This is a genomic window from Goodfellowiella coeruleoviolacea (genome assembly GCF_024171785.1).
GTDB lineage: Bacteria > Actinomycetota > Actinomycetes > Mycobacteriales > Pseudonocardiaceae > Goodfellowiella > Goodfellowiella coeruleoviolacea.
The window spans coordinates 111339-225846 of record NZ_JAMTCK010000006.1 but is presented as its reverse complement, the minus strand read 5'-3'; the positions used below and the strand labels follow the sequence as shown (position 1 = coordinate 225846).

Below are 114508 nucleotides of genomic sequence, written 5' to 3'. Positions count from 1 at the left end.
ACCTCGTTGTCGGCGTTGGCGTAGTTCGGGTCGGTCGACGGCTGCACCGGGTCCTTCTGGTGCTGGTAGTGCGCGCCCGCGTCGTTCGCGGACTTGCCGCAGCTGTTGACGTGCACGTGGGCGCCGTAGTCGCGGTTGGGTGCCAGCCCCTTGACCGTCAGCGTCACCACGGTGGTGCCCTCGGCGGTCCTGCGCGAGGTGACCTTGGCCTGGCTGCCGACCGGCACCAGCTCCGGGGAGTAGGTCACCGCGTCAACGCCCTCCGCGTACTGCTGGAACGGGGCGGACACGTAGACCGCGTCGCTGGCCGGCTGGGCGGTGGACCCGGAGCCGGTGGCCGGCAGGGTGCTGACGTGGTCGGCGTCGCCGGACTCCGCCTCACCCGCCTCGCCGGGTGCGTTCTCGTCGCTGCTCAGTTCCTCGTCGTCCTGGCCGCCGTAGCCCGGCTCGCCGTAGCTCAGGCCGTCGGCGTCCTCCTGGTCACCGTCCTCCTGGTCACCGCCGCCGTAGCCGCCGTTGAACTCGTCACCCGGCGCGTCCTCGTCGGCCTCGTGGTCGTTGTCACCGGCCTGGTGGTCGTTGTCGCCGGCCCCGCCCCACTGACCGCCCTCCTCCTCGTCGTCCTCGTCCGGCGGCGCCAGCGAACTGGCCAGGCCGAGCACGTACTGGGCCTGCTCCACGCCGGTGCTCGTGCCGAAGGGGTCGAAGGGCGGTGCGGGCGCGGCGAGCGCGGACCCGGTCAGGGCGGCCATGACCGCGGACGTGGCAAGGACAGCGAGCGAAACACGGTGTAGTCGGTTCATGCACCATCTGTAACCCGGTGCCGCGGTGCGCGTGCGGCGAAACTCGGCGCGACCCGCTTTCTCACCTGATCGGGACGGCGTGTCGCACCGAGCGCGTGAACCCCGGGCGCTACGCGCGGATCCCCGGTGCGCATCCCCTGTGCCGATCACCTGGGCCGATCTGCTGGGCCGATCTGCTGGGCCGATCTGCTGGGCCGATCTGCTGGGCCGGTTCCGCGTCGAACCCCTCCGATCCGGGTATTCCGGTATCCCACGGCGGTGGTCAGCACCACCGAGGGGCATGTCGTGGCTCGCGTGACGAGGAGGGGCGAGATGAGCCGGCCAGAAGAGTCCGAGCAACAGCGATTAGCGCGCAACGTCAGCGAGCTGCTCCAGGAGCTGCGGGTGGCCCAGGCCGGTGTGCAGATCCTGTTCGGCTTCCTGCTGTCGGTGGCCTTCACCGACCGGTTCCTCCGGGCCACCGCGTTCGAGCGGATCGTGCACCTGTCCACCGTGGTGCTGGCGGCGGCGGCCACCGCCCTGCTCACCTCCCCGGCCGCCTGGCACCGACTGCTGTTCCGCCTCGGCCGGCGCGACGAGATCGTGGACCGGTCCAACCGGTTCGCCCTGCTCGGGCTCGGCTGCCTGGCGCTGGCCATGACCGGGGCGGTGCTGCTGCTCGTCGACGTGGTGGTCGGCTTCGGCCCCGCCCTGGTCGTCGGCGCGCTGACCGGGCTGCTGTTCGGTTTCCTGTGGTTCCTGCTGCCGCTGCGCGCCCGCATGCGTGCCACCGCCGAGGCCGACCAGCCACACCAGGCAACCGACCAACCCCGAAAAGTGCATAGACGCTCCGCATAACCCGGTCCACCCACCGGCACCGATCCGCTACCCTACGAGCGGGGGTCGCTAGCTCAACTGGCAGAGCAGCGGACTTTTAATCCGCGGGTTCAGGGTTCGATCCCCTGGCGACCCACCAAAGTCAACATGCCGGTTGGTCGGTGAAGACGATCACTTGAAGATCGTGTTGGGCGCTGGTTGGGATGGCCCGCTGTCGCATCCGGCGTCCAACCCGTCGGCGCGGTGGCGCTGACCAAGCCGCTCCGGTCGGGACCAGAGGCGTTCGAGGAACTGTCTTCCAGAAGAGCAGCTGCTTCGTTGCTCAGCCTGCCTGTTCGGGGTGCAGAAAAGAACCCATCGCGTGGGCGAGGTTGCGCACGTCCTCTCCCGGGGCATGCTCGGTGGTCAACTGGAAGTGCCACGCGTCATCCGGCATCCGGTCGTGGAGTCCCCCAGGTCAGATGGACGCGGCGCCCTGAGTGCTCCGCTGGGAGTGTCAGGTCACCTTCCAGCGACCGCCAGGTCCGGCTTCCTCCAGCCGCGGAAGTCCGCTGCGAGTGAGGCCAGGAAGGTGTCGAGGCCGTCACCGTGCCAGGTTCTGACGGACACCTCGATGTTGAGCCACTCGCTGCTGGCCGTCAGGACGAAATCGCGTACGGGGTCATCGTCCAGTTCGGCGAACGGGCACGACAGATCATGGAAAAGCAGCTCGATCTGACCGGACTCCCTACCGCCTACGCGGACTGCGGAGCGTTCCTCGCTCTGCCCTGTCACACGCGACAGGTCACGTTCCTGCGAGACGAGAACGTCAAGTGATGGGCGGCGAACCGGTACCGCAACGGCGTCAACACTTCCTCGTTCTCGGCCAACTGGTACCGAACTCGGTACCTGATCGGTACCATCGGTCTGTGGCCATGAACTTGCGGCTGGGCGCTGAGGCAGAGGCCGCGTTGCGCGCTGAAGCGCAGCGCACCGGGCGTTCGCAGCAGGACATCCTGCGCGAGGCGATCGGGAAGTACCTCGGGCTGATCCCCGGTCAGGCTGGTGATGTCGATCCGCTGATCGCCCGGGGCAAGGTCGCGTCACCACGTGTCCCGTTCCGGGATGTGCGGCCACGGCTGCGCCTGCGGTCCGGCGAGAGCAGTCTCGACCTGCTCGATCGCGACGACCGCATCTGATGCGCGTCTACCTGGACAGCAGCGCGCTGCTCAAGCGGGTCATCGACGAGCCGGAGTCCGAGAAGCTGCGGGTGGTGCTTCGGGGCCACGTCGACGAGCGCGCTGTTCTGCTGTCATCCCAGTTGGCGTGGATCGAGGTGAGCTGGGCCATCCGAGCCCGGTTCGGCTCGGGTTACGCGACCGCGGCGGACTTCGTCGACGACGCGATGTCCGGCGTGGCCGAGTACCCGGTCGGCGACGAGGTCGTCAGCCTCAGCCAACGGCTCAACCCGAACCGGTTGCGTTCGCTCGATGCCATTCACGTCGCGTCCGCGATGCTGCTCGATGTCGACCTGCTGATCACCTACGACGACCGCATGGCGGATGCCGCGCAGCAGAACGGCCTGCGGTGCACCATGCCTGGTCGTTGATCCGACCAGTCGAGGCGAGGCCTGTTGGCGGAAAGCGGTGAGCACCCGCCGCACCACCACCGTCACCATCGCCGCCGGAGTGGCCGATCCCGGGTGGTGAGTGGGTGGGGATTGGTGGGCATTCGGTCGCGGATTCGCGGTGTCGGCGCGATTCCGCGGTGACGTCAGGATTCCGCGACGCGTGCTGGCGGGGCGTGTCGCGTTGAGTGGTGGCACACCGTCTGACCTGCGGGAACGTGGAGTTGGGAAGGGAAAGGTGAATTCTCACTCCATTGGGTGAAGCTCGGGGGAACGTCGCTCAATTGTGTGAGGACTCGTTTTACTCCGGCGCTGGTGGTCTGGGACTGTCGTTGTCGCCTGTTTCCCTGAGGATCAATGGAGCTGTGTGCCCGTGAATGTGGCCGTCACCGGCGCCACCGGCTTTTCCGGCCCGCCCCGCGCCCGCGTGGTCGGCATCCGTGCGGCCCGCATTCGCGCGGCCCGCTGCCCGGGCGGTCGGAACGGGCTCGACTACCTGTTGGCCGGGGCCGCGGCGCCCGGTCGCCCGAGGAGCTGTGCGTGAAGGATGTCATCGCCATCGTCGGCACGGCGTGCCGACTGCCCGGCGGTATCGCGAACCTGGCGGACCTGCACTCGGCGCTGTCGGCCGGGCGGGACCTGGTCACCGAGGCGCCCCCGGACCGGTTCGACAAGACCGCGTTCCTCGACCTCAACCCGAGACGGCCGGGCAAGACCTACACCTTCGCCGGCGGCTTCCTCGACGACGTCGCCGGGTTCGACGCCGGCTACTTCGGCATCTCGCCGCGCGAGGCCAGCCGGATGGACCCGCAGCAGCGGCTGCTGCTGGAGCTGGCCGTGGAGGGCATGGACGACGCCGCGATCGACCCGGCCGGGTTGGCCGGCTCGGACACCGGCGTGTACGTGGGCGTGGCCACCGCCAGCTACGGCCAACTCCAGCAGTCCAAAGTGGACACTGTGGACGCCTACACGGTGTCCGGCAACACCACGTCGAACACGGCCAACCGGATCTCCCGGCTGTTCGACCTGCGCGGCCCCAGCATGGCGGTGAACACCGCGTGCTCGTCCGCGCTGGTCGCCTGCCACCAGGCGTGCGAGGCGCTGCGCTCCGGCGAGATCGACCTCGCCCTGGTCGGCGGCGTCCACCTGCTGCTCAACCCCAAGGACTTCGTGGCACTGGCCAAGGCGTCGGTGCTGTCGCCGACCGGCCGCTGCCGCGCGTTCTCCGCCGAGGCCGACGGGTACGCCCGCGCCGAGGGCGGCGCCGTGGTGGTGCTCAAGCGCCTGGCCGACGCGCTGGCCAGCGGCGACCGCGTGCACGCTGTGGTGCTGGGCACCGGCATCAACAGCGACGGCCGCACCCCCGGACCGGCCCTGCCCAGCGTGCAGGCCCAGGAGTCGCTGCTGCGCTCGGTGTACGAGCGGTTCGACGTGGACCCGGACGAACTGGTCTACCTGGAGGCGCACGGCACCGGCAGCCGGGTCGGCGACGCCATCGAGTGCGAGGCCATCGGCCGGGCCATCGGCAAGCAGCGCACCGTGGCCGCGGCACTGCCGATCGGCTCGGTCAAGACCAACCTCGGCCACCTGGAGGCCGCGTCCGGGCTGGTCGGCCTGCTCAAGGCGGTCCTGGTGGCGCGCGAGCGGGAGATCCCGGCGTCCCTGCACGCCACCCCGCTCAACCCGGAGATCGACTTCGCCGGCACCGGGCTGGTGCCGGCGCTGCGCCCGCAGCGGGTGGAGCCCGGCCGCCGCGCCGTGGTGGGCGTGAACTCGTTCGGCTTCAGCGGCGCCAACGCCCACGTGATCCTGGCCGAGCCGCCCCCAAGGCCCGCGCCCGAGCCGTCGCCACCCCGGCTGCGGCCCCTCCCGCTGATGGTGTCCGCCCGCTCCGAGTCCGCGCTGGGCGAGCTGACCGAGCGGTTCCGCCGCCGCCTCGGCCACACCCCGCCGGAGCAGTTCGCCGACTTCTGCTACACCGCCAGCCAGCGGCGCGGCCAACACCCGCACCGGGCCGTGGTGCTGGCCGGCAGCCCGGCCGAGGCCGCCGACCGGCTGGCCGCCCTGGGCGCCGGGCAGCCCGTGCCGGGCGCGGCCGTGGACACCGCGCGGCTGGGCAGCCGGGTGGCGTTCGTGTTCACCGGCAGCGGCGCCCAGTGGGCCGGTATGGGCGCCGACCTGTTCGCCGCGGACCCGGCGTTCCGCGCCACCGTCGAGGCCGTCGACCTGTTCGTGCGGCGCCGGCTGGGCTGGTGGGTGGCCGAGGAACTGCGCGCCGCGCCCGCCGCGTCCCGGCTGGCCCTGGCCGAGGTGGGCCAGCCCACCCTGTTCGCGGTGCAGCTGGCCCTGGTGAACTGCCTGGCCGCGTGGGGCATCCGACCGGACGCGGTGGTGGGCCACGGCATCGGCGAGGTGGCGGCCGCGCACGTGGCCGGCGCACTGGACCTGGACAGTGCCGTGCGGGTGGTCGCCGAGTGCGGTCGGGCCCAGGCCGACACGGCCGGGCGGGGCCGGATGGCCGCGGTGGGCCTGTCCGTGGCCGAGGCCGAGGAGGTGCTGGCCCGCTACCCGGGCCGGTTGGAGATCGCCGCGGTCAACAGCGACCAGGACGTGACCCTGGTCGGCCACGACGCGGCCCTGGCCGAACTGGGCGAGCGGCTGACCGCGCGGGGCGTGTTCTTCCGCCGGCTGGACCTGAACTACCCGCTGCACGGCCGCGCCATGGCCCCGGTCGAGCGGCCGCTGCGCGCCGCGCTGGCCGGGCTCACCCCGGGTCGGCCGGCCATCCCGATGGCCTCCGCGGTGACCGGTGAGATGGTCACCGGCGCCAGCCTGGACGCCGACTACTGGTGGCGCAACACCCGCCAGCCCGTGCTGTTCGACCGGGCGGTGCGGGCGCTGGCCGCGCGCGGCTTCGACATCTTCGTGGAGATCGGCCCGCACCCGATCCTGGCCAGCTACCTGCGCCGCACCCGCACGGCCAGCGGCGGCCCGGTCGCGGTCGTGCCCACGCTGCGGCGCGGCACCGGCGGGCCGGCGGCCATGCTGACCTCGGTCGCGGCCCTGCTGGCCGCGGGCGCCGCCATGGACTGGGAACGCCACTTCCCGCAGCCCGGCCGGGTGGTGGACCTGCCGGCCTACCCGTGGCAGCGGGAGCGGCACTGGAACGGCGAACCCGACTGGTGGGGCACGGCCGGCGACCACCCGCTGCTCGGCGAGCGGCTGGAGGCGCTGGACCCGCTGTGGCGGACCCCGCTGGAACCGGCCAGGGTGCCGTGGCTGGCCGACCACCGCATCGCCGGCAGCGTGGTGGTCCCGGCGGCGGCGTGCGTGGAGATGGCGCTGGCCGCGGGCTGGCGCGCGCTGGACGCCCCGGTCGAGGTGACCGACCTGGACATGCCCGCCACCGTGGTGGTGCGCTGCGACGACGACGCGCTGGACGTGCGGTTGCAGACCTCGGTCTGCGACGAGGACGGCGTGGTGCGCATCGCCAGCCGCACCGGCACCTCCCCGGACTGGCAGGTGTGCGCGCGCGGCCGGGTGCGTCGGCTGCTGGCCAGGCCGCCGGCCGCGCTGGACGTGGCCGCGCACCGCGCCCGGCTGCCGCACCCGCTGTCCGGTGAGCAGCACTACCAGCACGCGGCCCGCGTCGGCCTGGCCTACGGCCCGGCCTTCCAGGTGCTGCGCGAGGTGTGGTGGGGCCGGGAGGAGGCGCTGGCCCGCTACGCGTGCACCGCCGACGCCGAGCGCTACCAGGCCCACCCGACCGTGGTGGACGGCGCGATCCAGGCGGTGCTGCCGGTGCTGACCGCGCTGGGCGGCAAACCAGGGCTGCCCGTGTTCGTCGAGCAGGTGCGGGCGTGGCGGCGGCCGGCCGCCGAGGGGTACGCGCACGCCCGGGTCCGCTCCGCCGACGAGCACCAGGCCGTCGTGGACGTGACCGTCACCGACGAGAACGGGGTCGTCGCGGTGGAACTGCGCGGGTGCCGGCTGCGGCGGTACGACCAGCAGGCCGGCGCCCACCCGGACAGCCCGGTCGAGCAGCACGTCACCGTGCTGCGCGCGGCGCCCCGCAACCGGGTGCCCGCCGCCGACGACGGCCCGGTCGCCCCGGACCTGGTGCGCACCTGCGCGGCCCGGCTCGGCCAACTCACCGCCGCCTGGCAGCGGGAGTCCCGGTACGCGGAGTTCCGCACCGGGCTGCGCGGCCTGGTCGCGCACCTGGTGGCCCAGGAGATCGACTGGGTGCTGCCGGACCGGGAGCCGTTCGGCGTCGGCGAACTCGTCGCGGTCGGCCTGCTGCCCGGCTACACCCGGCTGGTGGAGGCGCTGCTGCCGCTGGTGGTGGAGCACGGCCTGGCCAGCGCGGCCGGCCGGTCCCGGTGGCGGCTGGTCGGCGAGCCGGATCCGCAGCCCCGGTTCGCCGCGCTGCTGCGAGAGTTCCCCAACCACACCGCGGAACTCGTGCTCTACCAGCGCTGCTGCCGGCACCTGGCCGAGGTGTGCACCGGCCAGCGCGACCCGCTCACCGTGCTGTTCCCGGACACCGACGGCGGCCACCACCCGCTGGAGCACTTCGCTGAGGCGTGCGCGCCGCTGAGCCTGCACCACCGGCTGCTCGCCGAACTGGTGCGCACCCTGGTCACGGCCTGGCCGCCGGACCGGTCGCTGCGGGTGCTGGAGGTGGGCGCCGGCACCGGCGGCACCACCGCCGTGCTGCTGCCGCTGCTGCCCGCGGACAAGACCCAGTACGTGTGCACCGACGTGTCCGAGACGTTCCTGAGCTGGGCGGCCGAGCGGTTCGGCGACTACGACTTCGTCAGCTACGAGTGGTTCGACCTGGACGGCGACCCGGCCGAGCAGGGCTTCGCCAGCGACGAGTTCGACCTGATCATCGCCGGCAACGCGGTGCACGCCAGTCAGGACGTGCGGGCCTGCCTGACCCGGCTGCGCGGGCTGCTCGCCCCGGGCGGCCAGCTGCTCGCGGTGGAGTCGCACGACACCGCGCTGCTGGCCCCGGTGTTCGGGCTCACCGAGGACTTCTGGGAGTGCGCCGACACCGCGCTGCGGCCGCACTCGCCGCTGCTGGGCCCGGCCGCCTGGCTGGAGCTGCTGCGCGAGTGCGGGTTCACCGACGTCACCCGGCTCGGCGCGGACGAGGAACCCCACCGGGACCAGTTCTCGCTGCTGGTGGCCCGCAACCCGGCCGAACCCGCCGACCTGCCCGGGCTGCCCCCGGCCGAACCCGGCTGCTGCTGGATCGTGGCCGCCGAACCCGCCGGGGAAGCCGCCCTGGTCACCGAGGTGGCCAGCCTGCTCGCCGAGGCCGGCAGCGCCGAGACCCGGCGCATCTGGACCTCCGCCGAACCCGACGACTGGCTGGAGAAGATCCCGGCCGAGGCCAGCTCCGCCAACATCGTGCTGGTGCTGGGCCGCACCCGGCTGGACGGCCCGGCCGAGACCGTGCGGCTGGGCGCGCACCGGGCCATGGTGGTCAGCGCCATCGCCGCCGCCTGCCGCCGGTTGCGGCCGGGGGTGCGGGCCCGGCTGTGGCTGGTGACCCGGCCGTGCGGGGCGCTGCCGGAGACCACGTTCGGCCCGGAGCGGGCGCTGGCCCCGGAGGACGCCGCCACCTGGGGGGTGGCCCGTTCCCTGGCCAACGAACAGCCCGAACTGGGCGTGAAGCGGGTGTCGCTGCACCGCACCGGCAGCGTCACCCTGGACGCCTGGCGGATCACCTGGGAACTGCTCGACCCCGACGACGAGGACGAGCTGGTGCTCACCGGCAGCGGCCGGTTCGTGCCGCGGGTGGTGCCCCGCCAGCCCGACATCCTCGACCCGGCCGTGTTCCCCAACGCCGGCTCGCTCAACTACGCGCTGGCCGTCCGCGACCGGGGCCCCGCCTACCGGCTGGCCTGGCAGGAGACCCGGTCGGTGGCGCCCGGCCCGGACGAGGTGGCCATCGCGGTGCGGGCCGCCGGCCTGAACCAGCGGGACGTGCTGCACGCCGAAGCGCTGGACGAGGGCTACGCCGGCGCGACCAACCGGCCCGGCCTGGAGTGCGCCGGCGTGGTGACCGAGGTCGGCTCGGAGGTCACCGGGTTCGCCCCGGGCGACCGGGTGTTCGCGCTGGCCCCCGGCTCGCTGGCGGCCCGCGTGGTGGCCAAGGCCGGGCTGGTCGGCCACCTGCCCGAGCCGCTGACCTTCACCGACGGCGCCACCCTGCCGGTGGCGTTCGCCGTGGTGCACCACAGCCTGACCCGACTGGCCCGGCTCACCGCCGAGGACGTGCTGCTGGTGCACGGCGCGGCCGGCGGCATCGGGCTGGCCGCCGTGCAGTACGCCCAGCACCTCGGCGCCACGGTGATCGCCACGGCGGGCACCGAGGAGAAGCGGGAGCTGGTGCGGCTGCTGGGGGTGCCGCACGTGCTCAACTCGCGCAGCCTCAGCTTCGCCGAGGAGGTGCTGGAACTCACCGACGGCAAGGGCGTGGACGTGGTGCTCAACTCGCTGTCCGGCGAGGCCATCCCGCGCGGCCTGGAGCTGCTCCGTCCGCACGGCCGGTTCATCGAGCTGAGCGGCCACGACATGCACACCAACCAGCGGCTGCTGCTGCGCCCGCTGCGCAACAACGTGGCGCTGTTCGGCGTGGCCCTGGACCAGGCCATCGCCAGCGGCCAGGCCGACGAGCGCGGGCACGCCCAGTTCGCCGAGGTGGTGCGGCAGGTCCAGGCCGGCGCCTACCGGCCGCTGCCGCGCCGCACCCTGCCGGCCACCCAGGTCGAGGAGGCGTTCCAGCTGCTGCGGCAGGGCCGGCACCTCGGCAAGGTCGTGGTCACCCTGGGCGAGCCGACGCCGATCGTGCGGCGCGGTGAGCCGGTGGTGCTCGACCCGGCCGGCGCCTACCTGGTGGTGGGCGGTCTCGGCGGGCTGGGCGCGGCCACCGCCGGCTGGCTCGCCGACCGGGGCGCCCGCACCCTGGCCCTGGTCAGCCGGCGCGGCATGGCCAGCCCCGAGGCCGAGGTGACCGTGGCGGCACTGGCCGGCCAGGGCATGCGGGTCACCGCGCACGCCGCGGACGTGACCGACCCGGTGGCCATGCGCCGGGTCGTCGAGGCCATCGAGTCCGGGCAGGCCGGTGACGGCCCGCCGTGCCGGGTGCGCGGGGTGGTGCACGCGGGCATGGCGCTGGACGACGACCTGCTGTCCGAACTGGACGACGAGCGGTTCCGCACCGCGCTGGCCCCCAAGATGGGCGGCGGCCTGGTGCTGGACGAGCTGACCAGGGACCGCGACCTCGACCTGTTCGTGGTGTTCTCGTCGGCCACCGCGACCATCGGCCACGTGCGCCAGTCGGCCTACGTGGCCGGGAACCTGTTCCTGGAGGCGCTGGTCCGGGCCCGTCGGCAGGCCGGCCGGCCCGCGCTGGCGGTGGCGTGGAGCGCCATCGACGAGATCGGCCACCTGGCCAGGGAACGGGCCGTGCGGGAGGCGCTGGACCAGATCGGCCTGCCCGCGATGAACCCCAAGGAGGCACTGGCGGTGCTGGAGACGGGCCTGCGGCACAAGGCGGACGCGCTCACCGTGGGGCGGTGGCGGTGGGAGCAGCTGGCCACCTTCCTGCCCCGGCTGGGCACCGAGCCGCGCACCGCCCACCTGGTGCCGGAACCCGAGCCCGAGGCCGAAGCCGAGCCCGAGGGCGAGTCCTCGGCCGAGCCGGCACCGGACGCACCGGCCGCGGCCGAACCGGAGTCCGCGGCCGGTGCTGGCGCGGCGGCGGCGAGCGCCGGTGCCGGCGCCGGTGTGGCCACCCCCGGCGAGGCCGACCAGGAGCCGGCCGAGACGGCCCGCGAGGCCTAGCCCGAGTCGGTGGGACCACCGCGCGCGGGCTGCTGGAGCGGGGGCCCGTCGCCGGGCACCAGGTCCTTGGCCACCAGCACGTCCCCGGTGAAGCACAGCCGGTACACGTCCGAGGGCAGGTCGAACGGGTTGCCGCTGGTGCCGTAGTACTCGCAGGTCGCGTCGGCCGGCACGGGCGGCTCCAGCACCGGGGGCCGCTCGGTGCGCTGCTCGGCCGGCAGCAGCGGCGCGATCGCGGCGCGCTGCTGGCCGACGCTGATCCGGGCGTAGTCGTCGGGTGCCAGCCGGGAGGCCATCCGGTCGGCGACCAGGATGACGGTGGTGAGCCCGGCGATCGCGGCCAGCACGGCCGCGGGCGCGGCCACCAGCGCGATCAGGCTGCGCCGCACCCGCTGACGGGAGCGCGCCAGGTGCTGGCCCGACTCGGTTCCCCCGCCGGACCCGGCCCCGACGGCTCCGGTCCTGACCGACCCGGCCCCGTCGGACCCGCTGTCGGCGGCTCCGGTGTCGATGGCTCCGCTGTCGGCGGCTCCGGTGTCGGTGGCTTGCGCACCGGCGGGCGCGACCGGGTGGCTCGGGTGGTGCGGCAGCCAGGCGGCCACCGCGAACCCGGGGCCGCCCTGGCCGTCGGCGGTGGGGCCCGCCTGGAAGCTGCCACCCACCAGCCGGACCCGTTCCCGCAGGCCGATCAGGCCGCGCTGGCCGCCGGGCAGGCCGGGCAGCGGGCCGACGCGCGGCGGGGCCGGGTTGCTCACCCGCACCTCGGTGTGCTCGGCCGAGCGGGTCAGCAGCACGGTGACCGGCGCGCCGGGCGCGTGCTTGGTCGCGTTGGTCAGCGCCTCCTGCACCACCCGGTGGGCGGCGCGGTCCACCAGCAGCGGCACCGCGTCGGCGGCGGCCGGACCGGCCCCTGAATCAGGCGCTGGATCGGCGTGGTGCTCGCGCAGGTCGACGACCATGCCCGAGGCCCGGGCCCTGGCCACCAGCTCGGCGATGCTCTCCCCGCCCGGCTGCCGGGGCGCGTTCTCGGCCCCGGCGGCGTCGGGTTCGCGCAGCACACCGATGATCTCGCGCAGCCGCTCGGTCGCCCTGGTCGCGCTGACCCGCAGCTCCCCGGCAGCGGCCCGGCAGCACTCGGCGTGCTCGGGCGCCACCTCCAGCGCGCCGGCGCGCAGCGCGATCAGGCTCAGCTCGTGGCCCAGCGAGTCGTGCATGTCCTGGGCGATCCGGGCGCGCTCCCGCAGGCGCGCCTGGGCGGCGATGCTCTGCTGGGCCCGCTCCAGCAGCTCGGCCTGCTCCCACCCAGCGTGCACCAGGTCCTGGCGCTGGCGGCGGTAGCGGCCGGCCAGCCACGGCACCACGCCGGCGAACAACAGCAGCAGCGCCCCGTCCAGCCACGCCCAGGCGCTGCCGGCCAGCACCGGTGCCAGCGCGCTGGCGGCCACACCGAGCGCGGCCAGGGTCACCAGTGCGGCGCGACTGCCGGGCAGCCGCCGGCCGGTCAGGTAGCCGGCCAGCACCAGAACCGGGGCGCAGCTGACGTCCACGACCGCCAGCACCGTGCCGGCGGCCAGGCCCGGCAGCGGCCAACCCCGGGCCAGCAGCACCACCCCGGCGGCGGCCGTGAGTTCGCCCGCCAGCAGCCACCCCGGTGCCGGCTCGTGGCGGACCAGCACCGCGACCGCGGTGACCAGCCAGACCGCCAGGTCGACCAGCGCGGCGCGCCAGCCCGACCAGATCCTGGTCAGCCCTGCCCTGACCAGCCCAGACCCTGTTCGTCCCACTGGCCGACGCTATCCCGGGCCGGCCGGTGGGCGCCTCTGCCGAAAGACAGGGAGGCCGTGGCGGTGATCGGCGGGTGGTCATGCAATTGCACATCGCAACAACACCAGGAAGTTAATCACGGACCGTGTTCGCATATCACTCTTCGTGTCTGGCACGATGGCCGCCGTGCGCGTGCGCGAGCTAGACGAGTTGCTGGTCCGGCTGATCGTCGCGGCCGACCACCCGGAGATCACCGCGGTGCGGCTGATCCCCAGCCAGGAGCACCCGGACAACCACACCCGGCTGCGCGTCGACTTCGCCAGCGGCGCCTGCGCCTACCTGATGGTCGGCCAGGTGTCCGGTCGGGGCGTCGGCCAGGTGCCCCGCTACCAGATCCCGCCGGCGGTGCTGTGACCGTGCGCGTCGAACGGTTCAGGCAGTGGCTGCACCAGGTCCTGGCCGAGTCCGGACACCCGGGCATCGAGGCGGTGGCCGGCTACGAGGTGCCGGGCGGCGGCCACGGGCGCACCGACACCGTGGTGCGCGGCACCGACGGCGTGGCCCTGTACCTGCGCGTCGTGCGCACCGCGCCACCCGGCGGCGAGGACCTGTCCCAGCCCGAGACCGTCATCACCCGGGAACCGGGTGTCCCGATCGAGGTGTGCTCGGCCCCGGCGGCCGGGCCAGCCACCCCAACCGGCCACAGTGGACAGTCCGACGGCGGGCAGTCCGACGGTGGGCAGGCACCGGAACCGGACCCGACCGGCACCGGGGCACCGGCCGGACCGGCGTGAACGCGCCGACCGGCGCCCGCCCCGGTCAACCGGAGTGCGTCACGGCCGCGCTGGCCAGCCGGGTCAGCCACTCGTGCAGCAGCGCGTTCTCGGTCGGGCTCAACACCGAACTCGGCTGGCTGTCCAGCGCCGCGAGCAGGGCCACGGCCTGCGCGGCCGGTGCCGCCCCGGCCGCCGGCTGACCCGGCCCTGGCTCGGCGGCCGTGCCGATCGCGGCGAGCACCGCGGCCCAGGCCCGGTCGGCCAGGTCACCGGTGCCGTTCTGGCCCGTCTTGCGGATCAGGGTCAGGGTGACCCCCACCGCGGCCGCGGAGATCAGCTGGGCGGCGGTGTCCGGCGGCACCCGCAGCCGCCGGGACCGCGCGGCCCGGTGCAGCGCGCGCAGCAGGAGCCGGTACACCTCGTCGGCGGCGGCCGGGCGGCGACTGGGATACGCCGACCCGTACATCAGCCGGTAGAGCGTGGGGTGGGCCAGGCCGAAGGCCACGTGGTTGTCCCAGTAGCGGCGCAGGTCAGCCACGGCGTCCTCGGTCGTGACCACCGCCTGCTTGGTGGTCAGGTACTGCTCGAAGCCGTGCGCGACCACCGCGTCCAGCAGGCCCTGCCGGTCCCGGAAGTAGTGGTGCAGGGTGGGGACACCGACGCCGGCGGCGGAGCAGACCGCGCGGATGGACAGCGACTCGCCGCCCGACTCCGCCAGCAGCCGCGCTGCCACGCGCAGGATCTGATCGCGGACCGCCATGTCCCTGGGCGCGTTCACGCCCGAAGATGTTACGGACAACCGCTGAAGTCGATGGTTTGTGTAACTAATTCTCACCGGGGGCCGGTGGCAGTTCCGGCGCCGGCTGGTCCTGGGACAGCCGAGGCCTGGCCGACTCCAGCACCGACCGCCCGCCGTCCACCCGGACCACCGCACCGGTCACCCCGGCGAAGCCGGGGTCCACCACCGAGCCGACCACCCGGGCGATGTCCTCCGGGGTGAGCATGCGGCCCAGCACCGAGTGGCTGTCCAGGTGCGCGCGCATGGCCGGGCTGAGGAAACCGGCGGCGGCGTCCGTGTCGGTGGCGTCCGGGGCCACGCAGTTCACCGTGATCCCGTGCCGGCCCGCCTCGGCCGCGAGGTGGTGGGCGAACGTGTTGAGCGCGGCCTTGGCCGTGGAGTGCGCGATGCTGCCGCCCACGTTGTCGGCCGCGGTGCTGGAGATGTAGACGATCCGGCCGGCCCGCCGCTCCCGCATGGCCGCCAAGGCCCGCTGGGTTACGAAGTACACGCCGGCCAGTTCGTTGCCGACCTTGGCGATGAAGTCCGCCCAGGGCAGCGCGGCCATCGGCGCGAACGGCGGATCGGCCACGTTGGCGTTGCACACCAGCACATCCAGCCGGCCGTGCGCGGCGAGGGCCGTGTCCACCAGACCGGCCACCTCCTGCTCGACGCACACGTCCGCGCGCACGGCGCGCGCGCTGCCGCCGGCCGCCTCGATGTCGGCCACCACCGCCTCGGCCGCGGCCGCGCTGCTGCGGTAGTTCACCAGCACGTGGTAGCCGCGGCGGCCCAACTCGCGCGCCGTGGCCGCGCCAATGCCCCGGCTGGCCCCGGTGACCAACGCGACCTGACGTGTCTGGGTCATGGTTCGGATTCCTCCCGGTCGACTGCGTTGCCGTGCCGCTCGCCGGCCGGTGGGAACGGCGTGACCCGGCCGACGCCGGCCGACGCTAGTGCGCCCCGGTGCGCACCGGAAGAACGCACTTCCGGGTAAGGCCAGGCCACCGAGGTAGGTGTGCCGGTGGGCGGCGGTGCGGCCGGCCAGCGGGGTGGCGTCCGGCTCAACCGTGGCGGTGGCGCGCCCCCGGGTAGGAGCTGACCAGTCGGGCCAGGTGCTTGCCCGCGACCAGCAGCGGGGTTTCGCTCCTGGTCACCTGGGCGGCCATTTCCGCGCCCTCCAACGTGTTCACCACGGTGCCGGCCAGTTCTGTGGCGTCCGGCTCGGTGATGCCGCCTCGGCGGAACCGGTCGGCCACCAGGTCCTGCCAGTGCCGCAGGGCCTCGGCGCAGGCCTGCTGGATGTCGGACTGCTGCCCGACGGTCTCCAGCGCGGTGGTGGTGACCGGGCAGCCGTCGATCCAGTCGGACTCGCGCAGGGCCTCGGCGAGCAGCCGGGTGACCGCGACGAGCGCGTCGGCGAGGTCGTCGGTGCTGTTCAGCCCGGTGTGCAGCAACTCGGCGAACTCCTGGTCGCCGTGCCGGATGGCCGCGGCGGCCACTTCCTGCTTGCCGCCGGGGAAGAAGTGGTAGACCGAGCCGAGGGTGGCCTTGGCCTGTGTGGCGATCTGCTTGATCGGGGTGCCCTCGTAGCCCTGGCGCTGGAGCAGCCGGCTGGCCACCTGGACGATCCGGTCCCTGGTGCCCACGGCCTCCGGTGCCGCCGCCGAAGCCGATCGTCCTGCTGCTTCGGCTGGTCCCGCTGCCTCCGCTGCTCCCGCTGGAACGTGCCCTGACCTGGTGCTCACCGCCCCGAGCCTACCGGATAGAGCGTTCGTTCTAGTGGCTGTGTTAGCGTGTGGCTAGATAGAGCGTTCGTTTTAGAGAGGTCGGCCCGGCGCCCGTGTCCCTATCTATCCGCAGTGGACTGGCGGTCGTGCGGTGCCGGCCGAGGACCCGTGACACCGAGGGGAATTCGTGAGCAAGCGAGCAGTGACCGTGATCGGCCTCGGCCCGATGGGGCAGGCCATGGTGGCCGCGTTCCTGGACCAGGGCCACCCGGTGACCGTGTGGAACCGCACCGCCAGCAAGGCCGACGCCCTGGTCGCCAGGGGCGCCACCCGGGCGGCCACGGTCGCCGAGGCACTGGCCGCCAACGAACTGGTGGTGCTGAGCCTGACCGACTACGACGCCATGTACGCCATCCTCGAACCGGCGGCCGACGCCCTGGCCGGCCGGGTCCTGGTCAACCTCAGCTCGGACACGCCCGAACGGGCCAGGGCCGGTGCCGCCTGGGCGGCCGAACACGGCGCCCAGTACCTGACCGGCGGCGTGCAGGTGCCGCCGCCCCTGATCGGCACGCCCGAGTCGTCCACCTTCTACAGCGGACCGCGGGCGGTGTTCGAGGCCCACCAGGACACCCTGCGGGTGCTGACCGGCACCGACTACCGGGGCGAGGACCCCGGCCTGGCGGCGCTGTACTACCAGCTGACGATGGACCTGTTCTGGACCACCATGACCGCCTTCCTGCACACCGTGACCGTGGCCGCAGCCCACGGCATCTCCGCGACGGACCTGGCGCCCTACACCACGAACGTCATGACCGGCATGCCCTACTTCATCGACTTCTACAGCAAGCGCATCGCCGCCGGCGAACACCCCGGTGACGTGGACAAGCTCGCCATGGGCGTGGCCAGCATCGAGCACGTCGTGCACACCAGCGAAGCCGCCGGCATCGACCCCAGCCTGCCCGCGGCGGTGGCCGCGCTGTTCAGGCAGGGCGTGGCGGCCGGCCACGCCGACGACAGCTTCACCAGCCTGGTGGAGGTGCTCCGCAAGCCGGCGGCGTGACCCGAACTGACAGTGCTGGCCGCCTGACCAAAACGGACAGGCGGCCAGCACTGTGGGTTGCGGGGTGAACGGCGGCTACTCGAAATCGTTGCGACGGCGTACGAGCTTTGCGACACCCAGCACGCGCGGGCGTCCCCCCGCCCGGAATCCCAGCCCCTGCCGGTAGATCTCCGGCATCCAGCATCCCTTCTCGTCCTGGAAGACAACGCCATTCGTGATCAACAGTGCGATGTCTTCGAGGGACAGGCGCACGACTTCCGGGTCGAATGGCACTTTCTTGGCATCTTCGTTCACTCTCTGCAGTCGGTGGAAGAGTGCGCCTACCTGAGGGTTCTCCTTCTCGATCTCGCTGATCTTCGCTGAACTGCAGGCAGGCAGTGCTCGGCGCATGGCCAGGGGGATCAGCAGACGATCAGCGTAGCTTCGCGAGGCCGCCCCTCCTTCGCTTGCCGAAAGCGAGGCAGCCTCGGCGAGGAACCAGACGATGTCACGCGCCTGAATCTGTTGGTTGAAGTCAGAAAGAGCGGCGAGAAACCACTCCTGAGAACGTGCCTCCTTGGACCGGACAGATCCAAGGCGTTCTCCCCACAGCTTGAGAAGATGCTTGGTGAGAGCGGCTTCCGACGCGGACTGGACGTCCATACCGTCCGGTAGTGGTAGGGCGCGAGTTTGGTTGCCAACCCAGGCGACGAGCCGCAGTGCCTCGGTCCGATTCCAGCGCAGCTCGTAGTTCTGGTACTTCGCGAAGAACTGACCGCTGTTCTGCCGGACAGAGTTCTGCACCAGGTCACGTCGGACAAAGATGACAAGCCCGAGCGGGCGGTTGCGCAGTGCCCGCAGCCACTCTGGACAGCCGGTCAGCAGGGCACGTAGCGCCTGCTGCTCCCGGCGGTCGGAGTTGAAGTCCTGGAACAGGTCCTCCAAACCGTCCACGACGAACACCGCCTGGTGTTCGCTCGCGAACTTGACGAGGTCGTCCTCGACGCTTTCCTCGGTGGAGTCCAGTCCGGCTGCCCCGGCAAGGCACCGTAGCCAGAGGCGTCGCCACTCCGGTTCAGTGAGATCTCGTTTGAGGTTCTCCTGAATCAGTTGCAGGCTGTCCCTGGGTTCGGCGCCGCTGAGTTCCCGTGCGGACTTGCGCTGTACAGCCTGCACCGACTCTGCGGAGTCGCGCAGGTTGCGCGACCAGAAGACCGGGACCAACGGGGCGGACAGTTCCACGCCGGCCACCCCCAGGGCATCGGCGAACTGGCTCCACGACTCTCGTCGGCACATGGTCAGGTACGTGAAGGTCTTACCGGATCCCTTGGCACCGACCACGACCTCGATCGGGGCGTCCGTTCGGTGGGCGGACACCAGGTTCACCAAGGAGTCCGTGCGCAGGAAGTCGCTTTCTTCACTGGCTGTCTCGGCGTACTTCAGTTGATTCGCGCCGTGCGCCAACATGCGCCGAAGCTCGTCGAGGTCGAGTTCTTCTTCGCCGTCATCCTGGTGGTCTTCCTGAGTGCCCTTCGGAACAGGACGCAGTTGGTCAGCTAGATCGCGAACTACGTTCCGCAGATCGGCGTTCTCGATCTCTTCGCCGACTTCGTTCCACGACGCAGGGAGCGCGAGCAGGCTCAGGTTGAACGGGCTGGTGAGTGGATCGCTGGCGAGTAGTTCGCTGGTGACGTCCTCCTCAATCCCCTGCCCAGTCGAATCGCTGAGGCGAGCCGCCTCGGCGACCGCTTTGCCGAGTTCGCTGGCTGCCTTTGCCACCTGCTCCCCGTGGTTGCGGGTGTGGAACTGGGTGATGAGGACCGTGGGCACTGGGTCGTGCTCGCGCCGCCCCGGAGCCCGCCGCGCTAGTTCACGGAGCAGTTGCACGGTGCCCTGCACGGACTGGTGGTTAATGGTTGTCGCGAAGACCCGATGGGCTCTGGGATCGAGCATCATGGGGGCGCTCAGTTCGCTGGCGCCCGCGCGCAGATCGATCAGGACGCTGCCCACGCCGAGTGAGTGGCCGAGTTCGGCGAGGGATTCGGTGAGGAAATACGGTGAACGGCTCTGCGTCAGTAGATCCAGCGGTTGGATTCGGGGAGGGTTCAACCTGCGGGGATTCCGGCGTGCGGGCAACACGAAGACGCCGTCCAGTTCCTGGTTGACCAGGAACTTGCGGGCCAGCGCGATCGCTTCGGTGATGTTCCCGTCAGACGAGCCGTGCAGCAACGCGATGAAGTCCTCGAAGGAGAACTCGATCCGAATGCCCTGCTCGTGGACCATCCAGGTGATGCCGGGAGCCTCCAGGTCCGCGTCCACGAGGAGCACTCGACGCCCAGGCTGAGCAGCGATCTCCCGGGCCAACGCGACGCAGTGGACGGTTCGCCCGCTGCCACCCTTGAACGAGTGAAATGCGGCGATGGCCACGTCATGCGGGAATGTCTCCTGCTGTGGAGCAGGGAGTGGTTCGCCAAGAGCACGGATGATGTGGCGCTCATTCCACTCAGGCCGCCGCTGCGGCGTCGCGTTGGCATCGACGGCGTCGGCCAACTTGAGCACCACGGGGAGGCCGCGATCCGCATCAACGGATTCAAGCAGGATGAGTTCCCGGTGAGGATCGACTGTGAGCGGTCCGAGTTGCAGGCGCATCCAGCGCCACACCTCTTCGTCGTCCACGGAGCGCGCGAGCGTGAACTCGACCGAGTCCCAGTACGCGCTGACCTCAAGAAGCCACTCCGGCCACCCACGGGAAGCTGAGAGGTCGCGGAAATATTCGTCGATATCGACCCACGTGTAGAGTCTTGGTGGTTGGATGAACGTGTCCTGACTCATGCTCCCAACTCCGATCGACACCATTCCACGAGCCTCGTCAAACCTGCTACTGCTTTTTTCTGATCATTGCTTTCGAGGCGTGCGCCGTAGCGCCAAACCTGGTGCAACTCGTCGTGTCGCACTTTCTCTGGTCGGCTTGCGTGCAGGGTGCAGTCCCGGAACAGCACCATGTCCTCGGCGCCGAGTCTGAGAGCCTTGGCCAGTTCACGCAGATTGTGGCTGCGTAGGTGAGCAGGAAGGTCGCTGGTGCCGCGTAGTCCCTGTCGCTTGAGCCAAGCGGATTTCAGTCCGCATTCGACCGCGTAAAAAAGCAGCAAGTATCCGGAATTATCTCCGGCCAGGCGGTCGGCGGCGTCGCGATGTGCGACGTAACTCGCGCGGAGTCCAGCCATCCGTACTTCAACAGCCATGGTGCACAGCGTACTGCGGCGGCGGCTGCCAGTGACATGAATTGTGCGGGAACTGGTCGCCTAGCAACCGGCGAATAAACAGCATCCCGAACGGGTGAACGTGTCCGCGGCTACCTGCTGCTGCGGTATAAGTCCTCGCCCGGTGCCCAGGCGCGCATCAACTCCGCGTAGGTGGGCGAGGTCGCCAGCAACTCCTCGTGCCGGCCGACCACGGGTGGGCCGCCGTCCATGACCAGCACGCGGTCCGCGCGCACCGCCGAGCTGAGCCGGTGCGCGATCACCACCAGCGTCCCGCCGCGCCGCGCGAACGCCCGCTCGGCCACGGCCTCGGCCGCCGGGTCCAGCCGCGAGGTCGCCTCGTCCAGCACGACCACCCCGGCCGGGGACGCGTACACCCTGGCCAGCGCGATCAGCTGGGCCTCGCCCGAGGACAGCTCGCCAGGAACCACCATCCCGTCCAACCCGCCGAGCCGGGCCACCAACCCGGCCGCGCCCACCGCGCGCGCCGCGGCCAGCAACAACCCGTCGAACGAGGACAGCCCCTCGGCGGGCCCACCTGACAGCAGGACATCGTTGTCCAGCAACGAAAATCCCGCCGGGTGACCCGCATCCTCCACATCGGACAGTCCTGGGCCGGCGAACAGCGCCAGGTTCTCCCGCACGGTGCCGGTGAACACGTACGCCTCCTGCGGGATCAGCATCACCGCCCGGTGCCGCACCGCCGGGTCGATCGAGGTCACCGCGACCCCACCCAGCAGCACCTCGCCCCGCTCGGCCGGCAGCAGCCCGGTGACCAGGCTGGCCAGCGTGGACTTGCCGATGCCGCTCGGCCCCACCACGGCCAAGTGCTCACCCCACGGCACGGTCAGGTCCAGATCCCGCACCACCGGCTCAGCCCGCGCACCCCACCCGAAGGTCAGCCCGCGCACCACCAGATCACCCCCGGACGGTCCGGCAGGACGACCGCCCCCGACCGGACCGCGCCGCCGCCCCGGCTCGCCACCGCGCCCGCAACGCCGCTCGTCCGCACCGCCCGCCGCGGGCACCTCCGCCAGCCGGCGCAGGGTCACCGCCAGCCGCAGCACGGCCGCGCCCGTGGTCTCGGCCAGCCCGCGCAGCGCCGGCTGCACACTGCCGGTGAGGTAGACGACCACACCCAGCACGGCCCCCACCGACAGCCGCCCGTCAGCGACCATCCCCGGGGCGACCGCCAGCACCAGCAGCAGCGGCGCCAACCCACCGAGCGCCACCACCAGCGTGCGCACCGCGTTGGCGTCACCCAGCCGCGCGGCAGCCGCGGCCTGCCCGCTGATCTCCTGGCGCACCACGGCCTCGGCGACCGGCTCGGCGCCGCAGGCCACCACGTCCCGCAGACCGGCCAGCACCGCACCGGCCGCGCCCGCCGTGGTCTCCTCGGCCAGCACCAGGGCCCGCTGCCGGCGCACCAGCGCGCGCAGCAGCACCGCGTAGAGCACGGCCGTCACCACCACCGGCACCAGCACCAGCCCGGCCAGCCCGGCCGCCACACCCACCATGCCGACCAGCGCGGCCACGGTCACCACCAGCAGCGACCGGGACTGCACCAACAGCCCGGCGGTCACATCCCTGACCACCTCCACGTGCCGGGTGACCAGGGCGACCACCCTGGTGTCCGCCGGCCGCCACCGGGCGTCACCACCGTGCAGCGACGCCCGCACCACCGCGGTGACCAGCGCGTCCCGCAGCGGCTCCAGCACACCGCCCAGGCTGTGGAAGACCAGTCGCGACCCGAGCGCGCCCAGCACGGACAGCGCGCCGAACAGGGCCAGCCAGCCCAGCCCCGTCCACACCGCACCAGCGGCGAACCCCCGGTCCACGGCCAACGCCACCAGCCGGCCCGAGACCAGCGCCGGCACGCTCTCCAACACCGACCAGCCCAGCAACGCGAGCACGCTCCGCCACTGCGCGCCCAGCGTGCGCAGGTACCAGCGCCCGGTCAGCGCGGGAACACCCGGCTCCGCGCTCGCTCCGCTGGGTCTCGTCTGGCTCTCGCCCGACCGCGTCAGCCGATCCGCGCTGGGCTCCCTCATCCGGGGGCCTCGGTGAACACCGCCCGGTACCCCGGGTCGTCCCACAGCGTCCGATGTGGACCGACAGCGCGGATGCGCCCGTCCGCCAACCACACCACCAGGTCCGCCTCGGCCGCCGAGCTGACCCGGTGGGTGATGACCAGCCGGGTGCGGCCGGCCAGCACCGAGCTGATCGCCGAGCGCACCCTGGCCTCGGTGACCGTGTCCAGGCTGGCCGTGGCGTCGTCCATGACCAGCACGCGGGGCCGCCGGTAGATCGCCCTGGCCAGGCCCAGCCGCTGCGCCTCACCACCGGACAGCGGCGCCCGCTCCAGCGGGGTGTGCCAGCCCTCCGGCAGCAGCGCCACGGCCGGCGCCACCTGCGCGGCCGCCCCGGCCGCCCGCACCCCGTCCAGGTCCACCGGCAGGCCGTAGCCGACCGCGTCGGCCACGGTCGCACCCAGCAGCGCCGGCTGGTCGAAGGCGTAGCCCACGGCCGCGCGCAGCTCCGCCGGGTCCAGTTCGGCCAGCGCCACCCCGTCGAGCAGCACGCCGCCCCGGTCCGGCGTGCGCAGCCCCCCGGCCACCGCGGCCAGCGTGGACTTGCCCGACCCGGACACCCCCACCACGGCCACGTGCGCGCCCGCCGGCACCACCAGGTCCACCTCGTGCAGCACGTCGGCCACCCCAACCCCGCGCAGCTCAAGCCGGCCGGGCCCGGCCGGCAGCCGCGCCGCGCCGGTGGCCGGCGGCGCGCTGTCCAGCACCTCGGCCAGCCGGTCCGCGCTGACCCGCGCCCTGGCCAGGCTGGTCAGCAGGGGAGTGGCGCGCACCAGGCTCATGCCCAGCGCCACGTAGCCGAGCGCGGCCAACACCTCGCCGGCGGTGAGCCGGCCGGCCAGCAGGCCGAAACCGGCCGCGGTGAGCACGGCCAGTTCCACGGTGGGCAGCAGCAGCGCGGCCCGCCAGATCATCCCGGCCTGCGCGTGCCACATGCCCGCGCCGGCCGCGTGCAGGTCGGGCAGCGGCCGCAGCACCCGCCGCGCCTCCTGCTCGGCCACGCCGGCCGCGGTGATCGTGCGCAGCCCGCGCACCGCCTCCACCAGCCGGGCGGCCAGCTCACCGGACAACCGCTGGTAGCCGGCCACCTGGTCGGCGGTGCGCCGCAGGTGGCCACGGGCCAGCCGCGCCGCGACCGGCACGCTCGCGGCGAACACCACGGCCAGCCGCCAGTCCAGCAGCGCCAGCGCGACGATCGCGCCCACCGAGGTGAGCGCGGAGGTCACCAGCTGCACGGCCACGGTGGCGATCCCGCCGGCCTGCGCGCAGTCACCGGTGAGCCGGCTGACCGCGTCCCCCTCGGGGAACCGGCCGAACGGGCCGAGCCGCAACAGGTGCTGGATCAGGCTGGTCCGCAGCCACGCGGTCGCGGTGCTGGTGGCGCGGGCCCTGGCCAGCACGCCGAGCACGTCACCGAGGACCACGGCCAGCGCGACCACCGCCAGCCACCCCAGTTCGCCGGTCGCGGTGACCCCGGCCAGCGCGGCGTCCACGCCGCTGGCCATCGCGTCGGGCAGCAGCAGCCCGGCCGCGGTGGCGGTGCCACCGGCCACGGCCACCAGCACCGGCCACCCCGGGGCGTGCCGGGCGGCGCCCCACAACAGCCGGTCACCCGGGTGCCCGCTGGACGATCGGTCCCAACCAGTGATCACGTCTGTTGCTCCGGCCGGCCTCAGGCGGATGATGCGAACTGGTGCGGGAGCGGCACACCTCGCCTGTGCCGCTCCCGCACCCCGTTGTTCAGCTGTTCAGGCGCGCCACGCGCGACGCGCCGGACCAGCCGGGACGGCTCAGTCCTGGCAGGTGACCAGGCTCACGCTGCTGTCGCCGCACAGCAGGAGGCTGGCCTGGCTGCCACCGCCGCCGCCACCCCGCAGGTCCAGCTCGGGGGCGTCCAGCTCCTGCAGCTCCAGCACGAACTCCATGGTTCCTCCTTGATCGGTGTTTTTCGGTGGTTCCGCCCGGTCGGTCGCCCAGCCGGTCGGTTCAGGGGGCCGACGCCACGGGGGCGTCGGCGGGGACGTGCCGTTCGCCGAGGAACGGCAGTGGGGGAACGCGGTCGTCCACCGCGGCCGAGACGGCCAGCAGCACCCCGGCGGTTCCGGTGGCCAGGTCCATGGACAGCCGCAGCAGTTGGTTGCCGGGGAAGGCCAGCTCGCCCCGGAAGTCGACCGCGTGCAGGCCCAGTCGGGCCAGGTGCGTGGCCAGGCCACGCTCACCCTCGGGGTCGGGGTGGCGGCGCAGGCTCAGCGCGAGCGCGCTGATCAGCCCGGCCCGGCCCAGCCACAGCCCGGACTGGGCGACGTACTCGGCCAGCAGGGCGCGGCGCAGCGCCGGCAGCTCGGCCGCGCTGGCCGCGTCCGGGGCGTGCTCGGCCAGCTCCTCGGCCACCACGGCGATGCCCGCGCTGCCCACCTCCAGGTAGGGCAGGCTGCGCACGGTCCCGTCGCGCACCTGGAGCCGGCCGTCGTCGCGGCGCTCGCACTCCTGGAGTTCCCGCAGCAGCGCCCGGTCGGCCAGGTCCAGCCAGGCGCGGTCGCCGGTGCGCCGGAACAGGTGGACGAACAGCAGCGCCGGACCGGACCAGCCGTGCATCAGCCCGGCCCTGGCCGACGCGCCCGGGCCGGCCGCACCGGCCAGCGCGCCACCCAGCCGGTCGCCGACGGCCAGTGCCTGGTCCAGGTGCTCCGGCCGCTGCCAGACGTCGGCCAGCCGGGTCAGGGCCAGGCCGATGCCGGCGAGTCCGCCGTGCAGGCCGTGGTCGCGCACGTCCGCCACCAGCGGGGTGAACTCGTCGACCAGGGCGCCGGCCGGCTCGTGGTGGCCGAGGTCGGCGAGCACCGCGGCCACGCCGAACGCGCCGTCGTACAGGCCCGGCCGCCGGGGCGGTGTCGTGCGCACCGCCTGGACCAGCCAGTTCTCGTGCTCCGGGTAGCGCCCGGCACCGGTCACGGCCAGCGCGTGCAGCACCCCGGCCGCGCCGTAGCCCAGGGTGGTGCCGCCCGAGGAGAACTGCTCGATGTCACCGGGGAACAGCCGGTCGCCGCGCTCCGGGGTGGCGCTGGCCAGGATCGCCTCGACCATGGACTTGCGCGCCCCGGACCAGTCCACCTCGGTCCGGTTCGGCACCGCCGCGGTCTGCGCCACCGGCCACCCGGCGCCGCCCCCCACCCCGGCCGCCCCCACCCCGGTTGCCCCAGCACCCGGCGACCCGGCCCCCGACGACCCAGGCCCCGGCGACCCGGTCGGTGTCGGCCGCAGGACCTGTTCGACCTGGGCGAGGTAGTCGTCCGGCAGCGCGCAGCGCTCCCGCACGAACCGCAGGTAGGTGGGCAGCTTGTCCGGGGCCAGCGGCAGCAGCGGGTTCATCGGCAGGAACAGCCACAGCCGCAGCGCGGCCAGCGCGTAGTGGTCGATGGCGAAGCCGTGCCGGTCGGGAGGCGCGGCGAACCCGGGCGCGCCCAGCGCGGGCCGCCGGCCCGTCTCCACCGGGAAGGCCAGCTCGAAGTCCACCAGCCCCACCCGGTCGTGCTCGTCGACCAGCACGTTGCGGTTGTGCAGGTCGCCGAAGACCAGACCGCGCTCGTGCACCGCGCTGACCACCCGGCCGATGCCCTCGGCCACGCGCAGCGCCCGCTCGGTGTAGGCGGCCAGCTCCGCGTCGGTCGCGGCCGGCTGGGTGAGCGGGTAGTTGTGGGCCAGCCAGTTGCCCAGCGGGATGCCGGGCAGCTTGCTGAGGGCCAGGAAGTGGTGCTCCCACACGGTGAACCGGTCGAGGACCCGGGGCACCCCGGGCACCCCGTCCAGCCGGAGCAGGGCCTGGTGCTCCCAGTCCAGCCTGGTCACCGCGTCGGTGCCGTCCGCGTCCAGCCCGGCGTACGGGCGGGCCTCCTTGAGCACCGCGGGCTGCCCGTCCGAGCGCCGGGTGGCGAGGTAGACGCCGCCGCCGTTGGAGAAGTGGATGGCGCTGGTCACCTGGTAGGGCATGTCCGCCGCGCTGCCGCTGCGGCGGGCGGCTACGTGTGGTGACAGGAACTCGGGCAGCGTGACCCAGTCGGGCACGTGGAAGCCGGGGCGGCGTTCGTCCGGGACGAGCACGCCGTCCGGCCGTTCGATGGCGGTCACCTGCTCGCCGTGCTCGTTCGCGGTCCACCGCTCGACAAAGCCGCCATAACGCACGTAAAGCGGCCCGGCGCCATATCGGAGGTCGCTGAGGATGTAGGGGCCCGGCTCGCCGGACAGGGTTTCATCCAGATCGGACAGAATGCGTTCCAAATCGCTGTCGCTGGCCGGGTAAATGGTGATCAGTTTGCCGCTGGCGGCGCGGGACGCGTATTTCGAGTTCCGGGCGAGCAGGATCTTCTCGGTGCGCAGGACCTTGAATGGGATGTGCCGGGCCAGACAGTATTCGCCGACCTTCGCGATCAGCCGGCGGGCATTGTCCGGCGTGCCGGACACGTGGATCTTCCAGCCCTGTCGCCGCCCGGAGAGATCACCGGCGGGCGGCAGGTAAACGCGCCAGCCGCCCAGGTCGTGCTCGGTCCAGGAGGATTCCGGCATCGACGGCACCGCGCTGGACAACGACCCCTCGTCATTGTCGAGGTGACGGGGCACCTCGTAGAAGAGCCGGTCCGCGAAGCAGTACGCCTCGTAGCGGGAATCCATTTGCCGAACCCCTCCCCAGGTTCTGCCGCTGACCGTTGTCGAGATCGGGGTCGAGTCGGTCTGCGACGTTATGACCGAGAGCTATTCCCCCATAGCGAGTGGGGCAGTGCCAATCCGCCATTCCTATGAATCCGGGTTGGGACGGCGCGCCTGAAATCGTTTACATACCGGCGAGTTCAAACCCTGTGTGGCCAAAAAATCCTGCGATTCACCCGATCGGGAGGTAACGCGTTCGGAGTAGCGGGACCGGTCGGCCGGGTGGTGATCTCCCAGTTGATCACTCCACGCCCTGTCACCAGTGGATACGTCGTGTGATGAATGCGTGGGTGAGGCCCGACACGAGCGTGTTACACAAAGTCATTGTTACCGGTGGGTTAACCGTCAGGCCGACGCGTCCCTGGCATACCTCCCGGGCGGCACACCCACCGCCTCGGTGAAGTCCCGCACCAGATGTGCCTGGTCGGCGTAGCCCAGCTCGGCGGCGAGCCCCGACCAATCCACGTCATCACCGCGGGCGGCCCGCTCCGCGGCCTCGTGCAGCCGACACCGCCGGATCACCCACTTCGGGCTCACCCCCACGTACTCGGCGAACAACCGCTGCAGCCGCCGCACGCTGACGTCGAACCGCCCGGCCAGCGCGTCCACCCGGACGATCCCCTGGTCGCGGGCGGCCAGGTCGACCACCTCGGCCACCAGGTCCACCACCGGATCCGGCTCGGGCGGCGACAGCAGCAGGAACTCGTCCAGCACCCGGGCCACGGCCGCGTCCGCGCCCGCCGACAGCACGGCCGCCTGCAGGATCGCCCCGTCCACCGGGAAAACCTCGGCCAGGTCCAGCGTCCGGTCGGTGATCGTGCTGACCGGGGCCCGCAGGAACGGCCGGAACCCGCCCGGCCGGAACCGCACCCCCACCGCCAGGCCGCGGTCGGTCAACCGCCGGCTGAACCCGCCCCGGACCACGCCCACCACCCGGGGCGGGCCGTCACCGAACACCACCTGCACCACGGGATGGGTGAGCAGCCGCTGCTGGTGCGGCTCGCCACCGCGCAGGTCCCAGCGCACCATCCAGTAGTGCGCCACGAAGGCGGCCAGCGCGGGCGCGGGCAGGTGGCGTGACAGCTGGAACTTCGCCCCCGCCAGGCGCGGGTGCAGGATGCCGCGGGTCGAGCCGATCACCCGCCGCAGGGTAGCCACCGTTCCTGACAGTTCCCGGGGTCCGCTCCCGGGGCTGCTCCCCGGCGCCACCGCCCGGGGCCACCACCCGGGGCCACCACCCGGGGCCACCGCCAGCCTGTCGCGTTTGTTCAATACCGCGCCGCACCGCCCGACTAGCCTGCCACCGGCCCGGCCAGCGCCAGCGGCACCGGGCCACCCAGGCGAGGACGAGGAGGAACCGCGGTGGACGCCAGCCAGCCGACGACAACCAGCGAAACGACCCAGCAGACCGGCCCAGCCGGCGGAGCCGGTACAGCCGTCGCGCCCGAGCACTCCCCGACCGAGCACTCCCCGACCGGACACGGCCCGGTGCTCGCCGCGGCCGGCGCGAACGCCGTGGCCGTCATCCAGGCCATCGGCGACGACCAACTGGACCTGCCGACCCCGTGCACCGCCCTCGACGTCCGCGGCCTGCTCAACCACCTGCTGTTCTGGGCGCCCGCGCTGACCGGCGCCGGCACCGGCCAGCCGGTCCACCGCGACGCCGCCGCCGAACGCGACCAGGACCTCGTCCAGGGGGACTGGCGGCGGCGGTTGACCGAGCACGCCCTGCCCGACCTGGTGCGGGCCTGGTCCGCGCCGGGCGCCTGGACCGGCACGGCGAACATGGGCGGCCTCGAACTGCCCGCCGGCGTGGTCGGCTCCATGGTGCTCGCCGAACTGGTGGTGCACGGCTGGGACCTGGCCGTGGCAGTGGGTGTGGACGGGGATTTCCGCTGCGAGGACGATGTGGCTCAGGCCGCCCACCGGGCGGTCGCCGGCCTGGCCGAGCAGGGCCGCGCCCTCGGCGCGTTCGGGCCCGAGGTGCCGGTGGCCGCCACGGCACCACTGCTGCACCGCGTGCTCGGGCTGGCCGGCCGTGACCCAGGGTGGTCCAGCGCACGTTGAGGAGCCGGATGACCGTCAAGGACACCGACACCCGCACCGGCCCGACCGGGGCCGGCGCGGTCGACACCGGGCTGCTCGGCCCGGACTCGGTGAGCTGGCAGCTGCACGCCGACCCGGCCATGTGGATCGCCGGCATCTGCAGCCTCTACCTGCAGGCCCTGCACCCACTGGCCGCCGCGGGCGTGATCCAGCACTCCAACTTCCGCCAGGACCCGATCGGCCGGCTCGCCCGCACCGCGAGCTTCGTCAGCCTGGCCACCTACGCCACCCGGCCCGAGGTGGCGGCGGGCGCGGCCAAGGTGCGCGCGGTGCACCGGTCGCTGCGCGGCCGGGACCCGGACACCGGCGCCACGTTCCGCATCGACGACCCCGAACTGCTGCTGTGGGTGCACTGCGCCGAGGTGAGCACCTTCCTCACCGTGCTGCGGCTGGCCGGCTACCCGCTGACCCCCGCCCAGGCCGACCGCTACCTGGACGAACAGCGCACCTCCGCCACCCTGGTCGGGCTGCACGCCGACGAGGTGCCCGGCAGCCGGGCCGAGATGGCCGAGTACTTCGCCGCCGTCCGGCCCCAGCTGCGCCGCGGCGCCGACGCCGACGTGGTCTACGAGTTCCTGCACCGGCCGCCGCTCACCGGGCCGCTGCGCCTCGGTGTGCCCGTCTACCAGGTGCTGGCCGGCCACCTGGCCTACTCGGTGCTGCCCGACTGGGCCATCCAGCACTACGGCCGCCGCCCCTACCCCGGGCCGGTGGCGCGCGCCATGCTGCGCGCCGTGCGCCGCACCGCGCTGCTGGTGCCCGGCTCGATCCGCTGGCGCCGGCCGGCCGGACACGTGCCACGCGCCATCGCGCGACTGGGCCCACAGGCCACCCCCTCGCCCCGGCGGCTGCCCCGGGACTGACCGCGCCGGGCCACGCACGACGCCCAACCCCCGGTCGGCGCCTGACTCCCAGCCAGCGCCCGACCCCCCGAACAGCACAGGGCCGCCCGGTCGGTTGACCCGGGCGGCCCTGTGGCGTTCCTGTCCGGCCTACTGCTGCAGGGCGGACTTGCCCAGCCAGGTGTTCCAGTCCAGCGCCCAGTCGTAGTAGTCACCGTCCACCGTGGACAGTGGGATGGTCGACCCCACCACCTCGACCGGGTCGCCGGTCAACACCGAGTCGAAGTAGAGCTTGGCGTTGGCCGGGGACAGGTTCGCGCAGCCGTGCGAGACGTTGCGCCTGCCCTGGTCGTTGATGGAGCCCTGGTAGCCGTGGATGAACTCGCCGTTGTTGGAGATGCGCACCGCCCACGGCACCACCACGTTGGCGTAGTTGTACCGGGGGTTGGTCATCGGATACGTGTCGTGCTTGGACATCACCACGTGGGTGCCGCCCCTGGTCACCCGACCGGGGTCGCTGTCCAGGCCGTAGCTGGCCGGGAAGTCCCAGACCTGCTGGCCGTCCCGGGTCACCACCATCCGGTGGGTCTGCACGTTCGCGGTCACGATCTGCGAGCGGCCGATGGTGAACGTGGCGGTGACGTCCTGCTTGCCGTACGCGCCGTCGCCGTGCGGGACCCCGTAGAGCATGGCCCGGACCGTCACCGACGTGCCCGGCTTCCAGTACTCCTTGGGCCGCCAGTGCACCGACTTGTCGTCCAGCCACGCCCAGGCGCCCTCGGTCGGCACCGACGTCTCCACGCTCAGCGCCTTCTGCACCGCGGCCTTGTCCTTGACCGGTGAGCTGAAGGTCACCGCGATCGGCATGGCCACGCCGTAGGTCTTGTCGTCACCCACGTTCAGGCTGCCGCTGATCTGGCGGGCCGGCTTGACCGTGGAGAACGAGCCACCGATCTCGGCGTCCTTGCCGTCCGCGCCGACCGCCTTGCCCGACCAGGTGTAGGTCTTGCCGTAGCCGAGCGCCTCCTTGGCCGTCCAGGTGAGCTTGTCCGCGGACAGCTCGCCGGCCACCTCCTTGCCCTCCGAGTTGGTCAACCGCACCTCGGAGATCGAGCCGTCGGCCACGCTGACCCGGATGGGTCCGGCCGGGCTCACGTCGGTCGCACCGCCCGCCGGCTCAGCGGTGATCCTGGCCGCTGGCTTGGGCTGCTCCGACGTTGTCGACTGGGTCACAGTGGAGCCCCGCACATCCGCGGCGCCCGCACTGGTGCACGCCGTCAACGCGGGTGCCGTGAGGGCGAGGATCCCCAGAACCGCCCCAGCCACCCAGCCGCGTGCCTTCCCCGAACCACGTAACACTCTTGTTGCCCCCTTCGCGCCACCCGACGTAGTGATCGACGTCGGGGCGCCCCGCTTCGTTGGCAACAGCCTAAGTGATTGCTATCACAATTTTTTCGCGCACTGCTGGGGATGGAAGGCGTACGGTGACGACGATGCCGGTTGTCCAGCGGCCGTTCGGGTGGTATTCAGGGCCCAGACGGTGTGTTCAGAGGGCCACATAGGGTGATAGGCGCCACGCGATCAGGGCGAGGTGTCGAACGACTCACGCGGACAGGCGGATGTGCTAGCCGCCAGCTCCCAAAGGCGTTACGCTTGTGCACGCAGGCCGTGGATTTCTGTGTTCGTGCTTTACACGCTCGCGGAACAAGAAGCGGGCGTTGTGTCTTTCGCTGAAGTTGGCGGGGGAGCCGCCCGGGAGCGGCCGGGGCTGCACGGTGCAGCCCCAAGCTGATCCTGCGTATGGAGGCAGGTACATGGCACAGGGCACTGTCAAGTGGTTCAACTCCGAGAAGGGCTTCGGCTTCATCGCCCAGGACAACGGCGGCGCTGACGTCTTCGTCCACTACTCGGAGATTCAGGGTCAGGGCTTCCGCTCGCTGGAGGAGAACCAGCGGGTCGAGTTCGAGGTCGGCCAGGGCACCAAGGGCCCGCAGGCCCAGAACGTCCGGACCATCTGAGCCACCTGAGGCTTCGGTAGTTCAAGCACAGCAGCGGGGCCCCCGTCCGATCGGACGGGGGCCCCGCTCTGTCTGGCCCGTGTGTTCGGTTCTGCCGCCCGCTTCGGCCGTCCGGCTGCGCTACCTGTTCCGGCCGCTCCGGTCGACCAGCTCCAGTGGTTGGTCAAGCCCCAGCCCGGCACCGGGCATCGCGGCAACGCCACCGCTCAACGCCCCACCGGTGAGCCCGCGCGCCCGCAGCCGACGTTCAGCGGCCGCCGCCACCCTCGAACTGGCGCCCCGGCCGCCTTGGCCCTCGTGCCGGCGTCAGCAGGTCGCTGCAGCGCGGTGCCGGTGTCAGCGGCCGCTGTAGTGCCGTGCGGGCGTCAGTAGTCGCCGTAGCCGTCGTGCCGGCGGTTCTGGTGCTGCTCGCTCTCCTGCTGCAACCGCTGCATGACCCACTCGGTGGCCAGCGCCTGGGGGGAGGTCTGCCGCTCCGCGGCCAGCTCACGCAGCTGCTCGTTGGCGATCAGGGACAACCGCAGCTGGTAGACCTGCGCGTTGCCGAACCGGCTGCCGGACCCCGTGGTCTCCAGGTCGCTGTCCGGGGCGAGCGCCGCAAGGTAGGAATCCAGTTCCCGGTCGGGAGCCTGGCCCTGCCGGCTGCCCGCGTCCCGGCCCTGCCGGTCGGACTTGGCGGCGACCTTCGCGGCGGCTTTCGATCGTCCTAATCCAAGAGGCACCCGGCAACGATAACGGTTGGGTTGCGAGGCAGTGCACATTGTGGTGCTTGCCACAAGCCGGCGACGGCGGCTGATCAGCTGCCGCCCGGCGTCACCGCGTGCCGCGCACATGGAGAGGCCCCCGCGCCAGGGGGAGGAACGCGGGGGCCGGAGGGGATCTCCACAGGCGCTGACCGGGGGTGTGTCAGCAACTCGGATTGTTGCACGTGCACGCGAACATGGGGAGTGGGTTCGCCGGAAAAATCATCCGGATGCCCGACACGGGACACGTCAAGGTCACCCGATCGTTGGCTCGCCGTGGTGGCTGCGCAGCCGGGTCCGCGGTGATCACCGCACCGGCCCGCGGGTGAGCAACCGGAGCCCGCCGGCCCGGGGCGCCGCGGAGCCGAACTCGGCCCGAACACGGCCCGTCCGGTCGGGTTGATGATCTCCCTGAGTGGGAAACATGCCCGCATGAGGTTGATCGAATGGATGATCCACAGTGGCCTGTCGCGGCCCAACACTACTGATCGTCACCGAAAGTGTCTGGTGAATCACTCTCCGGGGGGCTGCGGGGGTGTTGGGACGGCGCTTAGCCTCGCCCCGAACCTCAAGTCGGGGAGGCAGCCATGAGCGGGTCCCTAGAAGTTCGCAAGTTCTTGTGGCAACAGGACGATTTCACCATCCGGCACTCACCCACGGTGCCGGCCCAGCGCACCGGGGAGCCCTCGCGCGTCTCGGACGACCAGGTTCACCGGGCACGCATCGCCGTGGCCCGGGGAGCGCAGGACGCCGACGACTGCCGGCTGCTGCTGGACATGCTCGGGTTGGCGCCCGCGGAGGACGGCCCGCCAGCGGTCCAGCGGTAGGCGACGTCGGTTCGTCGTGGCCGGCCGGACGGGTCGAGTGGCCCGTCCGGAGCGGTGGGGTTGCCAGATCGACATGATCATGGCCCCCACCCGCTCCGAGCGTGGGGCGCCCCGACGTCGCACGCCCCACCTGGTGTGGCTCCCCCGAGACGCGCACCCCCCGAAGCGCGCCTGCACAGGAGCCATCAACGGAAAACATACCGATCGGTCTCTTTCGCGGCAACATTTCGCCGTTTGTCAACCGTCAGTTGCGATAATTCTTACTAAATTGCGGCGTACGGGTGGTGGCTGTACACCACACGGGTGACGGGGTAACTTCTCGTAGTGCTGGTGATCAACTTCCAGTGCGCGCGGTGGCTCGAATTGGGGAGGGCTAGAGACGCCGCCCTGCCCCGACCCACGAGCCGGAGCCGCGATGTCCCAGCAGCGCCGGGCGCAAGCGACCAGGAACGCGATCCTCCTCGCCGCCGCCGAGGAGTTTGACCGCTGTGGGTACGCCGGCGCGTCGTTGAGTTCGATCCTGTCCCGCAGCGGAGTGACCAAAGGCGCTTTCTACTTCCACTTCCGGTCAAAGGAAAGCCTCGCGGTCACCCTGATCCAGGCCCGGGACGACGTATTGCCCTCGGTTTACCAGCGCTGGCGCGATCGCGGGCTCGACCCGCTGCGCACCCTGATCGGGTTCGTCGACGAGATGATCTGGTTGCTCACCCGCGACGCCGTGGTGCGGGCCGGCACCCGCCTGGCCGCCGAGTCGGAGTTGGTCGGCGCCGCGCCGTCGGCCGGGTGGTCGACCTGGGAACGCGTGCTGGCCGGCCTGCTGGTGGACGCACAGCGCCTGGGGCAGTTGCAGCACTGGGTCGACCCGGTTGAGGCCGCCAGGGTGATCTGCGCTGCCGCCGCCGGCGTGCAGGCCCTCGCCGACACCCCCGACCGGGAGCTGGACGGCGGCACGCGCATGCGGGAGATCTGGCGCTACCTGCTGTGCGGGGTGGCCGCCCCGGAATGGCGCGACATCACGCCCTGCGCCGGCGACGTCGCCACGTGACCAACGTCACCACGTCCGGTTGATCCGGCCCGCGCAGCCCGTTCACCGCACCGGTGCCGACCGTGTCTGCCGCGATCGATCCGAGCGCGCGAGGTCAGGGCGCGCCGTCTGTCATTCGTCGTATTGGCTGGTCAGAACGGGATCTTGGGGCGTTGCGGTGGACCGCGAATGCCACCTCCGGCGGTGGCTGACGGCTCTGCGGCGGGCTGACGAGCGCGTCGGCGCGGGGGTCGGCCGCGGGGTGCGCGGGGCTGGGTTGATCGGGTCGAAGGGCCGGCTGGCCGCCCCGCAGCCCCGAAGTGCTCGACAAAACCGCAGGTCAGAAGCTTTGAGGACCCCCGTTTTGGAGGATCAGGGGTTCGTGTCCTATGCTTTCGATGCTTCCAACGGGCAGCCGTTGGAGGGCCGGTCCAAGGACCAAGCCCCCATCGTCTAGCGGCCTAGGACTCCGCCCTTTCAAGGCGGCAGCGCGGGTTCGAATCCCGTTGGGGGCACGGCAACAAAGGCCGCAAGGCCCTGTGGCGCAGTTGGTTAGCGCGCCGCCCTGTCACGGCGGAGGTCGCGGGTTCGAGTCCCGTCAGGGTCGCAGGTAGCGCCCGACCAGTAAGGTCGGGCGCTTGAGGCCAGGTAGCTCAGTCGGTACGAGCGTCCGCCTGAAAAGCGGAAGGTCGCCGGTTCGACCCCGGCCCTGGCCACAGTCTTCAACGAAGTGCAGATCCACCCACCCGAAGCCCGTCGGTTCCCCCGGCGGGTTTTGTCGTCTCTGCGGGCGCTCGCCGCCGGCCCGCCCCGCCAGCACCCCGCGCCCAACCCAATCGGCGCGCAAGGCCGCTCAGTGCCCGAGCTGATGAGGGCAGATGACCTTCGTCACATTCCGACCTGAGCGCAGCCCCCGCCCTCCCAGGGGGGCGACCCCGGCTCCAGCCTATCCGTGGGGCGTGGTGTGGATCACGGTTAGCTGGTGGGCTGTGGATAACCGCGGCCGGTGTGGATAACTCGCGTCCCGATCGGGTGAGTGGGTTGACCTACTCGGCGAAGTTGACCAGGGCCAGGGCCTGGTCGTCGTGGACCTTCGGGCGGGGCCAGCGCTGGCCGGTGGGGTCGCTCAGTTCGGCGGCTCGCACCCGGTCCAGCACCGCTTGCGCACCCTGGTCGGCGGCCAGGTTCCGCACGGCCGTCCAGTCCGGGAACACGCCGTAGTCGTCCACCCCGCAGGACACCCCGTCGCTGGCCAGCAGCACCGCGGTCAGCTCGGCGCGGGGCCAGCTCGCGGTCACCGCGTGGCGCGCGGCAGCCGGATCGGCCTCGGCCACCCAGAAACCGCCGGGCCGGTTGCGCAGCGCGCCCACCCGCTCGGCGGACTCGCGCACCGCGGCCGCGTGATCACCGCCGTAGCCCCCGCCACCGCGCAACCGGGCCCGGTAGCCACCCGGCCGGGGCAGCAGGGCCAGCCGCTCGTCGACCAGGGGCAGGGCCGCCCCGTCCCGGGTGAACGCCACGACCGGGCTGTCCGCCAGCACCAGCGCGTCCACCCCGTGCTCGGTCCACCGGGCGATCGCCACCGTGCTCGACGGCGAGTCCCCCGGGGTCAGGCCGTGTTCCGCGGCGACCGCCGCGATGGCGTCGGCCAGCAGGTCGACCAGGTTCGCCGCTGGTGCGGCGGCCAGCCGCTGGCCGATCGCCAGGGAGAGCTGCTGCGCGTACCAGCCGCCGCTGCGCGCGTCGGGGCGGGTGGCGGTGGCACCGTCGAGCAGCACCACCGCGTGCGGCAGCACCACCACGCGGTCCTCGGTCGGCCGGGCGAGCCCGTCCAGCCCCACCCCGGCCTGCTCGGCGACCTCGATGCTCGGCATGGCACCGACCCTAGTTGGCCACCCCGACAAGGCACCCGCGACTGGGCGAGCAGGTCACGACGCGGGCGCGGCCACCTCGGGCGCGGTCGGCCGCCACACCAGGAAGGGCAGGAACGCCTGGGTCAACGGGCCGATGCTGATCGCGTAGAGCACCGTGCCCACACCGACCGTGCCACCCAGCAGCCAGCCGATCACCAGCACGGTCAACTCGATTCCGGTGCGGGTCAGCCGCAGCGACCAGCCGGTGCGCCGGGACAGTCCGGTCATCAGGCCGTCCCGGGGGCCCGGGCCCAGCCGCGCCCCGATGTAGAGGGCGGCGGCCACCCCGTTGAGCACGATGCCGGCGACCATCAGGACGATGCGGGCCAGCAGCGACTCCGGGGTGGCCAGCACGGCCAGGGTCGCGTCCACCGACACCCCGATGACGACCACGTTGGCCACCGTGCCCACACCGGGCCGCTGGCGGAGCGGAATCCAGCACAGCAGCACCACCGCGCCGGTGATCATGGTGATCAGGCCGAAGCTCATGCCGGTGAGCTGGGTCAGTCCCTGGTGCAGCACGTCCCACGGGTTCAGGCCGAGCGCGCCGCGCACCTGCAGGCCCATGCTCATCCCGTACAGGGCCAACCCCACGGCTAATCGGACCAGACGGCGCCCTGGCTGGACGGTCACCGGTAGTGGATGCAGCTCAACAGTGGCCATGTGGCCATCATTGACGGCAAGTGGCTGTACTTCGATAGCCAATACTAAATAATTGGCCACATGAGTAGCGAGGTTCCACCGCTGGCTGCCCGGATGTCCGCCCGCCGCCTGTCCCAGTCACTCGGCCACTGGCGCCGCCGCGGCGCCCGGCAGGGCTCGGCCGACCTCGCCGCGGGCATCCGGATGCTGGTGTTGGACGGTCGGTTGCCGCCCGGCACCCGGCTCCCAGCCGAACGGGAGCTGACCGAGGCGCTCGGGGTCAGCCGGACCATGGTCACCGCCGCCCTCGAACAGCTGCGCGCGGACGGGCTGGTGGCCAGCAGGCGCGGGGCCGGCTCCTGGGTCGCCCTGCCCAGGGGCACCGGCAGCCGAGGCGGCGACACCCCCATGGTCGGCCACGGCATGATCGACCTGGCCAGGGCGGCGCCGTTCGCCATGCCCGGCGTTGCCGCGGCCATCGAGGCGGCCACCCCGCGCGTCGCCGGGGAACTGGCCGAGCACGGCTACTACGAGTACGGCATCCCCGAGCTGCGGCAGCGCATCGCCGACCGGTACGTGGCGCGTGGCCTGCCGACCACCGCCGACCAGATCCTGGTCACCAACGGCGCCCAGCACGCGTTCGCGCTCGCCCTGCAACTGCTGGTCTCACCGGGCGACCGGGTGCTGGTCGAGTCCCCGACCTACTGCAACATCCTGGATTCGATCCGCGCCGCGCACGCCATTCCCGTTCCGGTCGCGCTCACCGAGGACGGGTGGGACCTGGACGGTGTGGAGGCGGCCCTGCGGCAGGCGGCGCCCAGGCTCGCCTACTTCATCGTCGACTTCCACAACCCCACCGGGCTGCGGCTGGACGCCGAGGGGCGGCAGCGCCTGACCGCCGCGCTGACCAGGACCAGGACCCTGGCCATGGTCGACGAGACGTACGTGGAGATCGACCTGGAGGGCGACCCGCTGGACGGTCCGCCACCGGTGGCCTCGTTCGCCGAGGACGTGGTGATCACCATCGGCTCGGCGAGCAAGGCCTACTGGGGCGGTCTGCGGCTGGGCTGGCTGCGGGCGCCGAGGGAGATGGTCAACCGGCTGGTGTCGGTGCGCCCGGCGATCGACCTGGGCTCGCCCGTGTTCGAGCAGGTCGTGCTCGCCCAGTTGCTGGCCGACAGCGACCGCCTGCTGCCGCCGAGGCGGCGGGAGCTGGCGCGGCTGCGGGACGTGCTCGCCGAGGAGCTGCGGGCGACCCTGCCCGAGTGGTCCTTCCGGCTGCCCTCCGGCGGTCTCAACCTCTGGTGCCACCTGCCGGCACCGGTGAGCACCCGGATCGCGGTGTCCGCGCAGAACCACGGTCTCCGGTTGGCGCCAGGATCCCGGTTCAGCGCCCACGGCGGGCTGGAGCGGTGGTTGCGGCTGCCGTTCGTGCTGGCCGAGGACGTGCTGCGGGACGCGGTGCGCCGGCTCGGCCTCGCCTCGGCATCGGTGTGCGGGGCGGACGCGGGACGGGCCGGCGGCTGTGGGGTCGGCGCTGCCGTGCGGGGTGGCCAGGACTGCGAGGACGGGGTCGTTCCGGCGACGTGAGGCCGGCGACGTGAAGTCGGTGGGGTGAGGCCGGCGATGTGAGGCCGGCGGCGTGCGGCTGGGGGCGGGAACTGCGGCGCGGTGTGCCCTGTCGGCCGGGGGCCTCCGTGGTCAGCGGAAGCCCCCGGCCGGCGGCGGTCGCGCAGGGGATCTGGTCCGATACAGCCCCTCGATGTGCCGGACCAGACGGCAACCACCTCGGGCGGCCCGAGCACCGCGGGGGCAACGCGGCACCGGGCGACCCCGACCTGACCGGGCGCGGTGGTCAGGTCGGGAAGTCGGGTGGGTGGAGAACCAGATGAGCGGGTTGAGCGCTGAGGCGGGAGCGCGCCAACGGCACGGTGACCCGGCTCACCGGCGCGAACTCCGGCAGGAGCGGACAGGTTCGCTGGTCAGCCGCTGATCACGGGGTCGGAAACGCGCTGTGGCGCCGCCACCGGCGACCGGGCCGTGCCCGCGGCACGACGCACCGCGAACCTGGCGCTGGGCAGGTCAGTCGGGGGTGGTGGTGGGCAACCCCGGACCGCGGTCCACCGGCTGGTGCTCGGCGGACGGGCTGGAGGTTAAGCCGAGCGGCGGCCACAGGGCCGCGTGCGTCGGCAGCGAGCCGGGGGCGCCGCCCCTGGCCCCGGCGGAGGGCTCGCCCGGGTGCAGGGTGGCACCGGGTGCGGCCGGCTGCTGCGGGGGCTGCGGGACCGACGGGGTGTGCGGCGCGTCCGGCAGGGGCGGCTTGACGCCGGTTGCCGGTGCCGTGCCGGTGGTGCGCTCCTTGGTCGCCACCTTGCTGGCGGCGGTCCCGGCCGACCCGGCCGCGGTGGCCGCGGTGGCCGACACCCCGGGCACGGCCGGGGTCAGCGCGCTGTTCTGGGGCAGGTCCTCGCCCCCGGGGTTGGCACCGGTGTCGATGTCAATGTCGGTGTCGGGCGGTGCGGTGGCGTCACCCGGCTCCGGCCACGGGACCGGGTGGAGCGCACCGGTGTCGGGCAGCCCGGTCCCGGGGGCGGGGAAGGCGTCCTGGTCGGAGTCGGAGCCCGTGCCGGGCAGCAGGCCCAGGCCGGGGCCGGGGTGATCGCCGGGCAGCGGGCCCGGGTGCGGGACCGGAGCGGTGGGAGCGGGAACCGGCAGACCGACCGTGTCCACCACGTTGGCCGCGGTCGACCTCAGCCAGTCGCTCGCGGCGGCCAGGCAGGACAGCGCCGGCGCCTGGGGGTTCGGGCCGGTCGGGACCGACTGGGACGCGTCAGAGGGGGGCGCGTCAGAGCGGGGCACGGCAGACCGGGTCAGGCCGGGCTGGGGGAGGGTGGGCGGCTGCTGATCGATCCGGGTCGAGCCGGAACCAGCAACGGGCGCCGCGGGCGCGCTGTTCGCGTCGGCGGCGGTGTCCTCGGTCCGCTGGGCCGGTGAACCAGCGGCGGTCGTTGGCGTCGCTGGTGCGGAGCCGGCCGGTTGGGCGGAGACGGCGGGGAGCGGGCTGGGCGCGGTGGCGAGCGCCGCGCTGTCGGCGGTCGCCGCTGACGCCGCGGCGCTGGCAGCCAGCCAGGCGATCGTGGTGAACCCGGCGACGGCAAGCACGCGCAGCGCGAGGACGCGCACGCGTGCGCCAACGCGACCCACCGCACCCGTCGGGGTCACGGCTATCACCACCGTTCGTAACCGGCGACGCGGCGTGCCGCGCGTCGACGACGTGCATATGTCTAGCACCTATGACCCGTTTTACGAACTCCCCCGGAGTGAACCACCCATAAAGGCGACTTGCCGCCGCCGCGTGGAGTGGTAAGGGAACCGGCGGACACGGTCTGTCGCGTTCACTGGTCCGGGTGATCACTCGACAAATCCATTTTGGACACTGTGTGTGTGCGGCAAGGTGTCCATCGTGGACAATCAATCAACGGAGAGTGAGCGCCACGTCTCCCTGGCTGAGCTGGTCGAGGAGTGGCGGGCGCACTGGACCGACCTGTTGCTGCACGACGCCGGCGGGCCGGGGGAGTGTCTGGTCCGGGCGGGGGAGCTGGTGGTCACCCCGGACGGCCTCGGCCACGTCGTGGACCGGCTGGGCCGGTGGATCGAGCGGGTTGAGCCGACCGAGGAGCTGAACCTGGCCAGGATCCACCTGCGGGCCAGCGAACGCGACCGGTGCGTGCACATCGCGCAGGACGTCGGCCAGCACATCCCGGTGGCGGCCAACCACGTGCACATCGGCGCGCCGCTGATGATCGGCACACCCCTGATGGTCGGCACCCCGCTCATGGTCGGCACCGGCGCCGAGGCCGACCGGACCGCTCCGGTGCCGGCACCGCCGGAGCTGACCTGGCACCCGCCGGTGAGCGTGGCCGTGCTGGACACCGGCCTGGACCCGCACCCGTGGTTCGCCAGGCGCAGCTGGCTGGCCGAGTGGGGACTCTCCCCCGAGGTGCTCGACGGGGACGGCAGCCCAGGGCAGGACCGGCAGGCCGGCCACGGCACCTTCGTCGCCGGTGTGGTGCTGCAACACGCGCCCGGCGCGACCCTGCGCCACCAGCGCGTGCTGTCCTCGTTCGGCCTCACCGACGACCTGACCGTGGCCGCCGGCCTGCGCCGGATCAGGCGGACCGCCTCGGCCCAGCGGATGCCCCTCGACGTGCTGGTGCTCACCGCCGGCTGCCACACCAGCGACAACACCTGCCCGCCGCTGCTGCGCCGGGAGATCGCGCTGTTCGACGACGCCGTGGTGGTGGCCGCCGCCGGCAACGGCGCCACATCCCGGCCGTTCTGGCCGGCCGCCCTGCCCGAGGTGCTGGCGGTGGCCGCGACCCACCCGGACGGGCGGCTGGCCGCGTTCTCCAACCACGGCCCCTGGGTGGACGCCGCCGCCGTGGGCGTGGACGTGGTGAGCAGCTACGTCCGGCTCCGCCCGGCCCGCAACGACACCGCGCCGGGCACCGAGACCAGGTCGTACGGCTTCGCCAGGTGGAGCGGCACGTCCTTCGCCGCCCCCAGGGTCGCCGCCGAGGTGGCCGCGCTGCGCCACAGCGGGCTGGACCCGGCGCGGGCCAGGGCGGCGGCCTGCGAACGCCACCCGGTGCCGCGCTGACCCGTGCCGCGCTGAGGCGCTCGGCGCTGACCCGCTCGGTGCCGTCTGCGGCAGTGGACGGTGTCACGCCGTCCGCGGCAGCGGAGGGTGCCACTCGTTCGGGGGTATTGGGGAACAGCGCGGCCGTGACCTCCTTCCAACCCGTGTCGCCACCCACGCACGGCAGAGGAAGGAGCGACGGGTGCCGGAACGGGACACGGCGGAACTGGTGGACCTGGCCAGAAACGGCGACCAGGACGCGTGGCGCGCGCTGGTGGACCGGTACGCGGGTCTGGTGTGGACAGTGGCGCGGTCGGTTCGGCTGGAGCCGGCCGACGCCGCCGACGTCAGCCAGACCACCTGGCTGATCCTGGCCGAGAACCTGGGCGCGCTGCGCGATTCGGCCAGGCTCGCCGCGTGGCTGGCCACCACCGCGCGCCGGGAGGCGCTGCGGGTGGCGGCCGTGCGCGGCCGGGAAACGCCACCGCGGTGGTGGACCCCGTCCCCGACCGGCGCGGAGCGCGATCCCGGTCCGGGTCCCGAGGACCACGCCGTGGCCGCGGACCGGGCCGGTGCGCTGTGGCGGGCCTTCGTCGGCCTGCCCGAACGCTGTCAGCAGATCCTGCGCTACCTGGCCTTCGCCCCCGAACTGACCTATCCGCAGATCGCCAGGGCGATCGGCATGCCCGTCGGCAGCCTCGGCCCCACCAGAACCCGCTGCCTGGCCGAACTGCGGCGCAAGGTGCTCGCGGCCGGCGTGCTTGAGGAGGCGGCCGGGTGAGGCAGCGCTGGCACGACACGGACCTGGCCCTGCTGGCCGAGGTGGCCGGCCTGTTCGAGGCGCGCGACCCGGCCCCGGCCCAGGTGGTCGCCGACGCGACCGCGGCCCTGCCCCTGGTCGCCGGCCAGTCCGACGTCGACCGGTTCACCCTGTGCGCCGACTCCGCGGGGGACCCGGACCAGGCGGTCGAACCCGGACGCGACGGTTCTTGCCCACCTGACGCGGATTCCCCGGCGGACGCCGATGCCGGGTGCGGCGGCGGGTTGCTGCTGCGCGGCACCCGCCCGACCGCGCGCATCCTGGGGTTCACGCTCGCCGACGTGGTCCGGCTGGACGTGTGGCTCGGCCCGGCCGTGCGCGGCCGACGCGCGGTGCTGGGCCTGGTCGGGCCGGTGCGACCGGCCAGCGCGGTGGTGGTGCGGTGGCCCAGGGGACGGCTGCGCGCCCCGGTCGACGAGGTCGGGCGGTTTCGGCTGTCCGGCGTTCCCGTGGGGCCGGTGAGCTTCCTGCTGCACCAGCCGGGCGCGACCGCCGCGGCCACCGACTGGTTCGTCTCGTGACCGGCACGCGTGGCGCGACCGCCCCCACCGGTCTGGTGCGCGCGCCGACCGCGCTGGCTGGTGTGCCGCGCGCGGCCGAGGCCAGGGCCGCCGCCCGGCTGCTGGTGGAGCGGGCGAGCAGGGCACCGGAGCAGGTGTTTGCCGACGCCACCGGGCTGCTGCACCGGCTCGACGCGGTCGCCGCCGATGGCGGTGGCGGGCTGCGCGAGTGGAGTGAGGCCGCGGTGCTGACCAGGCAGGCCAGCGCGCTCGCGCAGATCGAGCTGGGTCGGGGCGAACTTGCCCTGCCCCGGTTGCACCAGGCCATCCACCTGGCAGCCGCCGCCGGTCGACCCGACCTGGTGGCCGGGTGTCGGCTGACGCTCGCCTGGATCGAGCTGGACCGGGGCGCGGTCGCGGAGAGCCTGCGCCAACTCGACCTGGCCGAGCCCGGACTTGCTGGCCGGGAGCTGGCCCGCAGCCGCTGCCTGCGCGGCCTGGCCCTGTGCGAGGCCGGTCGGTTGGACCGCGCGCTGCCCGAACTGTCATCGGCCGTGCGGGCCCTGCGCCGGCACGCCGACCCGCACTGGCTGGCCAACGCCCTGATCGGCAGGGGGGTTGGTCGGGCCTACGCGCGCCGGCTGGCTGCGGCCGAAGCCGACCTCCGCACGGCCAGGCGGCTGCTGCTCCGGCTGGGCGAGACCGGCCGCGCCGCCATGTGCCTGCACAACATCGGGTTCGTCGCCGGACTGGCCGGCCGGCTGCCCACCGCGCTGGCCCTCTACGAGCGGGCCGCCCGGGAAGGGGTGTGCCCCACCAGGCGACCCGAGGCACTGGTGGACTGGGCCGAGGCGCTGCTGGCCGCCGGCCTGCTCACCGAGGCCCGGAGCGTGCTCGGGCACGCGGTCAGCCAACTGCGGGCGGCGGCCAGGCACACCCGGCTGGCCGAGGCCCTGCTGATGCTGGGCAGGTGCGCCCTGCACCAGGGGGACGTCGACACGGCGGCGCGCGCCTCGGCCGTGGCGGTCAGCCTGCTGCGCCAGCACCACCGGGCGAACTGGGTGCCGCTGGCCGTGGCGCTGCGCGTGCGCGCCCGGCTGGCCGGCGGCGAGACCTCGGCCGGGGTGCTGCGGCTGGCCCGGCACGCCGCCGCGGCCTGCGACCGGTCCGGTTGGCCGGTGGCCGCGGCCGAACTGCGGCTGGCCGCCGCGCGGGTGGCCGCCCAGCAGGGCGCGGCCGGGCTGGCCGGGGACCTGCTGGGCCTGGTGGCCGGCCACCGGGACAGCGGCCTCGCCCAGTTGCGCGCCATGGCGTGGCTGGCTTCGGCGCTGCTGGCCACCGCCCGAGGTGACCGGCGTGCCGCACTCGCCGCGTGCCGCGCCGGGCTCGTCCTGGTGGCCAGGCAGCGCGCCGCCCTGGGATCCAGCGAGCTGCGGGTCAGCGTGAACTGGCCGGTGGCGCAGCTCGCGCGGCTGGGCATGGCGCACGCGCTGGCCACCGGGCGGGCGCGCACCGTGCTGGCCTGGGCCGAGCAGTGCCGGGACAGCCTGCTCACCAGACCGGCCGTGCTGCCGCCCCGCGACCCCGAGTTGGCCGACGCGCTGGTGCGGTTGCGCCTGGCCGTGCGGCGCGGCGCGGCCGAGGAGGAGCGCGCCGTGCGCCGGCTGGCGGTGGCCGCGCCCGCCGGTCCGGCGGCCGACCAGCCCCTGCGGCCCGCCGAGCTGTTCGCCGAACTGGGCGACGCCGTGTTCCTCGACTACCTCGTGCACCAGGGGCGGCTGCTGGTGGTGGTCGTGGCCGACGGCCGGGTGCGGCTGCGCCGGCTCGGCCCCCTCGCCCCGGTGGTGGCCGAGATCGAGGCGTTGCGGTTCGCCATGACCGTGCTGGCGGGTCAGCGCACGGCGCGGGCGGGCAGGGCCGTCGGCCACGCGGCCGCGCGGCTGGACGACCTGCTGCTGCGGCCGGTGCGGTCGCTGCTGGGGGACCGGAGCCTGGTGGTGCTCCCGGCCGGTGCCCTGCACGCGTTGCCGTGGTCGGTGCTGCCGTCCTGCTCGGGCCGGCCGGTCTCGGTGGCGCCGTCGGCGCGGTGCTGGCTGCGGGCCCGCCGCGCCGCCCGGTCCGCGGCGGCTTCGGGTGCGTTGTGGGCGGCTGGACCGGGGTTGCCGGGTGCGGAGCGCGAGGTGGGCGCGCTGCGCCGACAGCACGGTGGGGTGTTGCTGGTCGGGTCGGCGGCGACCACCGGGGCGGTGCTGGCCGGCATGGCCAACCGCGCTGTCGTGCACCTCGCGGCGCACGGCCGGTTCCGCGGTGACCAGCCGCTGTTCTCCCACCTGTGTCTGGCCGACGGGCCGCTGTACGGCTACGACCTGGAGCGGCTCGCCCGGCCACCGAAGCTGGTGGTGCTGTCCGGCTGCGACACCGGGTTGGTCGGCGGCTGGGGCGGCGGTCCTGAGCCAGGGACCGGTGGGGGGCCGGGCGGTGCGGACCAGCCCGACGAACTGTGCGGGCTGGCGTCGGTGCTGCTGCGGCAGGGCGTGAGCACGCTGGTGGCCAGCCTGCTGCCGGTGCCGGATGACCGCGCCACCGACGTGATGCTGGCGCTGCACCGGGGGCTGCGGGCCGGGCTGGCACCGGCTGCCGCGTTGGCCGAGGCGCAGGCAGCGCACGGGCAGCTCGGGTTCGTGTGCTTTGGCAGCGGGTGACGGATGGCGGGGCCAGGGGCTCTGCCGGCGGTTTTGCCGGCGGTTTTGCTGGCGGCTCTGCTGGGTGGTGGCTCTGCTGGGGGGCGGCGGTGCTGGGTGGGGTTGGTCGGGTGGATTCGCGCGGGTGGATTCGTGCGGGTGCGGCGGAAGTGGTGCGGTGGGAGTGGTGCGGTGGGAGTGGCGCGGAACGCGGTATCAGTTCACCCGATTGGAGGCAGGGTTGTCCACAGGGGCGGCGATCTGTCCACAGGCCGGCGTTGGGGGGTGGTTTGTAGGGTGGGGGTGGATAGGCTGGTCCAGGGGACGCCCCCCTGGGAGGGCGGGGGTGTTTGTGCAGGTCAGCAGGTTGATCAGCCGGGGCGGTGGGGTGGTTCGGGGCGCCGGGGTCGGGCGGTGTTCGTGGCGAATGGATTCCGGTTGTTCCTGGCGGAGTCCGTTTTTCGGGTTTTGATTTCCGGTTGACGGGAATGAACGAGAAGTGCCGATGTGTCGTTGCTGTTCCCGACCATTCCAAGATCGTGGCCACCGTTCTGGTGTGTGCACGGGTGGAGGCTGGTCGGGTGGTGGCGAGTGGAGAACACACGATCGAGCGATGAAAACGCGGTGGCGGTGTCCTAGTATTGAGGCGTGTCGAGTCAGGAAAAGCTGGACGTGCTCCTGGAAACCATTGTTGAATGCGAGCGCAGAATAGCGGCGGCGCGCCAGGAGAAGTTGCGCGCGATAGCCGAGTTCTGTCGAAGTCACGAGCAGGACGAGTTCGCGGCGGCGGAACTCGCGTTGGCTGCCTCGGTCGACCGGGTGCTGCGCCAGCACGTCCTGCACACTAGTGCTTGACCAGCGTAAACGGTTGCGTGGACCGGGAGTTGTGGGGTGACCGGGGTGGTTCGGCGACGACCAGGCGACCAGGTGATCAGGCGACTAGGTGATCAGGCGATCAGGTGAGCTGGCGGGTGGCGGGGCCGGATTGACGGGGAGGAAAGCCCGGGATCGGCATACCGACCGCCGGCGCCAGTTGTCGAGTCGCGTGGTGTTGTTCTGACCGCGGGTGGGAGCTGTTCCGCCGATATCGGCGTGAATTCTCGATCGCCGGTTCGGTGGTTGTTGCGCAGTGGGCCGGTGGTGGGGGTGGAAAACGGGCGGCGTGCTGTCCCCGGATGTGGGGAATTGGGCGTGCGACGGGTGCGGTCAGTTGGGGTGTGAATGGTCAGGCGCCCTCGGCGAGCTTGTGCAGCCGCTGGATGGCCTCGTCGAGCACGTCGTCACGCTTGCAGAACGCGAACCGGATCAGGTGCCGCCACCGCTCGGGGTGGTCGGTGAACACCTGCACCGGCACCGCGGCCACGCCGATCCGCTCGGGAAGCTGCCAGCACAGCTCAGCGCCGTCGGCGAAGCCGAGCGGCCGGGTGTCCGCGCACACGAAGTAGGTGCCGGCGCAGGGCCGCACCGCGAACCCCGCCTCGGCCAGCCCGGCCGACAGCCGGTCGCGCTTGCGGGCCAACTCGCCGCGCAGCTGCTCCACCCAGCCCAGTTCGTGGCGCAGCGCGGTGGCCACGGCCGGCTGGAACGGGGCGCCGTTGACGAAGGTCAGGAACTGCTTGGCGGCCCGCGCCGCGGCCACCAGCTCGGCCGTGCCGCACGCCCAGCCGATCTTCCACCCGGTGCAGTTGAACGTCTTGCCGGCACCGGAGATCGTCACCGTGCGCTCGGCCATGCCGGGCAGGGTGGCCAGCGGAACGTGTTCGGCCCCGTCGAAGGTCAGGTGCTCGTAGACCTCGTCGGTGATGGCGATCAGGTCGTGCGCCACGCACAGCTCGGCCACCGCGGCCAGTTCGGCGCGGGTGAACACGGTCCCGGTGGGGTTGTGCGGCGAGTTGAGCAGAACCGCCCTGGTGTTCGGGCCGATCGCCGCCCGCAGCGCCGCCACGTCCAGGCCGAACCGGCCGGTCTCCGGGTCCTCGACCAGCGACACCACCCGGCGGCGGGCCCCGGTCATGGCCACGGCCGCGGCGTAGGAGTCGTAGTAGGGCTCGATCAGCACCACGTCCTCGCCCGCCTCGACCAGGCCCAGCAGGGTGGCCGCGATGGCCTCGGTGGCGCCGGCCGTGACCAGCACCTCGGTGTCCGGGTCGTAGTGGGTGCCGTAACGGGCGCGGTGCTCGGCGATCGCCTGGCGCAGGTCCGGGTTGCCGGGGCCGGGCGGGTACTGGTTCACCCCGTCGGCGATGGCCTGCCTGGCCGCGGCCAGCATGGCGGCCGGACCGTCGGTGTCCGGGAAACCCTGCCCCAGGTTGACCGCGCCGACGCGCTGGGCCAGTGCCGTCATCTCCGCGAAGATCGTCGCGGCGAAGGGCCGGAGGCGGGGCACGAGAGCAGGTTCACGCACGGCCACCGATCCTCACGGACAATGGGGTGGTGGAGCAAGTGACCGTGGCCGAACAGACCAAACGGCGGGACCTGCGGCGGATGAAGCTGGTCGCCGCCGCCTTCCTGGTCGGCGCGACGGTGATCTTCCTGATCACCCGCTGGCAGGAGGCCCGGGGCGCGCCCGGCTGGGTCGGTTATCTGCGCGCCGCGGCCGAGGCCGGCATGGTCGGCGCGCTGGCCGACTGGTTCGCGGTGACCGCGCTGTTCCGCCGGCCGCTGGGACTGCCCATCCCGCACACCGCGATCATCCCCACCCGCAAGAACGCGCTGGGCAGCAGCCTCGGCGAGTTCGTCGGCACGAACTTCCTGGCCGAGCCGGTGGTGCGGGACAAGCTGCGGCGGGCCGACATCGCCGGCCGCCTCGGCACGTGGCTGAGCCAGCCGGGCAACGCCGACCGGGTCACCTCCGAGCTGGCCACCGTGGCCAGGGGCGCGGTCACCGTGCTGCGCGACGAGGACGTGCAGGCCGTGCTGGAGCAGGCCGTGGTGCGCCGGCTGGTGGCCCAGCAGTGGGGGCCGCCACTGGGCAAGCTGCTGGCCCAGGTGCTGGCCGACGGCTCCCACCACAAGCTGGTCGACCTGCTGGTCGACCGGGCCTACGAGTGGGTGCGGGACAACCAGGCGACCGTCAGCCGGGTGGTCTCCGACCGGGCGCCGTCCTGGTCACCCCGGTTCGTGGATTCGCTGCTGGCCGACAAGGTCTACCACGAGGTGCTGTCCTTCGCCTGGGCCGTCAAGACCGACGTGAACCACCCGATGCGGCTGGCCGTGGACCGGTTCCTCAGCGAGTTCGCCGAGGACCTGCAGCACGATCCGGCCACCATGGAACGCGCCGAGCAGGTCAAGCACCAGGTGCTGGCGCACCCCGAGGTGCGCAACGTGATCGGCTCGGCGTGGAGCACCGCCAAGAAGATGCTGCTGGACGCGGCCGAGGACCCGTCCAGTGAGCTGCGGCTGCGGGTGCGCGACGGGCTCGCCAGCCTGGGCGGCCGGCTGATCAGCGACGACGGGCTGCGCGGCAAGGTGGACGGCTGGCTGGAGGGCGCCGCAGCGCACGTGGTGCGCAACTACCGCGGCGAGATCACCGCGCTGATCACCGACACGGTGGAGCGGTGGGACGCCACCGAGACCTCCCGCAAGATCGAGTTGCAGGTCGGTCGGGACCTGCAGTTCATCCGGATCAACGGCACCGTGGTCGGCGCGCTCGCCGGGCTGGTCATCTACGCCGCCGCGCAGGTGCTGTTCTGACCTGGGCGCGGCGCGGGAGAGCCGGCCGGGCGGGACGGGTGGTGGCGTGCCCGGGTTGCACGCCGGTGGGGGACGCGGGTGCCGTCCCCCACCGGGCGCGGGTGTTCGGACTTGTTGATCGACTACTTGTTGACTTCGTGTTGCCGCCAGCGGGAGTTCCCGCCGGTCGGCGCGGGTGCTAGACGGTGAGGGCGCCGCCCCTGGCGCGTTCCCGCCAGTTGCGGGCCTTCTCCCGGTTGCCGCACACCTGCATGGAGCACCACGTGCGGGAGCGGTTGCGGGACCGGTCGAAGAACGCCCAGCGGCAGTCGTGCGCCGGACAGATCTTGAACCGCTCCCAGTAACCGAGTACCGCGAGCCGGGTGGCGGCGGCGAGCACCCCGCTCAGGGCGTCGGTCGCCGCCAGTGTGGGCACCCCCTGGCTCAGTTCTATCTGAATCATCCCGACCACGCCGGCCGATCCGTGTTGCTCCTCGCGGTCACCGACGGCCACCCGCAGGGCGTTGCGCACCTCACGGGCGTGGCGCGGGTCACCGCTTCTGCCCAGGCCCCGCTCGGCGACCCAGGCCCGCCACGCGGCCTCGTCGTCCAGCACGTCGGTGCCCGTCTCGACATCTCGGGTGTTGAGGAAGGCGAGCAGCAGCTCGACATCGTGCTCGGTGTCTACGGCTCGATCCTGCGAGTAGATCTCGCGGTCCCAGCCGGTTTCCTGCCCGGTGCTAGCACCGGCAGCCAGACCAGTCACCCCTCCACTGTAAGTGGCGTCCGGGTTGCCGCGCCGAAAGGTAACCCACAAAATTGTTTTGCCGGTTATCGCACTGCGGACGTGGCGTGGCCACGTGAGGGGAGTGGTTGTGATGGGGATGCCCACTGGAGCCGGAACCATTCGCTTCGGCTCGGTGGTGTTGGACTGCCCGGACCCGAGGGAGCTGGCCTCCTTCTACGCCAGGCTGCTGGGCTGGCGGACGCGGGAGGATCCCGAGGACGACGGCGACTGGGTGATGCTGGACGACGCCGACGGCGCGCACCGGCTGTCCTTCCAGCGCTCGGCCGACTACCAGCCGCCGACCTGGCCGGACCAGACCCGGCCGCAGATGCTGCACCTCGACCTGTACGTGGACGACATGGACGCGGCCCACGAGTTCGCCGTCTCGGCCGGGGCGCGGCTGCTCGACGACAGCCACAAGGAGTTCCGGGTGTTCGCCGACCCGGCGGGGCACCCGTTCTGCCTGTGCGTCTGACCGCCCCGAGGGGGTGATGTGGTCGGCGCGGCCGGTTACTGCCTGGTGAACCAGTCCTGCGCCGCCTCGGCCAGGTTCTGCCGGCCCCAGGCCACCAGCGTGGCCGGGGCCGGCAGGTCGGGCAGGGCGTCGGCGGCGGCCGCGGTGACGCGCTGGCCGACGACGTTGATCCAGCCGTCGATCCGGTCGAACGTGCCCGTGGCCAGGAAGACGCCGGTGGCCACCCCGAGCAGTGCCGCCGCCGCCACGAAAGCCGCGATCTGTCGCATGTCCCCTCCTGTTCGCGCACCACCCGGTGTTCTCGCCCGTGATGGCCTCGTCGCACCGAATCCGCAGGTCAGGTGCTTCCCGTCCAGGTATACACACCATGTATAGACGGTAGGTATACGCGAACTGTACAGTGGCCGCATGTCGATCGGTCACACTTTGCTCGGTCTGCTGGAGGGCGAGCCCAGACACGGCTACGACCTCAAGCGGGCCTACGACGAACGCTTCGGCAAGGACCGGCCCCTGCACTACGGGCAGGTCTACGCGACCCTGTCCCGGCTGCTGAAGAACGGTCTGGTCGAGGTCAGCGGGGTGGAGGCCGGGGGAGGGCCGGATCGCAAGCGCTACGCCATCACCGCGGCCGGCGTCACCGACGTGGCCACCTGGCTGAGCACGCCGGAGAAGCCCGAGCCCTACCTGCAGAACACCCTGTACAGCAAGGTCGTGCTGGCGTTGATGTCCGGCCGCGACGCGCACGAGGTGCTGGACACCCAGCGCGCCGCCCACCTGCGCGTGATGCGCGAGCTGACCAGGCGCAAGGCCACCGGTGACCTGACCGACCAGCTCATCTGCGACCACGCCCTGTTCCACCTGGAGGCCGATCTGCGCTGGCTGGAACTGACCACCGCCCGGCTCGGCCAACTCGCCAAGGAGATCTCGTGACCAGCGACGCGGTCGGCCAGCCCCTGCTGGCCGGCATCAACCTGCGCAAGTCCTTCGGCCCCACCCCGGCACTGGACGGCGCCGGCCTGCACGTGCGGGCCGGTGAGGTGGTCGCGGTGATGGGCCCGTCCGGGTCGGGCAAGTCCACGCTGCTGCACTGCCTGGCCGGCATCCTCAAGCCGGACTCCGGCCGGGTCCTCTACCAGGGCAGCGACCTCACCGAGCTGTCCGACGGGCAGCGCAGCGAACTGCGCCGCACCGAGTTCGGGTTCGTCTTCCAGTTCGGCCAGCTCGTGCCCGAGCTGACCTGCCTGGAGAACGTGGCCCTGCCGCTGCGCCTCGGCGGGGTGCGCCGCCGGGAGGCCGAGCGCAGGGCCACCGAGTGGCTGGACCGGCTGGAGGTGACCGGCGTCGCCGGCAAGCGGCCCGGCGAGACCTCCGGCGGCCAGGGCCAGCGGGTGGCCGTGGCCAGGGCCCTGGTCACCGGGCCCAAGGTGGTGTTCGCCGACGAGCCCACCGGCGCGCTGGACTCGCTCAACGGGGAACGCGTGATGGACCTGCTGGTCAGCTCGGCCAAGCAGACCAACGCGGCGATCGTGCTGGTCACCCACGAGGCCAGGGTCGCCGCCTACTCCGACCGGGAGGTCGTGGTCCGCGACGGCAAGTCCCGCGAAGTGGAGCTGGCCCGGTGAGTGTGAGCGCACCGGACCGGACGGGACGGGAGAGCGGGCCGGTGACCGGTCGGCGTGCCGGGGTGAGCCGCGTGCTCGGCGACCTGGTGTTGGGGATCCGGCTGTCCGCCGGGGGTGGTCGCACCGCCTGGGTCCGGCTGGTGTTGACCGCGGTCGGCATCGGCGTGGGCGTGGCCCTGCTGCTGGCCGCCGCGTCGGTGGTGACCGCCCTGGACCAGCGGGAGGCCCGCACCCACGCCAGGGCCTTCGACGAGGTGACGACGGTCACGCGGAGCGGCGAGGCGGCCGGGACGACGGCGGACACGCCCGCTCCGCCGAACGACCCCCTGTTCGTCCGCAGGGACGGCACCAGCTACCGGGGCACCTACATCTCCGGCAGGTACGTGCAGCCCGGCGGCCCCACCGCGCCGCTGCCCCCGGGGGTGAGCACGCTGCCCGGTCCGGGCGAGACGGTCGTGTCCCCGGCCCTGGCCGAGTTGCTGGCCTCCCCCGAGGGGGAACTGCTGCGACCCAGGTTCCCGCACGTGATCGGCACCATCGCCGACCAGGGCCTGTCCGGCCCGCGCGAGCTGTTCTTCTACGCCGGCACCGACACCCTGGACGTCGAGGACTGGGACACCCGGCCGGTCTACCAGTTCGGCGTCGCCGAACAGAGCAGGACGCTACCGCTGGTGCTGTGGATGCTGCTGGTGGTCGGCGTGGTGGTGCTGCTGTTCCCGGTGCTGGTGTTCGTCGGCATCTGCACCCGGCTGGCCGGGGCGCAACGGGACCGGCGGCTGGCCGCGCTGCGGCTGATCGGCGCCGCGGCCGGGCGGGTCCGGCTGATCGCCGCCGGCGAGACCCTGGCCGGCGCCCTGGGCGGGCTGGTGCTCGGCGCCGCCGTGTTCCTCGTGGCCAGGCAGTTCGTCGGCGAGGTCGAGCTGATGGAGTACAGCTTCTTCCCCTCCGACGCCACCCCCACCTGGCCACTGGTGGTGCTGATCGCGGTGCTGGTGCCGGTCATGGCGGTGCTGACCGCGCTGTTCGCCATGCGGCGCACCGTGGTGGAGCCACTGGGCGTGGTGCGGCTGGCCAGGCCGGTGCGGCGCCGGCTGTGGTGGCGGCTGATCGCGCCGGCGCTGGGCGTGGCCCTGCTGCTGTACACGTCCGACAACAGCCGCGACGAGGTCGGGCTGATCAGCGGCGTTGTCCTGCTGCTGCTGGCGATTCCGCTGCTGCTGCCGTGGCTGGTGGAGCGCGTGGTGGTGCGCTGGAGCCCGAACCGGCCGTCCCTGCAGTTGGCGGTGCGCCGGCTGCAGCTGGACAGCGGCACGCCCGCCCGGGTGGTGGGCGGCGTGGCCGTGGTGCTGGCCGGCGCCATCACCATGCAGACCATGCTGCTGGTGGCCGAGGACCGCACCGGTGACTCGGGCTGGGCCAGCAGGCAGCCCAACCCGGACAACACCTCCCTGATCTCCGCCAACCTGTCCGGCCCGGCCGCGGAGCGGGCCGACGCCATCGCCGAGCAGTTGCGGTCGGTCAACGGGGTGGCCGCCACCGAGGTGACCCGCGAGACCACGGTCGAGATCGAGGACACCGGGAACGGCGGCAAGGGGAACAGCGGCACCGGGAACAGCGGCACCGGGAACGGCGGCGACGAGAGCAGTGACGAGAGCGGCGGCGACGGGAGCAACTTCATCACCGTGCTGGCCGGCTCGTGCCGGGCGCTGGCGGAACAGGGCCCGATCGGCGACTGCCGGGACGGCGACGTGTTCTACCTCGTCGGGGAGAGCGGCAGCACGCCCGACGGGCAGCAGGCCGCGCCGGTCGTGCCCGAGCCCGGCACCCGGCTGCGCTTCGTGGACTGGCACAACGGCACCGCGATTCGGCGTTCGGAGTGGACGATGCCGGCCAACGCCCGCCGGGTCGACCCGCCACCCGGGCAGAACGGGTCGGCCACCCTGGTGCTGGCCACGCCGGCCGCGCTGGCCGGGCTCACCTTCACGCCCTACAACGTGGACATCGACGTGACCATGACCGGGCTGCGCGCGGACGCGGTGGAGGACGTGCGCAACGCGCTGGCCCCCCTGGGCTGGCAGGCCAGCGCCTACGTGGAGCGCGGCCCCGAACTCACCGACGACCAGCAGATCTACCTGGCCGTACGCGGTGCGCTGCTGGCCGGTTCGCTGCTGACCCTGCTGGTGGCGTCGGCGAGCCTGCTGGTGTTGGCGTTGGAGCAGGTCCGGGAGCGACGCCGGCCGCTGGCGGTGCTGGCCGCGTCCGGCGTGCCCCGGCGCACGCTGGCGTTGTCACTGCTGTGGCAGAACTCGGTGCCGGCGCTGGTGGCCGTGGTGCTGGCGGTGGCCAGCGGCATGGGACTGGGCGCGCTGCTGCTGCGCATCCTGAGCGAGCCGGTGTCGTTCGACTGGGCGGGCATCGGTCTGTTCAGCGCGGCGACCGGGGTGGCGGTGCTGGTGGTGACCGCGTTGACGCTGCCGTCGCTGCGCCGCGCCACCACGGCCGAGGGACTGCGGGCCGAGTAGCCGACCAGCGGCGAGGGCGGGGCGGGGCCGGTCACCGAGCGTGGTGGCCGGCCCCGCGTCATGGTCGCGGCCATCGATCGCGGTGATGGTCGCCCTGCGCGCGGCAGCGGAACGATCTTGGTGGAGAGTGGGTGGGTGGAGTTCGACGGAGACCTTGAGCGTCAGCAGCGGATCATCGGCCTGGCCAGCGCGGTGCTGGGCCTGATCGCCAGGGACGAGGCCGACCGGATTCCCGAGACAGTCGCCCAGTACCTGAAACCCGCCACCGAGCCGGAGCAGGAGTTCCGCCTGCTCGCCTCGGTCACCGTGCGCGAGTGCGCCGCCCTGGCCGGCGCCCGGATGGCCTACGGCCGGGAGCGCAACCCGGACCTGGACAACGAGCTGCCGTTCCGCATCGAGACCGGCAGCGAGGGCCAGCGCCGCACCCTGGGCATCGACGAACTGCCGCCGCCGCTGCGCACCGTGGTGCGGACCATGCTGGCCGAGGGCTACGGCGACCCGCGCACCGCCGACGAACTGGTGGACATCGCGCTGCGCGAGGCCACCCAGCACGAGCTGCACTTCCTGCTGTCGGCCAGCCTGATGTTCACCGTGCAGCTGGCCAACGAGTGCCTACGGCTCGGCATTCCCATGGCCGACTGGGTCCGGGCCGCCCTGGCTCCCGAGTAACCCGTTGGGGCCGAGGACGTCCAGGGCGTCGCCAGCCGCACCGGCCGGTTGACCGCCCCGCCCCGGCGCCGGGTCGAGCGCGGTGCCCCCGGTGACGGCCCGGCCGTCGGCGTCGGCCCCGTCCGACCCCCCGTCCGGCTCCTCGTCCGGGTCGGACGCGGTGGCCAGCGCGTCGGCGGTCAGCACACCCTCGGCCAGCCGGTCCCGGAGCAGCGCGTGCCGGAACTGGTAGCGGGCCCCGGACTGGGTGAACACGCCGAGCCGGTGCGCGTCGTCCAGGAAGGTCTGCAGCTGCCAGGGCAGCCGCCCGCGCGTGGCCAGCCACGTCCTGGCCACCGTGTACCACCACCAGCGCAGCGACAGCACGGACGCGGCAAAACCCAGCACGAACCCGGCGACGATGCTCAACCCGACCATGCCGGGGTCGCGGGGCGCGAAGGACAGCGCCGAGGCCAGCCCCAACACCAGCGCGCCCACCAGGCAGCCCGCCCACAGCGCGGCCCGGTCACTGGCCAGCGTGGCCAGCGGGCTGGTCGGTCGGGCCAGCCGGGTCGAACTGGCCAGCGCGTAGTGCAGGGCGGCACCGACGGCCACGGCCAGGCCGGCCAGCAGCCCCGGCACCACCCCGTACAGCCCACCGAGGACCAGGCCGGCCACCGCGCCCAGCACCGCGCTGGTGCCGACCAGGCTGCGCCCCAGCCCGGCGCCCGGCGTGGCCGACCGGCCCTGGTGCGCCGAGTTCTGCTTGCTCACCGTGCCCACGGCCACGGCGACACCCACGCCCAGCCCGGTCACCCTGGCCAGGGTCGGCGACCCCGCCGAGGCCACCAGCCAGGCCATGGCCAGCCCGGCCAGCACCCCCAGGGCGAGCGCGGCCAGCAGCGCCAGCCAGACCCGGGACACCGCGTGCCGCAGCTCCCACCAGGCGAACTCCCTGGTGCCCCGCTCGCGCAGCCGGGTGGCCAGAAAACCCAGCCAGCGCAGGGCCGGCCGGCGCGGCCACAGCTGGCTGATCTCGGGCAGGCCGGGATGGGCCTGGTCGGGCAGGGCCGCGGCCAGCATGGCGTCCACCAGGCGCTGCTCGATCGCGGCCCGGTCGGGCAGGCGTTCCCGGTCCAGCAGCTCGATCGGCTTGGCCCGGCCGGCGCCGTGGCCGCTGCTGGCCAGCCACAGCATCAGCGGCGTGGCCAGCGCCCTGGCCAGTGGCCCGTCCGGCTCGTGGCGCACCCGCAGGAACACCGGCTCCCACCAGGCCGCGGTGGCCGGTTCGGCGGTGCCGCGCAGGTAGTCCACGACCTCCTCGGCGGCGACCGGGCACAGCTCCACCACGGACGCGCCGTCCACCCCGCCGGCCCCGGCGGCCCCGGCCACCCCGTCGGGCCGCGCCCGCTCGGCCAGCCGCGCGTATGCCGCGCTCCGGCAGGTCAGCACCAGCGGCGTGGACGCGGGGAACGCCTGGTTGATCCGGCGCAGCGCCTCGGCGTGCAGCTCGGCCGGCAGCTCGTCGAAGTCGTCCAGGATCGGCAGCACCAACCGGTGCTGCACCAGCAGGTCGGCGGCGTAGCGGCCGTGCAGTTCGGTGTTGCGCAGCGCCGGGTGGTCCTCGTAGAGCCGGCGGGTCAGCACCGCGCGCAGGTCCTCCCGGCGCGGGTCCCACCCGGCCAGCGGCAGCAGCACCGGCACGGGTTTGCCGCCCCGGTGCAGCAGGCCGAGCGCGAGCAGCGCGGCCAGCGTGCTCTTGCCGGCGCCGGCCGCGCCGGTGATCACCAGCCGCCGACTGGGCAGCCGTTCGAACGCCCTGGCCACGGCGGTGGCCCGGATGATCGGCGGGCCGGAGTCCACGGCCATGCCCGGACTGGCCGACCGGGTGTCCAGCGGCCCGAGCAGCGGCTGGTCCGCCAGCGCCCCGCCCGGGCCGGTGTCCTCGCCGAGCACCCGCCAGGCCAGCCGGATCACCGCCGGGTCGGTCAGGCCCCTGGCGAGCAGTTCGGCCCGCCAGTGCGCCAGCAGCGCGGCGGCCAGCGCGTCGGCCGCCGCGTCCAGCCGCGCGGGCGTGCTCAACCGGGCCGCGCGGCTGCGCCGCAGCCACGGGTCCACCAGGGCCAGCAGCAGCAGGAAACCCGCGGTCACCGCGGACAGCCAGGTGGCCGGCGGGATCCTCGGGGTGGCCACCAGCAGACCGGCGAGCGCGAGCACCACGGCCAGCGCACTGCCGATCACCACGGCCAGCTGGGGTCTTCGCGACATGAACGCATGATGGCCGAACCCGGGCGCGCCGGCCGAGTCGGGCAGCACGCAGCGTGTCCGCGTGGACGTGCGGGGTGAGTGCGGCGGGGGACTTCCGGCGTGGTCCCGCCCGCCGAGGAGGTGCGTCGCCGATCCGCTCCTTTGTAGGCTCGCTGCTGTGATCTGCCCGAAGTGCCAGCACCTCATGCGGACGTATGACCGCAAGGGCATCCACCTCGAACAGTGCGACCACTGCCGAGGGGTCTTCCTGGACTGGGGTGAGCTGGAGCAGATCCTGCGGGCTGAGCAGCAGTACTACGCCGACCACGGACAGCACACCTTTGCGACGCCACCGCCCTACCGGCCGGAGTACGGCCACGAGCAGCCCGGCGAGCACGGTCAGCAGCGGCGTCGACCCAGGCGCGGCATCCGGAGCTTCCTGGAGGAGCTGTTCGGCTGAACTGGTGGGCTGAGCTGGTGGGGTGATCCGTTCGGTCGCGCTGGTGGTCGAGGCGCCCGGGGATGGTCGGTAGCCGATCGAGAAAACCGTTGTGCCGCAAGGATTCTCGCCGGGTTGGCGGGGTTGTCGCACGGGGTGGGACCGGTGGTGCCGCTGGTCCGCCGGGCTGTGACGCGGTTCATGGTCGCGTGCAAGCACTGCGCTTGCTGTAGCTAGCACTGGGGCGTACGGTCGGTGGTGCGAGCGAACAGGACACGCGGGGAGCGGGCCGGTGATGGGCAAGCAGGCGGACAGGGCGGACAAGACCGAGACCGGCCCGGCCGGCCGGGCCATCGACGCCGTGGCCGACCTCGGCCGCGACATCGGCGAGTACATCCGTCAGCAGCGCAACACCGCCAAGATCTCGCTGCGGCAACTGGCCAAGCTGGCCGGCGTGTCCAACCCCTACCTGAGCCAGATCGAGCGGGGGTTGCGCAAGCCGAGCGCGGAGATCCTGCAGCAGATCGCCAAGGGACTGCGCATCTCGGCCGAGGCGCTGTACGTGCAGGCCGGAATCCTGGAGCAGCGCGTCGGCGGCGCCGTCGTCGACGCGGTCCTGGCCGACCAGGAACTCACCGAGCGGCAGAAGCAGGTGCTGCTCGACGTGTACCAGTCCTTCCGGCGGGAGAACGCGGCCGAGAAGTCCACACAGGACGGACCAGGTCTGTCCGAACCGGACAGTGCGGCGCCCGCCGGGCGGACCACCACCACCGAGGAGTGAACCCATGCCGAACCTGCCCACCACCGACGACGTCCGCAAGCTCAGCGAACAGGCCCTGGCCGTGGCCCGCACCCCGCTGCTGGCCGCGCTCGGCGCCGGCGACCTGGCCGCCAAGGCCATCGCCGAGGTGCTGACCAAGGCCAAGAGCCGACTGGCCGAGCGGGCCGACGCGGCCAAGGCCGCCGTTGACGAGCTGCCCACCGACCTGGGCGGGCTGCGCGAGAAGCTGGACCCGGCCGAACTGCGCAAGCTCGCCGACGCCTACACCCAGTCGGCCGTCCAGCTCTACCAGTACCTGGCCGAGCACGGCGAGGAAACCCTGGACCGGCTGCGCGCCCAGCCCCAGGTGCAGCAGGCCATCAAGCAGGTCGGCGACGCCGTGGACGCGGGCAGGCAGCGCGCCGAGACCGCCGCCGGCGAGGCCAGGGACCTGGCCGACGACGTGCTCGGCAAGGTCACCCGGCGCACCAGGGCCGCTGGCGAGCAGGTCGCGGACGGCATCGACACCGCGACCGAGCGGGTCGCCGAGACCGTGGAGCGGGCCGGCGCCGAGGTCGCCAGCAAGACCCGAGGCGCCACCCGCAAGGCCGCCAACCGGACCGCGCCGAGCAAGTCCACCGGTCCCGGCGACACCGACAAGAACACCCGGTGACCCGAGGGTGCCCCGGCCGGCCGGGCAGGTGCGGTGGGGACGAACTTCGCCCCTCGCCTGCCCTGCCCGGCTCGCCGCGCACGTAGGCTGGTGGCCGTGTACCCACTTGACTGGTGGATTCTGATGGTCATCTGGTGGGCGGCCCTGCCGGTGGGCGTCTTCGCGTTCGCGCACGCCCTGGCCCAGCGGGCGGACGCGTTCACCGCGGCCGACCGGATGACCAAGCCGGCCTGGCTGGGCATCACGGCGGGCGGCACGGCCGCGCTGTTCCTGTTCAGCCCCGGCGGCGTCGGCATGATGTTCTGGATCGCCGGTCTGGTCGCCGTCCTGGTCTACATCGTCGACGTGCGCCCCAAGCTGATCGAGGTCCAGCGCGGGCCCCGCTGGTGAACCGCCCGTGGTGAACCAACTGCCCAGCGGCGCCCAGTGGCGGGCGCACGGCCGGGGCACACCGGTCACCCTGGTCGTTCCGGGGCTCGGCGCCACCGAGGGCGAGGCCCGGCTGCCCGCCTCCGGCCTGCCCGGCACCCGGGTGGTGGTCACGCTGCCCGGACACGCCACCGCCCCGCCCGCGCCGGCCGGCTACTGGACCTATCCCCGGGTGGCCCGGGACGTGGCCGAGATCGCCGACCGGGTCGGCGCGACCTCGGCGATCGGGGTCTCGCTCGGCGCTGGCGCGCTGACCGCGCTGCTGGCCGGCCAGCCCGACCGGTTCGAGCGGGTCGCGCTGCTGCTGCCGGCCACCCTGGACCGGCTGCGCGAGCCGCCCGCGATGTGGCACTACGAGCGCCTGGCGGACGCGGTCGAGGCCAACGACCCGGCCGCACTGGCCGACCTGGTGGCCGCGGACCTGCCGGACGGCATCGAGGTGGGCAACTACGTGCGGGACCGGGTGGCCGCGCTGCTGCGGTTGGGCGCGGCCCTGCGCGCGCTGCCCGACCAGACTCCGCTGTCCGGCCCGGCCGAGCGGGCGGCGCTGGCCCGGGTGCGGGTTCCGGTGCTGGTCGTGGCGGCCACCGACGACCCGCTGCACCCGGCCGGGGTGGCCGGCGCCGTGGCCGCCGCCCTGCCCGCCGGCCGGCTCGCACAGCTGCCGTCGGCGGCGCCGCTGCTCACCCACCGCCGTCAGGTGCGCGCGCTGCTGACCGACTTCCTCGGCGGGCACGAGCCGCTGGCCGGGCGGACGGCACCGGCCGAACCTGAGGTGCCGGCCGCAGGTGACGTGGCGGGCGGGCATGCCTCGTGGGCGGGCGACGTCAAGACCGGTTGACCAGATTCGCCCGATCGTGTGCGGAGTTATCCACAGCCGGCGAGTTGTCCACAGGGTGCGGCAGTGGGCCTGGTTTTTCGGGGTGAGGTGGATAGGCTGGTCAGGGGACGCCCCCCGGGAGGGTGGGGGACTGCCCAGGGGCCACGCGGACCGCGGTCAACCCGCCAGCCGGGCCCGGAGTCGGTGGTGGGGGTGGGGGCGCGGCCCCGGAAGGGGTGTTCGTGCTCGTCCTGCGTTCGATCGTGCTGTTCGTGCTGGCCGCCGTCGCCGAGATCGGTGGTGCCTGGCTGGTCTGGCAGGGCGTCCGGGAACACCGGGGCTGGCTGTGGATCGGCGCCGGGGTGATCGCGCTGGGCCTGTACGGGTTCGTGGCCACGCTGCAACCCGACGCGCAGTTCGGGCGCATCCTGGCCGCCTACGGTGGCGTGTTCATCGCCGGGTCGCTGGCCTGGGGCGTGATCGCCGACGGCTACCGGCCCGACCGGTTCGACGTGATCGGCGCCCTGATCTGCCTGGCCGGCGTCGCGCTCATCATGTACGCCCCGCGCGGCTGAACCTCCCGCAACCAAGCTCACACCAGCGACCAGCCGACGGCAGCAACCAGCTGACCGGCGGCGATACCGGTGCCGTCCGGTGCGCCGGGTGGTGCCGTGGCCCGCACTAACCTTGGCTGCGTGACGACATGGACTATCGCCGGAACCCTGACCGTCGCGCGGGCCGTCGACCGGACCGAGCTGCTGGCCGACCCGGTCGCCAAGGGCCTGGCCGCCCTGGCCGAGGCCGACGCCCAGCGCTGCGGCGTCGTCGAGATCGATCCGGAGCTGGCCGACACCGCCGCGTTCTGCGAGACCTACGGCTCACCGCTGGCCGCCTCGGCCAACTGCGTGGTGGTGGCCGGCAAGCGCGGCGGCGAGCAGCGGTTCGCCGCGTGCCTGGTGCTGGCCACCACCCGCGCCGACGTCAACGGCGTGGTGCGCAGGCACCTGGACGTGCGCAAGGCGTCGTTCGCGCCGATGGACCAGGCCGTGGAGCTGACCGGCATGGCCTACGGCGGGATCACCCCGATCGGGCTGCCCGCGGACTGGCCGCTGCTGATCGACCCGGCCGTGGCCGAGGCGCCGGAACTGGTGATCGGGTCGGGGGTGCGCGGCAGCAAGCTGCTGGTGCCCGGTGACCTGCTCGCCGCCCTGCCCAACGCCCAGGTGCTGGACGGCCTGGGCCGGCCCGTCGGCTGAGCCCCGGCCGGGGGACCGCCAAGCCGCGCCGCGGCCACCCGGTCAGCCGCCACCCGGTCAGCCGTCACCCGGTCAGCCGTCACCCGGTCCGTCGCCTACCCGGTCCGTCGCCACCGGGTGGGCCGACCGTCAGAAGACCACCGTGCGGTTGCCGTGCACCAGCACCCGGTCCTCCAGGTGCCAGCGCAGGCCCCTGGCCAGCACGACCTTCTCGATGTCGCCGCCCTTGCGGACGATGTCCTGGATGGAGTCGCCGTGGTCGACCCGGATCACGTCCTGCTCGATGATCGGCCCGGCGTCCAGGTCCGCGGTGACGTAGTGGCAGGTCGCCCCGACCAGCTTCACGCCACGGCGGTGCGCCTGGTGGTAGGGGCGCGCGCCCACGAACGACGGCAGGAAGCTGTGGTGGATGTTCAGCGCCCGCCCGGCCCACTCCGCGCACAGCTCGGGCGGCAGCACCTGCATGAACCTGGCCAGCACCACCGCGTGCGGGTCGTGCGCCGCGACCAGTTCGCGGACCCGGGCGAACGCCGCCCGCTTGCCCTCGGCGTCGCCGGCCGGGAACGGCACGTGGTGGAAGGGAATGCCGTGCGCCCTGGTGATGCCGCCCAGCTCGGCGTGGTTGCCGATCACGGCGGACACGTCCACGTCCAGTTCCCCGGAGGCGACCCGGCCGAGCAGGTCGTACAGGCAGTGCGCGGCCTTGGACACCAGGATCACCACGCGCCGCCGCTCCCCGGTGTCGGTGATCCGCCAACTGGTGTTCTCGCCGAACTCCGCGGCGATCGCGGTGAACCGCTCGCGCAGCTCCTCGACCCCGAACGGCAGCGAGTCCGCGCGCACCTCCTGGCGGGTGAAGAACCAGCCGGTGTCCGGGTCGGTGTGGTAGGCGGCCTCGACGATCCAGCCGCCGGCATCGGCCAGGAACGAGGCGATCCTGGCGACGATGCCGGTCCGGTCCGGACAGCCGAAGGTGATCAGGTAACGACGTTCAGGCGGTGCCACGGCTCGCAGTCTCGCAGGTCCGCGCCGACCTGCGAAAACCAGACCCGCGAGCCGGTCGGGGGAACAGCGGCGCCGGTCACAGCCCGCGCAGCGCCGCGGCCACCGCGGGCTGCCCGCTGACCAGCGCGGTGCTCGGCCGCTTCCACAGCGCCCGGTAGACGGCGTCGGCGGTGCCGGCCACGGTGGCGTCGACCTCGCCGACCGCGTCCCGCGTCTCGCCGACCTCCGGCGGCTGGCCGGGGCGCAGCCGCACCACCCACAGCCGGCCCGCGTCGGCCGCGTGCACCAGCACCCGCCCGGTGTCGGTCCAGGACTCCCAGTGCTTGCTCAGGACCGGCTGGAGGCTGAGCAGCTCGTCGATGCCGTCCGCGGCGAACTCCGGGTCGAACACCAGCGTGGGCACGGTGCTGGCCTGCTGGTGGGGGGCGGCGGCCGCGGCGTGCTCCGCGTCCAGCCGGTGGATGGCGGTCTCGTGCGCCTGCCGCCGCGCCCAACCGGCGGTGCTGGCCGCCAGCATGGGGAAGCGCATCCAGCACGGCCGCACCTCGGCCAGGTTGCGCAGCAGTTCCGCGCGCAGTTCGTCCCACCAGGCCAGCAGGTCGGCCCAGTCCTGGGGCGGGGTGGGCCGGCCGGGCGGTGGCCCGTCGACCGGGGTGGTGGTGGCCTGCGCCACCCAGCCGTGCACCACGCCGATGTGCTCCACCAGCTGCCGCACCGTCCACCCAGGACAGGTGGGCACCGGGGCGTCCGGCCCCGCCGCGACGGCGGCCGCCCGCAGGGCGTCGGAGTGGGTGCTGACCTGTTCGACGAAGTCCTCGTGCTTCACCCGATGCAGCGTAGGCGTCCGGTGCTGATCGGGAAGCCCGCTCCCGCTACGCGGTCGCGCTGCCGGCGGTCGCGGCCGCGCCGGCCGGGTCGGCCGGCGCCACCGCCGACCAGGACAGGGTCAGCTCGCCCAGCCGCCACCGCCGTCGGTCGTCCAGCACCGGCCAGTCGCGCGCGGCGAGCAGCCGCACCGCCTCCACCCAGCGCGCCCTCGGCCCGAACGGCGCGAACGGCGCGGCAGCGGCCCAGCAGGCGTCCAGGTCGCGGAACAGCTCGTGCACCCGCTCGCCGGGCACGTTGCGGTGGATCAGCGCCTTGGGCAGCCGCTCGGCCAGGTCGGAGGGCTGGTCCAGGTCGGCGGGCCGGCAGGCCAGGGTCAGCGCGGTGGGGCCCTGCCGGTTCAACGTCACCCAGCAGCAGCGCCGGCCGATCTCGTCGCAGGTGCCCTCGATGAGCAGCCCGCCAGGGGCGAGCCGGCCCAGCATGGTCTGCCACGCGCTGGCCGCGTCCGCCTCGGTGTACTGGCGCAGCACGTTGAACGCGCGCAGCAGCACCGGCCGGGCGCCGGCCAGTTCGAACCCGCCCCGGCGGAACTCCAGCCGGGGCGGGTCAGCCGCGTCCGCCGCCGCCGCGACCCGGTCGGCGTCCAGTTCCAGGCCGAGCACGCGCACGTCCGGGTGGGCCGCGCGCAGCCGCGTCGCCAGCTCCACGGTGGTCACCGGGGACGAGCCGTAGCCGAGGTCGACCACGAGCGGGTCGGCCGCCGAGCGCAGGGCGGCGCGCACCGCGGTGCTGCCCAGCAGCCAGCGGTCCACCCGGCGCAGCCGGTTGGGGTTGGTGGTGCCCCTGGTGGGCAGGCCGAGCGCGCGGGCCCGGCCGGCGGCCAGGCGGGGGGTGCGGCCGGCCATCAGCTGTGTCGTTCCATGTGCGTGGGGAATCGGGGAGTCACGGGCAATCGGGGAGTGCGGATCCGGGTCAGCCGCGCCGCCGGCTCAGCCACTGGTCGGTGAACTCGGACTCGGCCGTGAGCAACGTGCTGACCTGCTCCGCGACCAGCTGTTCGAGCTTGCCGCCGACCAGTGGCACGGCCACGCTGGCCTCGCCGTGCAGGACCAGCTCGCAGCCGCCGGCCGGGGCGGCCAGGTCGGCCAGGCGCATCCGGCCGCTGAACCGGCCGGGCACCCGGGGCATGCTCACCGTGACCTCGCCCACGTACTCGCCGGCGCCGGCCGTCCAGGTCTCCTCCCGGGTGAGGATCAGGTCGCCGCCGCCGAGGAAGCGGCGCGCCACCGACGGCAGCTTGGCCGCGGCCACGCCCTGCCGCAGCTGGAAGCGCAGCACCCCGTCGGTGTGCCGGTGCTCGACCACGCCGGCCTGGGTGCCGCCGAGCACGGCCAGCCGGTCCCGCAGGTACTCGGGGTCGACCAGGGCCCCGTGCACCTGGCCGGCCGAGAAGGACGAGACGGTGCGGTGCTCAACGCGGCGTGCCATGTCAGGCAGGTTACCGTTAGCAACCGTGACCACCCCGCTGTCCAGTGTCCCCCAGGCACAGTCCGCCGTGTCCCTCGCGGCGCACACCACGCTGCGACTGGGCGGGCCGGCCGCGCGGTTCCTGCCGGCCACCAGCGCGACCGAACTCATCGACGCGGTGCGCGCCGCGGACACCGCCGGTGAGCCGCTGCTGCTGCTGGGCGGCGGCTCCAACGTGGTGGTCGGCGACGCCGGCTTCGCCGGTCTGGTGGTCCGGGTGGCCACCACCGGGCGGCGGGTCGACTCGATCGGCGACGGCCTGGTGGAGCTGACCGTGGAGGCCGGCGAGGACTGGGACTCGGTCGTGGCCGACGCCGTGGACCAGGGGCTGGGCGGACTGGAGTGCCTGTCCGGGGTGCCCGGCCTGGTCGGGGCCACGCCCGTGCAGAACGTGGGCGCCTACGGGGTGGAGATCGCCGACCTGCTCACCTCGGTGGACCTGCTGGACCGGCGCAGCGGCCAGGTGCGCCGGGTGGCCGCCGCCGAACTCGGCCTCGGCTACCGCACCAGCGTGCTCAAGGGCACGGACTCGGCCGTGGTGCTGCGCGCCCGGTTCCGGCTGACCAGCGGTGGCGAGTCGGCGCCGATCCGCTACGCCGAGCTGGCCAGGGTGCTCGGTGTCGGCGCGGACGAGCGGGTGCCGGCCGAGGCGGCCAGGCAGGCCGTGCTGGAGCTGCGCCGGGGCAAGGGCATGGTGCTCGACCCGGCCGACCACGACACCTGGAGCGCCGGCTCCTTCTTCACCAACCCGGTCCTGGACGCGGACACGTTTCCGCTGGTCCTGGCCAGGATTCAGGGCCAACTGGGTGAGGGTGTGGCGGTGCCCAGCTACCCGGCTGCGGACGGTCACCACAAGTTGTCCGCCGCGTGGCTGATCGAGCGAGCCGGGTTCACCCGGGGGCACCAGGGGCCGGGCGGCCGGGTGGCGCTGTCCGGCAAGCACACCCTGGCGCTGACCAACCGCGGCGGTGCGTGCGCCGAGGACCTGCTCACCCTGGCCCGTGAGGTGCGGGACGGGGTGCGTTCGGCGTTCGGCGTGGAGCTGCGACCGGAGCCGGTTCTGGTCGGCTGCGCGCTGTGAACCTCGTCGTTCATTTTCCGTAACCATAATTACCCCGGACGGATGAACGGCTAAACGGGTGACTCCATGTGACGACTGCCTTACCTGACGTGTTTTATGGAGGTGGGGACTTCGTCAGGTCGAGGAGGTCACCATGACCAACCGGAGTGAGATCCGGCGTGCGAAGATCCGGCCGGCGAAGCGGCGTGTGGAGGACGACTTCCTGGCCCTGCCGGGAGTGGTGGGCGTTGACATAGCCGAGAAGGTCACGTCCGGTAGACGGACCGGCCGTCTCGCGATCGTTGTTTCGGTGCGAGCAAAACGTTCGGCGATCGAGCTACCCGCGGCGCAGCTGATTCCGGCGTCGGTGGACGGTGTGCCCACCGACGTGATCGAGGAAGACATCGTGCTCCACCGTGCGCTGCTGGCCGATGACGGGCCGCCGGGGTTCCCGGCGTGCGCCGAGGTGCGCGGGGCCGAACGGCACCGCGTGGTGGTGGGCGGGATCAGCATGGGCCCGTGCCGGGCCATCCGGCTGGTGCCGCCGGACGCGCCCCAGTTGGGCGACTACGTGATCGTGGGCACGCTGGGCGCCCTGGTCACCGACCGGACCGGCTACGGCCAGGTGATGGGGTTGACCAACTTCCACGTCGCCTGCGTGGACGACGCCTGGGCGGTGGGCGACCAGATGGCGCACCCCTCCCGGGCCGACGGCGGGCGGCCCGGCGACGTGGTGGGCACCCTGGCCAGGGCCGCGCTCTCGGCGGGGGTGGACGGGGCGGCCGTGCTGGTCGACCCGGCGTGGCGGGTCGAGTCGTCCATCGTGGACGTGGGCATGGTGGCCGGCGCGGCCACCGCGGTGGTGGGCTCGGCGGTGCGCAAGCGCGGCCGGACCACCGCGCTGACCACCGGCACGGTCTCGTCGGTGGACGCCACCCTGTCCCTGGACTTCGGCAACGGCCTGGGCGTGCGCACCCTGCGTGACCAGATCCGGGTGCAGGCCCGCCCCGGGAACCGGTTCGCCGACCACGGCGACTCGGGCGCGGCCGTGGTCGACGACGGCAACCGGGTGGTGGGGCTGTACTTCGGCGGCACCACCACGGGCACCGCCGGGTTCGCCAACCCCATCGCCAAGGTGCTGGACGCGCTGGACGTGGACCTGCTGGTGGCCAACTGACGCGCGCGGCCGCGGCTGCCCGGCGAGCCCCGGGTCAGCCGCGGTGCGCGCGGGTGGCCGAGGCCTGGGCGCGCGGCTTGAGCACGATGCTGTCCAGGTTCACGTGCGACGGCCGGGTCACCGCGAACGCGATCACGTCGGCCACGTCATCCGCGGTCAGCGGGGTCAGCCCCTGGTAGACGCCGGCCGCGCGATCGGCGTCGCCGGCGAAGCGCACCAGGGAGAACTCGGTCTCCACCATGCCGGGCAGCACCTCGGTGAACCGCACCGGCTGGCCCAGGTGCTCGCCGCGCAGGGTGCGGTGCATGGCCGACTCGGCGTGCTTGGCCGAGGTGTAGCCGGCGCCGCCGTCGTAGACCTCGACGGCCGCGATCGAGGTCACCGTCACCACGTGCCCGTCACCCGAGGCGATCAGCTTGGGCAGCAGCGCCTTGGTCACCCGCAGGGTGCCGAGCACGTTGGCCTCCCACATCCACCGCCAGTGCTCCTCGTCGGCGTCGACCACCGACTCCAGACCCTTGGCGCCGCCCGCGTTGTTCACCAGCACCCGGGCGTCCGGGATCTGGTCGCAGAACGCGGTCACCGACGCCGGGTCGGTGACATCCAGTTGGAGTGCGGTGCCGTTGATCTCACTCGCGATACCGTGGAGTCGATCCACCCGGCGGGCGCCGAGCACGACGTGGAACCCCTCGGCGGCGAGCCGGCGCGCGGTGGCCTCACCAATGCCCGCGCTGGCTCCGGTAACAACTGCGGTAGGACGATCGCTGGTCACGGTGCGATCCTGCCTTCGCTCGTCGGGCGATGCGAGTTGACCCAGAGTGGGTATGACCAGGGTCACTGCCGCTGGGGAACCAACCGAGTACCCAGCTGAGACGTCCTAACAGGGGACAACCGATACGGGGATTATGGGGATGTGTGGCTACATGGGGAGGTCGACAGTGCGTGATCGGCACGTCCGGTCAGGAAGCGGTGCGGCTCGGCCACTGCGCTTAGTCACCGCGCTGCTCGCCGGGGTGGCGCTCATCGCGGGCTGCTCGTCCGGCGGCGGCGGTGCGGCGGCGGGCGGCACGGCGACGGTGACCAGTGAGGCGCCCCCGGTCGCCAAGATCACCGCCAGCGCCGCGGACGGCGCCAAGGACGTCTCCGTGGCCGAGCCGGTGACGCTGACCGTCGCGGAGGGCAAGTTCGACGAGGTCGTGCTGACCAACCAGGACAGCAAGGAGGTCAAGGGCGAGCTGTCGGCGGACGGCCGGACCTGGACCACGGCCGAGGACCTCGGCTACGGCAAGACCTACAAGTACACCGGCAGGGCTACCGGCACCGACGGCAAGAAGGTCGAGTCGACCGGCAGCTTCACCACGATCGCGCCGGGCAAGGTGGTCCGGGCCACGGTCAACCCCACCGACGGCAAGACCGTGGGCGTGGCCATGCCCATCAAGATCACCTTTGACGAGGCGGTGCAGGACAAGGCGGCCGTCCAGAAGGCGCTGTCCGTGCGGACCACCCCCGAGGTGGAGGGCGCCTGGGCGTGGGTCAAGGCCAACGAGGTGCACTGGCGGCCCAGGGAGTACTGGCCGGCCAACACCAAGGTCAGCGTGGCCGCCAACCTCTACGGCGTGCCCCTGGGCGGCGGCGCCTACGGCAAGGCCGACCTGACCACCGAGTTCTCCATCGGCCGCAACCAGGTCGTGAAGATGAACACGCCCAGCCACAAGATGGACGTCTACCGGGACGGCGTCCTGGTCAAGAGCTACCCGGCCAGCTACGGCGACGACAACAACCCCGACCTGAACACGCCCAACGGCACGCTCGTGGTGATGGAGAAGGAGGAGGTCGGCGACTTCAGCAACCCGAAGTACGGGTACACCAACGTGATGAAGAAGTGGGCCGTGCGCATCTCCAACCACGGCGAGTTCATCCACGAGAACAACGACAACGCGGCCAACATCGGCCGGCGCAACACCTCGCACGGCTGCGCCAACCTGTTGGAGCACGACGCCAAGGACTACTTCGACAGCGCGTTGATCGGTGACCCGGTGGAGATCACCGGCTCCAAGGCGAACATGCCCACCACCTCGGACGTGTTCGACTGGCTGCTCACCTGGGACCAGTGGCTGGCCAAGTCGGCCCTGTGAGACCGGCCCGGTGCGACCGGCCCGGTAACACCGGCCCGGTGCGGCCGGCAGCGCACGCTCCCACCTGAACCAACCACCCCGGTGCCCGCCGGCCGTTGACCACGTCAACGGCCGGCGGTGCTGTTTCCCGGGGTGCTGTTCTCCCGTGCCGAGGCGAGGTCAGCGCGTCGGGTAGAAGGCGTTGATCTCGGCGATCACCCGCTCGGGGTGTTCCTCCACCATCCAGTGGCTGGCGCCGGCCACCTCCGCGCCGGTCGCCAGGGGTGCGGCGGCGCGCACCGCGGGCAGCATCAGACCGCTGAAGCCGTCCTGGGTGAGCAGCCGCACCGGGATGGTCAGCGGCGCCGCCTGCAGGCGGGTGTTCTCGGCCTCGTCCTGCGCCCAGGTCCGGTACAGCTCGAACCCGGCGTGCAGCACCTGCGGGCGCGAGTACACCCTGGTGTACTCGGCGATCGAGCTGGCCGGCACCGGTTGCGCCGAGGTGGCGGTGGCCGCGGCGGCGTCGCCGATCTGGCTGTGCTCGAAGAAGTAGGTCAGGAAGGTCTTCTCCCGGCCCGTCACCAGGTCCTCCGCCAGCGGGTTCTGCACGTTGAAGGAGAAGTGCCAGGACAGCGGCTGCACCTGCGCGAAGCTCAGTGCCTTGCCGACCAGCGGGAAGTCCATCAGGAACAGGCCGGCCACCTGCTCGCGGTACTGGGCGGCCAGCGCGTAGGCCACGCCGACCCCGAAGTCGTGCGCGACCACCCGCACGTCCCGCTGCCTGCCGATCTGGTCGAGCAGCCCGTGGACGTAGCGCGCCAGCGTGGTCTTGGTGAACGAGGGGACCTGGCCGGTGGAGTCGCCCATGCCGGGCAGGTCGATGGCGATGACCGTGCGGCCGGGCAGCAGCTCGGGCAGCACGCCGTGGAACTCGTACCAGCTCTCCGGCCAGCCGTGCAGCAGCACCGTGGTCTGCGGTCCGGTGCCGCCGATGACGTAGTGCATCTGCACCCCGTCCACGGTCAGGAAGCAGTGCCGGAACCGCTGGTTGAAGGCCCGGTCGTGCTTGGTCGCGGCGTCGTAGCCGCGGCTGTGCGGCACCTCGGGCCGGACGCAGGCCGGGGCGGTGGAGGCGTCGGGCGCGGCCGACGCGGTGAGCGCGCCGGCCGGTAGCGCGACCACGCCGACCAGGAGGAGCAGGAGGACCAGGCTGAGCCGGTGGTGCCGGCGCTGTCGCCGACGCGCACCACCGGCCGGTTGCCGAGCGGACATGGGTGTACGCCCTTTCCCAGGCTTGTTGGTTGGAGTGCGGGCGGACCCCGACACGGCGGTCGTGTGCGGGCGCGCCGCCCGGCAAGATCAGTACGTATGTTTACGTACTTTCGTATTTTTGGCAACCGTTGACCGGTAGGGGGTTAGTGGCGGACCAGGGGCCCACCCGCGCGGCCCCGTTCTTGTCGGTGCGGGCTGCGATCATCGGGACATGGGCGGTCCAGGGGGTCTTTCCGCGGCTGAGGTCGACGCGCTCGCCGCGGTGGTGGCCGAGGCCATGCCGGTGGTGGTGGCGCGCGTTCCGCTCGCGCCCGCCGCGGTGCTCGGCCGGCGCGGCGCGGCCGAGCCGGCGGCGGTGCGCCGGCCCGCGCACCTGCCGCCGGAGTCGCGGGTGGTGACCGCGCTGCACTCGGTGGGCGCGCTGCTGGCCGAACGCCTGCTCGGCGCGCTGGAGATCACCGTCGACCAGCTCAGCGTGGACGTTCCACCGGGGCTGGCCGCGTCCCTGGCGCCCCCGCCCGGCCCGCGCAACATCGCGGTGGCGAGTTCGAACGGGCAGAGCGAGGCGGCCAGGGCGGCGGCGCTGGCCGACCGCCTCCGGCCCGGCTGCGCCGACCTGGTGGCCGACCTGGTCGACGCGGTGGCCGCGCACCCCGCCGTCGCCGCCCAGCTCGACATCGGCACCGACCCCGACGTCAGCGCGGACGCGGTCCGGGGTGAGGAGGTGGTCGCCGCCCGGCACGGCGCCGCGCACCTGGCGCTGGCCGTGCTGGTCGCCACCGCGGTGCTGCGCGCCGTGGCCGACCCGATTCCGCTGGTCGAGCCCAGCGCGGCGGTGGTGGGCCTGGCGCTCGGCGCCGCCGCACTGCTGCTGTCGCGCCGGCCCATGCCGGCCAGCTACGCCGAGGCCGTGCTGGCCAAGCGCCGCGCCGAATACCGCTACCCACAGCGGTCCTCGGGCGCGACCCCGGTCAGCGACCACTGGTTCGCGCTGGCCGAGGGGCCGCCGCCGGACACGGTCGACTTCTCCGGCAACGGGCTGGTCGCGGTGTTCGAGGGTGGTGTGGCGGTCCGCACCGGGGTGGCCGACGGGCACGTCCAGGTGCTGCTGGACGTGCTCGACCACCCGCCCACCGCCGACGATCCGCACATCGACGACCGGAGCTGGGACGAGGTCGTGGAGGTGAGCTGGACAGCGTCGCGCGGCGGGGCGTTGCTGCCCGGTTCCGCTCCGCCGCACCCCGCGCTCTGGCGGGCGGAGACACCGCCGTGGCCGGGCGACTACCGGGTGCGGGTGCACGCCAACGGCCGGGACGGCGACGACCGGGAGAGCTACCACCTGGTGGTGTGGGCGGCGCCGCCCGCGCCCGAGGTCGTGCGCAAGCGCACCGACCGGCTCGGCCACCGGTTGCGCGGCGAACCCGAGCCGCCCGTGGTGGTGCCGCCGCACGCCGAGCACCGGTGGATCGCGGACAGCTGGCTCAGCGAGGCGGCCACCATCACCGTGGTCACCGGGCTGACCGCGGCCGAGGTGCTCCGCGCCTTCGGTGCTGACCCGGACGCGCCGGTGTCCCTGGCGGAGGTGCTCGCGGACATGAGCGACGCCGTGGCCGTGCGCGACACCGGTGGCGCGGTGCTCGCGGTGGAGAACAACGGGTTCCGGGGCAGTGATCGGGCGGTGCTGGCGGCGCTGTCCCGCAACGGCCGCGCGGCCAGCGTGTTCTGGAACGTCAACGCGGTGAGCCGGCTGTCGTTCGCCAGGGACGGCGCACTGGTGGCCGCGTTCGAGCCGGGGCCGTGGCAGGAGCTGGGCGGGCCCGAGCTGGCCGCCCTGCTGGACGACCTCGACTTCACCGACTACCGGCACCGCAAGGCCAAGGGGCTCACGGCGGTGGCCCGGTTCACCGGCCACGGCATGAGCCGCGACGACCTGGCCGCGATCGAGGCCGCCGACACCGCCTACCGCCTCGGTCCACCGCGGCGGACAGCCGCCACACCCGAGGAGCGCAACCTGCGCAACCTGCGCGGTCGAGCACGCCGGCTCGGCCGGGTGCTGCCCACCCCGCCGGCGAGCACGGCCGACTGACCGTCGCCGGTCAGTAGATTCCGCGCATGATCAACGACGAGGATCTCCAGGCCGGGGTGGACCGGGCCGGCCAGTTGCTGGCGCGGGGGCGCGTCGGCGAGGCCGGGGAGCTGTTACTGGCGGCGGCCGAACACGGGCATGCCGGTGCGGCGTCGACCCTGGGCCGGCTGGGCTGCCTGGACTGGACCTGGCCGCCCGGTGCGGAGATCGGCGAGGACGACGTGTGCGCGGCCGAACCCTGGCTGCGGCGGGCACTGGAGCTGCGGCCGGATGACGCGGTGGCCGCCAGGCTGCTGGCCTCGCTGCTGTTGCGGCAGGTCGCCACCGTGCGCGCGGCCGGCCCGTGGGCGCTGCCCGGCGCCGGGGACGTGGCCGCCGGCGCTGACGACCCGGAGGAGGCCTGGCAGGCGCTGCTCGACCGGCGGCAGGCCGAGGCGGTCCGGCTGCTGGACGAGGTGGTGAGCAGGAACCCGACCGACGTGGCCGCGGCCGTGCTGCTGGCCGACGCCCACCACAGCGAGCTGACCTGGCACCTGGGCGAGCAGCCGCGTGAGCGGCCGCCGCTGGACGACGCCGACACGACCGGCCGGGACGTGCTGGCGCGGCTGACCGCCGCCGCCCGCCGGGCCGCCCACCTCGACCCCGCCGACGCCGCGGCCGTGTTCCACCTGGCCGAGGCGCTGCACTGGGGCGAGCACGCCGAGGCCGCGGCGTGGCGGCACCGGCTCGGCGTGCTGCGGCCGGAAGCCCAGGACGCGACGCACCAGGCGCGGCCTGGCGAGCGCCCGGGCCAGGAGGCTGGCGCGGCCGCCGAGCTGCCCACCCACGGGCGCTACAGCTGGTACGTGCTGGAGTTCGGGCGGATGGTCGACAACACCGGTGACAACTGCTTCGACGTGGTGCTCAGCAGCGACCTCGGCGAGCTGCGCTGGGTGCTGGACCGCTGGTTGAGCCGTGCAACCCGGAGTCGGGCTCGGCGGTATAGCAGGTGACCGTTGTCGAGCGTCGAGGGGAAACCCATGCCAGGAAACAGGACCCGCGTCCGGCTCGGGGTGACGGCCGGGGTGGTGGCGGCGCTGCTGGCGCAGCCGCTGCTGGCCCCGGCCGGCATCGCCGAACCGGCGACCAGCACCACCGCCGCGGTCGAGCAGGGCCGGAACCGGGTCGCCAGGGTGGTCTACAACCTCGGTGACCAGGTGTTCACCTCGCCGTCGCTGCCCGAGCCGATGGAACTCGCCGCGGTGGTGCACTACCCGACGAACCTGGGCCGCACCGCCCACCCGCTGGTCGTGCAGCTGCACGGCAGCTGGTGGACGTGCGCGGACCGCGCGGCCGAGGCCGACTACCGGACCGGCCTGGCCACCGGGGACGACGAGCTGGTGGAGCGGGCCTCGGCCGCCCTGGGCGGCTGGCCGTGCGCGCCGGGCGTGCCCGCGCTGCCCAGCTACCGGGGCTACGACTACCTGGGCGAACAGCTCGCCGGCCACGGGTTCGTGGTGGTCTCGATCAGCGCCAACGCGGTCAACGCGTCGATGCCGGGCATGAACGCCTACGCGGCCCGCGCCGAGTTGGTCAACAAGCACCTGGCCATGTGGCAGCAGCTGGTCAGCACCGGCACCGGTGAGCTGGCCGGCCGGTTCACCGACCCGGACACCGGCCGGCCCAGGCGGGTCGACTTCCGCGGCCGGGTGGACCTGACCAGGGTCGGCACCCTGGGGCACTCGCGCGGCGGCAAGGCCGTGATGTGGCAGGCGTCCGACAAGCACCGCGCCGAGTGGCCGAGCGGGGTGCGGGTGCGGGCGGTGCTGCCGCTGGCCCCGGTCTACTTCCACTACCCCGAGGACGACATCAGCGACGACCTGGTCACCACCGTGCCGTTCAAGGTGGTGCTGGGCAGCTGCGACGGGGACACGGGCACGGCCGGCACCGGCTACCTGGCCGACGCCCGGGGCCGCAACCCGGACATCTCCTCGGTCACCATCCCCGGCGCCAACCACAACTTCTTCAACACCCAGTGGTCGCCGGACAGCGGCCAGGTGCTGGCCGCGGACGACGCCGAGGGCCTGCGCGACCCGGCCACCGGCCAGTGCCACACCGCGGACACCGCGCCGGTCCGGCAGCTGACCGAGGACGAGCAGCGGCGGATCGCCGCCGCCGAGATCGTCTCGTTCTTCCGCGACAAGCTCGGCTGAGCGGCTGCTAGCCGAGCGCGGGTGCCCCGGTCTGCGGTCGGGCCGCTCGCGCCTCGGCCAGGAACTCCACGAGCAGGGCGGTGATCTCGGCCGGTCGCTCCACGGCGGGCAGGTGCCCGGCCCAGGGCAGGGCAACGTGCCGGGCGTGCGGGATGCGCTCGGCCAGGACGGCGGCGATGTCCCGGAAGTACCGCAGGTCGTGGGCGCCGGACAGGATCAGGGTGGGCGCGGTGACGCGGGCCAGGTCCACCGGCGCCCCCGGCTGGGTCGGCGCCGCGCCGAAGGCGCGTTGCACCGCCAGGGAGTGCCGGCGCATGGCGCGCAGGGCCGCGCGGGTGTGCTCGTCGGCGTCCGGGCCGAGGAACAGGTCCAGGTACAGCTCGGCGACCTCGTCGAGTTCGCCGGCCGCGAGCAGCGCCTCCTCCCGCTGGCTGAACTCGACGATGTCCGGGGTGGTCGGGGCGGCGCGCATGCCGGGGCACAGCAACGCGAGCGCGTCGACCCGGTCGGGCCAGCGCGCGGCCACCTCGTGGGCGATCCGCCCGCCCAGGGACGCGCCGACCACCGCGGCGGAGGCCACGCCCAGGTCGTCGAGCAGGTCCCGCACGTCCTCGGCGTCCCGGTGCACCTCGGCCGGCGGGGTGTCGCCGTAGCCGCGGAAGTCGCAGCGCACCACCTGGTACCCGGCGGCCACCAGCGGATCGACCTGGGCGTTCCACATGCGGCGGTCGCCGACCGACGAGTGCAGCAACACCACGACCGGCCCCGCGCCGGCCACGTCGTGAGCGAGTGTCATGGCCAGAGGCTACGGCGGGTTCCAGCAGCGGTCGTTCGATCGGGGAACCGGACGGCTGGCCGCGCCCGCACCCGCCGCGGCCAGGGCCGAGCGTGGTGGTGTGTCCGGGACCGGCCCCGGGTGTTCCAGGACACCGGGCCCACCGAGCGGAAGCATTCGATGACCGGCGGCGTTGGGTTGGGCGGTGGAGTCAGGCCAACGTCCAGTGAGGTGGTCATCGGTGGACCGAGCACAGGCGCGCCCGACAGCGCACAGCCCAGCCGGGGGACCGGCGCCCGCCGCGCCGGCGCGGGTCGAGCGCACGACCGTGACCTCGGCCGACGGCACCCGGCTGGCACTGCGCTGGGCCGGGCCGGCCGACGCGCCCGGGCTGGTGCTGGTGCACGGCTGGGCCCAGTCCGGTGACGTGTGGCGGGGCCTGCTCGCCGACCCGCGGCTGACCGACCGCTACCGGGTGGTGGCCGTGGACCTGCGCGGCCACGGCGACTCGGACGTGCCGGACGCCGCCACCGGCTACGCGGACTCGGCCGACTGGGCGGCGGACGTGGCCGCGGTGCTGGCCTGGCTCGGCCGGCCCAGCGTGCTGGTCGGCTGGTCCTACGGCGGCCTGGTGCTCACCGACCACCTGCGCGTCCACGGCACGTCCGGCGTGGCCGGGCTGGCGCTGGTGGGCGCGCTCACCGAGATGGGCCGGGGCCGGCAGGGCGGCTGGATCGGCCCGAGCATGCGCCGCGCCGGGCCGCCCGCGCGGGCCGAGGACCCGGCCGTGGCCGTGCCCGCGCTGCTGGAGCTGGTCACCGGGATGTCGGCGAGTCCACTGCCCGGCGCCGACGTGCAGCGGCTGCTGGCCGCCGCGCTGCGGGTGCCGCCGGCGGTGCGCGCCGCCCTGGTCACCAGGCAGGTGGACAGCGCCGAGGTGCTGGCCGCCGTGGACGTGCCCACCCTGGTGCTGCACGGCACCGAGGACACCGTGGTGGACCCGGCCGCCGGCCGGTACGCGCTGAGCCAGGTGCCGGGCGCGCGGGCCCACTGGTTCACCGGCGTGGGCCACCTGCCCTTCGTCGAACGGCCTGAGGAGTTCACCGCCGCGCTCGCCGACTTCACCGCCGAGTGCCTGGACCGAGTGGGGACACTGCCGTGACCGACCACGCCACCCAGCTGTCGATCCGCCCGACCCGCACCGCCGACGACCAGCCAGGACCCGACCGGTCCCTGCACACCGCGACGAGCCGGGACGGCATCCCGAGCCAGGCCGCCCACCGGCTGCGCCGGGTCGCGGTGCTGTCCGTGCACACCTCCCCGCTGGAGCAGCCGGGCACCGGCGACGCCGGCGGCATGAACGTCTACATCGTGCAGACCGCCACCCGGATGGCCGAGCGGGGCGTGGCCGTGGAGGTGTTCACCAGGGCCACCTCCTCGGACCTGCCGCCCAGCGTGGAACTCGCCCCCGGGGTGACCGTCCGGCACGTGGCGGCCGGGCCGTTCGAGCGGCTGGGCCGCACCGAGCTGCCCGCGCAGCTGTGCGCGTTCACCGCCGGGGTGTTACGCGCCGAGGCCAGGCAGGAGCCGGGCCACTACGACGTGGTGCACTCGCACTACTGGCTGTCCGGGCAGGTCGGCTGGCTGGCCAGGGACCGCTGGGGGGTGCCGCTGGTGCACACCGCGCACACCCTGGCCAAGGTCAAGAACGCCGCGCTGGCCGACGGCGACCGGCCCGAGCCGCGCAGCCGGGTGATCGGCGAGGAGCAGGTGGTGGCCGAGGCCGACCGGCTGGTGGCCAACACCCGGGTGGAGGCCGACGAGCTGATCCAGCTCTACCAGGCCGACCCGGCCAAGGTGCTGATCGTGCCGCCGGGCGTGGACGTGGACCGGTTCACCCCGGGCGACCAGGCCGCGGCCCGGGCCGAACTGGGCCTGCCGCCGCACGCCGTGGTGCTGGCCTTCGTCGGCCGGATCCAGCCGCTCAAGGCGCCGGACGTGCTGGTGCGGGCCGCCGCCGAGATGCTGGCCCGCCAGCCGGAGCTGCGCGAGCGCCTGGTGGTGCTGGTGGTCGGCGGGCCGTCGGGCAACGGCCTGGACCAGCCCGAGGCGCTGCGCGCGCTGGTGGCCGCGTTGGGCGTCGGCGACGTGGTGCGCTTCCTGCCGCCGCAGCCGGGGCCGGATCTGGCCCGCGTCTACCGGGCCGCCGACGTGGTGGCCGTGCCCAGCCACAACGAGTCGTTCGGCCTGGTGGCACTGGAGGCCCAGGCGTGCGGCACGCCGGTGGTGGCGGCCAGGGTGGGCGGGTTGCCGGTGGCCGTGGCCGACGGCTCCTCCGGGCTGCTGGTGCGCGGTCACCACCCGGTGGACTGGGCGAGGGCGCTGGAGCGGGTGGCGCTGCGGCCGGGCTACCGCGCGCAGTTGGCGGCGAACGCGCCCGGCCACGCCAGGGGCTTCTCCTGGGACCGCACGGCCGCGGCACTGCTGACCGGGTACGCCGAGGCCGCGGGCGCGTTCACGGCGAGCCTGCGGTCCGCACAATAGGGACCGGCAGCGCGGGGCGGAGCAGTGGGCAACCAGTGAGGAGGTGCCGGCGTGCGGGAGCGGCTGGCCGAACTCGACCGGATCATCTCGTCCACTTTGGACGATCGTGAGCTGACCTACCAGCGCGAGGACGTGGGCCAGTACTTCGTGACCCTGCCGGGCAGCAAGAAGCTGCAGACCAACTGCTGGCTGGTCCTCGGCGCGCACGCGCTGCTGGTGGAGGCGTTCGTCTGCCGCCGGCCCGACCAGGCGCACCAGGACGTCTACCAGTTCCTGTTGCGGCGCAACGCCAAGCTCTACGGCGTGCACTACACGCTGGACGCCGCCGGCGACATCTACCTGGTCGGCCGCGTCGGCCTGCACGCGGTCACCCCGGACGAGCTGGACCGGCTGCTCGGCCAGGTGCTCGACGCGGCCGACAACGACTTCAACACCCTGCTGGAGATCGGGTTCGCCGACGCGATCCGCCGGGAGTGGGACTGGCGGGTCTCCCGCGGCGAGCCCCTGCACAACCTGCGGGCGTTCCAGCACCTCATCACCGAGTAGCAGCGGGTCAGGCGGGTTCGAACACCAGCGCCTTGCTCAGGGTGGAGCGCACCGGTGAGCACTCGACGCGCGCCACGATCGCGGCGCGGTGGGCCTCGAGTTCCGGGGCGAGCAGGAGGTCGTAGCGGAACCGCGTGGTCGACTCCTCGCGTTCCAGGTGCACCCGCACACCCACCTCGGCGTCGGTGACGCCGAGATCGGCCAGTGCCATCCGCGCCGAGATGGTCATGCACGTGGCCAGGGCGGCCTCCAGCAGTTCGTGCGGTCGCATGCCCGCCGAACCGCCGACACCGGCTTTGTGCGTGTCGGCGACGCTCTCGTTGCCGCCCGCCCGGAACCGGACCTGCCAGGGCGTCGCAAGGGCCTCTGCTTCGACCACTGCCTTACCTCCTCCTGCGGCCGCCTTGCCTCGTCAGCGGGAACGACCCGCGGGAGCGTAACCGATCCGCCCAGATGATGAGAAGAAATGTCCCACATGATGGACGATCGCCCGAAGTTGGTGGGTCAGCGCAACGCGGCTGGGCGCGTGCTCCGTCACACACCTGACCAGACCACGTGACGGAGGGGGACTCGCGTGCGCAGGACCACACTCGTGGCGTTGGCCGCGCTGGGCGTGCTCGGCCTGGTGTCGGGCTGCTCGGCGGGGGCCGGGGAAACGGCCTCCGTGGCCGAGCAGCCCGTTCCCGGCGTCGCCACCAACAGCCCGGGCGAGGGCAAGGCCGACAGCCAGGCCGGCGGCGACCAGAACAGAGCCGGCACCGCCACCCCGGACACCGGCCAGCCCGGCACCGCCGCCGACCCGAGTGCCGGCCGCGCGGTGGTGCGCACCGCCGAGGTCAACCTGACCAGCACCGACCCCGCCCAGGTGGCCAGGCGGGCCAGGGACGCGGTGACCGCGGCCGGCGGCCACCTCGCCGAGGAGGAGTCCGCCCCGGCCCAGGTGCGGCTGACCCTGCGGGTGCCGCCGGACCGGCTGGACGCGGTGCTGGACGAGTTCGGCCGGCTCGGCCAGGTCGAGTGGGTGCGCCAGACCAGCCAGGACGTCACCGGCCAGGTCGCCGACCTGGACGGCCTGATCAGCGCGCAGCAGGCCAGCGTCGACCGGGTGCTGGCGCTGTTCCAGCAGGCCAAGACCATCGGTGAGATCACCCAGGTGGAGAACGAGCTGACCCGGCGGCAGGGCGAACTGGAGTCGCTGCGGCGGCGCCGCGCCGGCCTGGCCGACCAGGTGGCCCTGTCCACGGTCACGCTGACCATCAGCGCCACCTCGCCCGCTGGCGAGCCGGCCGAGGAGTCCACCGGGTTCGTCGACGCGCTGGCCGGCGGCTGGCGCGCGCTGACGGCCGTGCTCGGCGGGCTGCTGGTCGGGCTGGGCGCGGTGCTGCCGTTCCTGCTGGTGTTCGGGGTGCCGGTGGCCGTGGTGCTGTGGCTGGTGCGCCACCGCCGCCGCCGCGCCGCTGGCCGGGCCAGGGCCGCGCTGGCCCCGGCCGGCACGGTGGACCCGGCGGGCACGGCGGCCGACTGAGGGCGCGGCCTCGGGCGGTGGGGGCCTCGGGTGGCGGGGCCGCGGGCGCGGTGGGATCAGGCCGGGTCAGGTGTCCGGGCCGCGGTGACCACCACGGTGGTGTAGTGCGCGGTGAAGGCACCGCCCAGCGCGTCCACCGCCGCCCCCATGCCCGCCAGCAGCTCCGCCAGGGTGTCCGGGGGCAGCCGGGTGTGGATGCCCTGGGTGGGCAGCAGGTCCAGCCACTCGTCCCGGGTGTAGGACAGCTCCCAGTCGAACCGCCACCGCTCCGGCGCGCCGAACGCGCCCGCCCGCCGCATCCCGTCGGCCGCCTTGTCGCACATGGCGCCGTAGGGGTCCTGGTCCCTCATCGCGGCGGCCTGGGCACCGAGCGAGTCGGGCAGCACCCGCCGGTAGACCTCGACAACGGCCTCGGCCAGCTCGGGCGGGGCCTGGAACGCGTTCCAGAACACGGCCAGCCGGCCGCCGGGCCGCAGCACCTGGGCCGCCTTGGCCGCGCCGGCCACCGGGTCCACCCAGTGCCAGGTCTGCCCGGCGATGACCGCGTCGCAGGTGTGCCCGGCCGGGTCCCAGGCCTCGAACGTGCTGACCGCCACCTCGGTCCCGGCGCGCCGCGCGAACGCGGCCATCCTCGGGTCCGGCTCGACGCCGAGCACCCGGCAGCCGGCCGCCTGGAACTGCCTGGCCGCGATGCCGGTGCCGGTGCCGACGTCGAGCACGTCCGGCCCGGGGCTGGCCGCGACGATCCGCTCGACCAGGGCGTCCGGGTAGCGGGGCCGGGTGCGGTCGTAGCGCTCGGCGTCCACGCCGAACGACTCGGCCATCTCCCGGGCCTGGTGCGGCTCACGGGGGGTGGGTGGGGTGGGCTCCGCTGAAGTGGGCATGCGCCCACCGTAGTGGGCACTTGCCCACTTGTACAGTCGGGCGGGGAACCGACCAGGAGAGGCAGGGGTGTCCGGTGCCGACAGGCGTCCACCTCCGGGATGTGCGCGAGCAGCTGTTCGGCGCGGCCGAGCGGGTGCTGCTCCGGGACGGGCCGAGCGGGCTGACCAGCCGGGCGGTCACCACCGAGGCGGGGTGCGCCAAGGGCGTGCTGCACCGGCACTTCACCGACTTCGACGGTTTCCTCGCCGAGTTCGTGCTGGACCGCGTCGACCGGATGGACCCGCAGGCCGCCGCCCTGCGCGAGGCCGCGGGGACGGGCACGGTCGTCGGCAACCTCACCGACGCGCTGGTGGCCGTGTTCTCCTCGGTCGCGGTCGCGATCGTCCCCCTGGTCACCTTCCGGGACGAGCTGCGCGCCCGGCTGCGCCAGGCCTGGCCGGCCGGTGTCCCGGTGCTCACCGAGGCGTGCGTCATGGTCGCCGGCTACCTCACCGCCGAACGGGACCTGGGCCGGATCGCGGCGGACGCCGAGGTCGACACGCTCGCGGCCACCCTGATCGGGACCGGGCACCTGCTGCACGCCGACCGGACGGGCACCGCGCCGGAACGCGCGGCCCTGCACCGGGTGGTGACCACGGTCCTGGCGGGTGTGCTGCGCGGAGAACGCCCGGGCCGGCCCCGGGTGGACTAGACCAGCGGGGGCGCGAGGCGGCTCGGGAGAGAGGGGGAGTCGTGCGTCGAGCCGCCCCGCGTCAGGTCCCCGCTGCGGCGGTTCCACCGGCGGGGGGTCCCGGGGAACCGAGCGGGCGCGATCCGCCAGGGGGGGGAGACGGACCACGATGGCTGCTCGTCGCGACCCGGGGAGTGCGTGGGAGCCGGTTCGCGGTGAGCCCTGTCAACTTGGCAGAAGCGACGAGGTGCCCACAAGGTTTCGCCGCTGCTCCATTCGTGTGTTCTTAGCCGTGTTAATTAACTGTGGGGTAGCTGCCGGTAGCGGAGCGTGGCTCCCTTGACGCTAGTCTGTGGCCTGCATCACGATCGCCGTGTCGGGGTGAGCGGCTCAGGTCGGTGCTGGCACGGCAGGTGAACAAGGGGGTTCCGATGGTCTTCCGCAGCCCGTTCCCGGACGTCGAGGTGCCGGAGGTGGCACTGCCCGACTACCTCTACGCGAACATCCGCGACCACGCCGACAAGCCCGCGCTGATCGACGGGGTGACCGGTCGCGCGCTCACCTTCGCCGAACTGGCCGGGCAGGTGGACCGGCTCGCCGCCGCACTGGCCGAGCTGGGCATCGGCCGCGGTGACGTGGTGGGCCTGTTCAGCCCCAACACCCCCGCCTACGCCGTGGTCTTCCACGGGGTGCTGCGCGCCGGCGCCACCGTCACCACGGTCAACGCCCTCTACACCGCCGACGAGGTGGCCACCCAGCTCATCGACGCCAAGGCGCGGCTGCTGTTCACGGTGTCGGCACTGGTGGAGCGCGCCGACGCGGCCGCCCAGGCGGCCGGCGTCGAGGAGGTGCTGGTGCTCGACCGGGCCGAGGGCCACCGCGCGCTGGCCGACCTGCTGGCCACCACCGCGCCCGTGCCCGAGGTGCGGGTGGACCCGGTCGAGGACATCGCCGTGCTGCCCTACTCCTCGGGCACCACCGGGCGGGCCAAGGGCGTCATGCTGACCCACCGCAACCTGGTGGCCAACATCGTGCAGAGCCAGGCGCTGATGAGCCTGGACCCGGCGCGCACCCGGGTGCTCGCCGTGCTGCCGTTCTTCCACATCTACGGCATGACCGTGGTGATGAACCACCTGCTGGCCATCGGCGCGACCGTGGTGACCCTGCCCCGCTTCGAGTTGGCCCAGTTCTGCGCGACCGTCGCCGCGCACCGGATCAACCGGATCTACATCGCCCCGCCGATCGCGGTCGCCCTGGCCAAGCACCCCGTGGTCGACGAGTACGACCTGTCCTCGGTGGAGGTGCTCTTCTCCGGCGCCGCGCCGCTGGACGCCGAACTGGCCGCGGCCGTGCGCGCCCGGCTGGGCTGCGCCGTGCGGCAGGGCTACGGCATGACCGAGATGAGCCCGGTCAGCCACGCCATCCCGGACGACCGCGACGACATCTCGCTGGACACGGTCGGGCTGACCCTGCCGAACATGGAGTGCAAGATCGTCGACCCGGTCACCGGCGCGGAGGTCGGCGTCGGCGAGCGCGGCGAGCTGTGGTGCCGGGGCCCCAACGTGATGAAGGGCTACCTGAACAACCCGGAGGCGACCAGCGCCACCCTGGACGCCGAGGGCTTCCTGCACACCGGCGACGTGGCCACCGTGGACGAGAACGGCTGTGTGTCCATTGTGGACAGGGTGAAGGAGCTGATCAAGTACAAGGGCTACCAGGTGCCCCCGGCCGAGCTGGAGGCGCTGCTGCTCACCCACCCGCGCATCGCCGACGCGGCCGTGGTCGGGGTGCGCGACGGCGACGGCGAGGAGGTGCCCAAGGCGTTCGTGGTCAGGCAGGCCGGCGCCACCGACCTGGACGCCGCCGCGGTGATGTCCTTCGTCGCCGAGCGGGTCGCCCCGCACAAGAAGGTCCGGGTGGTGGAGTTCGTCGACGCCATCCCCAAGTCCGCCTCGGGCAAGATCCTCCGCAAGGACCTGCGCGCGCGGTAGCCCTGGTCGGTCGTCAGCCCTGGTCGGCGCAGGCCTGCGCGATCGCGGCGGTGTCCCAGTAGAACGGCCACACCTCGGTGATCCGGCCGTCGGCCACCACCACCCGCTGCAGGATCGGGAACTCCAGGACGCGGCCGGTCGCCCTGGCCGTGGCCCGCACCTGGGTCAGCACCGCGATGTCCGGCCCGTCCACCAGGAACCGCTGTTCCCCGATCTCGAACGACTCCCACGCCTGGCTCATCGCCACGAAGAACCGCTCCATCCCCGCGTGCCCGCGCCACGTCCCGCCGTAGGGCAGCCCGTCCGCCTGGTGCAGCACCACGTCCGGCGCGAAGAACGGCGCGAGCGGCGCGAAGTCGGCCACCCCCGGCCCGCCCGCCGCCAGGTACCGCGCCTCGGCCGCGTACATGCCCCTGAGCACGGCCAGGCCGTCCCCGGCCGACCCGGCGGGTGCTGCCACCGCCGCGCTGGACGGTGTCGCTGCGTCGGGGGATGCCACCGCGTCGGGGGACGTTGCTGTGTCGGCTGGTGTCGCTGTGCTGGGTGGTGTCGCTGTCACGCCCCCAGCCTGACCGCGCGCACCGCCCCACGCTGGCGGTGATCGGACCTGTACCTCTGCCGTGCTGGCCCGTGGCGGGTCGGGGTGGCTGACTTCGGGCTGGTCAGCTCTGGCAGGCTGGACGCATGGGTGCTGTCGGAACTCTGGTGCTGCTCCGCCACGGCGAGAGCGTGTGGAATGCCGAGAACCTGTTCACCGGCTGGGTGGACGTGCCGCTGTCGGCCAAGGGGGAAGCCGAGGCGCGGCGGGGCGGCGAGCTGCTGCGGGACGCGGGCCTGCTGCCGGACGTGCTGCACACCTCACTGCTGCGCCGGGCCATCTCGACCGCGAACATCGCCCTGGACGTGGCCGACCGGCACTGGATCCCGGTGCGCCGGGACTGGCGGCTCAACGAGCGCCACTACGGCGCGCTGCAGGGCAAGAACAAGAAGCAGACCCTGGAGACCTACGGCGAGGAGCAGTTCATGCTCTGGCGCCGCTCCTACGACACCCCGCCGCCGCCGATCGAGCCGGGTAGCGAGTTCAGCCAGGACACCGACCCGCGCTACGCCGACCTCGGCCCGCACGCGCCGCTGACCGAGTGCCTCAAGGACGTGGTGGCCCGGCTGCTGCCCTACTGGGAGTCGGCCATCGTGCCGGACCTGCGGGCCGGTCGCACCGTGCTGGTCGCCGCGCACGGCAACTCGCTGCGCGCGCTGGTCAAGCACCTGGACGGGGTCTCCGACGAGGCGATCGCCAAGCTGAACATCCCCACCGGCATCCCGCTGCGCTACGACCTCACCGACAACCTGGAGCCGGTCACCCCGGGCGGGGTCTACCTGGACCCGGAGGCGGCCAAGGACGCCATCCAGGCCGTGGCCAACCAGGGCCGCTGAGCCCACGGCCGCCGGCCGCCCGGTGCGATCCGGGTGGCCGGCCGGTCAGATCAGGCCCAGTTCGTGGGCGCGCACACCGGCCTGGAAGCGGGAGTCGGCACCGAGCGTGGCCATGAGTTCGGCCACCCGGCGCCGGTAGGTGCGCAGGGACAGGCCCAGCCGGCGGGCCGCGGTCTCGTCCTTGCAGCCCGAGGCGAGCAGCTCCAGGATGCGCGGGGCCAGCGGGCGCAGCTCGGCCAGGCTCCGGTCGACCACGTCCAGGTCGGTGGCGGCGCGCCAGGCCGCGTCGAACAGCGTGCGCACCGCCTGCACCACCTCGGGCAGGAACACCACGCTGTAGCCGCGTGCCCCCCTGGCCGTGTCACCGGCCAGGATGGCCACCCGCCGGTCGATGATGATCGTCTCGTTCAGCTCGTCCACGCCGATGCGCACGGCCACGCCCTGCTTGCTGACCTGGTGCACGTGCTGCGCCTCGGACGGGTCGAGCAGCATGCCGGCGCGGAACAGCTTGCGCACCCGGGGCGCGCCCGCCGGCCGCTGCCCGGCACGGGTCGTGTCCGGCACGGCGTGGCCGCGCCGCCACGTGTACAGGGTGTTGGCGGCGCAGCAGATCTCCTCGGTGGCGGTGGCCAGCAGGTGGGCGGTGCGCTCGTGCAGCTCCCGCTCGCCGTGCACCACCACGACCTGGTCGGTGGTGTCCATCGCGGTCGAGTGTCCGCCCGCCGCGCGGCGGTGGACAAGGATTGGCAGCATGCTGCCAGTCGGCGGCGCCGGCCGGGGGCGCTCGCCAGGCTGGGCCCCATGACCGCGACGAACAGCACCGCGACGAACAGCACCGCGACGAACAGCACCGCGACGAACAGCGCTGCGACGAACAGCGCTGCGACGAACAGCGCTGCGACGAACAGCGCTGCGACGAACAGCACCGCGTCCACCACCCCCGCCGCTGCCGCCGGCTTCCACCTGCTGGGCGGTGACCTGCGGGTGGCCCGGGTGGGCTTCGGCGCCATGCGGCTGCCCGGGCGGTCCTGGACCGGGCCGGCCGGCGACCGGGACACCGCGCTGGCCGTGCTGGCCAGGGCCGTCGAACTGGGTGTCAACCACATCGACACCGCCGACTTCTACTTCTGCGAACAGCTGTTCGCCAACGACCTGATCCGGGAGGCCCTGCACCCGTACGCCGACGACCTGGTGATCGCCACCAAGGTCGGTCCGGCGCGCGGTCCGGACGGCAACTGGCAGCGCGAGGCCAGCGCGGCCGAACTGCCCGCCCAGGTCGAACGCAACCTGGACCAGCTGGGGCTGGACCGGCTCGACCTGGTCTACCTGCGGGTCGGCGGCCTGGAGTTCAGCGACGAGTCGCTGGCCGAGCGCTTCGAGGTGCTGGCCGGCCTGCGTGAGCAGGGCCTGATCCGCCACCTGGGCGTCAGCAACGTCAACCCGGCCCAGTTCGCCGAGGCCCAGCGGATCGCGCCGGTGGCGGCCGTGCAGAACTACTTCAACCTGGCCCACCGCGACCACCCCGAACTGGTGGCGGCCTGCGCCGAGCAGGGCATCGCCTACGTGCCGTTCTTCCCGCTCGGCGGGCACGAGCTGATCAACGACCCCAGGGTGGTGGCCGTGGCCGACCGGCACGGCGCCAGCGTCGCGCAGATCGCGCTGGCGTGGCTGCTCGACCAGACCCCCACCACGCTGGCCATCCCGGGCACGGCGGCACCGGACCACCTGGCGGAGAACGTGGCCGCCGCCGGCATCGTGCTCACCGAGCGTGACCGGGCGGAGTTGGCGCCGCTCGGCTAACCGGCCGCGACCAGCCGGTGTCGGACCGCTGTCCACCGGGAGACCAACCGGTGGTTCGCGGATCATGCATTTGGGTGAACACACAATGACCGGCTGGGTAACGTCACGTGGCAATTGCCCGGTTGTGGTGTCACTGCCATCACGGTTGCCGCCCGAGGGGTAGCCGGCAGGGGTTATTCCCCGCATACCATGCGGCCGTGACCGCAGCGGGCTACTTCGCCCTGTCGATCGCCGTCGGGCTGGTCGGCGCGGCTGTTGGCTTTCTCGTTGGCCACTACTCAGCGCGACGATCCGCTCGCCGCTCGTCCGTCCTCACCGTCGCCGACCTCGTCCAGCGCGTGGTGCACACCTCGCACAACGGGATCGCGGTGCTGAACAGGTTCGGCGACGTGGTGCTGCACAACCCGCGCGCCGACGAGCTGGGCGTGGTGCGCAACAACCAGCCCGACCCCAGGGCGCGCAAGGCCGCCGAGATGGTCCGGGCCAGCGGCGAACCAGTGCAGGTGGACCTGGCGCCGATGGAGACCGGCCGGGGACGGACGCCCGAGGCCGTGCAGGCCGAGGTGCGTCCGCTCACCGAGGGCTTCACCGTGGTCGACGCGGCCGACGAGTCCGACGCGGTGCGGCTGGAGGCCATCCGCCGGGACTTCGTGGCCAACGTCAGCCACGAGCTGAAGACCCCGGTGGGCGCGCTGGCGCTGCTGGCCGAGGCCGTGCTGGACGCCTCAGACGACCCGGTCGAGGTGCGCCGGTTCAGCAGCAAGATCCTGCACGAGGCCACCCGGCTCGGCACCCTGGTCACCGAGCTGATCGCGCTGTCCCGGCTGCAGGGCGCGGAGAAGCTGCCCGAGCTGGCCGCGGTCGAGGTGGACACCGTGATCAGCGAGGCGCTGGGCCGGTCCCGGCTGGCCGCGGAGTCGGCCGGCATCGAGATCTCCACCGACGGCCCCAGCGGCCTGGTGGTCGAGGGGGACCAGCCGCTGCTGATCACCGCGCTGAGCAACCTGCTGGACAACGCCGTGGCGTACTCGCCGGCGGGCAGCCCGGTCTCGATCAGTCGGCGCGAGGTCGACGGCTTCGTGGAGATCTCCGTGACCGACCGGGGCATCGGCATCGCCAAGGACCAGCAGCAGCGCGTGTTCGAGCGGTTCTACCGGGTGGACAAGGCGCGCTCGCGGGCCACCGGCGGCACCGGGCTGGGGCTGGCCATCGTCAAGCACGTGGTGGCCAACCACGGCGGCCAGGTGCGGTTGTGGAGCGAGCCGGGCACCGGGTCCACGTTCACCGTGTGCCTGCCCACCCACCGCGGCCAGGACGGCCAGGGCCCGACGGCCACGGCACCGGAGGCGGTGCCGCCGCTCACCGTCGTCGACGACGGCGCAGACCCCGTCGGACCAGCCCCCGTCGGACCAGCCCCCGCCGGACCAGCCCAGTCCGGACCGGCCCCGACCGGCGTGGCCCCGACCGGTGTGGCCGCGCTGGTGGGGCACGCACAACTCGGCCACGGCGGTGGCCCCGGGGTGACACGCGGTGCCGGTTACCGCACTGATCAGGGAGGAACACCGTGACCAGGGTGCTCATCGTCGAGGACGAGGAGTCCTTCGCCGACCCGCTGGCTTTCCTGCTGCGCAAGGAGGGGTTCACCACAGCGGTGGCCACCGACGGCCAGCAGGCGCTGGAGGAGTTCGACCACAACGGCGCCGACATCGTCCTGCTCGACCTGATGCTGCCCGGCATGAGCGGCACCGACGTGTGCAAGGCGCTGCGCCAGCGCTCGACCGTTCCGGTGATCATGGTGACGGCGCGGGACAGCGAGATCGACAAGGTGGTCGGCCTGGAACTGGGTGCCGACGACTACGTGACCAAGCCGTACTCGGCGCGCGAGCTGATCGCCCGGATCAGGGCGGTGCTGCGGCGCGGTGGCGAGGCCGAGGAACTGGCCCCGCAGGTGCTGGCCGCGGGCCCGGTGCGGATGGACGTGGAGCGGCACGTGGTGTCCGTGGCCGGCCAGGACGTGAGCCTGCCGCTCAAGGAGTTCGACCTGCTGGAGTACCTGCTGCGCAACGTGGGGCGGGTGCTGACCAGGGGGCAGCTGATCGACCGGGTGTGGGGCGCGGACTACGTCGGCGACACCAAGACGCTGGACGTGCACGTCAAGCGGCTGCGGTCGAAGATCGAGCCGGACCCGTCGCTGCCCAAGCACCTGGTGACCGTGCGCGGGCTGGGCTACAAGTTCGAGGCCTGACGCGCCGCGACCAGCCGGGTGCGGCCGGTACAGTGACCCCGGACACTCAGTCCGGACGGGTACCGTTCACGGCGTGCGCCTAGGGGTGCTTGACGTGGGGTCGAACACCGTCCACCTGCTGGTGGTGGACGCGCATCGGGGTGCCCACCCGACGCCGATGCGGTCGGAGAAGTCCGTGCTGCGCCTGGCCGAGCAGATCGACGGCGACGGGCGGCTGACCTCGTCCGGCGCCGACCGGCTGGTCCGTGCCGTCGCCTCGGCCTCGGCCGCCGCGACCAGGCTGGGCTGCGACGAGCTGATGGGGTTCGCCACCTCGGCGGTGCGCGAGGCGACCAACGCCGGCGCCGTGCTGGACCGGGTGCGCGAGGAGACCGGGGTGCGGCTGCGGGTGCTCTCCGGCGAGGACGAGGCCAGGCACACGTTCCTGGCGGCCCGCCGCTGGTACGGGTGGTCGGCGGGGCGCCTGCTGCTGCTCGACATCGGCGGCGGCTCACTGGAGATCGCCCTCGGTCGCGACGAGGACCCGGACCTGGCTTGTTCCCTGCCGCTGGGCGCCGGCCGGCTGACCAGGACCCGCCTGGTCAGCGACCCGCCGACCAAGCAGGCGGTCACCGAGACCGCCGAGTGGCTGGACGACCAGCTCGCGCCCGTGGCCGAGCAGGTGCGGGCGGCGGGCCGGCCGGACCGTTCGGTGGCCACGTCCAAGACGTTTCGTACGCTGGCCAGGCTCACCGGTGCGGCGCCGTCGTCGGCCGGCCCCCGGGCCACCCGGGTGCTCACCGACAGCGGCCTGCGGCAGCTGATCGCCTTCATCACCCGGATGTCCGCCGCGGACCTGGCCGAGTTGGAGGGGGTCAGTGCGAGTCGAGCGCACCAGCTGGTGGCCGGGGCACTGGTGGCCGAGGCCGCGATGCGGGCGATGTCACTCAGGCAGTTGGAGATCTGCCCGTGGGCACTACGGGAGGGTGTCATCCTTGCGCGGCTGGACCAGACTGACGCGGCAGACCACACTGATTGGTCGGGCTGACATTCGACCACAGCGAGATGGCAGCGATCGCGGATCGACCGGCGTAGCCGGTCGGGAGCTGGAACGACGCAGTTCGACCGGCGTAGCCGGTCGGGAGCTGGAGCAACGCAGTTCGGCCGGCGTAGCCGGTCGGGAGCTGGAGCAACGCAGTTCGGCCGGCGTAGCCGGTCGGGAGCTGGAACGACGCGGTTTGTCTGGCCGATGGGTTGGGCAGGAGCTGGAGCGACGCGGTTCGGCCGGCGTGGCTGGTCGGGAGCTGGAGCAACGCAGTTTGACTGGCGCAGCCGGTCGAGAGCTGGAACGGCGCAGGTCGCCTGGTCGGCGGCGCGGGCGAGGGCCTGAGCGACACCGACCGAGGAGCGGACCGAGCGCGGAGCCGAGCGAGCGAACGGGAAGGGGGTCCCGCATGGCCCAGGACACCACGGGCCGAGACAACCGGGTTGTGGCGCGGATCGTCTGGCAGGGCCAGGCGGGAGCTGAGTTGGCACAGGTCGTCTGGCAGGGCCAGGCGGGAGCTGGACTGGCACGGTTCGTCTGGCAGGGCCAGGCGGGCCGGCACGGGGCACGGTGGAAGTGATGAGTCGAGACGACGGGTCGGAGCGCACCCAGCGCACCGTGGCGGAGCTGCTCGCCCAGCACGGCGGCGGCTCGGACCCGGCCAAGCCGCGTCGTCGACGCCGGCGCGCGGACGATGCGACCGACACCGCACCGCAGGCCATCATCGACCGGGTGGTCTCCGACACCGGACGGTTCCTGCCGGTGCGCGACGAGCCGGGTGTGCACGAGCCGATCAGCGAGGCGCCGCCGGGGCCGGGCCGCCCGGTGCCCGGACCGCCGGTGGCGGGCCCGCCCACGGGCACCGGCCCGGTGGGTGGTGGCCTGTCCGGCCGCTACCTGCCCGCACCCGAGGACGAGCCAGGCCCGGCGCAGCAGCCCCCGGGCGCGCCGTACGGCAGTCCCCGACCAGGGTCGACCCGGGTTCCGCCGGCCGGGCCGCCGGCGGGCCCGCCGACCGGCTACTTCCAGCCGGCCGCCCCGGTTCCGCCGGAGCGGTCCGAGCCGAGCCGGCGGCTGGGGCCGCCGCCGATCGACCCGGCCGCGGACACCACGCAGGTGCCGCCGATCCAGGACTTCCCGCCCCGGCCGAACCCGGTGCGGTCGGATCCGGTGCGGCCGGATCCGGTCACCGAACAGATCCCGGTCGTCGACGACCGCGATGACGCCTACGGGCCCGAGGATCCGCCGGTCGGCCTGGCGCGCCGTGGCGAGCCACCCGCCGGGCTGGGCCAGCGCCCGCCCGTGCCTCCGGCCCGGCCGCAGGAGGTGACCAGTGACGACTGGTTCACCGGTCCGCACCAGCTGGGGCTGGAAGTCGACGACCAGGAACTCACCCAGGCGCACGGCACGCCCCTTGTCGCGGACGAGCCGGCCGGGCCCGACACCGGCGAGGACTTCGCCGACTACCCGGACCACGACACGCCGGCCGGCACCGGGTTCGACGGCCCGGGGGCTGGCGGCCCGGGGTTCGGCGACGCGGGGTTCGGCGGGCACCAGACCGCTGACCGCGGGCCCGGCGCCGAACCGGACAGTGGCGCTGTCGACCCCGACATCGACGCCGACGCCGGGGTCACCGAGGACGTCGGAGACGTCGAGGACGAGGACGCCGAGGCGAGCGCGGCCCGTTCCCCGGTCAAGGAGTGGCTGGCGATGATCGGCCAGCTCGCGGCCGGCGTGGTCGGCGGTGCCGGGCTGTGGCTGGTCTTCCAGTGGCTGTGGCGCACCCTGCCGGCCGCCGCCCTGGTCGCGGCCCTGGCCGTGGTGGTGTGCCTGGTGATCGTGGTCCGCAAGATCCGGCGCAGCGACGACGTGCAGACCATCGTGCTCACCGTGTTCGTGGGGCTGATCGTCACGGTCTCCCCGGCCGCACTGCTGTTGGTGGGCCAGTAGGTGGTGGACAGCAACCCGACCGTGCCCATCGGCCTGTCCACCGCGTCGGTGTGGCCGCGCCCGGCCGCGCACGCCTTCCAGCTGGCGGCCGAGCTGGGCTACGACGGCGTCGAGGTGATGGTGTGGGCCGACCCGATCAGCCAGGACGTCGGCGCGCTGGACCGGTTGGCGCAGCGGTACGGCGTGCCCGTGCTGGCGGTGCACTCGCCGTGTCTGCTGATCACGCAGCGGGTGTGGTCGCCGGACCCGGTCGACCGGTTGCGGCGCAGCGTGGTGGTGGCGCGGCAGCTGTCGGCGCGCACGGTGGTGGTGCACCCGCCGTTCCGCTGGCAGCGCCGCTACGCCGAGGGGTTCGCCGACCTGGTCGGGGAGCTGGAGGCGGACGGCGACGTCGAGGTGGCGGTGGAGAACATGTTCCCGGTGCGGCCGCTGGGCCGGGACCGGGCGGTGCGGGTGTCCGCGTTCCGGCCGTCCATCGACCCGACCGACGTCGGCTTCGCCCACTACACCCTGGACCTGTCGCACACGGCCGCCGCTGGCGTGGACGCGCTGGAACTGGCCAAGCGGATGGGCGGCGGCCTCACCCACGTGCACCTGGCCGACGGCTCGGGCGCGGCCAAGGACGAGCACCTGGTGCCGGGTCGGGGAAACCAGCCGTGCGCGCAGGTGTGCGAGGCACTGGTGCGTGACGGGTTCGCCGGCCAGGTCGTGCTGGAGGTCAACACCCGGCGGGCCAGGGGAGCGGACGAACGGGCCGAGATGCTGGCCGAAGCCCTGCTGTTCGCCCGCCTGCACCTGCGCCCCGGCCGGTAGCCGGCGGGCGGTCGGCGCGCTGTCCGGCCGCCCGAGCCGACCTGGGCATTGATCAACTTCCCCGGGGTAACCGTGTTGGCCGCACCCGTCGGCCCGTACAGTCACTCCCGTGAAACCGTTGCACGCACTGGTCCTCGCCGTGGCTGGCAGGGACGCCGTGCAGCGGTTGGCGTCCAGTCCACTGGTGCGCGAGGAACTGGTGCCCCGGTTCCTGGCCGGGGAGGGTGCCGCCGACGCGGTCACCATCGCCGGTCAGCTGATCGCGGCCGGGTTCACCGTCACCCTGTCCCACCTCGGTGAGCACGGTGCCGACCGGTCCGGCGCCGGCAGCCGCGCCTCGGCCGAGCGGGTCGTCCAGGAGCACCTGAACCTGTTGGACCGCTTGTCCGCCAAGGGTTTGGCCGGGCACGCCGAGATCAGCCCGCGACTGTCCGCGCTGGGGGCGGCACTCGGGTGGGGGCTGGTCGCGGACAACGCCGCCCGGTTGTGCGCGGCCGCCGCGCGGTACGGCAGCGGCGTGACCCTGGACGTGGACGTCGCCGAGGACACCGACACCGGTTTGGCCGTGCTCGCCGAACTGCGCCAGCGGTGGCCGTGGGTGGGCACCACCCTGCGGGCTGGTCTGGACCGCACCCTCGACGACTGCCGGGCACTGGCCGCCGCGGGCGCCCGGGTGCGGTTGAGCGACGGGGGTGGGCCGGCGCACGGCGTGGCCGTGAACTTCGTGCGGTGCGCCAACGTTCTGCTCGCCGGCGGCGGTCATCCGGTGTTCGCCACGCACGACCCCCGGCTCGTGCGGATCACCGTCGAGCGGGCGCGGTGGCACGGCCGCCGACCGGACAGCTACGAGCACCAGTTCCGCCACGGGCTGTGCCCCGCCGAGCAGCACCGGCTGGCCAGTGCCGGCCACCAGGTGCGGGTGCACCTGCCCTACGGCGAGCAGTGGTACGGCCACCTGCTGCGCCGGCTGGCCGAACGGCCCGCCAACACCACGTTTCTCCTGCGAGCATTGGTCAGTCGTCCATGACAGCACATTCCACACCCCCGGCCCGCCAGGGCCAGCACGGCGCCCAGCCCTTCCAGTTGGCCACCTCGGTCCGCCCGCTCGGCGACGGGACGTTCACCACGTCGCTGCCTGCGGAGTGGACCATCGCCGGAAAACCCCACGGCGGGTTCCTGATGGCGTTATTGGCCCGCGCGGCGATCCAGGCGGTGAACGTCCTGCCGGCCGGGCGGGACGGCGAGGCCCTCGCCCCGGACCCGCTCGCGGTGAGCGCCCAGTTCCTGCGCGCGCCCGAGGTCGGACCGGTGCTGCTGCGCACGGAACTCCGCAAGTCGGGTCGGACCGCGAGCATGGTGGCCGTGCAGCTGGAACAGCGCGGACGGTCCTGCGTGGAGGCGTCGGTCACGGTGGGGCGGCTGCCGCACGAACAGCCGGCCTACACCGACCTGCCGAGCATGCCGGTCGAGCCGCCAGCCAATGCCGTTGACATGTCCGCGACCCCGGTCGCCGAGGTCATGAACCTGCTCGGCCCGTGCGACGTGCGGGTGGACCCGGCGGACGTGGGGTTCCTGCACGGACGGATCGGTGACTCGCTGCGCCTGCGGCTGTGGGCCCGACCGCGAGTGGACCGGGCTGACGCGTACTTCGCCCTGCTGGCCGGGGACATCTCCGTGCCGGTCACCTTCCACCTCGGCCGGTTCGGCTGGTCGCCGACGGTGCAGCTGACCGCGTTGCTGCGGGCCAACCCGGTGCCGGGCTGGCTGCGGGTCGAGGCGAGCTGCCGGTCGGTGAACGGCCAGTGGTTCGACCAGGACGCGCTGGTCGTGGACGCGGCCGGGCGGCTGGTCTGCCAGGCGCGGCAGCTCGCCCTGACGCCGGCGGGCTGACGCGGCTGACGCGGACCGGGAAACCGCTTACCCGGTGTGTGGGCAGGGGGTTCGGCCCCCGCGTCCACTACCACGTGAACCGGCCACTCGCCAACCGGGTGAACGCTGATCGGCCCGAGTTGTCCACACCCCGGGTGGTTGTCCACAGGCGACGCCAGCACCCCGTCCGCGCGGGGTGGGGGTGGATAGGCTGGACCCGGGGTCGCCCCCCTGGGAGGGCGGGGGCTGGCCGGGTCATGGCACCCTGAAGGGCATGACCACGATCGCCGTCCTGGGTGCTGGCAAGATCGGTGAGGCCCTGCTGTCCGGTCTGGTGCAGGCGGGCCACGACCCGGAGGAGCTGCTGTTCACCGAGCGGTCCGCGGAGCGGGCCAGCGAACTGGTGAAGCGGTACGGCGTGGTCGAGGCGGACGTGGCCGGGGCGGCCACGCGGGCCGACGTGCTGGTGGTGGCGGTCAAGCCGCAGGACATCGAGCCGCTGCTGGACGAACTGGCCCCGGTGGTCGACCGGCGGACGCTGGTGGTCTCGCTCTGCGCCGGGCTGCCAACCAGCCTGTTCGAGCGCCGGCTGGCCGAGGGCACGCCGGTGGTCCGGGTGATGCCCAACACCCCCATGGTGGTGGGCGCGGCCATGAGCGCGATCTCGGCGGGCCGGCACGCCACCGACGAGCACCTGGCGCTGGTCGAGCGGCTGCTGTCCAGCGTCGGCCGGGTCGCCCGGGTGCCCGAGGCGCAGCAGGACGCGGTGACCGCGCTGTCCGGCTCCGGGCCCGCGTACTTCTTCTACCTGGTCGAGGCCATGATCGACGCGGGCATCCTGCTGGGCATCCCGCGCGCGCTGGCCACCGAGCTGATCATCCAGTCCGCGGTGGGCGCGGCCACCATGCTGGCCGAGAGCGGCGAGCACCCGGTGACCCTGCGCGAGGCGGTCACCTCGCCGGCCGGCACCACCATCATGGCCATCCGCGAGTTGGAGCGGCACGGCGTGCGCGCGGCCATGCTCGCCGCGATCGAGGCGGCGCGGGACCGTTCGGAGGAACTGGGCCGGGCCCACCAGGACGACTAGTCACGCCCTGTGCCTGGCTCACCCCGCTCTAACGAGTGGCCCACTGCCTCCGTTGGGTGCATCAGGCCGTCATCACCGTCGCAGGGGTCCCACCTGTCCCGCTACCCTCGGAGAAGCACGTGCGTGTCGATACCGTCGGTGGGGAAGCCGACGGCGCGACACGTGTCGAAGGACTCGGTGACGCATGCCGACGCAGAAGAAGGAGAACGATCAACCCGGCCTCGCACAGGTGCAGTTCCTCACCGTCGCGGAGGTGGCCGCCATGATGCGTGTCTCCAAGATGACCGTTTACCGGTTGGTTCACTCGGGTGAGCTACCCGCTGTGCGGGTGGGCAAGTCGTTCCGGGTGCCCGAGAAAGCCGTTCACGACTACCTGCACAACGCCTACTTCAACGCGGGCTGAGCGGCGGTGCCGCCGCCGGGGTCGTCAGCCTGACCGGCGCCTCGGCAGCGGCCTGTCCGGGTCGTTGTCGCGGTGTCCGGTCCGGTGGCCGTCCCTCGCCCGCGCCGCCCCCGTCCGGAACACCCTGAACAGCCCAGGTAAGGTGAAGGGCCGTTCGTGGCTGGTGCCTGCCCGCGCTCGGGTTTCGAGGACGCGGTGTGGCGCCGGCGCATGGAAAGCGTGAACGACCAACGACGACAGCGAGGGATCCCGCATGGGCTCGGTCATCAAGAAGCGCCGCAAGCGCATGTCTAAGAAGAAGCACCGCAAGCTGCTGCGGAAGACCCGCCACGCGCGTCGCAAGCAGGGCAAGTAAGGGTCGGTCGACCGACCTCGGCACAACGCACCGGTCCCGCGACCGCGGCCCACCACGGGCTGCGGCTCGGGACCGGTCGTGGTTTGCTTGACGTTGTCACCGCCAGGCTGACCTGCGCCAACACTCCGGGCCTTCCACCGTGGCCGCGGGTCGACCGCACCGGCGGTGGTCCCACTACACGCGCGCGGGGGGTCGGATGGCGCCCAAGGTGGTTCTCGTCACCGGAGTGAGTCGCTTCCTCGGCGGTCACCTGGCCGCCCGGCTCGCGGCCGACCCGGCCATCGACCGGGTTCTCGGTGTGGACACCGTGCCGCCCTCCCGCGACCTGCAGCGCCGCATGGGCCGGGCCGAGTTCGTCCGCGCCGACATCCGCAACCCGCTGATCGCCAAGATCATCGCGAGCACGTCGGTGGACACCGTGGTGCACGCCTCCATCACCGCCACCCCGCAGGGCTCCTCGGGCCGGGCGGCGATGAAGGAGATGAACGTCATCGGCACCATGCAGTTGCTGGCCGCCTGCCAGCAGGCGCCGACCGTGCGCCGGCTGGTGGTGAAGTCCACCAGCGCCGTCTACGGCGCCTCCTCCCGCGATCCCGCGGTGTTCACCGAGGACATGGGGCCCAAGGACCTGCCGTCCAGCGGCTACGCCAAGGACGCCGTCGAGGTCGAGGGCTACGTGCGCGGGTTCAGCCGGCGCCGCCCGGACGTCGCGGTCACCACGCTGCGGTTCACCAACTTCGTCGGCCCCCGCATCGACACCGTGCTGACCAGGTACTTCGCCATGCCGGTCGTGCCGGTGATGGTGGGCTACGACGCCAGGGTGCAGCTGCTGCACTCCGAGGACGCGCTGGCCGTGCTGGAGCGGGCGGCCCGCCACCACCTGCCCGGCACCTACAACGTGGGCGCGGACGGCGTGCTCATGCTGTCCCAGGCCATTCGCCGGGCCGGGCGGATCGCGCTGCCGGTGCCACCGGTGGCGGTGCCCGCGGTCGCCAGGCTGGTCCGCTCGGCCGGGCTGGTCGACTTCCCCCCGGACCAGCTGCGGTTCCTCCACTTCGGTCGGATCGTGGACACCACGCTGCTCAAACAGGAGTTCGGGTTCACTCCGCGGTGGACCACCCAGCAGGCGTTCGACGACTACGTGACCGGGCGCGGCCTGCGGCCCCTGGTCGATCCGGACCGGGTGAGCGCCGTGGAGCGGGGAATCCTTGACGTTGCCGGAAAACTGCGCGCCCGCTGACCGCGCGGCGCGCCAGGTGAGGAGGACGGACGCTGTGCCCGACGCGCGCGTGATCCCGCTGCCCGGCCTCGGACCGGCCACCCCCGACGAGTCGAGCGGGACCGAACCCGAAGGCGGAACAGCCCCGAGCCCAGAGCGGGGGCACTCCGAGCCAGCGCACCCCGAACCGGAGCGCCCCGAAGCGGAACACCCCGAAGCGGAGCGGCCGCGGTCGGTGGCCGGGGACGAGCCGGGCACACCCGGGTGGGAGCGCGCCCTGGCCGGTGCGCTGGCGTTCGTGCGGCGGCGACTGGCCGGCGAGTACCAGGTGGACGAGTTCGGGTTCGACCCCGACCTGACCGACAACGTGCTGCTGCCGGCGCTGCGGCCGCTGTACGAGAACTGGTTCCGGGTCGACGTGATCGGCGTGCACAACCTGCCCAGCCAGGGCGGGGCACTGGTGGTGGCCAACCACTCCGGCACGCTGCCGCTGGACGCGCTGATGACCGCCTACGGCGTGCACGCCGAGCACCCGGCCCACCGCTACCTGCGGATGCTCGGCGCCGACCTGGTGTTCCGGCTGCCCGTGGTGGGTGTGCTGGCGCGCAAGAGCGGGCAGACCCTGGCCTGCCACCCGGACGCCGAGCGGCTGCTGCGCTCGGGCGAGCTGGTCGGGGTGTGGCCGGAGGGCTTCAAGGGCGTGGGCAAGCCGTTCCGGGACCGGTACAAGCTGCAGCGGTTCGGCCGGGGCGGATTCGTGTCCGCGGCGCTGCGCACCGGCGCGCCGATCGTGCCGTGCGCGATCGTGGGCGCGGAGGAGATCTACCCCAAGATCGGCGACATCAAGGCGCTGGCCCGGCTGCTCGGGCTGCCGTACTTCCCGGTGACCCCGACCTTCCCGCTGCTCGGGCCGCTGGGCGCGGTGCCACTGCCGTCCAAGTGGTACATCGAGTTCGGCGAGCCCATCCCGACCGACGGGTTCGGCGAGGGCGCGGCCGACGACCCCATGCTGGTGTTCAACCTGACCGACCAGGTGCGGGAAACCATCCAGCAGACCCTCTACCGCCTGCTCACCCAGCGACGGAACGTGTTCCTCGGGTAGTCACCCGTCCCCTTTCGGGGCTGTCCCGCTGGCTACGATCGGGCCATGGCCTACCCGCAGCAGCCACCACCCGTCCTGTTGTCCACCATGAACGAGGTGCCGGGCTTCCGCGTGGCGCACGTGTTCGGCGAGGTCTTCGGCCTGACCGTGCGCAGCCGCAACGCCTTCTCCGACATCGGCGCTGGCTTCAAGAGCCTGGTCGGCGGCGAGATGCGGGGCTACACCAAGATGCTGTCCGACTCCCGCTACGAGGCACTGGGCCGGCTGCGGGAGAGCGCCGCGTCCATGGGTGCCAACGCCGTGCTGGCCATGCGCTTCGAGAGCGGCGACATCATGCCGGGCACCACCGAGATCGCCGCCTACGGCACGGCCGTGTACCTGGTGCCGGACACCGGCCACCAGCCGCACGCGCAGCCGCCGCAGCAGCAGCCGTACGGCATGCCGCCGCAGCAGCCCGGCCAGGCCCAGCAGGGTCAGCCGCCGCAGGGACAGCCGCAGCCCCCGCAGGGACAGCCCCAGCCGCCGCAGGGACAGCAGTATCCGCAGCAGGGCGCGCCCGGGCAGCCGTTCCCGCCGGCCTGAGCCGGCTGCCGGCTGCCGGCTGTCCGCTGCCGGGGCCGGTGCGGGGTCAGCGGGTCGAGCGGGGCGCCTGCGCCGCGGGTGCGGGCGCCGGCCCCAGCGCGTGCGGTCCCCGGGTATTAGTGCCCCGGGTGTCCGGTCCCCGGGTGTCCGTGCCCCGGGCCTCCGGACCCCAGGCGTCCGGCCCCCAGGCCGCCGAGCCCCACGCGGCCGGCACCCACCGGCCGCCCAGCGCGCGCAGCCGGCCGCGCTCGGCCGGGGCGCGGTCCTCGCGGTCCCGCCGGCGGTAGGCCAGGCCGGCGGCGATCACGCCGGCCAGCGCGCTCGCGCCGAGCACCGAGTGCACGCCGATCCGGGCGGCCTTGCGCCCGGTGCGGAAGTCGCGGATCTCCCAGCCCCGCCGCCGGGCCACCTCGCGCAGGCCCGCGTCCGGGTTCACCGCCACGGCCGTGCCGACCACGGACAGCATGGGCAGGTCGTTCACCGAGTCCGAGTAGGCCGTGCAGCGCCGCAGGTCCAGCCCTTCCTGCGCGGCCAGCGCGCGCACCGCGTGCGCCTTGGCCTTGCCGTGCAGCAGGTCGCCGACCAGCCGCCCGGTGTAGATGCCGTCCCTGCTCTCGGCCACCGTGCCCAGCGCGCCGGTCAGCCCCAGCCGCCTGGCGATGATCTCGGCCAGCTCCACCGGGGTGGCGGTCACCAGCCACACCCGCCGGCCCGCGTCCAGGTGCGTCTGGGCCAGCGCCCGGGTGCCCGCCCAGATGCGGTCGGCCATCAGCTCGTCGTAGATCTCCTCGCCCAGGCTGACCAGCTCGGCGACGCTGCGACCCGCCACGAAGGACAGCGCCTGTTCCCGGCTGGCCCGCACGCTGTCCGGGTTCTCCCGGCCGCCGATCCGGAACTTCAGCTGCCGCCAGGCGAAACCGGCCAGGTCGGAGGTGCTGAAGTACTTGCGCGCGGCCAGCCCCCGGGCGAAGTGGAAGATGGACGCGCCCATCATCATCGTGTTGTCCACGTCGAAGAACGCGGCTGCGGTGAGATCGGTCGCCTGGTCCTCGTCGGCCGCGCGCACCACGTCCTGACCCGCGCCCACGGTCTCCGCCCCCGTGGTCGCGGCGGCCAGCGCGGACGCCTGTCCGGCCAGTGCCGCCAGCCGTTCGCGCTCGGCGTCACTCGCGCTCTCCCCGGGCAGCAGCGCCCGGTGGTCCGCGTTGTCGGTCACGTCACGCTCTCGTGACACCCCAGCGCCTCCCGCTCCACCTTTTCCGCACGGCCCCAGGGTAGCGATCCGGTCCGCGCCCAGTCGCCGAACAGCACCGTGAACAGGCCGGAAAAAGGGGGTGGAGCACTGGTCAGCGGCCGGCCGGGGTGATCTTGTCGGGGTGCCGGCGCGCAGCCGGCGCCCCGGTGTCGGTGGGCGTGTCGGCGGGTGGGGTGTTGGCGGCCGCGCTGTCGTGGCCGGCCAGGCGGGCCAGCACCGCGTCCCGGATCCGGGCCCGCTGGGCGGGTGTGGTCAGGCGGTGCGCGCCGGCCGCCCGCAGCAGCGCGATCACGGCCTGTTCGCCGGCCGGGGCGACCCCGGGCGGGGGTGGCTCGGCCGCGCGGGCGGGGCGCTCGCGTTGTCCGTGTTGGCCCGTTGGGTTGTCGCGTCTGCTCACGGTCCCGGCACCGTCCCCTAAGCTCTGCACCGAGCAACGAGTGTGGCCGGAGGGGGTTACGGCGGTTGCCCCGAGGGGGCGGCTAGCGGAGCCAGCCGGGTAACAGCTGGGCGAGCCGGCGCACCGCGCGGTGCTGCAGCGCCTTGACCGCGCCCTCGTTGCGCCCCATCAGCCGGGCGGTCTCGGCCACCGACAGGCCCTGCAGGAAGCGCAGCACGATGCACTCGCGCTGGTCCTCGCCGAGCTGGCCGACGCAGCGCAGCAGCTCGGCGTTGGTGACCTCGGTCATCACCTCCTGCTCGGGGCCGGCCGCGACCTCGCGGCTGTCGGCCAGCTCCGGGGTGGTGACCTCCAGCCGGTAGCGGCTGGACTTGACGTGGTCCAGCACGATGTTGCGGGCGATGGTGACGAACCAGGCGCCCACGTCGCGGCCCTGGTAGCTGACCGAGCCGATGCGGCGCAGCGCCCGCAGGAAGGTCTCGCTGGTCACGTCCTCGGCCAGGCTGCGGTCGCCGACCCGGAACAGCACGTACCGGTAGACCACGTCCACGTACTGGTCGTACAGCTCGCCGAAGGCGGCGGTGTCCCCCCGCTGGGCGGCCCGCACCAGCTCCCAGGCGGCATCCGGGGCGGGGACAGGGGGCGGCTCGGGTGCGGCCAGCCGGTCGGGGGTTGCCGGCTCGGGCAGCCAGGCCGGCTGGTCCCAGTGCTGGGCCTGGCTCACGGGGCTGCTGGTGCGCTGGCGGGCGGTCATCGGCCTGTGACACCTCCGACAGAGTCGCCGTGGCGGCAGCATACGGCCGGTTACTGCGTAGTAGGTAGCCGTCCGAGGCGGTGAACACGGAACGTGAGCCAACTCGCTACGTGATGTCGGCCACTTCGTGACACACTGCGATCTGATCGCTCCCGTGGAGGAGGCCGCATGCCCCGAACCGCTGGCTCAACCAGCCGCAACGTGGCTGATCTGGTACGTTCCGCCGCCGCGCGTGGCCGGGCGCACGCCGCGCTGATCACCGCGGCCACCGGCGAGTCCCGCACCTGGGGCCAGGTGGACGCGGCCGTGGACGCCGAGGCGCGCCGGCTGGTCGAGCTGGGGGTGGCCCCGGGTGACCGGGTCGGCGTGCGGCTGCCCACCGGGGCGGAGTTCTGCGTGGCCGTGTTCGGGGTGCTGCGCGCCGGCGGTGTGGTGGTGCCGCTGGGGCCCGGCCTGCCGCCGGCGGAACTCGCGCACATCGTCGCGGACAGCGGCCTGCGGCTGCTCATCGGACCGGATGGGGTGCCCGGCGCCACCGCCGTGGACCCGCCCGACCTGACCGCCGCCACCACCGCGGCCGGGCCGGGCGAGCCGGTGGCGGCGGTGCGGGGCGGCGAGGACCTGGCCGTGCTCGGCTACACCTCGGGCACGTCCGGGCGGCCCCGAGGCGCCATGCTGTCCCACCGCGCGCTGCTGGCCAACGCCGCCCAGTGCGCGGCGCTGCGGCCCGCCCCGGTCACCGCCGCCGACCGGGTGCTGCTGGCGCTGCCGCTGTTCCACGTCTACGGGCTGGGGCCGGGCCTGCTGCAGGTGGCCGCGGCCGGGGCCACCGCCGTGCTGATGGAGCGCTTCGACGCCGAGGCCGCGCTGGAGGTGGTGGAGCGGTACCGGGTCAGCACGGTGGTCGGGGTGCCGCCGATGTACCAGGCGCTGCTGGACCAGCCGCAGCAGCGGCTGCGCGAGGCCCTGGCCACGGTCCGGCTGTTCACCTCGGGCGCCGCGCCACTGGACCCGGCCTGCCTGACCCGGATGTGGCAGGCGGTGGGCCTGCCCATCCACGAGGGCTACGGGCTGACCGAGACCGGGCCGGTGCTCACCTCCACGCTGGTCGGCGGCTACCCCAAGGCCGGGTCGGTGGGCCGGCCGCTGCCCGGGGTGGAGCTGCGCCTGGTCGACTCGGACGGCCGGCCGTTCGAGGCCGCCGACGACGACGAGCTGGCCGAGCAGGTCGGCACCGGACTGGTCGCGGCCAGGGGCGCGAACCTGTTCAGCGGGTACTGGCCGGACGGCGCGCACGGGCCGGACGCCGAGGGCTGGTTCCGCACCGGTGACGTGGGCTACCTGGACGCCGACGGCGACCTGCACCTGGTCGACCGGGTCGGTGACCTGATCATCGTCAACGGGTTCAACGTCTACCCGCACGAGGTCGAGCGGGTCCTGGCCGAGCTGCCCGGGGTGGCCGAGGCGGCCGTGGTGGGCGTGCCGCACCCGCGCACCGGCGAGACCGTCAAGGCCGTGCTGGTCCGGGCGCCCGGCGCGGAGCTGACCGGCGAGCGGGTCATCGAGTTCTGCGCCGCGCGGCTGGCCAAGTTCAAGGTGCCCTCGGTGGTGGAGTTCGTCACCGCGCTGCCGCACTCGCCCACCGGCAAGCTGGCCCGGGTCCGGCTGCGTCAGCTCAACGGGGCCAGCTGAACGGGGCCAGCTGAACGGGCCAGCTGAACGGGGCCAGCCGCCGGCCGACGCGCCGGGCGCGCGCCGGGGTTTGGCATGATGCCGGTGTGCCCCACCACGTCACCCTGCTGACCCGCGCCGAGTGCCACGCCTGCGCGCAGGCCGAGGCCGACATCCGCCGGATCTGCGGCGAGCTGGGCGTGGCCTGGAGCAGCCAGGACGTGGACGCCGACGCCGAGCTGCGCGCCGAGTACGGCGACCGCGTGCCGGTGATCCTGGTCGACGACGTGGAGCACGGGTACTGGTCGGTGGAGGAGAGCCGGCTGCGCGCCGCACTGGCCGACTGAGGGGGCCACCGCTCCCGGGCCGCCCCGCCGCACCCGACCACCCGCTGTGACCAGCGCCGCATTCGAGCGGCCGAACAGCTTACCGTGTTAACGCGCGACTTTGTGCATGCGTTCACAAGCGGTTACGGTGTTCGTGTCACGCCGCCAGGCCACGGAAAACCCCACCGGGACCCCCCGGTGCGGCACACCCGGAGCGCAACCCGGCGGATCAGTGCGGATCGTGTTCGGTGAGGGAGAACCAGCGTGGTGGCACAACCGGGGCAGGGGGACGAGGGCGTGACCACTCCCCCGCCTGGTCCAGGCGTCGTCCCCAACCAGCAGGTCACCGACGAGCCGGCGGTCCGGGAGCGGGCCAGGGCGATCCCCGAGGCGGCGGTGGCCCGGCTCGCGGTCTACCTGCGCGTGCTGTCCGGCCTGGTCGAGCAGGGTGTGACCACGATCTCCAGCGAGGAGCTGTCGGTCGCCGCCGGGGTGAACTCGGCCAAGTTGCGCAAGGACCTGTCCTACGTCGGGTCCTACGGCACCCGTGGCGTCGGTTACGACGTCGAGGTGCTCGTGGGCCACATCGAGCGCATTCTCGGGCTGACCCGCAAGCACAGCGTCGCGGTCGTCGGAATAGGTAATCTTGGCCACGCGTTGGCCAACTACGGAGGGTTCCCCGGGCGGGGATTCCCGGTTGCCGCGCTGTTCGACGTGGACCCGGACCTGATGGGCGTGCCGGTCGGCGGTATCCCGGTCGACCACATCGACGACATTCCCCGGGTCTGCGCGGAGCGCGACGTGACCATAGGAGTCATTGCCACGCCGCCGCCGGCGGCTCAGGCGGTCTGCGACCGTTTGGTATCGGCGGGCGTGCAGTGCATCCTGAACTTCGCACCCGTCGTGCTCCAGGTTCCGGACAACGTCGAGGTGCGCAAGGTCGACCTGGCGGTTGAGATGCAGATCCTGTCCTTCCACGTCGCCCGCAGGGCGGATGAGTCCACCGCCGAGCAGGCCGCGGGCGGCGCGAGGACCGGGGCTGGCATGCCCACCGCAGACAACGTGGACGGGATGGTGATTCGCCCGTGAGGCAGCGGAGCGAGCGTGGCGCCGGCGAGGTGGCCGGATGAGTGTTCTCGTGGTCGGCCTGTCCCACCGCACCGCGCCGGTGCGGACGCTGGAGCGCACCGCGATCGCACCGACCGAGCTGGACAAGGTGCTGCACGAGCTGCTCCGGTGTGACAACGTCGCCGAGGTCATGGCGCTGTCCACCTGCAACCGGGTCGAGGTCTACGCGCTGGTCGAGACCTTCCACGGCGGCCTGACCGACATCTCCGACGTGCTGGCCAGGCAGGCCGGCACCGACGCTGGCGAACTCTACGAGCACCTCTACGTGCACTACGCGGCGGGTGCCGTCGAGCACCTGTTCTCGGTGGCCGCCGGGCTGGACTCGATGGTGGTCGGCGAGGCCCAGATCCTCGGCCAGCTGCGCACCGCCTACGGCGCCGCCGACAACGCCGGCACGGTCGGCCGCACCCTGCACGAGCTGGTGCAGCAGGCGCTGCGGGTCGGCAAGCGGGTGCACGCCGAGACCGACATCGACCAGTTCGGCGCGTCCGTGGTGACCGAGGCGCTGGACGACGCCCGCGAGGTGCTGCCCGGCGGCCTGGCCGGCCGCCGCGCCCTGGTGGTGGGCGCCGGCTCCATGGGCGGGCTGGCCGCCGCGCACCTGCGCCGCGCCGGCATCGGCGAGGTGGTGGTCGCCAACCGCACGCCCGACAACGGCGCCCGGCTGGCCGCGTCGCTGCGCGCCGAGGGCGTGTCCGCGTCCTCGGTCGGCCTGGACGCGCTGGCCGGCCACATCGCCGCCGCCGACGTGCTGATCGCCTGCACCGGCGCCACCGACGTGGTGATCTCCGCCGACCTGCTGGCCGAGGGGCTGGCTGGCCGGGACGCCGCGGCCGCGCCGCTGGTGGTGTGCGACCTGGGCCTGCCCAAGGACGTCGACCCGGCCGCCGAGGACCTGCCCGGGGTGCGCGTGGTGGACCTGGCCACGCTGCAGCGCAGGCTGAGCGGCACCGCCGGTGGCGCGCGGGTGCAACTCGCCGGCCGGATCATCGCCGAGGAGGTGCGCGGCTACCTGGCCAGGCAGCGCTCGGCCGAGGTGACGCCCACGGTCACCGCGCTGCGCCGCCGGGCGGCCGAGGTGGTCGACGCCGAGCTGCTGCGGCTGGACTCCCGGCTGCCGCACCTGGAGCCGGCCGTGCGCGGCGAGGTGGCCAAGACCGTGCGCCGGGTGGTGGACAAGCTGCTGCACACCCCGACCGTGCGGGTCAAGCAGCTGGCCGCGACGCCGGCGGGCTCCGACTACGCCGAGGCACTGCGCGAGCTGTTCGGGCTGACCCCGCAGACCACCGCCGCGGTGAGCGACCTCAAGACGGCCGCCGGCCTGACCACCGCCGCCGAGGTGGTCGCCGCGGCCGACGCCAGCCAAGCCATCGACACTGGACAGTCCACTATGGACGGTGAGAACAGGTGAACCGGACCCTCAGGATCGGCACCAGGGGCAGCGCGCTCGCACTGGCCCAGACCGGTGCCGTGGCGGACGCGCTGGAACGGGCCGGCGCCAGCGTGGAGATCGTCACGGTGTCCACGCCAGGCGACCGCTCGGCCGCGCCGATCGCCGAGATCGGTGTCGGCGTGTTCACCTCGGCCCTGCGCGAGGCGCTAGCCACCCGCGAGGTGGACATCGCCGTGCACTCCTTCAAGGACCTGCCGACCGCGGCCGACCCCCGGCTGTCGCTGGCCGCCGTGCCGGCGCGCGAGGACCCGAGGGACGCGCTGGTGGCCAGGGACGGACTGACCCTGGGCGAGCTGCCGGTCGGCGCGACCGTCGGCACCGGCTCGCCGCGCAGGGCGGCCCAGCTCAAGGCGCTCGGCCTTGGCCTGGAGGTGGTTCCGTTGCGCGGCAACGTGGACACCCGGCTGCGCAAGGTCACCGACGGCGAGCTGGACGCCGTCGTGCTGGCCCGCGCCGGGCTCGCCCGCCTCGGCCGACTCGACGTCATCACCGAAGCACTCGACCCGATCCAGATGCTGCCCGCGCCCGCGCAGGGCGCGCTCGCCATCGAGTGCCGCGTTGACGACGTGGACACCGAGCATCTTCTTCAGTCCACTTTGGACGACCAGGCCAGTCGCGCGGCGGTCGCCGCCGAGCGCGCCATGCTGGCAGCGCTCGAAGCGGGTTGCAGCGCGCCCGTTGGCGCACTGGCTGAAGTGGTGGAGGACCTCGTCGACGACGGCACAACGGACGGACGCGTGGTCCTCCGGTTGTCGTTGCGCGGGGTCGCGGCGACGCCGCAGAACGAGATTCTGCGCGCGTCGGCCACCGGTGACGTGACCGCAGCAGATCAGCTCGGCCGGACGGTCGCCGCCGAGCTGCTCGACCTCGGGGCCGCGGTGCTCAGCGGTCCCGAGGCGTAAGTTGATGGGGAGTGCCCTGATGACCCGCGCACGCAAGACCCCCGGACGCATCGCCTTCGTGGGCTCCGGCCCCGGCGATGCCGGGCTGCTCACCGTCCGGGCCCACGAGTTGCTCACCAGGGCCGAACTCGTGGTCACCGACCCGGACGTGCCCGCCGAGGTGGTGTCGACCCTGCCCGAGGGGGTCGAGGTCCGGCCAGCCGTCGGCGAGCCGGCCGACGTGGCCAAGGACCTGATCAACGAGGCCCGCAACGGCCGCGACGTGGTCCGCCTGGTCGCCGGTGACCCGCTGACCCTGGACGCCGTGGTCAAGGAGACCAACGCGGTCGCCCGCGGCCCGGTCGCCTTCGACGTGATACCCGGGGTGCCCGCCGGCACCGCCGTGCCCGCCTACGCCGGGGTCGCCCTCGGCTCGGTGCACACCGAGGTCGACGTCCGCGGCACCGTGGACTGGGCCGGCGTGGCCGCCGCGCCGGGCACCCTGGTGCTGCACGCCACCGGCGGCCACCTGGCCGAGGCGGCGTCCTCGCTGGTGGAGCACGGCCTGGCGCCGCAGACGCCGGTCGCGGTCACCGTGGACGGCACCAGCTTCAGCCAGCGCACCGTGGACACCACCCTGGCCTCGCTGGCCGCCGACGCCGGCGACCTGGGCGGCCCGCTGGTGGTCACCGTGGGCGCGGCCGTGGCCGAGCGGCAGAAGCTGTCCTGGTGGGAGTCGCGCGCCCTGTACGGGTGGCGGGTGCTGGTGCCGCGCACCAAGGAGCAGGCCGGTGCCATGAGCAACCGGCTGCGCAGCCACGGCGCCATCCCGGTGGAGGTGCCCACCATCTCGGTGGAGCCGCCGCGCAGCCCCGCGCAGATGGAGCGCTCGGTCAAGGGCCTGGTCGACGGCCGCTACCAGTGGGTGGTGTTCACCTCCACCAACGCGGTGCGCGCGGTGTGGGAGAAGTTCCGCGAGTTCGGCCTGGACGCCAGGGCGTTCTCCGGCGTGAAGATCGCCTGCGTCGGCGAGGCCACCGCCGCCAAGGTGCGCTCCTTCGGGATCGTGCCCGAGCTGGTGCCCTCGGGTGAGCAGTCCAGCGAGGGCCTGCTCGCCGACTTCCCGCCGCACGACGACATCCTCGACCCGGTGGACCGGGTGCTGCTGCCGCGCGCCGACATCGCCACCGAGACACTCGCGGCCGGGCTGCGCGAGCGCGGCTGGGAGATCGACGACGTGACCGCCTACCGCACGGTGCGGGCCGCGCCGCCGCCCGCCGAGACCCGCGAGATGATCAAGTCGGGCGGGTTCGACGCGGTGTGCTTCACCTCGTCCTCGACCGTGCGCAACCTGGTCGGCATCGCCGGCAAGCCGCACACCCGCACCCTGGTGGCCTGCATCGGCCCGCAGACCGCGGACACCGCCCGCGAGTTCGGCCTGCGGGTGGACGTGCAGCCGGAGGTGGCCCGGGTGCCCGACCTGGTGGACGCGCTCGCCGAGCACGCCGCCCGGCTGCGGGCCGAGGGCGCGCTGCCACCGCCGCGCAAGACCAAGCGGTTGCGCCGGTCCTGACCCGGTGCGACCCCGGTAACCCAGCAAGGCCCTGGTAGGAGGACAACCCCGTGTTCCCGGCACACCGACCCCGTCGACTGCGGCGCACCGCCGCGCTGCGCCGGCTGGTCAGCGAGACCAGCGTGCGACCGAGGCAGCTCATCCTGCCGATGTTCGTCAGGGAGGGCGCGAGCGAGCCCACGCCGATCGCGTCCATGCCCGGGGTTGTCCAACACACCAGGGACTCGCTGCGCAAGGCCGCGGTCGAGGCGGTCGAGGCCGGGGTCGGCGGGCTGATGCTGTTCGGCGTGCCCGAGCACAAGGACGCCACCGGGTCCGGTGCGGTGGACCCGAACGGCGTGCTCAACGTGGCCCTGCGCGACCTGCGCGCCGAACTGGGCGACGCCACCGTGCTGATGGCCGACACCTGCCTGGACGAGTTCACCGACCACGGCCACTGCGGGGTGCTCGCCGAGGACGGCTCGGTGGACAACGACGCCACCCTGCGCCTCTACGAGGAGATGGCCATCGCCCAGGCCGACGCCGGCGCGCACGTGCTCGGCCCCAGCGGCATGATGGACGGCCAGATCGGCGCGCTGCGCGCCGCCCTGGACGGGGCCGGGCACACCGACACCGTGCTGTTCGCCTACGCGGTCAAGTACTCCTCGGCGTTCTACGGGCCGTTCCGCGAGGCCGTGCGGTCCTCGCTGACCGGCGACCGCAAGACCTACCAGCAGGACCCGGCCAACGCCCGGGAGGCGCTGCGCGAGGTCCAGCTGGACCTGGCCGAGGGCGCGGACCTGGTGATGGTCAAGCCGGCCCTGCCCTACCTGGACGTGCTGCGCTCGGTGGCCGAGATCTCCGAGGTGCCGGTCGGCGCGTACCAGATCTCCGGTGAGTACGCGATGATCGAGGCGGCCGCCGCCCACGGGTGGATCGACCGGCAGCGCGCCATCACCGAGACGCTCACCGGCATCGTCCGCGCCGGCGCGGACATGGTGTTGACCTACTGGGCGGTTGAGGCGGCCCGCTGGTTCGAACGGGAGTGAGCGCGCTGAACCAGCCCACCCCCCATCCGGACCAGCCGGCCGACCAGGGCGGCGGCAAGCCGGCCGTGCCGCCACCGCCCCGGCCGGTGGCCGTGGCCCGCTGGCTGTGGATCGCCAGTGCCGCGTTCGGCGCCGGCCGCACCGTGGTCGAGCTGGCCGACCGCCCCCGGCTGATCAACGACCTGCGCGGGGTCGTGCCGGACGCGTCCCAGGACGAGCTGGACCAGCTGGCCACCGGGCAGGTGTTCACCGGCCTGCTGCTGGCCGTGGCGCTGTTCGCGCTCTACACCAGCCTGGCCAACCGGATGGCGCGCGGCGTGAACTGGGCGCGGGTGCTGCTGACCGTGCTGGCCGGGTTCGGCGCGCTGGTCGGACTGGGCGGGCTGATCGCGATCGCCTCGGGGATCCCGGCCGCGTTCGGGCTGACCCTGTCGCCGGTGAACACCGCGCTCAGCCTGGTCGACCTGGCCGTGGACGTGACCGCGATGGTGTTGATGTTCGTGCCCGCGGCCGCCGCGTACTTCACCGCGCGCCGCCGGCCCAGGCGGCCCAGCCCGCCGCCGCCGCTGCGGCCCCACCTGCCGTAGCCGACCGCTCGGTGGTGTTCCGGGTCGGGGGTGATCGGTACCGTCCACTCCGTGACCGACCCGCAGCAGCCGGGGCCAGCCCCGGACCCGGAGCACCCGCCGGTGGTGCCGCCACCGGCGCCGCTGAGACCCGAGGCCCAGTACCCGGGCCCCCAGCCGTTTCCCCCGCAGTTCCCCCAGCCGCTTCCCCAGCAGTTTCCCCAGTTCCAGGCCCCCCAGCCGATGCCGTGGGTGGCGCCGATGGCGCCGGTGGGCACCGCGCAGACCCAGTCCTTACCGGGACCGCCCACCACGGTGATGGCCGCGTTCTGGTGCTGGCTGGCCGGGATCGTGCTGAGCGTGCTCACCACCGTGCTCGCCCTGGTGCTGCCGCCCGACACCGCCGACTGGCTCGGCGGCCCCGGTGCCTCGCTGCTGGGCGAACAGGCCCGGGAGCAGACCGTCACCGTGGTCACCGGGCTGGTGTTCGGTGGGCTGTGGGCGTTCTTCGGGTTCCAGATGAAGGCCGGCCGCAACTGGGCGCGGATCGTGCTGACCGTGCTGGTGGCGCTCAACGCGGTCGACGCCGCGGTCGAGCCGCTGCTGCGGGGCGCGACCGGCTGGGCCGGCCTGGCCACCGACCTCGCCACCGTCGTGCTGATGTACCTGTCCTCGGCCAACGCCCACTTCCGGTACATGAAGTACGTCTGAGCCGGCCGACGCGCGGGCGGTGATCCGTACCATGCGGGCTTGTGAGTCGTTCACCCACGTCCGGCTCGGCCGCCGACCAGCTCCCCGAGCCGGCCGGCCCGCTGAGACCGCCGGTCCAGCTCCGGCTCGCGTGCTGGATCTGGATCGCCACCGTGCTGGTCCGCTCCGTGCTGCTGCTGGTGGACGCCCGCACCGTGATGCAGCTCGGCGTGGTGCCGGTGCCGTGGTTCACGGCGTTCGTGATCGTGCCGATCCTGGTGATGTCCTCCGTGGTGGCCTTCTGGGTGGCCCTCGCCGTGGCGGTGTGCGTGGTCGACGTGCTGCTCGTGCTGCCCGCGCTCGGCCTGCGGGCCGGGCACGCCTGGGCGCGGTTCGTGCTGACCCTGCTGATCGTGCTCAACCTGCTCTCCTCGGTCGGCTCCCGCGCACCGCTCGGCCTGGTCAGCCTGGTCCCCGACCTGGCCGTGCTGGTGCTGATGTACCTGCCGCCGGCGCACCGCCACCTCACCCGGTGCGCGGCCGAACGGGACCGCCAGCGGCGGCTGCTGCGCACCGAGTTCCTCAAGGGGTGACGAGCGGAGGGGACTGCTGTCCCGCCGCTACCACGAACCGGCTGACGCGGATGGGGAACACCGGAGGTACCTGCGGCAGCACGGCCGCACCGAGGAGTAGCCCGTCGGTGCGGTGGACAGCCCGAATGGGCGGTTCTACCGTTTCTAAGGGTGACCACCCCACCAGGGCCGAACCAGGAGCCCCACGAGCACCGGGACCAGCCGCCGGGCGGCTTCCCGCCGGCCCCGCCGCCCCCGGAGGGCGTCGGCAACCCCCCGCCCGTGCCGCCACCCGGCCAGTACGGCCAGCGCTGGGACCAGGCGCCGGCCGTGCCGCCGGGGCAGGACCGGCTGGCCGCGCCCGCGCCACCCACCCCGGTCCAGGTCTCCTTCTGGATCTGGATCGCCAGCGCGGTGCTGACCGTGCTCGGTGGCCTGCTCGTGCTCACCCAGCGCGACGAGATGCTGGCGCTGCTGCGCCAGCAGCCGGGGGCCACCAGCCTCACCGAGCAGCAGCTCCAGGCCACGGTCAACCTCACCCTGGGCGTCTCGGTGGTCATCTACGTGGTGATCGGCCTGCTGTACGTGCTGTTCGCGGTCAAGATGCGGGCCGGCCGCAACTGGGCGCGGATCGTGCTGACCGTGTTGACCGTGCTCAGCCTGCTCAGCCTGGCCCAGGGCACCATCGACGTCGTCGGACTGATCGGGGTGCTCGCGGCCGTGGTCGCCGTGGTGCTGCTGTACCTCAAGCCGGCCAACGACTACTTCAACCTGGTCAGACGGCAGAGGCAGGGCGGATGAGCGAGCAACCGGCGCGACCGCCCGCGATCGTGCGCGTCACCGTGGGCGTGTGGCTGGCCCTGGCGGTGTTCGGCCTGGTCAACGTGGGCTACCTGTGGCTGCTGCGGGACCGGGTGCGCCAGCTGGTGGCCAGCAGCGCCATCGTGCCCGCCGACCAGGTCGACCAGGTCACCCAGGGGCTGCTGCTCACCAACACCGCCATCGCCGTGCTGTTCGGCGGCGCCTACGCCGGGTTCGCCCTGCTGCTGCACCGGCGCCGGCGCTGGGCCAGGATCGCGCTGACCGTGGTGGGCGCGCTGCACCTGCTGCTGGTCCTGACCAACGGCTTGTCCGTGCAGAACCTGCTGGTCGTGCTGTTGATCGCGGCCGGGGTGGCGTGCGCGTGGAGCCGGGGCGTGGCCGCGTGGACCGCGCCGGACACCACGGTCGCGCGCCCGAGCGGGACGGCCCGTGGTCGCGCCTGACGAGCCCGCCCCGGTGCTGTTCGCCGAGCGCGGGGCCAGCTGGTGGCCGGTGCTGTGGGGCCCGGCCTTCGCCCTGGTGGGGCTGGGTGCCGAGGCGGCGACCGGCGGCGGCCACCCGGTGGTCTGGCTGCTCACCGGGCTGGCGCTGGCCGTGGCCGCGGCCGTGTGGGTGCAGGCCCGGCGGCGGGTCTGCTCGGTGGAACTCACCCCGTTCACGCTGCGCCAGGGCCGGGAGGTACTGCCGGTGGCGCGGATCGCCGCGGTGACCGACGTGGGCCTGCCCGCCGGTGCCGCGGTGCTCGGCGGCGGCTGGACCCCGCCGCGCGGCACCACCGGCCTGCCCGTCCGGCTGGACACCGGTGTGGTGGTGCTGGCCTGGGCCAGGGACCTGGCCGGCCTGCGCGCCGCGCTCACCCGGCTGCTCGCCACCACCACCAGTGACAACGCCTGATAGTGCGGGTGGGTCAGCGGCCTGTGAGACGCTAGCCAACCGTGACTGAACCGCAGCGGACCACCCAGCCACCCGAGGTTGGCTCCGGGG

Annotated in this window: 107 protein-coding genes, 4 tRNA genes and 1 pseudogene (2 of these 112 only partly in view); 76 read left to right on the top strand and 36 right to left on the bottom strand. The window is 73.4% G+C overall.

Annotated features, from left to right (window positions below):
- On the bottom strand, window positions 1-803 hold the 5' portion of the coding sequence (locus LX83_RS14885) for a superoxide dismutase family protein (RefSeq protein WP_253771605.1). It extends 178 nt beyond the left edge of the window; only the first 803 of its 981 coding nucleotides appear in the window; its start codon is at window positions 801-803; the stop codon falls past the left edge of the window.
- A 312-nt stretch (window positions 804-1115) separates the two neighbouring features.
- On the opposite strand from LX83_RS14885, the gene LX83_RS14880 reads away from it, so the two are divergent.
- Window positions 1116-1640: a DUF6328 family protein gene (locus LX83_RS14880; RefSeq protein WP_253771603.1), complete on the top strand. Its 525-nt coding sequence runs from the start codon at window positions 1116-1118 to the stop codon at window positions 1638-1640.
- 42 nt (window positions 1641-1682) lie between these two features.
- Window positions 1683-1758 (top strand) — tRNA-Lys (locus LX83_RS14875).
- 362 nt (window positions 1759-2120) lie between these two features.
- Here the strand turns inward: LX83_RS14875 and LX83_RS14870 are convergent.
- Complete coding sequence (locus LX83_RS14870) at window positions 2121-2393, bottom strand: DUF6228 family protein (protein WP_253771601.1); 273 nt, start codon at window positions 2391-2393, stop codon at window positions 2121-2123.
- Between the two features lie 134 nt (window positions 2394-2527).
- On the opposite strand from LX83_RS14870, the gene LX83_RS14865 reads away from it, so the two are divergent.
- From LX83_RS14865 to LX83_RS14855, 3 genes are all read left to right on the top strand, one after another.
- Entirely contained in the window at window positions 2528-2797 is a 270-nt protein-coding gene (locus tag LX83_RS14865) for a ribbon-helix-helix protein, CopG family (RefSeq protein WP_253771599.1), read from the top strand.
- Entirely contained in the window at window positions 2797-3207 is a 411-nt protein-coding gene (locus tag LX83_RS14860; protein WP_253771597.1) for a type II toxin-antitoxin system VapC family toxin, read from the top strand. Before LX83_RS14865 ends, LX83_RS14860 begins: the two co-directional genes overlap by 1 nt.
- Before the next feature lie 558 nt (window positions 3208-3765).
- Window positions 3766-11085: a type I polyketide synthase gene (locus tag LX83_RS14855; RefSeq protein WP_253771595.1), complete on the top strand. Its 7320-nt coding sequence runs from the start codon at window positions 3766-3768 to the stop codon at window positions 11083-11085.
- Here LX83_RS14855 and LX83_RS14850 read toward each other — a convergent pair.
- Window positions 11082-12869, bottom strand: a complete 1788-nt coding sequence (locus tag LX83_RS14850) for a histidine kinase (protein ID WP_253771593.1) — start codon at window positions 12867-12869, stop codon at window positions 11082-11084. The genes LX83_RS14855 and LX83_RS14850 overlap by 4 nt on opposite strands.
- Before the next feature lie 145 nt (window positions 12870-13014).
- Here LX83_RS14850 and LX83_RS14845 point away from each other — a divergent pair, with 145 nt between their 5' ends.
- Together LX83_RS14845 and LX83_RS14840 are read left to right on the top strand one after the other, a co-directional pair.
- Window positions 13015-13263 (top strand): hypothetical protein, encoded by a 249-nt coding sequence (locus LX83_RS14845; protein ID WP_253771591.1) that lies wholly within the window; start codon window positions 13015-13017, stop codon window positions 13261-13263.
- 2 nt (window positions 13264-13265) lie between these two features.
- On the top strand, window positions 13266-13643 hold the full coding sequence (locus tag LX83_RS14840) for a hypothetical protein (protein WP_253771588.1): 378 nt from the start codon (window positions 13266-13268) through the stop codon (window positions 13641-13643).
- A 25-nt stretch (window positions 13644-13668) separates the two neighbouring features.
- On the opposite strand, the gene LX83_RS14835 is transcribed toward LX83_RS14840, so the two are convergent.
- The 3 genes from LX83_RS14835 to LX83_RS14825 form a co-directional block, all read right to left on the bottom strand.
- Window positions 13669-14403, bottom strand: coding sequence for a TetR/AcrR family transcriptional regulator (locus tag LX83_RS14835; protein ID WP_253771586.1), 735 nt, complete (start codon window positions 14401-14403; stop codon window positions 13669-13671).
- 46 nt (window positions 14404-14449) lie between these two features.
- Entirely contained in the window at window positions 14450-15271 is an 822-nt protein-coding gene (locus LX83_RS14830) for an SDR family oxidoreductase (protein ID WP_253771584.1), read from the bottom strand.
- A 196-nt stretch (window positions 15272-15467) separates the two neighbouring features.
- Window positions 15468-16052 (bottom strand): TetR/AcrR family transcriptional regulator, encoded by a 585-nt coding sequence (locus tag LX83_RS14825; protein ID WP_253771582.1) that lies wholly within the window; start codon window positions 16050-16052, stop codon window positions 15468-15470.
- A 268-nt stretch (window positions 16053-16320) separates the two neighbouring features.
- On the opposite strand from LX83_RS14825, the gene LX83_RS14820 reads away from it, so the two are divergent.
- Window positions 16321-17193, top strand: a complete 873-nt coding sequence (locus LX83_RS14820; RefSeq protein ID WP_253771580.1) for an NAD(P)-dependent oxidoreductase — start codon at window positions 16321-16323, stop codon at window positions 17191-17193.
- Window positions 17194-17268: 75 nt separating this feature from the next.
- Here LX83_RS14820 and LX83_RS14815 read toward each other — a convergent pair whose 3' ends face one another.
- The 7 genes from LX83_RS14815 to LX83_RS14785 all read right to left on the bottom strand — a co-directional run bounded on the left by LX83_RS14815 (window position 17269) and on the right by LX83_RS14785 (window position 28363).
- Window positions 17269-20004: a MinD/ParA family ATP-binding protein gene (locus LX83_RS14815; protein WP_253771578.1), complete on the bottom strand. Its 2736-nt coding sequence runs from the start codon at window positions 20002-20004 to the stop codon at window positions 17269-17271.
- Complete coding sequence (locus tag LX83_RS14810) at window positions 20001-20414, bottom strand: hypothetical protein (protein WP_253771577.1); 414 nt, start codon at window positions 20412-20414, stop codon at window positions 20001-20003. Before LX83_RS14810 ends, LX83_RS14815 begins: the two co-directional genes overlap by 4 nt.
- 110 nt (window positions 20415-20524) lie before the next feature.
- Window positions 20525-22483, bottom strand: a complete 1959-nt coding sequence (locus LX83_RS14805) for an ATP-binding cassette domain-containing protein (RefSeq protein WP_253771575.1) — start codon at window positions 22481-22483, stop codon at window positions 20525-20527.
- Window positions 22480-24174: an ABC transporter ATP-binding protein gene (locus tag LX83_RS14800; RefSeq protein ID WP_253771573.1), complete on the bottom strand. Its 1695-nt coding sequence runs from the start codon at window positions 24172-24174 to the stop codon at window positions 22480-22482. Before LX83_RS14800 ends, LX83_RS14805 begins: the two co-directional genes overlap by 4 nt.
- 138 nt (window positions 24175-24312) lie before the next feature.
- Window positions 24313-24447, bottom strand: a complete 135-nt coding sequence (locus LX83_RS14795; protein WP_253771571.1) for a SapB/AmfS family lanthipeptide — start codon at window positions 24445-24447, stop codon at window positions 24313-24315.
- Window positions 24448-24508: 61 nt separating this feature from the next.
- Window positions 24509-27187, bottom strand: coding sequence for a class III lanthionine synthetase LanKC (gene lanKC / locus LX83_RS14790; protein ID WP_253771568.1), 2679 nt, complete (start codon window positions 27185-27187; stop codon window positions 24509-24511).
- A gap of 381 nt (window positions 27188-27568) precedes the next feature.
- Entirely contained in the window at window positions 27569-28363 is a 795-nt protein-coding gene (locus LX83_RS14785) for a DUF6597 domain-containing transcriptional factor (protein WP_253771566.1), read from the bottom strand.
- Between the two features lie 222 nt (window positions 28364-28585).
- Here LX83_RS14785 and LX83_RS14780 point away from each other — a divergent pair, with 222 nt between their 5' ends.
- Both LX83_RS14780 and LX83_RS14775 read left to right on the top strand, forming a co-directional pair.
- Window positions 28586-29290: a TIGR03086 family metal-binding protein gene (locus LX83_RS14780; RefSeq protein ID WP_253771564.1), complete on the top strand. Its 705-nt coding sequence runs from the start codon at window positions 28586-28588 to the stop codon at window positions 29288-29290.
- Window positions 29291-29298: 8 nt separating this feature from the next.
- On the top strand, window positions 29299-30192 hold the full coding sequence (locus LX83_RS14775; RefSeq protein ID WP_253771562.1) for an oxygenase MpaB family protein: 894 nt from the start codon (window positions 29299-29301) through the stop codon (window positions 30190-30192).
- Window positions 30193-30321: 129 nt separating this feature from the next.
- On the opposite strand, the gene LX83_RS14770 is transcribed toward LX83_RS14775, so the two are convergent.
- Window positions 30322-31530, bottom strand: a complete 1209-nt coding sequence (locus LX83_RS14770; RefSeq protein WP_407649574.1) for a L,D-transpeptidase — start codon at window positions 31528-31530, stop codon at window positions 30322-30324.
- Window positions 31531-31985: 455 nt separating this feature from the next.
- On the opposite strand from LX83_RS14770, the gene LX83_RS14765 reads away from it, so the two are divergent.
- Complete coding sequence (locus tag LX83_RS14765) at window positions 31986-32189, top strand: cold-shock protein (protein ID WP_253771558.1); 204 nt, start codon at window positions 31986-31988, stop codon at window positions 32187-32189.
- A 365-nt stretch (window positions 32190-32554) separates the two neighbouring features.
- On the opposite strand, the gene LX83_RS14760 is transcribed toward LX83_RS14765, so the two are convergent.
- Window positions 32555-32911 carry a hypothetical protein gene (locus tag LX83_RS14760; protein ID WP_253771556.1) on the bottom strand — a complete coding sequence of 119 codons (357 nt, stop codon included), beginning with the start codon at window positions 32909-32911 and terminating at the stop codon, window positions 32555-32557.
- A gap of 608 nt (window positions 32912-33519) precedes the next feature.
- Here LX83_RS14760 and LX83_RS14755 point away from each other — a divergent pair.
- The 5 genes from LX83_RS14755 (at window position 33520) to LX83_RS14735 (ending at window position 35499) form a co-directional block, all read left to right on the top strand.
- A complete protein-coding gene (locus LX83_RS14755; RefSeq protein ID WP_253771554.1) occupies window positions 33520-33759 on the top strand; it encodes a hypothetical protein in 240 nt (79 codons plus the stop codon).
- Window positions 33760-34174: 415 nt separating this feature from the next.
- Complete coding sequence (locus LX83_RS14750) at window positions 34175-34804, top strand: ScbR family autoregulator-binding transcription factor (protein WP_253771552.1); 630 nt, start codon at window positions 34175-34177, stop codon at window positions 34802-34804.
- A gap of 421 nt (window positions 34805-35225) precedes the next feature.
- Window positions 35226-35298, top strand: a tRNA-Glu gene (locus tag LX83_RS14745).
- 18 nt (window positions 35299-35316) lie between these two features.
- A tRNA-Asp gene (locus LX83_RS14740) sits at window positions 35317-35390 on the top strand.
- Window positions 35391-35425: 35 nt separating this feature from the next.
- A tRNA-Phe gene (locus tag LX83_RS14735) sits at window positions 35426-35499 on the top strand.
- Window positions 35500-35829: 330 nt separating this feature from the next.
- Here the strand turns inward: LX83_RS14735 and LX83_RS14730 are convergent.
- Both LX83_RS14730 and yczE read right to left on the bottom strand, forming a co-directional pair.
- Window positions 35830-36657, bottom strand: coding sequence for a protein phosphatase 2C domain-containing protein (locus tag LX83_RS14730; RefSeq protein WP_253771550.1), 828 nt, complete (start codon window positions 36655-36657; stop codon window positions 35830-35832).
- 54 nt (window positions 36658-36711) lie between these two features.
- The gene (gene yczE / locus LX83_RS14725) at window positions 36712-37359 is read right to left on the bottom strand and encodes a membrane protein YczE (RefSeq protein WP_253771548.1); all 648 of its coding nucleotides are present in this window, start codon (window positions 37357-37359) and stop codon (window positions 36712-36714) included.
- 60 nt (window positions 37360-37419) lie between these two features.
- Between yczE and yczR the strand changes: the two genes are divergently transcribed.
- Window positions 37420-38928 carry a MocR-like transcription factor YczR gene (gene yczR / locus LX83_RS14720; protein ID WP_253771546.1) on the top strand — a complete coding sequence of 503 codons (1509 nt, stop codon included), beginning with the start codon at window positions 37420-37422 and terminating at the stop codon, window positions 38926-38928.
- Between the two features lie 492 nt (window positions 38929-39420).
- Here the strand turns inward: yczR and LX83_RS14715 are convergent, their stop codons facing one another.
- Window positions 39421-40560 (bottom strand): hypothetical protein, encoded by a 1140-nt coding sequence (locus LX83_RS14715; RefSeq protein ID WP_253771543.1) that lies wholly within the window; start codon window positions 40558-40560, stop codon window positions 39421-39423.
- A gap of 241 nt (window positions 40561-40801) precedes the next feature.
- On the opposite strand from LX83_RS14715, the gene LX83_RS14710 reads away from it, so the two are divergent.
- The 5 genes from LX83_RS14710 to LX83_RS14690 all read left to right on the top strand — a co-directional run bounded on the left by LX83_RS14710 (window position 40802) and on the right by LX83_RS14690 (window position 46833).
- Window positions 40802-41998 (top strand): S8 family peptidase, encoded by a 1197-nt coding sequence (locus LX83_RS14710; RefSeq protein WP_253771541.1) that lies wholly within the window; start codon window positions 40802-40804, stop codon window positions 41996-41998.
- A gap of 181 nt (window positions 41999-42179) precedes the next feature.
- The gene (locus tag LX83_RS14705; RefSeq protein ID WP_253771539.1) at window positions 42180-42758 is read left to right on the top strand and encodes an RNA polymerase sigma factor; all 579 of its coding nucleotides are present in this window, start codon (window positions 42180-42182) and stop codon (window positions 42756-42758) included.
- Complete coding sequence (locus tag LX83_RS14700; RefSeq protein WP_253771537.1) at window positions 42755-43318, top strand: hypothetical protein; 564 nt, start codon at window positions 42755-42757, stop codon at window positions 43316-43318. The genes LX83_RS14705 and LX83_RS14700 overlap by 4 nt, the downstream gene beginning before the upstream one ends.
- Window positions 43315-45999, top strand: a complete 2685-nt coding sequence (locus LX83_RS38410) for a CHAT domain-containing protein (RefSeq protein ID WP_253771535.1) — start codon at window positions 43315-43317, stop codon at window positions 45997-45999. Before LX83_RS14700 ends, LX83_RS38410 begins: the two co-directional genes overlap by 4 nt.
- 627 nt (window positions 46000-46626) lie before the next feature.
- On the top strand, window positions 46627-46833 hold the full coding sequence (locus tag LX83_RS14690) for a hypothetical protein (protein ID WP_253771533.1): 207 nt from the start codon (window positions 46627-46629) through the stop codon (window positions 46831-46833).
- A 370-nt stretch (window positions 46834-47203) separates the two neighbouring features.
- On the opposite strand, the gene LX83_RS14685 is transcribed toward LX83_RS14690, so the two are convergent.
- Window positions 47204-48382, bottom strand: a complete 1179-nt coding sequence (locus tag LX83_RS14685) for a pyridoxal phosphate-dependent aminotransferase (protein WP_253771531.1) — start codon at window positions 48380-48382, stop codon at window positions 47204-47206.
- 80 nt (window positions 48383-48462) lie between these two features.
- On the opposite strand from LX83_RS14685, the gene LX83_RS14680 reads away from it, so the two are divergent.
- Window positions 48463-49671, top strand: a complete 1209-nt coding sequence (locus LX83_RS14680; protein ID WP_253772021.1) for a DUF445 domain-containing protein — start codon at window positions 48463-48465, stop codon at window positions 49669-49671.
- Between the two features lie 178 nt (window positions 49672-49849).
- Here LX83_RS14680 and LX83_RS14675 read toward each other — a convergent pair whose 3' ends face one another.
- The gene (locus LX83_RS14675) at window positions 49850-50359 is read right to left on the bottom strand and encodes a CGNR zinc finger domain-containing protein (RefSeq protein WP_253772019.1); all 510 of its coding nucleotides are present in this window, start codon (window positions 50357-50359) and stop codon (window positions 49850-49852) included.
- 175 nt (window positions 50360-50534) lie between these two features.
- On the opposite strand from LX83_RS14675, the gene LX83_RS14670 reads away from it, so the two are divergent.
- Window positions 50535-50912, top strand: coding sequence for a VOC family protein (locus LX83_RS14670; protein WP_407649572.1), 378 nt, complete (start codon window positions 50535-50537; stop codon window positions 50910-50912).
- A gap of 35 nt (window positions 50913-50947) precedes the next feature.
- On the opposite strand, the gene LX83_RS14665 is transcribed toward LX83_RS14670, so the two are convergent.
- Window positions 50948-51181 (bottom strand): hypothetical protein, encoded by a 234-nt coding sequence (locus LX83_RS14665; RefSeq protein ID WP_253771527.1) that lies wholly within the window; start codon window positions 51179-51181, stop codon window positions 50948-50950.
- Window positions 51182-51320: 139 nt separating this feature from the next.
- On the opposite strand from LX83_RS14665, the gene LX83_RS14660 reads away from it, so the two are divergent.
- The 4 genes from LX83_RS14660 (at window position 51321) to LX83_RS14645 (ending at window position 55725) form a co-directional block, all read left to right on the top strand.
- Window positions 51321-51842 carry a PadR family transcriptional regulator gene (locus LX83_RS14660; protein WP_253771525.1) on the top strand — a complete coding sequence of 174 codons (522 nt, stop codon included), beginning with the start codon at window positions 51321-51323 and terminating at the stop codon, window positions 51840-51842.
- Window positions 51839-52534: an ABC transporter ATP-binding protein gene (locus LX83_RS14655; RefSeq protein WP_253771523.1), complete on the top strand. Its 696-nt coding sequence runs from the start codon at window positions 51839-51841 to the stop codon at window positions 52532-52534. Before LX83_RS14660 ends, LX83_RS14655 begins: the two co-directional genes overlap by 4 nt.
- Window positions 52531-55056: an FtsX-like permease family protein gene (locus LX83_RS14650; RefSeq protein WP_253771521.1), complete on the top strand. Its 2526-nt coding sequence runs from the start codon at window positions 52531-52533 to the stop codon at window positions 55054-55056. The genes LX83_RS14655 and LX83_RS14650 overlap by 4 nt, the downstream gene beginning before the upstream one ends.
- Before the next feature lie 135 nt (window positions 55057-55191).
- Window positions 55192-55725, top strand: a complete 534-nt coding sequence (locus LX83_RS14645) for a hypothetical protein (protein ID WP_253771519.1) — start codon at window positions 55192-55194, stop codon at window positions 55723-55725.
- On the opposite strand, the gene LX83_RS14640 is transcribed toward LX83_RS14645, so the two are convergent.
- Window positions 55669-57972, bottom strand: coding sequence for an NACHT domain-containing protein (locus LX83_RS14640; RefSeq protein ID WP_253771517.1), 2304 nt, complete (start codon window positions 57970-57972; stop codon window positions 55669-55671). The two genes, LX83_RS14645 and LX83_RS14640, sit on opposite strands and share 57 nt — an antisense overlap.
- Before the next feature lie 157 nt (window positions 57973-58129).
- Between LX83_RS14640 and LX83_RS38405 the strand changes: the two genes are divergently transcribed.
- The 7 genes from LX83_RS38405 (at window position 58130) to LX83_RS14605 (ending at window position 62328) form a co-directional block, all read left to right on the top strand.
- Window positions 58130-58411: a TFIIB-type zinc ribbon-containing protein gene (locus LX83_RS38405; RefSeq protein WP_308203976.1), complete on the top strand. Its 282-nt coding sequence runs from the start codon at window positions 58130-58132 to the stop codon at window positions 58409-58411.
- A gap of 274 nt (window positions 58412-58685) precedes the next feature.
- Window positions 58686-59171: a helix-turn-helix domain-containing protein gene (locus LX83_RS14630; RefSeq protein WP_253771515.1), complete on the top strand. Its 486-nt coding sequence runs from the start codon at window positions 58686-58688 to the stop codon at window positions 59169-59171.
- A 4-nt stretch (window positions 59172-59175) separates the two neighbouring features.
- On the top strand, window positions 59176-59823 hold the full coding sequence (locus tag LX83_RS14625) for a hypothetical protein (protein ID WP_253771512.1): 648 nt from the start codon (window positions 59176-59178) through the stop codon (window positions 59821-59823).
- A 96-nt stretch (window positions 59824-59919) separates the two neighbouring features.
- Window positions 59920-60213: a DUF2516 family protein gene (locus LX83_RS14620; RefSeq protein ID WP_253771510.1), complete on the top strand. Its 294-nt coding sequence runs from the start codon at window positions 59920-59922 to the stop codon at window positions 60211-60213.
- Between the two features lie 7 nt (window positions 60214-60220).
- On the top strand, window positions 60221-61093 hold the full coding sequence (locus LX83_RS14615; RefSeq protein WP_253771508.1) for an alpha/beta fold hydrolase: 873 nt from the start codon (window positions 60221-60223) through the stop codon (window positions 61091-61093).
- Window positions 61094-61314: 221 nt separating this feature from the next.
- A complete protein-coding gene (locus LX83_RS14610) occupies window positions 61315-61647 on the top strand; it encodes a YnfA family protein (protein WP_253771506.1) in 333 nt (110 codons plus the stop codon).
- A gap of 120 nt (window positions 61648-61767) precedes the next feature.
- Window positions 61768-62328, top strand: a complete 561-nt coding sequence (locus LX83_RS14605; protein ID WP_253771504.1) for a YbaK/EbsC family protein — start codon at window positions 61768-61770, stop codon at window positions 62326-62328.
- Between the two features lie 129 nt (window positions 62329-62457).
- Here LX83_RS14605 and purU read toward each other — a convergent pair whose 3' ends face one another.
- The 4 genes from purU to LX83_RS14585 form a co-directional block, all read right to left on the bottom strand.
- The gene (purU, locus tag LX83_RS14600; protein ID WP_253771502.1) at window positions 62458-63333 is read right to left on the bottom strand and encodes a formyltetrahydrofolate deformylase; all 876 of its coding nucleotides are present in this window, start codon (window positions 63331-63333) and stop codon (window positions 62458-62460) included.
- A gap of 76 nt (window positions 63334-63409) precedes the next feature.
- The gene (locus LX83_RS14595) at window positions 63410-64159 is read right to left on the bottom strand and encodes a maleylpyruvate isomerase N-terminal domain-containing protein (RefSeq protein ID WP_253771500.1); all 750 of its coding nucleotides are present in this window, start codon (window positions 64157-64159) and stop codon (window positions 63410-63412) included.
- A 46-nt stretch (window positions 64160-64205) separates the two neighbouring features.
- On the bottom strand, window positions 64206-65066 hold the full coding sequence (locus LX83_RS14590) for a class I SAM-dependent methyltransferase (protein ID WP_253771498.1): 861 nt from the start codon (window positions 65064-65066) through the stop codon (window positions 64206-64208).
- Between the two features lie 67 nt (window positions 65067-65133).
- Window positions 65134-65649 (bottom strand): DUF2505 domain-containing protein, encoded by a 516-nt coding sequence (locus tag LX83_RS14585; RefSeq protein ID WP_253771496.1) that lies wholly within the window; start codon window positions 65647-65649, stop codon window positions 65134-65136.
- Here LX83_RS14585 and LX83_RS14580 point away from each other — a divergent pair.
- A complete protein-coding gene (locus LX83_RS14580; RefSeq protein ID WP_301328242.1) occupies window positions 65648-66769 on the top strand; it encodes a UDP-N-acetylmuramate dehydrogenase in 1122 nt (373 codons plus the stop codon). The genes LX83_RS14585 and LX83_RS14580 overlap by 2 nt on opposite strands.
- 133 nt (window positions 66770-66902) lie before the next feature.
- A complete protein-coding gene (locus tag LX83_RS14575) occupies window positions 66903-67925 on the top strand; it encodes a S1 family peptidase (protein ID WP_253771491.1) in 1023 nt (340 codons plus the stop codon).
- A gap of 34 nt (window positions 67926-67959) precedes the next feature.
- On the opposite strand, the gene LX83_RS14570 is transcribed toward LX83_RS14575, so the two are convergent.
- Window positions 67960-68697, bottom strand: a complete 738-nt coding sequence (locus LX83_RS14570) for an SDR family NAD(P)-dependent oxidoreductase (RefSeq protein ID WP_253771489.1) — start codon at window positions 68695-68697, stop codon at window positions 67960-67962.
- A gap of 166 nt (window positions 68698-68863) precedes the next feature.
- Here LX83_RS14570 and LX83_RS14565 point away from each other — a divergent pair, with 166 nt between their 5' ends.
- On the top strand, window positions 68864-70060 hold the full coding sequence (locus tag LX83_RS14565; protein WP_253771487.1) for a L,D-transpeptidase: 1197 nt from the start codon (window positions 68864-68866) through the stop codon (window positions 70058-70060).
- Window positions 70061-70219: 159 nt separating this feature from the next.
- On the opposite strand, the gene LX83_RS14560 is transcribed toward LX83_RS14565, so the two are convergent.
- The gene (locus LX83_RS14560; RefSeq protein WP_253771485.1) at window positions 70220-71311 is read right to left on the bottom strand and encodes an alpha/beta fold hydrolase; all 1092 of its coding nucleotides are present in this window, start codon (window positions 71309-71311) and stop codon (window positions 70220-70222) included.
- 211 nt (window positions 71312-71522) lie between these two features.
- Here LX83_RS14560 and LX83_RS14555 point away from each other — a divergent pair, with 211 nt between their 5' ends.
- From LX83_RS14555 to LX83_RS14545, 3 genes are read left to right on the top strand one after another with little or no spacing between them, the layout of a single operon-like run.
- A complete protein-coding gene (locus tag LX83_RS14555) occupies window positions 71523-73397 on the top strand; it encodes a DUF6461 domain-containing protein (protein WP_253771483.1) in 1875 nt (624 codons plus the stop codon).
- A gap of 26 nt (window positions 73398-73423) precedes the next feature.
- Window positions 73424-74389: a hypothetical protein gene (locus tag LX83_RS14550; RefSeq protein ID WP_253771481.1), complete on the top strand. Its 966-nt coding sequence runs from the start codon at window positions 73424-73426 to the stop codon at window positions 74387-74389.
- A 27-nt stretch (window positions 74390-74416) separates the two neighbouring features.
- Window positions 74417-75589 (top strand): alpha/beta hydrolase, encoded by a 1173-nt coding sequence (locus tag LX83_RS14545; RefSeq protein WP_253771479.1) that lies wholly within the window; start codon window positions 74417-74419, stop codon window positions 75587-75589.
- 7 nt (window positions 75590-75596) lie between these two features.
- On the opposite strand, the gene LX83_RS14540 is transcribed toward LX83_RS14545, so the two are convergent.
- Entirely contained in the window at window positions 75597-76385 is a 789-nt protein-coding gene (locus LX83_RS14540) for an alpha/beta fold hydrolase (RefSeq protein ID WP_253771477.1), read from the bottom strand.
- Window positions 76386-76722: 337 nt separating this feature from the next.
- Here LX83_RS14540 and LX83_RS14535 point away from each other — a divergent pair, with 337 nt between their 5' ends.
- The 3 genes from LX83_RS14535 (at window position 76723) to LX83_RS14525 (ending at window position 79454) form a co-directional block, all read left to right on the top strand.
- Window positions 76723-77526, top strand: a complete 804-nt coding sequence (locus tag LX83_RS14535; RefSeq protein WP_407649587.1) for an alpha/beta fold hydrolase — start codon at window positions 76723-76725, stop codon at window positions 77524-77526.
- A gap of 122 nt (window positions 77527-77648) precedes the next feature.
- On the top strand, window positions 77649-78908 hold the full coding sequence (mshA, locus tag LX83_RS14530) for a D-inositol-3-phosphate glycosyltransferase (protein ID WP_253772017.1): 1260 nt from the start codon (window positions 77649-77651) through the stop codon (window positions 78906-78908).
- Window positions 78909-78959: 51 nt separating this feature from the next.
- Window positions 78960-79454: a type III secretion system chaperone family protein gene (locus tag LX83_RS14525; RefSeq protein ID WP_253771472.1), complete on the top strand. Its 495-nt coding sequence runs from the start codon at window positions 78960-78962 to the stop codon at window positions 79452-79454.
- 7 nt (window positions 79455-79461) lie between these two features.
- Here LX83_RS14525 and LX83_RS14520 read toward each other — a convergent pair whose 3' ends face one another.
- Entirely contained in the window at window positions 79462-79833 is a 372-nt protein-coding gene (locus LX83_RS14520) for an OsmC family protein (protein ID WP_253771470.1), read from the bottom strand.
- Between the two features lie 195 nt (window positions 79834-80028).
- On the opposite strand from LX83_RS14520, the gene LX83_RS14515 reads away from it, so the two are divergent.
- On the top strand, window positions 80029-80979 hold the full coding sequence (locus tag LX83_RS14515; RefSeq protein ID WP_253771468.1) for a DUF4349 domain-containing protein: 951 nt from the start codon (window positions 80029-80031) through the stop codon (window positions 80977-80979).
- A 56-nt stretch (window positions 80980-81035) separates the two neighbouring features.
- On the opposite strand, the gene LX83_RS14510 is transcribed toward LX83_RS14515, so the two are convergent.
- Window positions 81036-81803, bottom strand: coding sequence for a class I SAM-dependent methyltransferase (locus LX83_RS14510; RefSeq protein ID WP_253772015.1), 768 nt, complete (start codon window positions 81801-81803; stop codon window positions 81036-81038).
- Window positions 81804-81937: 134 nt separating this feature from the next.
- Here LX83_RS14510 and LX83_RS14505 point away from each other — a divergent pair, with 134 nt between their 5' ends.
- On the top strand, window positions 81938-82555 hold the full coding sequence (locus LX83_RS14505; protein WP_253771466.1) for a TetR/AcrR family transcriptional regulator: 618 nt from the start codon (window positions 81938-81940) through the stop codon (window positions 82553-82555).
- A 410-nt stretch (window positions 82556-82965) separates the two neighbouring features.
- Window positions 82966-84525, top strand: a complete 1560-nt coding sequence (locus tag LX83_RS14500) for a 4-coumarate--CoA ligase family protein (RefSeq protein ID WP_253771465.1) — start codon at window positions 82966-82968, stop codon at window positions 84523-84525.
- 13 nt (window positions 84526-84538) lie between these two features.
- Here the strand turns inward: LX83_RS14500 and LX83_RS14495 are convergent, their stop codons facing one another.
- Window positions 84539-84985, bottom strand: coding sequence for a nuclear transport factor 2 family protein (locus tag LX83_RS14495; protein WP_253771463.1), 447 nt, complete (start codon window positions 84983-84985; stop codon window positions 84539-84541).
- Between the two features lie 224 nt (window positions 84986-85209).
- Between LX83_RS14495 and LX83_RS14490 the strand changes: the two genes are divergently transcribed.
- Window positions 85210-85959 (top strand): phosphoglyceromutase, encoded by a 750-nt coding sequence (locus tag LX83_RS14490; RefSeq protein ID WP_253771461.1) that lies wholly within the window; start codon window positions 85210-85212, stop codon window positions 85957-85959.
- Window positions 85960-86004: 45 nt separating this feature from the next.
- Here LX83_RS14490 and LX83_RS14485 read toward each other — a convergent pair whose 3' ends face one another.
- Window positions 86005-86661, bottom strand: coding sequence for a helix-turn-helix transcriptional regulator (locus LX83_RS14485; protein ID WP_253771459.1), 657 nt, complete (start codon window positions 86659-86661; stop codon window positions 86005-86007).
- Window positions 86662-86760: 99 nt separating this feature from the next.
- Between LX83_RS14485 and LX83_RS14480 the strand changes: the two genes are divergently transcribed.
- The 14 genes from LX83_RS14480 to LX83_RS14415 all read left to right on the top strand — a co-directional run bounded on the left by LX83_RS14480 (window position 86761) and on the right by LX83_RS14415 (window position 100408).
- Window positions 86761-87759, top strand: coding sequence for an oxidoreductase (locus LX83_RS14480; protein WP_253771457.1), 999 nt, complete (start codon window positions 86761-86763; stop codon window positions 87757-87759).
- A gap of 197 nt (window positions 87760-87956) precedes the next feature.
- Window positions 87957-89327: a sensor histidine kinase gene (locus LX83_RS14475; protein WP_253771455.1), complete on the top strand. Its 1371-nt coding sequence runs from the start codon at window positions 87957-87959 to the stop codon at window positions 89325-89327.
- On the top strand, window positions 89324-90004 hold the full coding sequence (locus LX83_RS14470) for a response regulator (protein ID WP_253771453.1): 681 nt from the start codon (window positions 89324-89326) through the stop codon (window positions 90002-90004). The genes LX83_RS14475 and LX83_RS14470 overlap by 4 nt, the downstream gene beginning before the upstream one ends.
- A 73-nt stretch (window positions 90005-90077) precedes the next feature.
- Window positions 90078-91031, top strand: coding sequence for a Ppx/GppA phosphatase family protein (locus tag LX83_RS14465; protein WP_253771451.1), 954 nt, complete (start codon window positions 90078-90080; stop codon window positions 91029-91031).
- Window positions 91032-91607: 576 nt separating this feature from the next.
- A complete protein-coding gene (locus tag LX83_RS37820; protein WP_301328241.1) occupies window positions 91608-92978 on the top strand; it encodes a hypothetical protein in 1371 nt (456 codons plus the stop codon).
- 3 nt (window positions 92979-92981) lie between these two features.
- The gene (locus tag LX83_RS14455; RefSeq protein ID WP_407649568.1) at window positions 92982-93791 is read left to right on the top strand and encodes a sugar phosphate isomerase/epimerase family protein; all 810 of its coding nucleotides are present in this window, start codon (window positions 92982-92984) and stop codon (window positions 93789-93791) included.
- Between the two features lie 109 nt (window positions 93792-93900).
- Window positions 93901-94818 carry a proline dehydrogenase family protein gene (locus tag LX83_RS14450; protein WP_253771447.1) on the top strand — a complete coding sequence of 306 codons (918 nt, stop codon included), beginning with the start codon at window positions 93901-93903 and terminating at the stop codon, window positions 94816-94818.
- Entirely contained in the window at window positions 94815-95681 is an 867-nt protein-coding gene (locus LX83_RS14445) for a thioesterase family protein (RefSeq protein WP_253771444.1), read from the top strand. Before LX83_RS14450 ends, LX83_RS14445 begins: the two co-directional genes overlap by 4 nt.
- Before the next feature lie 253 nt (window positions 95682-95934).
- Window positions 95935-96747: a pyrroline-5-carboxylate reductase gene (proC, locus tag LX83_RS14440; RefSeq protein WP_253771442.1), complete on the top strand. Its 813-nt coding sequence runs from the start codon at window positions 95935-95937 to the stop codon at window positions 96745-96747.
- A gap of 184 nt (window positions 96748-96931) precedes the next feature.
- Window positions 96932-97150: a helix-turn-helix domain-containing protein gene (locus tag LX83_RS14435; RefSeq protein ID WP_253771440.1), complete on the top strand. Its 219-nt coding sequence runs from the start codon at window positions 96932-96934 to the stop codon at window positions 97148-97150.
- A 253-nt stretch (window positions 97151-97403) separates the two neighbouring features.
- Window positions 97404-97505 carry a 30S ribosomal protein bS22 gene (locus tag LX83_RS14430; RefSeq protein ID WP_076993459.1) on the top strand — a complete coding sequence of 34 codons (102 nt, stop codon included), beginning with the start codon at window positions 97404-97406 and terminating at the stop codon, window positions 97503-97505.
- 196 nt (window positions 97506-97701) lie between these two features.
- On the top strand, window positions 97702-98745 hold the full coding sequence (locus tag LX83_RS14425) for an NAD-dependent epimerase/dehydratase family protein (protein WP_253771438.1): 1044 nt from the start codon (window positions 97702-97704) through the stop codon (window positions 98743-98745).
- 34 nt (window positions 98746-98779) lie between these two features.
- Window positions 98780-99826, top strand: coding sequence for a lysophospholipid acyltransferase family protein (locus LX83_RS14420; protein ID WP_407649565.1), 1047 nt, complete (start codon window positions 98780-98782; stop codon window positions 99824-99826).
- 45 nt (window positions 99827-99871) lie between these two features.
- Entirely contained in the window at window positions 99872-100408 is a 537-nt protein-coding gene (locus LX83_RS14415; protein ID WP_253771436.1) for a heavy metal-binding domain-containing protein, read from the top strand.
- A 274-nt stretch (window positions 100409-100682) separates the two neighbouring features.
- Here the strand turns inward: LX83_RS14415 and LX83_RS14410 are convergent.
- The 3 genes and pseudogenes from LX83_RS14410 to LX83_RS14400 form a co-directional block, all read right to left on the bottom strand.
- Window positions 100683-101597 (bottom strand): annotated as a pseudogene (locus LX83_RS14410) (HAD family hydrolase); the annotation flags it as partial.
- 157 nt (window positions 101598-101754) lie between these two features.
- Window positions 101755-102060 carry a hypothetical protein gene (locus LX83_RS14405; RefSeq protein WP_253771434.1) on the bottom strand — a complete coding sequence of 102 codons (306 nt, stop codon included), beginning with the start codon at window positions 102058-102060 and terminating at the stop codon, window positions 101755-101757.
- A gap of 82 nt (window positions 102061-102142) precedes the next feature.
- Window positions 102143-102814 (bottom strand): sigma-70 family RNA polymerase sigma factor, encoded by a 672-nt coding sequence (locus LX83_RS14400; protein WP_253771432.1) that lies wholly within the window; start codon window positions 102812-102814, stop codon window positions 102143-102145.
- Window positions 102815-102982: 168 nt separating this feature from the next.
- Here LX83_RS14400 and LX83_RS14395 point away from each other — a divergent pair, with 168 nt between their 5' ends.
- The 14 genes from LX83_RS14395 to LX83_RS14330 all read left to right on the top strand — a co-directional run.
- On the top strand, window positions 102983-104506 hold the full coding sequence (locus LX83_RS14395) for an AMP-binding protein (RefSeq protein WP_253771430.1): 1524 nt from the start codon (window positions 102983-102985) through the stop codon (window positions 104504-104506).
- 86 nt (window positions 104507-104592) lie between these two features.
- Window positions 104593-104832 (top strand): glutaredoxin family protein, encoded by a 240-nt coding sequence (locus tag LX83_RS14390; protein WP_253771428.1) that lies wholly within the window; start codon window positions 104593-104595, stop codon window positions 104830-104832.
- A gap of 243 nt (window positions 104833-105075) precedes the next feature.
- Window positions 105076-105900, top strand: coding sequence for a redox-sensing transcriptional repressor Rex (locus tag LX83_RS14385; protein WP_308203975.1), 825 nt, complete (start codon window positions 105076-105078; stop codon window positions 105898-105900).
- Window positions 105901-105937: 37 nt separating this feature from the next.
- Window positions 105938-107350: a glutamyl-tRNA reductase gene (locus LX83_RS14380; protein WP_253771426.1), complete on the top strand. Its 1413-nt coding sequence runs from the start codon at window positions 105938-105940 to the stop codon at window positions 107348-107350.
- A complete protein-coding gene (gene hemC, locus LX83_RS14375; RefSeq protein WP_253771424.1) occupies window positions 107347-108294 on the top strand; it encodes a hydroxymethylbilane synthase in 948 nt (315 codons plus the stop codon). The genes LX83_RS14380 and hemC overlap by 4 nt, the downstream gene beginning before the upstream one ends.
- A 19-nt stretch (window positions 108295-108313) precedes the next feature.
- The gene (locus LX83_RS14370) at window positions 108314-109846 is read left to right on the top strand and encodes a bifunctional uroporphyrinogen-III C-methyltransferase/uroporphyrinogen-III synthase (RefSeq protein WP_253771422.1); all 1533 of its coding nucleotides are present in this window, start codon (window positions 108314-108316) and stop codon (window positions 109844-109846) included.
- Between the two features lie 50 nt (window positions 109847-109896).
- Window positions 109897-110874: a porphobilinogen synthase gene (hemB, locus tag LX83_RS14365; protein ID WP_253771421.1), complete on the top strand. Its 978-nt coding sequence runs from the start codon at window positions 109897-109899 to the stop codon at window positions 110872-110874.
- A complete protein-coding gene (locus LX83_RS14360) occupies window positions 110871-111461 on the top strand; it encodes a hypothetical protein (protein WP_253771419.1) in 591 nt (196 codons plus the stop codon). Before hemB ends, LX83_RS14360 begins: the two co-directional genes overlap by 4 nt.
- 51 nt (window positions 111462-111512) lie before the next feature.
- On the top strand, window positions 111513-112151 hold the full coding sequence (locus LX83_RS14355; RefSeq protein WP_253771416.1) for a hypothetical protein: 639 nt from the start codon (window positions 111513-111515) through the stop codon (window positions 112149-112151).
- Between the two features lie 41 nt (window positions 112152-112192).
- A complete protein-coding gene (locus tag LX83_RS14350) occupies window positions 112193-112723 on the top strand; it encodes a hypothetical protein (RefSeq protein WP_253771414.1) in 531 nt (176 codons plus the stop codon).
- A 150-nt stretch (window positions 112724-112873) separates the two neighbouring features.
- The gene (locus LX83_RS14345) at window positions 112874-113503 is read left to right on the top strand and encodes a hypothetical protein (RefSeq protein WP_253771412.1); all 630 of its coding nucleotides are present in this window, start codon (window positions 112874-112876) and stop codon (window positions 113501-113503) included.
- A complete protein-coding gene (locus LX83_RS14340; RefSeq protein WP_253771410.1) occupies window positions 113500-113967 on the top strand; it encodes a hypothetical protein in 468 nt (155 codons plus the stop codon). Before LX83_RS14345 ends, LX83_RS14340 begins: the two co-directional genes overlap by 4 nt.
- Window positions 113954-114418 (top strand): hypothetical protein, encoded by a 465-nt coding sequence (locus LX83_RS14335; RefSeq protein WP_253771408.1) that lies wholly within the window; start codon window positions 113954-113956, stop codon window positions 114416-114418. Before LX83_RS14340 ends, LX83_RS14335 begins: the two co-directional genes overlap by 14 nt.
- Window positions 114419-114459: 41 nt before the next feature.
- On the top strand, window positions 114460-114508 hold the start of the coding sequence (locus LX83_RS14330; protein WP_253771406.1) for a hypothetical protein. The gene runs 284 nt beyond the window's last position; 49 of the gene's 333 nt are visible here — the first part of the coding sequence; its start codon is at window positions 114460-114462; its stop codon lies off the right edge, out of view.

Excerpts from the sequence above, each read along its gene's own strand:
- LX83_RS14880 (WP_253771603.1), top strand. The coding sequence starts at position 1,116 with ATGAGCCGGCCAGAAGAGTCCGAGCAACAGCGATTAGCGCGCAACGTC.
- LX83_RS14860 (WP_253771597.1), top strand. The coding sequence starts at position 2,797 with ATGCGCGTCTACCTGGACAGCAGCGCGCTGCTCAAGCGGGTCATCGAC.
- LX83_RS14830 (WP_253771584.1), bottom strand. The coding sequence starts at position 15,271 with ATGACCCAGACACGTCAGGTCGCGTTGGTCACCGGGGCCAGCCGGGGC.
- LX83_RS14815 (WP_253771578.1), bottom strand. The coding sequence starts at position 20,004 with ATGAGTCAGGACACGTTCATCCAACCACCAAGACTCTACACGTGGGTC.
- LX83_RS14810 (WP_253771577.1), bottom strand. The coding sequence starts at position 20,414 with ATGGCTGTTGAAGTACGGATGGCTGGACTCCGCGCGAGTTACGTCGCA.
- LX83_RS14805 (WP_253771575.1), bottom strand. The coding sequence starts at position 22,483 with ATGAGGGAGCCCAGCGCGGATCGGCTGACGCGGTCGGGCGAGAGCCAG.
- LX83_RS14795 (WP_253771571.1), bottom strand. The coding sequence starts at position 24,447 with ATGGAGTTCGTGCTGGAGCTGCAGGAGCTGGACGCCCCCGAGCTGGAC.
- lanKC (WP_253771568.1), bottom strand. The coding sequence starts at position 27,187 with ATGGATTCCCGCTACGAGGCGTACTGCTTCGCGGACCGGCTCTTCTAC.
- LX83_RS14775 (WP_253771562.1), top strand. The coding sequence starts at position 29,299 with ATGACCGTCAAGGACACCGACACCCGCACCGGCCCGACCGGGGCCGGC.
- LX83_RS14765 (WP_253771558.1), top strand. The coding sequence starts at position 31,986 with ATGGCACAGGGCACTGTCAAGTGGTTCAACTCCGAGAAGGGCTTCGGC.
- LX83_RS14755 (WP_253771554.1), top strand. The coding sequence starts at position 33,520 with ATGAGCGGGTCCCTAGAAGTTCGCAAGTTCTTGTGGCAACAGGACGAT.
- LX83_RS14750 (WP_253771552.1), top strand. The coding sequence starts at position 34,175 with ATGTCCCAGCAGCGCCGGGCGCAAGCGACCAGGAACGCGATCCTCCTC.
- LX83_RS14730 (WP_253771550.1), bottom strand. The coding sequence starts at position 36,657 with ATGCCGAGCATCGAGGTCGCCGAGCAGGCCGGGGTGGGGCTGGACGGG.
- yczE (WP_253771548.1), bottom strand. The coding sequence starts at position 37,359 with ATGGCCACTGTTGAGCTGCATCCACTACCGGTGACCGTCCAGCCAGGG.
- yczR (WP_253771546.1), top strand. The coding sequence starts at position 37,420 with ATGAGTAGCGAGGTTCCACCGCTGGCTGCCCGGATGTCCGCCCGCCGC.
- LX83_RS14680 (WP_253772021.1), top strand. The coding sequence starts at position 48,463 with ATGAAGCTGGTCGCCGCCGCCTTCCTGGTCGGCGCGACGGTGATCTTC.
- LX83_RS14670 (WP_407649572.1), top strand. The coding sequence starts at position 50,535 with ATGCCCACTGGAGCCGGAACCATTCGCTTCGGCTCGGTGGTGTTGGAC.
- LX83_RS14665 (WP_253771527.1), bottom strand. The coding sequence starts at position 51,181 with ATGCGACAGATCGCGGCTTTCGTGGCGGCGGCGGCACTGCTCGGGGTG.
- LX83_RS14660 (WP_253771525.1), top strand. The coding sequence starts at position 51,321 with ATGTCGATCGGTCACACTTTGCTCGGTCTGCTGGAGGGCGAGCCCAGA.
- LX83_RS14640 (WP_253771517.1), bottom strand. The coding sequence starts at position 57,972 with ATGTCGCGAAGACCCCAGCTGGCCGTGGTGATCGGCAGTGCGCTGGCC.
- LX83_RS14630 (WP_253771515.1), top strand. The coding sequence starts at position 58,686 with ATGGGCAAGCAGGCGGACAGGGCGGACAAGACCGAGACCGGCCCGGCC.
- LX83_RS14625 (WP_253771512.1), top strand. The coding sequence starts at position 59,176 with ATGCCGAACCTGCCCACCACCGACGACGTCCGCAAGCTCAGCGAACAG.
- LX83_RS14590 (WP_253771498.1), bottom strand. The coding sequence starts at position 65,066 with ATGGCCGGCCGCACCCCCCGCCTGGCCGCCGGCCGGGCCCGCGCGCTC.
- LX83_RS14580 (WP_301328242.1), top strand. The coding sequence starts at position 65,648 with ATGTCAGGCAGGTTACCGTTAGCAACCGTGACCACCCCGCTGTCCAGT.
- LX83_RS14585 (WP_253771496.1), bottom strand. The coding sequence starts at position 65,649 with ATGGCACGCCGCGTTGAGCACCGCACCGTCTCGTCCTTCTCGGCCGGC.
- LX83_RS14575 (WP_253771491.1), top strand. The coding sequence starts at position 66,903 with ATGACCAACCGGAGTGAGATCCGGCGTGCGAAGATCCGGCCGGCGAAG.
- LX83_RS14560 (WP_253771485.1), bottom strand. The coding sequence starts at position 71,311 with ATGTCCGCTCGGCAACCGGCCGGTGGTGCGCGTCGGCGACAGCGCCGG.
- LX83_RS14555 (WP_253771483.1), top strand. The coding sequence starts at position 71,523 with ATGGGCGGTCCAGGGGGTCTTTCCGCGGCTGAGGTCGACGCGCTCGCC.
- LX83_RS14550 (WP_253771481.1), top strand. The coding sequence starts at position 73,424 with ATGATCAACGACGAGGATCTCCAGGCCGGGGTGGACCGGGCCGGCCAG.
- LX83_RS14545 (WP_253771479.1), top strand. The coding sequence starts at position 74,417 with ATGCCAGGAAACAGGACCCGCGTCCGGCTCGGGGTGACGGCCGGGGTG.
- LX83_RS14540 (WP_253771477.1), bottom strand. The coding sequence starts at position 76,385 with ATGACACTCGCTCACGACGTGGCCGGCGCGGGGCCGGTCGTGGTGTTG.
- LX83_RS14510 (WP_253772015.1), bottom strand. The coding sequence starts at position 81,803 with ATGGCCGAGTCGTTCGGCGTGGACGCCGAGCGCTACGACCGCACCCGG.
- LX83_RS14500 (WP_253771465.1), top strand. The coding sequence starts at position 82,966 with ATGGTCTTCCGCAGCCCGTTCCCGGACGTCGAGGTGCCGGAGGTGGCA.
- LX83_RS14490 (WP_253771461.1), top strand. The coding sequence starts at position 85,210 with ATGGGTGCTGTCGGAACTCTGGTGCTGCTCCGCCACGGCGAGAGCGTG.
- LX83_RS14485 (WP_253771459.1), bottom strand. The coding sequence starts at position 86,661 with ATGGACACCACCGACCAGGTCGTGGTGGTGCACGGCGAGCGGGAGCTG.
- LX83_RS14480 (WP_253771457.1), top strand. The coding sequence starts at position 86,761 with ATGACCGCGACGAACAGCACCGCGACGAACAGCACCGCGACGAACAGC.
- LX83_RS37820 (WP_301328241.1), top strand. The coding sequence starts at position 91,608 with ATGAGTCGAGACGACGGGTCGGAGCGCACCCAGCGCACCGTGGCGGAG.
- LX83_RS14445 (WP_253771444.1), top strand. The coding sequence starts at position 94,815 with ATGACAGCACATTCCACACCCCCGGCCCGCCAGGGCCAGCACGGCGCC.
- proC (WP_253771442.1), top strand. The coding sequence starts at position 95,935 with ATGACCACGATCGCCGTCCTGGGTGCTGGCAAGATCGGTGAGGCCCTG.
- LX83_RS14435 (WP_253771440.1), top strand. The coding sequence starts at position 96,932 with ATGCCGACGCAGAAGAAGGAGAACGATCAACCCGGCCTCGCACAGGTG.
- LX83_RS14430 (WP_076993459.1), top strand. The coding sequence starts at position 97,404 with ATGGGCTCGGTCATCAAGAAGCGCCGCAAGCGCATGTCTAAGAAGAAG.
- LX83_RS14425 (WP_253771438.1), top strand. The coding sequence starts at position 97,702 with ATGGCGCCCAAGGTGGTTCTCGTCACCGGAGTGAGTCGCTTCCTCGGC.
- LX83_RS14415 (WP_253771436.1), top strand. The coding sequence starts at position 99,872 with ATGGCCTACCCGCAGCAGCCACCACCCGTCCTGTTGTCCACCATGAAC.
- LX83_RS14400 (WP_253771432.1), bottom strand. The coding sequence starts at position 102,814 with ATGACCGCCCGCCAGCGCACCAGCAGCCCCGTGAGCCAGGCCCAGCAC.
- LX83_RS14395 (WP_253771430.1), top strand. The coding sequence starts at position 102,983 with ATGCCCCGAACCGCTGGCTCAACCAGCCGCAACGTGGCTGATCTGGTA.
- LX83_RS14380 (WP_253771426.1), top strand. The coding sequence starts at position 105,938 with ATGAGTGTTCTCGTGGTCGGCCTGTCCCACCGCACCGCGCCGGTGCGG.
- LX83_RS14370 (WP_253771422.1), top strand. The coding sequence starts at position 108,314 with ATGACCCGCGCACGCAAGACCCCCGGACGCATCGCCTTCGTGGGCTCC.
- LX83_RS14340 (WP_253771410.1), top strand. The coding sequence starts at position 113,500 with ATGAGCGAGCAACCGGCGCGACCGCCCGCGATCGTGCGCGTCACCGTG.